The 110,463-nt window shown below is 59.3% G+C and carries 93 protein-coding genes and 4 pseudogenes; 41 read left to right on the forward strand and 56 right to left on the reverse strand.

All coding sequences use genetic code 11. From position 1 onward, the window contains the following. The 8 genes from BVH06_RS19030 to BVH06_RS19060 form a co-directional block, all read right to left on the reverse strand. Positions 1 to 1,252 (reverse strand): IS4 family transposase (locus tag BVH06_RS19030; RefSeq protein ID WP_083652131.1); only part of this gene is annotated, 1,252 nt, incomplete at its 3' end. A gap of 119 nt (positions 1,253 to 1,371) precedes the next feature. Then, on the reverse strand, positions 1,372 to 8,175 hold the full coding sequence (locus tag BVH06_RS26080; RefSeq protein WP_256575202.1) for a hypothetical protein: 6,804 nt from the start codon (positions 8,173 to 8,175) through the stop codon (positions 1,372 to 1,374). Between the two features lie 35 nt (positions 8,176 to 8,210). Beyond that, a complete protein-coding gene (locus tag BVH06_RS25530; protein WP_139315680.1) occupies positions 8,211 to 8,963 on the reverse strand; it encodes a hypothetical protein in 753 nt (250 codons plus the stop codon). A gap of 180 nt (positions 8,964 to 9,143) precedes the next feature. Further along, positions 9,144 to 10,400, reverse strand: a complete 1,257-nt coding sequence (locus BVH06_RS19040; protein ID WP_075935129.1) for a glycosyltransferase family 4 protein — start codon at positions 10,398 to 10,400, stop codon at positions 9,144 to 9,146. A 187-nt stretch (positions 10,401 to 10,587) separates the two neighbouring features. Beyond that, positions 10,588 to 12,003 carry an HlyD family type I secretion periplasmic adaptor subunit gene (locus BVH06_RS19045; RefSeq protein ID WP_075935130.1) on the reverse strand — a complete coding sequence of 472 codons (1,416 nt, stop codon included), beginning with the start codon at positions 12,001 to 12,003 and terminating at the stop codon, positions 10,588 to 10,590. Between the two features lie 48 nt (positions 12,004 to 12,051). Beyond that, on the reverse strand, positions 12,052 to 14,202 hold the full coding sequence (locus tag BVH06_RS19050) for a type I secretion system permease/ATPase (protein WP_075935131.1): 2,151 nt from the start codon (positions 14,200 to 14,202) through the stop codon (positions 12,052 to 12,054). 283 nt (positions 14,203 to 14,485) lie between these two features. Then, positions 14,486 to 14,884, reverse strand: a complete 399-nt coding sequence (locus BVH06_RS25535; RefSeq protein WP_139315681.1) for a hypothetical protein — start codon at positions 14,882 to 14,884, stop codon at positions 14,486 to 14,488. A 649-nt stretch (positions 14,885 to 15,533) separates the two neighbouring features. After that, complete coding sequence (locus tag BVH06_RS19060; RefSeq protein WP_075935133.1) at positions 15,534 to 16,946, reverse strand: TolC family outer membrane protein; 1,413 nt, start codon at positions 16,944 to 16,946, stop codon at positions 15,534 to 15,536. Between the two features lie 249 nt (positions 16,947 to 17,195). Between BVH06_RS19060 and BVH06_RS19065 the strand changes: the two are divergent. After that, positions 17,196 to 18,560 (forward strand): annotated as a pseudogene (locus BVH06_RS19065) (OB-fold nucleic acid binding domain-containing protein); the annotation flags it as partial. A gap of 33 nt (positions 18,561 to 18,593) precedes the next feature. Here the strand turns inward: BVH06_RS19065 and rarD are convergent. Then, complete coding sequence (gene rarD, locus BVH06_RS19070; RefSeq protein ID WP_075935134.1) at positions 18,594 to 19,481, reverse strand: EamA family transporter RarD; 888 nt, start codon at positions 19,479 to 19,481, stop codon at positions 18,594 to 18,596. Positions 19,482 to 19,515: 34 nt separating this feature from the next. After that, positions 19,516 to 20,457 carry a LysR family transcriptional regulator gene (locus BVH06_RS19075; protein ID WP_075935135.1) on the reverse strand — a complete coding sequence of 314 codons (942 nt, stop codon included), beginning with the start codon at positions 20,455 to 20,457 and terminating at the stop codon, positions 19,516 to 19,518. A 270-nt stretch (positions 20,458 to 20,727) separates the two neighbouring features. Here BVH06_RS19075 and BVH06_RS19080 point away from each other — a divergent pair, with 270 nt between their 5' ends. The 3 genes from BVH06_RS19080 to BVH06_RS19090 are packed head-to-tail and all read left to right on the forward strand — an operon-like array spanning position 20,728 to position 22,745. Continuing rightward, the gene (locus tag BVH06_RS19080; protein WP_075935136.1) at positions 20,728 to 21,429 is read left to right on the forward strand and encodes a transcriptional regulator; all 702 of its coding nucleotides are present in this window, start codon (positions 20,728 to 20,730) and stop codon (positions 21,427 to 21,429) included. A gap of 25 nt (positions 21,430 to 21,454) precedes the next feature. Further along, complete coding sequence (locus BVH06_RS19085; RefSeq protein ID WP_075935137.1) at positions 21,455 to 21,811, forward strand: RidA family protein; 357 nt, start codon at positions 21,455 to 21,457, stop codon at positions 21,809 to 21,811. A 22-nt stretch (positions 21,812 to 21,833) separates the two neighbouring features. Next, complete coding sequence (locus BVH06_RS19090; protein ID WP_075935138.1) at positions 21,834 to 22,745, forward strand: pyridoxal-phosphate dependent enzyme; 912 nt, start codon at positions 21,834 to 21,836, stop codon at positions 22,743 to 22,745. Positions 22,746 to 22,834: 89 nt separating this feature from the next. Here BVH06_RS19090 and BVH06_RS19095 read toward each other — a convergent pair whose 3' ends face one another. Beyond that, positions 22,835 to 23,608 carry a hypothetical protein gene (locus tag BVH06_RS19095; protein ID WP_075935191.1) on the reverse strand — a complete coding sequence of 258 codons (774 nt, stop codon included), beginning with the start codon at positions 23,606 to 23,608 and terminating at the stop codon, positions 22,835 to 22,837. Positions 23,609 to 24,088: 480 nt separating this feature from the next. Between BVH06_RS19095 and BVH06_RS19105 the strand changes: the two genes are divergently transcribed. Together BVH06_RS19105 and BVH06_RS19110 are read left to right on the forward strand one after the other, a co-directional pair. Beyond that, entirely contained in the window at positions 24,089 to 24,505 is a 417-nt protein-coding gene (locus tag BVH06_RS19105) for a VOC family protein (protein ID WP_075935140.1), read from the forward strand. Positions 24,506 to 24,905: 400 nt separating this feature from the next. Then, on the forward strand, positions 24,906 to 25,463 hold the full coding sequence (locus tag BVH06_RS19110) for a type 1 glutamine amidotransferase domain-containing protein (RefSeq protein WP_075935141.1): 558 nt from the start codon (positions 24,906 to 24,908) through the stop codon (positions 25,461 to 25,463). A gap of 180 nt (positions 25,464 to 25,643) precedes the next feature. On the opposite strand, the gene BVH06_RS19115 is transcribed toward BVH06_RS19110, so the two are convergent. The 3 genes from BVH06_RS19115 to BVH06_RS19125 form a co-directional block, all read right to left on the reverse strand. Next, the gene (locus BVH06_RS19115; RefSeq protein WP_075935142.1) at positions 25,644 to 27,365 is read right to left on the reverse strand and encodes a hypothetical protein; all 1,722 of its coding nucleotides are present in this window, start codon (positions 27,363 to 27,365) and stop codon (positions 25,644 to 25,646) included. A gap of 428 nt (positions 27,366 to 27,793) precedes the next feature. Continuing rightward, positions 27,794 to 28,333: a hypothetical protein gene (locus BVH06_RS19120; protein ID WP_256575203.1), complete on the reverse strand. Its 540-nt coding sequence runs from the start codon at positions 28,331 to 28,333 to the stop codon at positions 27,794 to 27,796. Positions 28,334 to 28,381: 48 nt separating this feature from the next. After that, the gene (locus BVH06_RS19125) at positions 28,382 to 29,353 is read right to left on the reverse strand and encodes an endonuclease (RefSeq protein WP_075935144.1); all 972 of its coding nucleotides are present in this window, start codon (positions 29,351 to 29,353) and stop codon (positions 28,382 to 28,384) included. 161 nt (positions 29,354 to 29,514) lie between these two features. Here BVH06_RS19125 and BVH06_RS19130 point away from each other — a divergent pair, with 161 nt between their 5' ends. From BVH06_RS19130 to BVH06_RS19140, 3 genes are all read left to right on the forward strand, one after another. Next, positions 29,515 to 29,874, forward strand: a complete 360-nt coding sequence (locus BVH06_RS19130; RefSeq protein WP_075935145.1) for a histone-like nucleoid-structuring protein, MvaT/MvaU family — start codon at positions 29,515 to 29,517, stop codon at positions 29,872 to 29,874. 530 nt (positions 29,875 to 30,404) lie between these two features. After that, positions 30,405 to 30,638, forward strand: coding sequence for a hypothetical protein (locus BVH06_RS19135; protein WP_075935146.1), 234 nt, complete (start codon positions 30,405 to 30,407; stop codon positions 30,636 to 30,638). 213 nt (positions 30,639 to 30,851) lie between these two features. Then, on the forward strand, positions 30,852 to 31,277 hold the full coding sequence (locus tag BVH06_RS19140; RefSeq protein ID WP_075935147.1) for a hypothetical protein: 426 nt from the start codon (positions 30,852 to 30,854) through the stop codon (positions 31,275 to 31,277). 214 nt (positions 31,278 to 31,491) lie between these two features. Here the strand turns inward: BVH06_RS19140 and BVH06_RS19145 are convergent, their stop codons facing one another. Further along, entirely contained in the window at positions 31,492 to 32,034 is a 543-nt protein-coding gene (locus BVH06_RS19145) for a HEPN domain-containing protein (protein WP_075935148.1), read from the reverse strand. A 465-nt stretch (positions 32,035 to 32,499) separates the two neighbouring features. Here BVH06_RS19145 and BVH06_RS19150 point away from each other — a divergent pair, with 465 nt between their 5' ends. The 3 genes from BVH06_RS19150 to BVH06_RS19160 all read left to right on the forward strand — a co-directional run bounded on the left by BVH06_RS19150 (position 32,500) and on the right by BVH06_RS19160 (position 36,240). Next, positions 32,500 to 33,807: a phospholipase D-like domain-containing protein gene (locus tag BVH06_RS19150; protein ID WP_075935149.1), complete on the forward strand. Its 1,308-nt coding sequence runs from the start codon at positions 32,500 to 32,502 to the stop codon at positions 33,805 to 33,807. 499 nt (positions 33,808 to 34,306) lie between these two features. Further along, on the forward strand, positions 34,307 to 34,879 hold the full coding sequence (locus BVH06_RS19155) for an SLATT domain-containing protein (protein ID WP_371915308.1): 573 nt from the start codon (positions 34,307 to 34,309) through the stop codon (positions 34,877 to 34,879). Further along, positions 34,876 to 36,240, forward strand: coding sequence for an RNA-directed DNA polymerase (locus BVH06_RS19160; protein WP_075935150.1), 1,365 nt, complete (start codon positions 34,876 to 34,878; stop codon positions 36,238 to 36,240). Before BVH06_RS19155 ends, BVH06_RS19160 begins: the two co-directional genes overlap by 4 nt. 77 nt (positions 36,241 to 36,317) lie before the next feature. Here the strand turns inward: BVH06_RS19160 and BVH06_RS19165 are convergent, their stop codons facing one another. Then, complete coding sequence (locus BVH06_RS19165) at positions 36,318 to 39,005, reverse strand: UvrD-helicase domain-containing protein (protein ID WP_139315682.1); 2,688 nt, start codon at positions 39,003 to 39,005, stop codon at positions 36,318 to 36,320. An 885-nt stretch (positions 39,006 to 39,890) separates the two neighbouring features. Between BVH06_RS19165 and BVH06_RS25130 the strand changes: the two are divergent. Further along, positions 39,891 to 40,280, forward strand: a pseudogene (locus BVH06_RS25130) (IS3 family transposase); the annotation flags it as partial. A 53-nt stretch (positions 40,281 to 40,333) separates the two neighbouring features. Here the strand turns inward: BVH06_RS25130 and BVH06_RS19175 are convergent. From BVH06_RS19175 to BVH06_RS19190, 4 genes are all read right to left on the reverse strand, one after another. Beyond that, positions 40,334 to 41,062 carry a DUF6602 domain-containing protein gene (locus BVH06_RS19175; RefSeq protein ID WP_075935152.1) on the reverse strand — a complete coding sequence of 243 codons (729 nt, stop codon included), beginning with the start codon at positions 41,060 to 41,062 and terminating at the stop codon, positions 40,334 to 40,336. A gap of 75 nt (positions 41,063 to 41,137) precedes the next feature. Continuing rightward, a complete protein-coding gene (locus tag BVH06_RS19180) occupies positions 41,138 to 42,070 on the reverse strand; it encodes an AAA family ATPase (protein WP_075935153.1) in 933 nt (310 codons plus the stop codon). Further along, the gene (locus tag BVH06_RS19185; RefSeq protein WP_075935154.1) at positions 42,067 to 42,585 is read right to left on the reverse strand and encodes a hypothetical protein; all 519 of its coding nucleotides are present in this window, start codon (positions 42,583 to 42,585) and stop codon (positions 42,067 to 42,069) included. Before BVH06_RS19185 ends, BVH06_RS19180 begins: the two co-directional genes overlap by 4 nt. A 6-nt stretch (positions 42,586 to 42,591) precedes the next feature. Then, positions 42,592 to 43,557: a CBASS oligonucleotide cyclase gene (locus BVH06_RS19190; protein WP_075935155.1), complete on the reverse strand. Its 966-nt coding sequence runs from the start codon at positions 43,555 to 43,557 to the stop codon at positions 42,592 to 42,594. Positions 43,558 to 43,744: 187 nt separating this feature from the next. Between BVH06_RS19190 and BVH06_RS19195 the strand changes: the two genes are divergently transcribed. Both BVH06_RS19195 and BVH06_RS19200 read left to right on the forward strand, forming a co-directional pair. Next, entirely contained in the window at positions 43,745 to 44,068 is a 324-nt protein-coding gene (locus tag BVH06_RS19195; protein ID WP_075935156.1) for a helix-turn-helix domain-containing protein, read from the forward strand. Then, on the forward strand, positions 44,068 to 44,964 hold the full coding sequence (locus BVH06_RS19200; protein WP_075935157.1) for an ImmA/IrrE family metallo-endopeptidase: 897 nt from the start codon (positions 44,068 to 44,070) through the stop codon (positions 44,962 to 44,964). Before BVH06_RS19195 ends, BVH06_RS19200 begins: the two co-directional genes overlap by 1 nt. A 178-nt stretch (positions 44,965 to 45,142) precedes the next feature. Here the strand turns inward: BVH06_RS19200 and BVH06_RS19205 are convergent, their stop codons facing one another. The 3 genes from BVH06_RS19205 to BVH06_RS19215 all read right to left on the reverse strand — a co-directional run bounded on the left by BVH06_RS19205 (position 45,143) and on the right by BVH06_RS19215 (position 48,015). Next, the gene (locus BVH06_RS19205) at positions 45,143 to 45,430 is read right to left on the reverse strand and encodes a hypothetical protein (RefSeq protein WP_075935158.1); all 288 of its coding nucleotides are present in this window, start codon (positions 45,428 to 45,430) and stop codon (positions 45,143 to 45,145) included. A 454-nt stretch (positions 45,431 to 45,884) separates the two neighbouring features. Beyond that, positions 45,885 to 46,202, reverse strand: coding sequence for a hypothetical protein (locus tag BVH06_RS19210; RefSeq protein ID WP_075935159.1), 318 nt, complete (start codon positions 46,200 to 46,202; stop codon positions 45,885 to 45,887). 784 nt (positions 46,203 to 46,986) lie between these two features. After that, complete coding sequence (locus BVH06_RS19215) at positions 46,987 to 48,015, reverse strand: serine/threonine-protein kinase (protein WP_075935160.1); 1,029 nt, start codon at positions 48,013 to 48,015, stop codon at positions 46,987 to 46,989. A gap of 929 nt (positions 48,016 to 48,944) precedes the next feature. Between BVH06_RS19215 and BVH06_RS19225 the strand changes: the two genes are divergently transcribed. Continuing rightward, a complete protein-coding gene (locus tag BVH06_RS19225; protein WP_139315683.1) occupies positions 48,945 to 49,973 on the forward strand; it encodes a hypothetical protein in 1,029 nt (342 codons plus the stop codon). Next, entirely contained in the window at positions 49,966 to 50,181 is a 216-nt protein-coding gene (locus BVH06_RS19230; protein ID WP_075935163.1) for a hypothetical protein, read from the forward strand. The genes BVH06_RS19225 and BVH06_RS19230 overlap by 8 nt, the downstream gene beginning before the upstream one ends. A gap of 470 nt (positions 50,182 to 50,651) precedes the next feature. Here BVH06_RS19230 and BVH06_RS19235 read toward each other — a convergent pair. The 3 genes and pseudogenes from BVH06_RS19235 to BVH06_RS19245 all read right to left on the reverse strand — a co-directional run. After that, positions 50,652 to 51,641 (reverse strand): annotated as a pseudogene (locus BVH06_RS19235) (transaminase); the annotation flags it as partial. A gap of 41 nt (positions 51,642 to 51,682) precedes the next feature. Further along, positions 51,683 to 52,438 carry an SDR family NAD(P)-dependent oxidoreductase gene (locus BVH06_RS19240; protein WP_075935164.1) on the reverse strand — a complete coding sequence of 252 codons (756 nt, stop codon included), beginning with the start codon at positions 52,436 to 52,438 and terminating at the stop codon, positions 51,683 to 51,685. 97 nt (positions 52,439 to 52,535) lie between these two features. After that, positions 52,536 to 53,312, reverse strand: a complete 777-nt coding sequence (locus tag BVH06_RS19245) for an SDR family NAD(P)-dependent oxidoreductase (protein WP_075935165.1) — start codon at positions 53,310 to 53,312, stop codon at positions 52,536 to 52,538. Positions 53,313 to 53,405: 93 nt separating this feature from the next. On the opposite strand from BVH06_RS19245, the gene BVH06_RS19250 reads away from it, so the two are divergent. Then, complete coding sequence (locus BVH06_RS19250) at positions 53,406 to 54,308, forward strand: LysR family transcriptional regulator (protein WP_075935166.1); 903 nt, start codon at positions 53,406 to 53,408, stop codon at positions 54,306 to 54,308. Position 54,309: 1 nt separating this feature from the next. On the opposite strand, the gene BVH06_RS19255 is transcribed toward BVH06_RS19250, so the two are convergent. After that, the gene (locus BVH06_RS19255; RefSeq protein WP_075930792.1) at positions 54,310 to 55,857 is read right to left on the reverse strand and encodes a diguanylate cyclase; all 1,548 of its coding nucleotides are present in this window, start codon (positions 55,855 to 55,857) and stop codon (positions 54,310 to 54,312) included. A 156-nt stretch (positions 55,858 to 56,013) separates the two neighbouring features. Next, a complete protein-coding gene (locus BVH06_RS19260) occupies positions 56,014 to 56,367 on the reverse strand; it encodes a hypothetical protein (protein ID WP_075935167.1) in 354 nt (117 codons plus the stop codon). Positions 56,368 to 56,610: 243 nt separating this feature from the next. On the opposite strand from BVH06_RS19260, the gene BVH06_RS19265 reads away from it, so the two are divergent. After that, complete coding sequence (locus BVH06_RS19265; RefSeq protein WP_075935168.1) at positions 56,611 to 57,870, forward strand: MFS transporter; 1,260 nt, start codon at positions 56,611 to 56,613, stop codon at positions 57,868 to 57,870. Here the strand turns inward: BVH06_RS19265 and BVH06_RS19270 are convergent. Further along, positions 57,867 to 58,217 (reverse strand): annotated as a pseudogene (locus BVH06_RS19270) (GNAT family N-acetyltransferase); the annotation flags it as partial. The gene BVH06_RS19265 and the pseudogene BVH06_RS19270 sit on opposite strands and share 4 nt — an antisense overlap. A gap of 284 nt (positions 58,218 to 58,501) precedes the next feature. Here BVH06_RS19270 and BVH06_RS19275 point away from each other — a divergent pair. Continuing rightward, positions 58,502 to 60,682 carry a TonB-dependent siderophore receptor gene (locus tag BVH06_RS19275; RefSeq protein ID WP_075935169.1) on the forward strand — a complete coding sequence of 727 codons (2,181 nt, stop codon included), beginning with the start codon at positions 58,502 to 58,504 and terminating at the stop codon, positions 60,680 to 60,682. Positions 60,683 to 60,746: 64 nt separating this feature from the next. On the opposite strand, the gene BVH06_RS19280 is transcribed toward BVH06_RS19275, so the two are convergent. Then, positions 60,747 to 62,327: a YdgA family protein gene (locus BVH06_RS19280; protein ID WP_075935170.1), complete on the reverse strand. Its 1,581-nt coding sequence runs from the start codon at positions 62,325 to 62,327 to the stop codon at positions 60,747 to 60,749. 315 nt (positions 62,328 to 62,642) lie between these two features. Between BVH06_RS19280 and BVH06_RS19285 the strand changes: the two genes are divergently transcribed. Continuing rightward, a complete protein-coding gene (locus BVH06_RS19285; protein ID WP_139315684.1) occupies positions 62,643 to 62,861 on the forward strand; it encodes a hypothetical protein in 219 nt (72 codons plus the stop codon). A 229-nt stretch (positions 62,862 to 63,090) separates the two neighbouring features. On the opposite strand, the gene BVH06_RS19290 is transcribed toward BVH06_RS19285, so the two are convergent. From BVH06_RS19290 to BVH06_RS19305, 4 genes are all read right to left on the reverse strand, one after another. Beyond that, the gene (locus tag BVH06_RS19290) at positions 63,091 to 64,185 is read right to left on the reverse strand and encodes a hypothetical protein (protein ID WP_075935171.1); all 1,095 of its coding nucleotides are present in this window, start codon (positions 64,183 to 64,185) and stop codon (positions 63,091 to 63,093) included. Continuing rightward, positions 64,182 to 65,168, reverse strand: a complete 987-nt coding sequence (locus tag BVH06_RS19295) for a hypothetical protein (RefSeq protein WP_075930785.1) — start codon at positions 65,166 to 65,168, stop codon at positions 64,182 to 64,184. Before BVH06_RS19295 ends, BVH06_RS19290 begins: the two co-directional genes overlap by 4 nt. Positions 65,169 to 65,342: 174 nt before the next feature. Further along, complete coding sequence (locus BVH06_RS19300) at positions 65,343 to 65,792, reverse strand: MaoC family dehydratase (RefSeq protein ID WP_075935172.1); 450 nt, start codon at positions 65,790 to 65,792, stop codon at positions 65,343 to 65,345. Positions 65,793 to 65,837: 45 nt separating this feature from the next. Beyond that, on the reverse strand, positions 65,838 to 66,395 hold the full coding sequence (locus tag BVH06_RS19305) for a TetR/AcrR family transcriptional regulator (protein ID WP_075935173.1): 558 nt from the start codon (positions 66,393 to 66,395) through the stop codon (positions 65,838 to 65,840). Between the two features lie 315 nt (positions 66,396 to 66,710). Here BVH06_RS19305 and BVH06_RS19310 point away from each other — a divergent pair, with 315 nt between their 5' ends. Next, complete coding sequence (locus BVH06_RS19310; RefSeq protein ID WP_075935174.1) at positions 66,711 to 67,814, forward strand: NADH:flavin oxidoreductase; 1,104 nt, start codon at positions 66,711 to 66,713, stop codon at positions 67,812 to 67,814. Positions 67,815 to 67,882: 68 nt separating this feature from the next. Here the strand turns inward: BVH06_RS19310 and BVH06_RS19315 are convergent, their stop codons facing one another. The 3 genes from BVH06_RS19315 to BVH06_RS19325 all read right to left on the reverse strand — a co-directional run bounded on the left by BVH06_RS19315 (position 67,883) and on the right by BVH06_RS19325 (position 70,515). Further along, positions 67,883 to 68,422 carry a thioesterase family protein gene (locus tag BVH06_RS19315; RefSeq protein ID WP_075935175.1) on the reverse strand — a complete coding sequence of 180 codons (540 nt, stop codon included), beginning with the start codon at positions 68,420 to 68,422 and terminating at the stop codon, positions 67,883 to 67,885. 111 nt (positions 68,423 to 68,533) lie between these two features. Continuing rightward, positions 68,534 to 68,812: a hypothetical protein gene (locus tag BVH06_RS19320; RefSeq protein ID WP_218189502.1), complete on the reverse strand. Its 279-nt coding sequence runs from the start codon at positions 68,810 to 68,812 to the stop codon at positions 68,534 to 68,536. Between the two features lie 98 nt (positions 68,813 to 68,910). Further along, positions 68,911 to 70,515 (reverse strand): histidine kinase famiy protein, encoded by a 1,605-nt coding sequence (locus BVH06_RS19325; RefSeq protein ID WP_075935177.1) that lies wholly within the window; start codon positions 70,513 to 70,515, stop codon positions 68,911 to 68,913. A gap of 193 nt (positions 70,516 to 70,708) precedes the next feature. Between BVH06_RS19325 and BVH06_RS19330 the strand changes: the two genes are divergently transcribed. After that, positions 70,709 to 73,528, forward strand: a complete 2,820-nt coding sequence (locus BVH06_RS19330; protein ID WP_256562760.1) for a PAS domain-containing protein — start codon at positions 70,709 to 70,711, stop codon at positions 73,526 to 73,528. 21 nt (positions 73,529 to 73,549) lie between these two features. Here the strand turns inward: BVH06_RS19330 and BVH06_RS19335 are convergent, their stop codons facing one another. After that, on the reverse strand, positions 73,550 to 73,987 hold the full coding sequence (locus BVH06_RS19335) for a hemerythrin domain-containing protein (protein WP_075935178.1): 438 nt from the start codon (positions 73,985 to 73,987) through the stop codon (positions 73,550 to 73,552). A gap of 214 nt (positions 73,988 to 74,201) precedes the next feature. Between BVH06_RS19335 and BVH06_RS19340 the strand changes: the two genes are divergently transcribed. Next, the gene (locus BVH06_RS19340) at positions 74,202 to 75,515 is read left to right on the forward strand and encodes a sensor histidine kinase (RefSeq protein ID WP_075929121.1); all 1,314 of its coding nucleotides are present in this window, start codon (positions 74,202 to 74,204) and stop codon (positions 75,513 to 75,515) included. On the opposite strand, the gene BVH06_RS19345 is transcribed toward BVH06_RS19340, so the two are convergent. The 3 genes from BVH06_RS19345 to BVH06_RS19355 all read right to left on the reverse strand — a co-directional run bounded on the left by BVH06_RS19345 (position 75,490) and on the right by BVH06_RS19355 (position 78,002). Next, complete coding sequence (locus BVH06_RS19345; protein WP_075928740.1) at positions 75,490 to 76,647, reverse strand: phosphatidylserine/phosphatidylglycerophosphate/cardiolipin synthase family protein; 1,158 nt, start codon at positions 76,645 to 76,647, stop codon at positions 75,490 to 75,492. The genes BVH06_RS19340 and BVH06_RS19345 overlap by 26 nt on opposite strands. 115 nt (positions 76,648 to 76,762) lie before the next feature. Then, positions 76,763 to 77,548 carry an MBL fold metallo-hydrolase gene (locus tag BVH06_RS19350; protein WP_075928739.1) on the reverse strand — a complete coding sequence of 262 codons (786 nt, stop codon included), beginning with the start codon at positions 77,546 to 77,548 and terminating at the stop codon, positions 76,763 to 76,765. A gap of 88 nt (positions 77,549 to 77,636) precedes the next feature. Then, the gene (locus BVH06_RS19355; protein ID WP_139315686.1) at positions 77,637 to 78,002 is read right to left on the reverse strand and encodes a hypothetical protein; all 366 of its coding nucleotides are present in this window, start codon (positions 78,000 to 78,002) and stop codon (positions 77,637 to 77,639) included. A gap of 155 nt (positions 78,003 to 78,157) precedes the next feature. Between BVH06_RS19355 and olsB the strand changes: the two genes are divergently transcribed. Continuing rightward, positions 78,158 to 78,916 carry an L-ornithine N(alpha)-acyltransferase gene (gene olsB, locus BVH06_RS19360; RefSeq protein WP_075935179.1) on the forward strand — a complete coding sequence of 253 codons (759 nt, stop codon included), beginning with the start codon at positions 78,158 to 78,160 and terminating at the stop codon, positions 78,914 to 78,916. Between the two features lie 109 nt (positions 78,917 to 79,025). After that, positions 79,026 to 79,796, forward strand: coding sequence for a 1-acyl-sn-glycerol-3-phosphate acyltransferase (locus BVH06_RS19365; RefSeq protein ID WP_075935180.1), 771 nt, complete (start codon positions 79,026 to 79,028; stop codon positions 79,794 to 79,796). Positions 79,797 to 80,074: 278 nt separating this feature from the next. Here the strand turns inward: BVH06_RS19365 and BVH06_RS19370 are convergent, their stop codons facing one another. Beyond that, positions 80,075 to 81,124, reverse strand: coding sequence for an AbrB family transcriptional regulator (locus BVH06_RS19370; RefSeq protein ID WP_075928735.1), 1,050 nt, complete (start codon positions 81,122 to 81,124; stop codon positions 80,075 to 80,077). 267 nt (positions 81,125 to 81,391) lie between these two features. Here BVH06_RS19370 and BVH06_RS19375 point away from each other — a divergent pair, with 267 nt between their 5' ends. After that, positions 81,392 to 82,396 (forward strand): GntR family transcriptional regulator, encoded by a 1,005-nt coding sequence (locus tag BVH06_RS19375; protein ID WP_256562683.1) that lies wholly within the window; start codon positions 81,392 to 81,394, stop codon positions 82,394 to 82,396. A 17-nt stretch (positions 82,397 to 82,413) separates the two neighbouring features. Here BVH06_RS19375 and BVH06_RS19380 read toward each other — a convergent pair whose 3' ends face one another. Beyond that, positions 82,414 to 83,004 carry an ACP phosphodiesterase gene (locus BVH06_RS19380; RefSeq protein WP_075935181.1) on the reverse strand — a complete coding sequence of 197 codons (591 nt, stop codon included), beginning with the start codon at positions 83,002 to 83,004 and terminating at the stop codon, positions 82,414 to 82,416. 158 nt (positions 83,005 to 83,162) lie between these two features. On the opposite strand from BVH06_RS19380, the gene BVH06_RS19385 reads away from it, so the two are divergent. Together BVH06_RS19385 and BVH06_RS19390 are read left to right on the forward strand one after the other, a co-directional pair. Continuing rightward, on the forward strand, positions 83,163 to 83,474 hold the full coding sequence (locus BVH06_RS19385; protein WP_075928732.1) for a helix-turn-helix transcriptional regulator: 312 nt from the start codon (positions 83,163 to 83,165) through the stop codon (positions 83,472 to 83,474). A gap of 77 nt (positions 83,475 to 83,551) precedes the next feature. Further along, positions 83,552 to 84,601 carry an alkene reductase gene (locus BVH06_RS19390; protein WP_075935182.1) on the forward strand — a complete coding sequence of 350 codons (1,050 nt, stop codon included), beginning with the start codon at positions 83,552 to 83,554 and terminating at the stop codon, positions 84,599 to 84,601. An 85-nt stretch (positions 84,602 to 84,686) separates the two neighbouring features. On the opposite strand, the gene BVH06_RS19395 is transcribed toward BVH06_RS19390, so the two are convergent. From BVH06_RS19395 to BVH06_RS19405, 3 genes are all read right to left on the reverse strand, one after another. Next, a complete protein-coding gene (locus BVH06_RS19395; RefSeq protein ID WP_075935183.1) occupies positions 84,687 to 85,559 on the reverse strand; it encodes an ATPase in 873 nt (290 codons plus the stop codon). Positions 85,560 to 85,729: 170 nt separating this feature from the next. After that, the gene (locus BVH06_RS19400) at positions 85,730 to 86,716 is read right to left on the reverse strand and encodes an NAD(P)-dependent oxidoreductase (protein WP_075929565.1); all 987 of its coding nucleotides are present in this window, start codon (positions 86,714 to 86,716) and stop codon (positions 85,730 to 85,732) included. Between the two features lie 61 nt (positions 86,717 to 86,777). Beyond that, positions 86,778 to 87,671: a LysR family transcriptional regulator ArgP gene (locus tag BVH06_RS19405; protein WP_075935184.1), complete on the reverse strand. Its 894-nt coding sequence runs from the start codon at positions 87,669 to 87,671 to the stop codon at positions 86,778 to 86,780. Positions 87,672 to 87,792: 121 nt separating this feature from the next. Here BVH06_RS19405 and BVH06_RS19410 point away from each other — a divergent pair, with 121 nt between their 5' ends. The 9 genes from BVH06_RS19410 to BVH06_RS19450 all read left to right on the forward strand — a co-directional run bounded on the left by BVH06_RS19410 (position 87,793) and on the right by BVH06_RS19450 (position 98,253). After that, entirely contained in the window at positions 87,793 to 88,395 is a 603-nt protein-coding gene (locus tag BVH06_RS19410) for a LysE/ArgO family amino acid transporter (protein ID WP_075929567.1), read from the forward strand. 343 nt (positions 88,396 to 88,738) lie between these two features. Continuing rightward, entirely contained in the window at positions 88,739 to 89,578 is an 840-nt protein-coding gene (locus BVH06_RS19415; protein ID WP_075929568.1) for an EamA family transporter, read from the forward strand. Between the two features lie 174 nt (positions 89,579 to 89,752). Next, positions 89,753 to 90,334: a superoxide dismutase gene (locus BVH06_RS19420; RefSeq protein ID WP_075929569.1), complete on the forward strand. Its 582-nt coding sequence runs from the start codon at positions 89,753 to 89,755 to the stop codon at positions 90,332 to 90,334. Between the two features lie 230 nt (positions 90,335 to 90,564). Beyond that, positions 90,565 to 92,628: a bifunctional diguanylate cyclase/phosphodiesterase gene (locus BVH06_RS19425; protein WP_075929570.1), complete on the forward strand. Its 2,064-nt coding sequence runs from the start codon at positions 90,565 to 90,567 to the stop codon at positions 92,626 to 92,628. Positions 92,629 to 92,775: 147 nt separating this feature from the next. Then, positions 92,776 to 94,113: an imelysin family protein gene (locus BVH06_RS19430; protein WP_075935185.1), complete on the forward strand. Its 1,338-nt coding sequence runs from the start codon at positions 92,776 to 92,778 to the stop codon at positions 94,111 to 94,113. 102 nt (positions 94,114 to 94,215) lie between these two features. After that, a complete protein-coding gene (locus BVH06_RS19435; RefSeq protein ID WP_075929572.1) occupies positions 94,216 to 94,581 on the forward strand; it encodes an SH3 domain-containing protein in 366 nt (121 codons plus the stop codon). A gap of 76 nt (positions 94,582 to 94,657) precedes the next feature. After that, positions 94,658 to 96,076, forward strand: a complete 1,419-nt coding sequence (locus BVH06_RS19440; protein WP_075929573.1) for a di-heme oxidoredictase family protein — start codon at positions 94,658 to 94,660, stop codon at positions 96,074 to 96,076. Positions 96,077 to 96,086: 10 nt separating this feature from the next. Beyond that, positions 96,087 to 97,148 carry an imelysin family protein gene (locus BVH06_RS19445; protein WP_075935186.1) on the forward strand — a complete coding sequence of 354 codons (1,062 nt, stop codon included), beginning with the start codon at positions 96,087 to 96,089 and terminating at the stop codon, positions 97,146 to 97,148. Positions 97,149 to 97,158: 10 nt separating this feature from the next. Continuing rightward, positions 97,159 to 98,253, forward strand: coding sequence for a DUF1513 domain-containing protein (locus BVH06_RS19450; protein WP_075929587.1), 1,095 nt, complete (start codon positions 97,159 to 97,161; stop codon positions 98,251 to 98,253). A 160-nt stretch (positions 98,254 to 98,413) separates the two neighbouring features. Here BVH06_RS19450 and BVH06_RS19455 read toward each other — a convergent pair whose 3' ends face one another. The 6 genes from BVH06_RS19455 to ppc all read right to left on the reverse strand — a co-directional run bounded on the left by BVH06_RS19455 (position 98,414) and on the right by ppc (position 105,331). Then, the gene (locus BVH06_RS19455; RefSeq protein ID WP_075929575.1) at positions 98,414 to 99,277 is read right to left on the reverse strand and encodes a DUF72 domain-containing protein; all 864 of its coding nucleotides are present in this window, start codon (positions 99,275 to 99,277) and stop codon (positions 98,414 to 98,416) included. 70 nt (positions 99,278 to 99,347) lie between these two features. Next, on the reverse strand, positions 99,348 to 99,689 hold the full coding sequence (locus tag BVH06_RS19460) for a hypothetical protein (RefSeq protein ID WP_075929576.1): 342 nt from the start codon (positions 99,687 to 99,689) through the stop codon (positions 99,348 to 99,350). Positions 99,690 to 99,808: 119 nt separating this feature from the next. Further along, positions 99,809 to 100,501 (reverse strand): tRNA (adenosine(37)-N6)-threonylcarbamoyltransferase complex dimerization subunit type 1 TsaB, encoded by a 693-nt coding sequence (gene tsaB / locus BVH06_RS19465; RefSeq protein ID WP_075929577.1) that lies wholly within the window; start codon positions 100,499 to 100,501, stop codon positions 99,809 to 99,811. A gap of 172 nt (positions 100,502 to 100,673) precedes the next feature. Further along, a complete protein-coding gene (locus tag BVH06_RS19470) occupies positions 100,674 to 101,432 on the reverse strand; it encodes a 5'-nucleotidase, lipoprotein e(P4) family (RefSeq protein ID WP_256562724.1) in 759 nt (252 codons plus the stop codon). Between the two features lie 278 nt (positions 101,433 to 101,710). Further along, positions 101,711 to 102,358 (reverse strand): adenylate kinase, encoded by a 648-nt coding sequence (gene adk, locus BVH06_RS19475; RefSeq protein WP_075929579.1) that lies wholly within the window; start codon positions 102,356 to 102,358, stop codon positions 101,711 to 101,713. 336 nt (positions 102,359 to 102,694) lie between these two features. Beyond that, positions 102,695 to 105,331 carry a phosphoenolpyruvate carboxylase gene (ppc, locus tag BVH06_RS19480; RefSeq protein WP_075935187.1) on the reverse strand — a complete coding sequence of 879 codons (2,637 nt, stop codon included), beginning with the start codon at positions 105,329 to 105,331 and terminating at the stop codon, positions 102,695 to 102,697. A gap of 163 nt (positions 105,332 to 105,494) precedes the next feature. Between ppc and BVH06_RS19485 the strand changes: the two genes are divergently transcribed. From BVH06_RS19485 to BVH06_RS19495, 3 genes are all read left to right on the forward strand, one after another. After that, complete coding sequence (locus BVH06_RS19485) at positions 105,495 to 105,839, forward strand: pilin assembly protein (protein WP_075929581.1); 345 nt, start codon at positions 105,495 to 105,497, stop codon at positions 105,837 to 105,839. A gap of 236 nt (positions 105,840 to 106,075) precedes the next feature. Further along, complete coding sequence (locus BVH06_RS19490; protein ID WP_075929582.1) at positions 106,076 to 106,516, forward strand: DUF4398 domain-containing protein; 441 nt, start codon at positions 106,076 to 106,078, stop codon at positions 106,514 to 106,516. A gap of 44 nt (positions 106,517 to 106,560) precedes the next feature. Next, on the forward strand, positions 106,561 to 107,349 hold the full coding sequence (locus BVH06_RS19495; RefSeq protein ID WP_075929583.1) for an OmpA family protein: 789 nt from the start codon (positions 106,561 to 106,563) through the stop codon (positions 107,347 to 107,349). Between the two features lie 96 nt (positions 107,350 to 107,445). On the opposite strand, the gene BVH06_RS19500 is transcribed toward BVH06_RS19495, so the two are convergent. The 4 genes from BVH06_RS19500 to BVH06_RS19515 form a co-directional block, all read right to left on the reverse strand. Then, positions 107,446 to 107,745: a hypothetical protein gene (locus tag BVH06_RS19500; RefSeq protein ID WP_075929584.1), complete on the reverse strand. Its 300-nt coding sequence runs from the start codon at positions 107,743 to 107,745 to the stop codon at positions 107,446 to 107,448. A gap of 87 nt (positions 107,746 to 107,832) precedes the next feature. Then, positions 107,833 to 109,128, reverse strand: coding sequence for a flavohemoglobin expression-modulating QEGLA motif protein (locus BVH06_RS19505; protein WP_075935188.1), 1,296 nt, complete (start codon positions 109,126 to 109,128; stop codon positions 107,833 to 107,835). Positions 109,129 to 109,156: 28 nt separating this feature from the next. Continuing rightward, positions 109,157 to 109,705, reverse strand: coding sequence for a hypothetical protein (locus tag BVH06_RS19510; protein WP_075935189.1), 549 nt, complete (start codon positions 109,703 to 109,705; stop codon positions 109,157 to 109,159). Between the two features lie 117 nt (positions 109,706 to 109,822). Then, positions 109,823 to 110,463: ISL3 family transposase (locus BVH06_RS19515; RefSeq protein ID WP_075935193.1), on the reverse strand; the 641-nt coding region annotated here is incomplete at its 5' end.

Here is a 110,463-nt window from a genome sequence, read left to right on the forward strand (position 1 = left end):
GCCTTGGACGGTGATCCAGAAACATTCCTCCGATACCTCCCCGCAGCTCAGCCAACCTTCTGCCTGTCGCCGATACCGGATTAGCAGCTGCCATGACGATCAGTTGTACCGCAATGTACTGGCAGGCAGGTTTGAAGCGTATGTCTGAGGGTGTTCGGCCAAAGGCTACTGCGGCCTGGCTGGCTTCTCGACGGATGATGTTGTAAGCCAGTAACAGTCCCCAGACCTCTTGATAAACCAGTTCGACCTTCTTGCTGCGCAGCGTTACCGCGTTTTGTTGCATCGAGCTTTTGATGTCTCGAAAACCTAGCTCAATCTCCCAGCGCTCCAGATACAGCTCGGCGACGGCCTCCGTGCTATAGCGCTCTGCGGGCAACGAGGTGAGCAGCGACCTTAGCTGCCCCTGGCTTTCATAGCTGACTTCACGTACTTCCCAGTGCGTGGGCAGATTCGGGTTTCGTTTGCGAGCCTGAGGCGAAACCTTCATTCGTACGCGGCGATCATGCTCCCCATAGCGCTCGACTTCCTCCATCACCAGGTTTTTGCGAGCCGGCGTGAGCCAGTGTCGATTGTTTACCCCATCGGCAACACTCAGCAGCAAATCAGCCCCCCAAAAGCCTTTGTCGAACAACGTGATCGAATTGTCCGGAATCTGGCCCACGAAGGTTTCGGCCAAGCGCATCTCGCTGCCCCGATAAGGGCTGAGCTGCGCATCGAGGATCACGTGTGAGCGCACATTCATCAAGGCTACGAGGCGCAGCATCGGAAAGGGTGTCTGGCGCTCGGTGCCCGTATTACCAGAGCCAAAATGCTCCCTCAGCTCAGGAGAATCGGGCGTTCGCAGCAATGCGCCATCTACCGCGAACACTTGCAAACCGTTCCAATCATCGCCTTCGTAGCGCTCACGACCCCATTGCTTGCCGGTCTGTCGGAACAAGGATTCGACCGGGTCTGCACCTAGTCGCTTGCGCGCCTCGGTCACGCCGCTGCGCGCCAGCAACTGATCGGAAGCCAGGCCTTGGGCACAGATATTCAGGCGTCTGGCCACCTCGTGCACAGGCTCATCGCGGAACAAGGCCATGCCCAGCACCAGCCAAAGCACCTGATCACTCGGCAGACGCCTGCGCCGAATAGTGGCTTGAGCGGAGAGATTGAGCGCACTGGCGACCCATTCGACAGGAATGTTCTGAGTGAAGGTGCTGAGGTCGGAGAAGTTGAATAGATCGCCGAGGTCGAGCAACTGCTGCTGAATAGGCATAAAAAATCCGATACCAGGAAGCTGGTATCGGATTTTCTAGAAACCCCGGCTTGGACTCAAATGCTTAAGTGAACAGCATTAGGCTAATCGCCGGGTTTTCTTTTTACTCAGCTCTACTGCCAGTTGGCAGCAATGACGACATTGAGCTGTTCTTTCTGCGCTTGCGTCAGATTGATCTCACCTCCAGCGGGTGCGCCGAAGGCAGCCATGGCGTTGACGAGGTTATCGACCTGATTTGCATACAAAGAAGAGCTACCGGCCTGGATAGCATCGAGCTGCTGCCTCGAACTCGTGTACCAGTCCTGAATGGTGACGCTGTCTTCAGCTCCCATAACATCGATCACCAAATTTGAACCTTGGCGAGAGAACCATAGGCTGCCGCGACTAATACTATCGAATATTAATATGTCAGTTTCTGCCTCTGCAGCTACAGATAGGTTGTTGATTACGTCGCGCCCATCACCATTGCCGAAAACGTACGTATCATTACCAAGGCCGCCACTAAGCAGATCGTCCCCACCCCTGCCCCGGAGAACGTTATCGCCACCATTCCCAATTAACACATTATCTAGAGCATTACCCGTACCATCAATTGCAGCGCTGCCAATCAGACTTAGATTTTCTACGTCATCACCTAACGTCCAGCTAACGGAACTGATGACTTTATCAATGCCCTCGCCAGGATACTCAACAACTACATCGCCTATCTGATCAATCACATAAACGTCATTGCCTTGGCCACCGTAGAGAGTATCGCCCCCCAGCCCGCCGTCAAGAATATCGTCGCCGTCTCCCCCGTAGAGCTCGTCATCGCCCTCTTCACCAAAGAGACTATCCTCACCATTTCCTGCGAAGATGCTATCTGCCCATTTACCCCCTGTTAGAACATCAGAGTCATCGGTACCATCTATATAGTTCCAATCCGAATTTAACAGCAACTCATATTGAACTATAGAACCATCAGGGTAAGTAGCGGTAAAAATAACATGCTCGGCTTGATATGCTTTTTCAAAGGCGCCTGAAATATGTCCTGTAGATGACTCAAATTGCAACCATTGAGGCAACTCCTCATCATTATCCAAGAGAGCAGTTAATTCAGGCAAAACCCCGTTACTATCAGGGACAATCGGTACAAAATACTCCCAAGGCGCCCCAGCGACTGCAATAATCTCCGCCAATACATTTTGCGAGTTAAGAATAGGCAAATTAACCCCAAGCTTCCCTGGAGAATAGTTTTCTACAACAACACGCCCCTGAGGAAGTTGAATAATTAGATCACCTGACTCGTCCTCAAGCTGCAAACTAAACACGCCATCTCTAGCCCGCCATCGATTAGTCTCCACAGCAATGAGGTTAGACTTATCAAGCTTTACGTCATCAATGATGATTACGCCTATTCCATCGGCATCACGGATTTTTGTTATGTTATCCAGACTATAGCCGTCACCATTGCTGTAGATGTAATAGCTATCCGAGCCCAGCCCCCCATCCAAAATATCATAGCCTTTACTGCCATATAATAAATCATCGCCATTTCCGCCAATTAGATAGTCCTCACCCACCCCGGAGTACAAAGTGTCATTGCCCATTCCCCCCTGCAAAGGCAACGCATAGCCTGGCATTTCCACATCGCTGGTTCTGAGCACTTGCCCTACAGTTGATATATCAGGAATATCTCCCATAGCAAAATGATCCAGCAATTGCCTCTGCGTTAGCACTGAGTTATCGCCAAATTGATAAAGCTCTATACCGGAGCCTTGCGGACTATCGGATGGCGGCATCACGACCCGGACGAGCTGCCCGTCACCCAGACTTATATCCAGAGTCACAACAACACGCAGCGACCGATGATAGCCAGAATGAAAATTACTGATATAGTCATAAAATCTTTCCTCGTCTCCGTCATTTTGTTCGACTTGGAACCACTCAGGCCTGCCCGTGTTAACCTCGGCCAGCATCTGCCCCCATGCGAGAGTAATATTGTCTAATGTTGCCTCCTGCGGCAGTACTACTTTATCTAGCGCTGTAGCTTCCGATGTTTCCAGATAGGTGTAAGCGCCTTCACGACGCATGTCTGGATAAGATGGCAAAGGAAAATCATTGATAATGTCTACTCCATCACCGGAATACAAAATATAGGTATCAGCACCCCCGCCGCCCATTAAAAAGTCATTTCCGGCGCCGCCTATCAAATAGTCAGCTTCATATGACCCCCAAAGAGTATCTTCCCCCGCACCTCCCGAGAGATAGACCCCTTTGGTTCTGGTATCGAAACTATAGGGGGAAGCCTCCATAAGATCATTCCCCGACCCAGCCCGAATGATTTGTCCTCGATCAACCCTATAGTAACTATCCTCATCATCTCCATTTATTACCTTATATATCGTATCGCTCCATGACCAGTATTTAGTATATTCAATTACGCTTGACTTCAACCCCGAAGCTTGTCCTTGTCCTTGCCCCTGACTCTGATCGAGGATAATTCCCACAACCTTATCAGGCTCTGTAGATGAATAAACATTAGAGTATGAACCTCGTATGCTAGATGCGCCCCCCTGATTTGAGAAAAGCTTTTGCACATTACCAGCAGAGACAAAACTGGAACCTCCACCAGAAGAAAACAAGCCTCCGGGAGAAACACTATGAACCGTTTTAGTTGTCCTTACATATTCACTACGCGACTCAGAGGTTTCGGCCACCTCATAATAATAAGAATCATCATATCCATATGAAAGCTCACCGGACATAGTGAACTCTTTAAATACCGCTCTACGGGCGCTGTCACGCTCCCAAGTCTTTCCATTGCTGTAGGAATGAAAGTAGCCATCGCCCTCAAGCTCCCACCCATTTCCTTTTTGTTCAGCAGCAAACGCTGCCTGAACTTGCAACTGAAACTTCCTCTCCCAAAAACCAACATCTATTGAACTGCTTTCGGAAAGCTCAGCGAGAAACGCGTCCATGGATTGATGGCGAGCATTATCATCAGCCACCTCCCAGTTAACAGCAGCAGAGTAATAGCCTTCGATACGCAGGCTCTGGCTACCATCTTTATAAGCAATCAGTAGATCATTTCCCTCCCGCCGACTCAGCAGATCGGTTAGAGCAACGCCACTGGATATTCTTAAAATTGAATACTCGCCTTCATCATCTTGAATAAGATCGTGGCCTGATCCGGGGGAAAACAAATACGTATCTATACCCGCACCGCCCTCTAATTTATCGTCGCCCTCCCCACCTGATAACGTGTCGTTGCCCTCAGAACCAACCAGCCAATCTTGCCCGTCTCCGCCAGACAGAACGTCATCCCCGCTTCCCCCAAGCAGAGTATCATTACCGAAGCCGCCTGCTAGAGTGTCATTACCTGCATCTCCCTGCAGGCTGTCATCACCAGAACCACCTGCGATATTGTCGTCACCGGCACCGCCCAATAAAGTATCGTTACCTTCATTACCGTACAGATGGTCATTTCCACCTGCAGCGCTTATCAGGTCATTACCGAGGGAACCAGAGAGAATATCTCTTGCATTACTACCGTGTAACTGCCCGCCAGAGTCCGGCGCAAAAAGGGTTAGCCCACCTACTTCAGCCAGCACTGTACTCAAAGACAGCGTAGAGCCATCATTGAAATAAAAGTCAGAAATGGCACCTGCCATGCCATTTTCGATGTTTATTGTGCCTCCCTCGTAATCGACGGTGAGATAACTATTACCGTCATAGCTATTTGCCTGCCTGAACTCCAAGGACTCACGTTCGATTCCAGCGCCGAATATTACCGAGTTGACACCTTCTCTATCCGTTAAGAAATCTACGCCGTCACCTTTAGAGAAAAAGTAACGATCATTCCCGCTCCCACCCTCAAGCGTATCATCGCCGCTGCCACCCTCGAATAAGTTCTCTCCGCCCTCGTCTTTTAGGTAATCAGCATCAGCGCCGCCATTTAGCGTGTCGTTTCCTTCACCACCCCAGAGGTTGTCGAGTCCTTCCCCACCATCAAGGTGGTCATCACCATTGCCTCCAAGGAGGGTATCGTTTCCTGCCCCGCCATATAGCCAGTCTTTGCCCGTGAGTGAAGACGCCATGTCCGCACTCAGGTGATCCTCACCCGCCAACCAATCATTACCCTCGCCGCCATATAGGGTGTCGTCGCCGCCCATGCCGAGCAGCACGTCGTTATCAGTTCCACCATCGAGGAAGTCATTGCCGTGATATTGAGCCGGTGCAGTGCGATCATCGCCAAATAGCGTATCGTTACCTTTGTCACCATAGAGTCGATCATTCCCACCATTACCCACGATAAGGTCATGGCCGTCTCCGCCGATAAGCAGATCATCCCCATGCATGTCACCTGGTAGGCGTGAGTTTGGGTAGGTTTCAGACACGCCATCGAATCCATCGCCATACAGGGTGTCATTACCCTCGCCCCCAACTAGCGTGTCATTGCCCTCACCGGCCAGCATATAGTCGTGTCCGCCATTGCCTTCTAGGTAGTCATTACCTGAATACCCAAGGACGGTATCATTACCCTCGCCAGCGAAAACAACATCGTTCCAGGCCTGTCCTTGCGAGCCATTGTTAGGACGGCTTGAAATAAGGATGCTAAATTGCTGATTATCTCCAAACGTAAAAATGTACGCCTGTAGGTCAGGGGTATACTGCTCTAATTCAGTGGTGCTATCGGCTAGGATGAGATCGCCACCATCTCCACCCAAGATTGTGTCCGAGCCCGCTCCACCGAGAAGAACATCCACCCCCCCAGACCCCATTAATAAGTCATTACCGTCACGCCCATCAAGCCGGTCGCCGACCGTGCCACCGCCCGTGCCCATTACATTGGGTGGGCCGAATTCGCCGATTTCATATGCATAAATACGGTCGTCACCTTCGCCTCCGTATAGGCCGTCGCTGCCGGCGCCGCCCACGATAGTGTCGTTGCCTCCCCGGCTACCGTGGTAATTTACCAAGTCATTACCACCCATGCCGAGGATCAGCTCAGCACCAGCCGTACCACTGAGGTAATCATCTTCGGGAGTGCCAGTGATAAGACCAGCATCACTAGGATCTTCTGTAGCTTTGGTATCTTCAAGACGTAGGCCCAGCGCTCCCTCCACGTAGTTGCGGATCAGAATGCTGTCACCCTGCCCATACAACACTAGTAGGTCGGAGCCGGAACGCAGGAATTTCACCTTGCCGTCTTCGCTATGCCAGCTATCGGCGTCAGGCGCCCAACGCTGCGCTACGGTGTAACGCACTTCATCTATCCACAACTCGCCATCTACATCACTTAGAACATCATTACCATTCCCAGAGAAGAACTTATATTGATCTATACCTTCGCCGCCCTCAAGATAATCATCTCCAGTGCCACCGATGAGAACATCTGCTCCTGCGCCACCATAGAGTCGATCATCACTTACGCTTCCATTTAGCACATCAGCATCTTTGCCGCCAAAGATGACTCGACGAACTGCGGGCGCGATTGGCGTGTCGATATCAATGGCATTTGGGAGCACTAGCACTGACTTACCGCTAGCCAAGTCGTGATATTGAACTCCTTGGTCTTCCAAGGGGTTAATAACCTGCACCCCATCAGGTACGGACTTATCTGCCAGATGCCAATACAGAAAGCTTGTTCTATCTTTGACCCAGCTCTCTGTGATGTCACCCAGCTGGGTTGCAGGATCATAAACAGATAGTTGCTGCCCATAAGCGGAATAATTCGCTCCTACAAGCGCATAGGGCGTAAGCTCCAATAGCCCCCTGCGCACAGCAATACCGAGCTCACTACCGTCAAGCGCTGCACTTTCGATTTGTGTTCGGCTTACATCAGTCAAACTGTATAACGTGTATTTTTCAGCATGGACTGGATCTTTAGCCAATGCTATTGACTTATGAAATGAATCCCTAAGGTCGCCAACACGTGATGGGCTATAGGCGGCGTCTAGTAATCCCCCAATATCATCGATATAACTTCGGGCATCATTTTCATCGGAAGCGGTTCCGGCGATACTTAGTAGCTGATGGAGCTTCTCACCGTTAGTAACACCCGCCAGCAAGTAGCCTAGGACGTATCCTCCAGTGCTAGAGTACAAAAATGGATTATTTTCTCTAGTATAAGGTTCGGACGACAATCCAATACCAGAGCTTTCGCTATCATACAGCTCGTCATTTGGCCGAAACAGTGCGACTACTTTTCCTTGGTTATCTTTGAAAACCTTGACTTTTTCTCCACCTATGGTTTTCTCTTCGTAGCTTCCACCGTCCGCAGCAATTATTTCAGCCTGCCGATATGAGATACCAAACTGAACCCCGGAATTTTCAACTTCATTTATGAACGCAGAAAAAACTACTTCCATGGCACCTAAATTAAAGTACTCAGATCCTTTTGCAGGCTCGCCAGTCATGTAGTAATGCGTAGCTAAAAAAAACCTTCCGGGAAATATTGCTTGTAGTTGCGGATCTGCATAACCCTTAACGTTAAGCCACGCCTCATCGGCGGCCACATACGAACCTAGCTCCGTCGGAGGGATAAAAAATATATCGCCATTTTCGTTGACGTCTTGCGTGAAGGCCTGTAGCTCACGTTCCAATATAGCCTGAGAAAACTCAGTGATCGATATACTTGGATAAATGCCTTCGTACGCGATCTGCAATTGTGCATTCGCATTAATAGCAGGCCCTCCAAGCAGCGCACCGCTTCCTGTAGATATCTGCGCCGTGTTCAGGAATGCCATATTGCCGGTTTTCTCTGCTAGCAACATGTACGCTGCGCCGCGATCTCCCCGACTCATTAAAGATCTAACTTGCTCAATGTCTGCTTTGGAAATGGGAGTATAGTTCTCGGAATTGTCGTCAAGCACATGAGGACGCAATCGGCTAGGCATTGCCTTCTCAGAAAGGTACTCGATGAAATCATCCATAGTCTTATCATATACGACAGGCATAATTCACTTCCTTATTTAGAGTCAGAGATAAAAGCACTCAGAAACGCGACAATCCTCGCATTCTGCTCAATCCAGCTGCCATCTATAAAACTTGAATATCGAATTCCATAACGAGCTTCAGCATTTGCAGTCAGGGGTGACCGTACCTCGCATGCGGCTAAATTTTCGAACTTACTGTTTGGCATTGTTTGCCAACAAGTTATAGAAACACTTCGATTATTTTCCGGCACATAGATAACTTGTCGCTGGTTGCCGCACCGAAGTGAAACCAGCTCGTCACCCACAGAGGTTGAGGTTGATGCTGCATCACATAGTCGATCATCATACTTCTGGTATCCTTCCACATCAGATCGGACGACAGTATAATCAGCACTCTTCAGGTTATTAAGGAAGCTAAGGTAGGCATCCAGCCCACGCCCCAGATACGTTATTTCTACGGTTTTTACTGGAGTCCCAACAATATAATTCCCATGTTCTACGCTCTCTTTATCCTGCTCATAAACAGTAGATATGATGTTCTTCGAAACGTATAAAGGCATGCCTACATAATGGCTGTAATCCTCTTTCGACGGCATCCCTATAAACTTCTCAGGCGCATTAAAATAGAACGCAACCTTGTCTGGAGAAACCACACATTTACCAAAAAAATTACGCTCACATACCTTTACTATGTGCTCTTTCGTAACTCCAACACTTCTATATTCCATATCGCCGCGGCCACATGAGCAAAGGGCTAGCGATAGGAAAATAACACTCCACTTCATAATCAATCTCGCTAAAGTTATAGTTTTTTACTGATGCTGCGAACTGAAGATTCGGCCGGATGAAAATATCTTTATATAAATTACCACCCCGGCGACACCGCAGAGACAGGCCCTTTCTACAGCATGTTACTCCAGCGTTAGTTGCTCGGTTCAGAGGCGATTTTAAAAAGCATGCGCCACTCAAGAATTACCCGCTAGCATATGGTTTTGGTTTCGACCTAGGCATTTGTGCTGCTCCTTTTCTCCTACCATTGCCCTGATATAGCCCTGATTGCCCTCCTTAACGGCATACTCCTGAGCTTTGCTCCATGCGCTATGCCTCAGCAGATCGAACTTCCATGGCTGCTCCAGTACCTGTAACAATCGTTTGCACAGTTCTACGGCATCGAAGAAGTTCAGCAACAGGCCGTTATCACCGTCTCGAATGACTTCGCGTACCGGTGCCGTATCGGAAGCAACCACGAGGCAGCCGCACGCCATCGCTTCCAGCAGCGACCAGGACAATACAAAGGGATAAGTCAGATAGACATGCACCGCCGACACCTGCAGCACCTTCTTGTAAGTGGCATATGGGACATTGCCGAGAAAATGCACACGGTTTGCATCGATCAGGTTCTCGCGCAGCAGCTTTGTACGCCAATTAGGGGCATCCTTGGGTTTGCTGCCATAGCTCACGCCATCGCCTCCAACTATCACTACTTGGCAGGAGGGATGCGCCGTAAATAGACGCGGCAAAGCCCGCATAAATTGATGAAAGCCTCGATACGGCTCCAGATTACGCGCCACATAGGTCACCACCGGATCGCCAGCCCTTAGTTGTTGGCCATTAGGCAGATTGAGCACGGCATTGGGATCAGGGCCGAGATTGTCGGTATCGATGCCTTCATGGATGACCTTGATCTTGTCGTGGTAAGCGGCTGGATGGAGGCTGTGTTGCCATCGGGTCGGCGTAATTGCAGCGTCGCAGTTCTCAAGATTGAGTAGGTGCAGCGCGTTGCGACTGTGGATGCTTGCTGCACTGTCGAGCGTCAGTGGAAACTCGGGATCGAAGCCTGCATCCGCTCCATCGGTGCGGTAGTAGTACTCGCAGAAATGGATCAGCTTGCACCCTGGAAAGGCTTGCTTGGCATAGAGCGTCTCCCCCCAGCCCGGGTGGGCGATGATCACGTCCGGGCGGTAGCCCTTGGCCTTGAGGTCGAGCAGCAGACGCAGTACCTGCTGGCCATGCAATACACCCTCCTCAAAGGTGCGTGCATAAGGATGAGTTTCCTTGGCGGCAGGCCGGTGCGGACGGTAGCGCTGGATCGGGATGCCGGGCAGTCCAGCAGACTGTTCTCGACCGATAGCGCGCACACTTACGCCCGGCTGCCGAGCGAGGTGGGCCGCTATATGGCGGAACTGCCCAGGGAAGTTCTGGTGGATAAAGAGTACGTTCATCCTTGTGCCTTGAAGTGTTTTCCGTTGGCGATGCTGCCGTTAAATCTCGATGTTCCGCTTTTAGGCGATGTGCTGCTTCAGTCATGAACCTCGCGGATAAATCCGCTCCTTCAGGGCATGTGGTTCTGACTACCACAAGCGCCTCTGCCCCGGCCCCTCGCCTGTAAACGGGAGGGGGCGTAGCACCTCAACGCTCCACCAGGCTCTCGTCCACGTACTGTTGCAATGGACTGAGGAAGTAATCGATTACCTTGCGCTTATCCGTCTTCACCTCCGCGCGTACTGCCATGCCTGGCGAGAGCGCTATGCGCCCACTGCCCACGGGGATACTGTCAGCAGCCAGCTGTATCCGCGCGCTGTAAACCAAACCAAGTTTCTCGTCCTCGATCGCGTCACTGGATACGCTCACCACAGTCCCGTCTACCACACCGTATTTTGTGAAGTTAAAGGTTTCGACCTTCACCTCAACGGCCTGGCCAGGGCGTACGAAACCGACGTCCTTGTTCTCCAGCATCGCCTCAATTTCCACCGGCTGATCGCTTGGGACAATAACCATCAGCGGCTGGGCCTGAGTTACAACGCCGCCTTGGGTATGAATCGCCAGTTGCTGGACAGTCCCATCAACGGGAGCAGTAAGCTGCGTGAGTCGGTTACGCTGCTCCGCCTTCCTCAGTTCCTGAGCAAGGCTTGCAGCGCGGACGTCCGCATCATTCTGCAGATCGAGCATCGCTCTGCGCGTCTGTGCCAAGACACCTGTGCGTTGCTGCTGCGCGGCCTTCAGCGCGGCTTCCAGTTCGCTGATTCGGGCTTTTTGTTGGGCCAGCTCACGCTCCTGATCTAGCAGAATCTGCTCTTTCTCCAGGTAGGCATGCTTGGCGACAAATTGCTTGTCGAGCAGGCCACGGTAGTCAGCTGCCAGCTCACGGGAGATAGGGAGCGTTTTGCTGAGTGCGGTGATAGAGGCTCGTAGGGAACGTATTTCAGCCTCGCGCTGCTCGATCTGGGCATCGCTTTGGTCAAGGGCTGCCCGCAGTTCGAGATACTGACCTTGCACCCATCGCTGCAGACTTTCTTGCTGAGCGGGAGTGGCGTTCGGAATAAAATCGGAAACCGATGCGGGCTCGGTCTTATCCTTTATTGCTTGCAAAAGCAGCTGTGCGCGAGCGCCATCCACATGGGCTGCGAGTAGCTCACTGTGAAGCCTCTCGACGTCGGCACCGGTGATCTGGCTATCGAGTTCAACGAGTAGCTCACCCGCTTTCACCTGCTGGCCATCATGCACATAGATGGCCTTTACGACGGCGACCTCGTTGGGCTGGATCACCTTGGTCTTACCGCTTGGCACTATCTTGCCGGTCGCGGTGGCCACGACGTCGATCTCGCCGATACAGGCCCAGATCAGCGCGAGCGCGGCGAAAAGCATGATCGTCCACTGGATATAACGTGGTGCCGGATGGACGGGCTTTTCCTGCAACGCTAACGCAGCGGGCAGAAACTGAACTTCGTGACTTAGCCGAGGCGGCGCATCCATCGCCTTGCGGTTACGCCATGAGTGTCGCCAGGCACTGCGGTATCGATTGAGTAACTCACGCTTAGCGCCCATGGCACTGATCCTTTGCCAACGGCAGTAGGCACGACGCTAGACAACTGCTCATGCCACGTCCCCCTGCTGCAACCGATGCAAGCGCGAATAGTGTCCCGCCTGGTGGGTCAGCAACTCGGAGTGGCTGCCCTGCTCCACGATCTGGCCACGATCCATGACTACGATGCGGTTCGCATCGCGCACAGCGGATAGCCGGTGAGCAATGATGATCACCGTCCGCCCCTTGCAGATGGCCTGCATGTTCTGCTGAATGACGCGCTCGGATTCGTAATCGAGGGCACTGGTGGCCTCATCGAAAATCAGGATGCGCGGGTTGCCGATCAGTGCACGGGCGATAGCCACTCGCTGCCTTTGACCACCCGACAGCGAGGCACCGTGCTCACCGACGACGGTGTCGTAGCCCTCCGGCAATTCGAGGATGAAGTCATGGGCCCCCGCCATCTTGGCGGCCTGCATCACAACCTCGATAGGCGCACCAGGATCGGTCAGGGCGATGTTTTCCCGGATGCTGCGTGCGAACAGCATATTGTCCTGCAGCACCACACCAATCTGCCTGCGCAGAGACGACACATCTGCCAACGCGAGATCCATACCATCGACCAGCACCCGGCCTCGCTCGGGTGTGTACAGGCGCTGCAAGAGACGTGTCAGCGTGCTTTTACCTGAACCCGATCGGCCCACGACGCCGATCACTTCACCAGCCTGGATTCGCAAGCTGACGCCACGCAGCACTTCGGAGCCATCAGGCCGGTAGCGGAACTGCACCTGGTCGAATTCGATATCGCCTTTAAGGGGAGGCAACGCACTGCGCGAGGACTGGGACATTTCTGTACGCGTGTTGAGAATATCGCCGAGGCGCTGCACCGAGACGCCGGTTTGCTGGAAGTTCGTCCATAGCTGGGCAAGGCGCATGATCGGCTGCGAAACCCGGCCCGCCAGCATGTTGAAGGCGATCAGTTGGCCAACGCTCAATTGCCCATCGATCACCAGGCGGGCGCCGAGCCACAGAGTAGCCACCGTCACCAGCTTGCCAATCAGACCAACGCTTTCATTGGCCAGGTTCGATAGGTTCTGGGTCTTGAAGCTTGCAGCCACGTAACCAGCAAGCTGGTTATCCCACTTGCGGTTGACCTGCGGCTCAACGGCCATGGATTTGAGGGTGTCGATACCGTTGACGGTTTCCACCAGGAACGCCTGATTTTCGGCCCCCCGAGTGAAGCTCTCGTTCAACCGCGCGCGCAGCACCGGCGTAATCAACAAGGAGACGATGAAGTACAGCGGCAGCGACAAGATGACGACCAGAGTCAGCCAGCCGCTGTACATGAACATCACGGCGATAAACACCACCGAGAACAGCACATCCAGCACTAGCGTAATCGCGTTGCCAGTCAGGAAGCTGCGGATGTTTTCCAACTCGCGAACCCGGGCGACTGAGTCACCCACCCTGCGCGCCTGGAAGTAAGACAAGGGCAGCGTGACCAGATGCCGAAACAGCCGTGACCCCAACTCCACATCGATACGGCTGGCCGTGTGGGCGAAGACATAGCTTCGTAAGCCTGACAGCAACGTCTCAAAAATCATGATGCCGAGCAGACCAATGGCAATCACGTCCAGAGTGGTCAGGCCGCGGTGCACCAGCACCTTGTCCATGACGACCTGAAAGAACAGCGGCGTCAGCAATGCGAAGATCTGCAGGACGAAGGAAACGAGCAGCACCTCCCCCAGCAGCTTGCGGTACTTGACGATCGCAGGAATGAACCAGGTGAAGTCGAAGCGCGATAGCTCCCCCGCCATCGAGGCTTCGGAGCGGATCAGCAGCAATTCGCCTGTCCAGCGTAATTCAAGCTCTTCCTGAGTTAGTACCTCAGGGCGCTGCGCGCGGGGATCATGGATCAGCGCCTTGCCTTCATCCATCCGGGCGATGATGAAAAAACGGCCATCGGTATCAACGGCAATGGCTGGTAGCGGCGTGTGCGTCAGTCGCGAAAGCGAGCTACGTGCGGACTTGGCTTTGAGCCCAAGCTTTTTCGTGGCCAGCAAGATTTCCGGGCGACCAAACAGTCGACCATCTTCGGCGTATTCGTGGGTGAGCTGTTCAGGGGAAGCGGCAACGTTATGAAAACGCGCCAACATAACTAGACAGGCAAGACCTGTGTCCAGCTCAGGGGCTGGCTCGGGAGCAGCTGAATCGTTCAGCATCTCTGCATCCGTGCGTTAAAACGACAAGGCGTCGCGGCGGCTATCTTACGTGGCCGCCAACTGTAAACAAGCCACGCAACGTCGACTAGAACACATGAAAAAGCACCAATCTGTTACTCGGTATTACAGCCACTTCATTGGGACATCCCATAGATCAGGTCAAGCGCGCTTGAGCTAAACAATTGAAGACGCGGATATCAATTGACCGCAGGCATTCGAGTCCAGCTGAGCTATAGGCCGGCAGGTGCCTCAACACAGCTACGGCTTCCAGTAGACCGACTGATCAGTCGATGGATTTTTTCCCTTTGACATCCCGTATGAGGTCTTTAGCTAGCGATGCCTCAAGCAAAAGCACATAGGCAAACACCCATATCAACAGCACGTTAGCAAGAAAGTAACGAATAAAACCTTGAAAGAAATCTACGGGCAAACTGGAGCTGTATGGGAATACAACAACTGATAAAGTTACTGCCATAAGAAGGAAAAGCCCGATCACCGCCTTAGGCATTAATGACAGCTTTACGAAAGATCCTCCAGGAGCCCCGTAAGGAATACATTCGTAAATCGACACATAGATTAGATATGGTGCAGCAACGAAGAATGAAAGCGATGAAGCTACTGCTATTAGCTCCATTTGTCGCGAACTAACAACAACTGAAATTTTGATCTGATCAACTTTCACATTAAAGACAAAGCGTAAAAATTCATGATCTAAAAACCAAGGACAAAGTAAAAAGCTGCCATCACAATTGTAATTACCGACATCACAAGAACAGGCTTTCTAGCAATCGACAGGGCTGCAAGAGATCTATTTTTTTCTCTAAATAAAAATGTCACAAACCGCCATCTGCACCAATCCGCTTATCCGAGATAATAGTTATCACTGCGTCAACTTGAAATCAGCAGCATTAACTCCCCAAGAGCAAACATGATCCTCAAGGATAGAATGTAAATGCCAGGAGAACTAATTGCAGCGCTGCAGATTCTTCAACACATATTAAGAAAAGTTAGAATCAATGACTGAATCGTAGACGGTCTAAAAGCTCAGAATTACGCATCATTGCAAAAAACTGGCGAGAGTAGTTAACAGCAATTATAGTGAAAACTTTATAAACAGCAAACGAACTCATCAGCCAACAATGATGGACATCTATCTAAAAGACTTGCCGCCCCTTAGAAACAATGGTTCACCAAGAGATGAACTGCACCACAAATTTTTCGTCCGTGATTCCGATGTGTGGCACAGCAACGGAGGTTGGAGTCGACTTTTCGTAATGGGTAAGTGCTTAGCAGCAAATGACGAGTAACCATTGATGCCAATGTTGGTAGTATCAGCGCTCGTCTAAACTAGGCAAGAAGTCGCGACTGGCATCGTAGTTTTCTCTGAGAAAAACGGAAAACTCCTGCAGATCACCAACAGCCAGCATCCCAGCTGCTTGCTTGAGCTTGAAGTTATCGATGATGTAGTCGTATCGGAAATTGTTGTAATCCCGAACCGCCGCGTATAGCTGCCGCTGAGCATTCAACACATCAGCCATGTTGCGAGTTCCAACCCTCAAGCCGACTTCGTTGGCTTCTAATGACATCCGGCCTGACTTAATCGCCTGCAGACGCGCTGCAATCTGCTCTACACCGGCATTGATCGCCCTATGAGCGCTTCTGGTCAGCAGAACCACCTCACGCCTGACGTTCTCGCGATCATCTTCGCTCTTAGCCAGGACTTCTACCGATTGACGCACCTGCGAGCGAGTCATGCCGCCACTGTAGAGAGGGATATTGAGCTCGATGCCGATGCTGCTCTGCGCGACATCATCGCGATAATCGCTGCGGCCAAAATCGGAAGGATTGTTGTAGCCAAAGCTGTCGTTGTCGCCCTTTCGGTAGGAGGCAACAACATCGACGGTTGGTGAGAAACCTGCTTTGCTCTGCCTGACCCTCTCTTCCGCCGATGTAACCGCATGGTTGGTCGCAAGCAGGTTGAGATTTTGCTGCGTAGCCGAATCGACCCATGCCGTCGCGTCATTGGGGACAGGAGGGTCTACCGGCATCGAATGGTCTACACCATCGATAAGGGCGTATTCGCGTGTGGTCAGACGATATAGGACATCGAAGGCCTCATCGGCGTTACGCTGGAAAACCTTGGAATTCGCCTTTGCTAGATCATAGGCAGCCTGCGCATCGAGCACGTCGGTGATGCTGGCAACACCGCCTTCCAGACGCCCTTGCGCCTGGGCCTGCTGCTCAAGCAGAGCCGATTCCTCAGCACGCGAAGCGGCGAGCGCATCCAATTGGCGAAGGGTTTCGAAATACGCCTCCGCCACTTTCAGAATAAGCGCCTGCTCCTTGGCCGCGAGCTCCATTTCCGCCTGGGCGACGTCTGCCTGGGCAGCCTTGAGCTCAAACCAGCGATCAAGGCGAAAAAGTGGCTGGGTGAGGCTTGCACGAAAAGTATTGCCGCTGCGCGAGCGAATGAGCGAAGGGCTATCTCTATCGAGCCGGGTCGACTCGCTAACCATTCCGGCAGTGATGCTCGGCAGCAACCCCGAACGAGCTTGAGGGGTCGCCTCGGTGCGCGCCCGATACTCATGGCGTGCAGCCGCCAGCTCAGCATCGTTCATGGCTGCCTGGGTGTAAACCGAGAGCAGACTCGCCCTAGTGGCGAACGGGCCCTCGGTACTCTGCGCGAAGGCCGTTACGGGAAGAAGCGCCAAGGTCAAGCCGAGGCAGCCAAAGAGGTATCGCATCAACAATCCTTGTCAGAAACCACAGCGACGTGGCTGCGAATCCTATGGAATTCGTGGTTCCCGTCAAGGTGAAAATGTTCAGGATCTGAAGACACCAAAATTTTTCATCAGAGGAATAGTTTTCGACATGAGATATGGCAAGGATGTGGACGGCACGGTTTACGCGCAACACGTAAGCTCAGCAGCTTGCAGCACCCGCTCCCGGAGCAATTAATCAGCTGCTTAGGAGCCAATATCTGACAGCCACTGCTTTTCCACATTGAGTCACGGGCACAGATGTCGATGCTGCCGCGTTTGAAGCCAAAAACGTTTTACTACTTGGTGATGGAGGTGGCCATCGTGCGACCTGGGCCAATCGTGGGCGATATGGTTCATCCCTACCTCCGGCGGCGCAATGGTGAGGAGCAAGTGACGTACCCAAGTGAGGAACTGCGTGATGTTTTCGAGCGCACGCTCGGTGTGCCGCTGTTCCAGGAGCAGGTGATGCGCCTGGCAATTGTCGCGGCGGGATACTCACCAGGTGAGGCAGATCAGCTACGTCGCTCCATGGCCGCCTGGAAGCGCCATGGTGGACTAGAGCCGCACCAGATCCGACTGCGCCAGGGCATGCTGGAACGAGGCTACAGGGAGGAGTTTGCAGCTCGCATCTTCGAGCAGATCAAAGGGTTCGGCAGCTATGGTTTTCCGGAGTCGCACGCAGCGAGTTTTGCCCTCCTCACCTACGCCTCGTGCTGGCTCAAATGTCATGAGCAATCAGCCTATGCCTGCGCCCTGATCAACAGCTGGCCCATGGGTTTCTATAGCCCCGACCAAGTGCTCCAGGATGCTCGCCGGCATGGCGTTGAGATCCGTCCTGTCGACGTGACGGTGAGTGATTGGGACTGCACGTTGGAGGCGCTGGATCGACGGCTACCGGCGCTGAGGATGGGCCTGCGGATGGTCAGAGGATTAGCTGAAGCCGTGGGTAGAAGGATTGAGGTCGAGAGGGAGGCAAAGTCCTTTGGCGACGTCGGAGACCTCTGTCTGCGCGCGGAGCTGGATCACAAGGCGCGCGAGCTCCTTGCTGAGGCTGATGCGTTGAAGAACCTCGCAGGGCACCGCCATGCGGCACGTTGGGAGATCGCGGCGGTGCAGCAGCCCCTTCCCCTGTTTGCCCAGGAGCCCGATGAGAAGCCGGTATCGATTCCGGAGCCTAGCGTGGTTGAGAACATGCACGCTGATTATGCACGGACAGGCACGACTCTGGGCCCGCATCCGATGTCGTTACTCAGAACTCAGCTTAAGAAAATGCGTGCAAAGAGCTCGCAGGATCTGAGAGAAATGGGGGACTGTAATCACGTCACCGTGATCGGGATTGTCACCGGCAGGCAGAGGCCTTCGACGGCGAGCGGCGTGACGTTCGTGACCCTGGAAGACGAGTTCGGCATGACCAACGTGATCGTCTGGAAGGACTTGGCCGAGCAGTATCGATCGGCTCTGGTGCATTCGAAGCTGTTGCAGGTGAAGGGCAAGCTGGAAGATCAGGAGGGGGTGGTGCATTTGATTGCGGGGCACCTACAGGATCGGAGTGATTTGCTGAAGGGGCTGGACGTGAGGAGTCGCAATTTTTATTGACCTGGGCGGCCATCAGGATAGAAAGATTCTTATTCAAGAGTATCTAACTGATTGACCTCTTAAGTGATTCAAACCTTCGACCATCAACAATCCGACGGCTACCCAAATGGGAATGTAGGTCGCCCACTCATGGGGCGCAATACGCTCGCCTATCAGCAGAGCGACTGCGACCATCAGCACAGGCTCCACATAACCTAAGAGACCGAACAGGCTGAATGGGAGCAGACGCCCGGCAGTCGTATAGGCCATAAAGGCTGCCGCGCTGATTACTGCGAGAATCAGCACCAAGATATAGAGCCTGGGTGCCTGTTCGAAATGAGCCATTGTCGATTGCTGGCCTAGGACAAACCAGCAGGCGATCGGCAACACCAACAGCATGTCGAACCAAAGGCCTCCCAGATTGGCTGTGTTCAGCTTTCGGCGCAGCATGAAGTAGATTGGAAAGCCCCCCGCCACAAGCAGCGTTTCCCACGCGAATCCGCCGACTTGAAACAGCTCGTGCGCAACGCCTAGCAGAGCTGAGATGCCAGCAGTTTTCTGAAGCCGACTCAGCCGCTCTCGATAGACGAGCATTCCTATCATCAGCATCACGAGAGGGAGCAGAAAGTAACCCAGAGAAACCTGCAGTCCTCTCCCATTTATGGGCGCCCACATGAACAGCCATTGTTGAACGCCAAGCAGAGCGCTGCTGGCGGCTAATCCGAATATCAGGATAGGTTGCTGCTTGAGGCGGGCAAAAATCTCCTTCACGGGATCCCACTCACGCCCCAGCAGTAAGAACAGCGTCACGCAAGGCAGGGTGAGTAGCATACGCCAACCAAAAATTTCTTCCCCATTGAGTGGTTTGAGCAGAGTGGCGTAATAGTAGAGGCTTGCGAACGCGCAAGACGAAGCGATAGACAAAGCAATTCCCTTGAGCACAATCGCCTCCCAGGAAATCAGTTTTCGATGACGTTTAGCGAGCGATAGACGGCCAGGGGGGAGCTTCGGCGAATTTCGTTTCTATCCAGTCCTTGAACGCAAGGGTTGTTGCGGGCGAAAACCGCGCTGACGGACGAACCAGGTAAACACCACCGTCAGCACCGTCCAACAACCAGTCAGGTAGCACGCGCACCAGTCGCCCAGCTTCAAGGTCGCGACTCATGAGCCATTCACCTGCACCGAGGATTCCAACGCCATGACGTGCAGCGGCTAACAAAGACTCAGCATCGTTTGATGTCAAAGAGCCCTGTACCAGTGCCCTATGCTGCTGACCGGCTTTGAATAGTCTCCACTCGGGGAACGACGCAAAACCGCTGAAGCGCAGGCAGTTGTGATTAGCGAGATCTGCAGGTGTAGAAGGAGAACCGCGTTCAGCTAGATAGCTGGGAGAAGCGCAGAGAATTCGGCGGTGATCCGTTAGCTTTCGCGCAATCAGGCGGTTGTCGTTCAGCTCACCGACACGGATTGCGGCGTCATACCCCTCGGCAATGATGTCGACGAAACGATCGCTGTAATCGGCGACTACAGAGACATGCCGGTTTGCGCTGATGAATTCAGAAAGCATCGGCGCAATCCACATCCGTCCCATCGCTGCGGGAAGCGCAAGGCGCAGCACGCCCATCGGTTCGGCGGCGCCCAAGCTGGCCTCCTGCTCCGCATCACTGATAGCTGCTACGGCTGCGCTTAGTTGTGCGACTAACTGTGCCCCTGCTTGGGTGATCCTGAGCTGGCGAGTCGTGCGCTCTACGAGACGAACCCCCAAGCGAGATTCCATCGCTGCAATTCGCTTCGACACCACTGACGGATCCCGCTGTAGTCGTCGGCCAGCAGCGCTGAAGGAGCCTTCGCTGGCCACAGCAAGTAGCGCAGCGATTTCATCGCTCTGCTGGCTGTCGAGAAAGGGGGTCAGGGGCATGAATGCTCACCGATGCCGAAAGGAAATTCAGTATCGCTCCCCGGTCATTGCCCAACAATCCTGCTTCAACACATATCTCTCGTGCATACAGTGCAGGAGTCACGTGTTGCTCCCAGTTGCTTAGGTCACTTTTGCCTCCCCGATGCATCGCCTTCAAGCAGGTAGCAGCCGTTGCGGATGGTTTCTTGAAGCGCCGTAAAATTACAATTACTGTTGAATAAAGCATATGCACACTGTTATATTTCAACAAAATGTTGAGATCTTCCAGTAATGAGCAATGAATTTGGACTTGGGGAAGGACGGGTACTAGAGCTCTTAGCCAATACGGTCGTTGCCATCGGCAGCGTCTTACCTCGAAACACCGAGCTTGTACTTCATGACCTGCGAAAGCCGGAGTATTCGATCGCAGAAATCGCTAACGGCCACGTGAGTGGTAGACAAAAGGGAGACTCTGTGCTGGCGGGGATGCGGGCGGACAAAGGGTTTGCGTGCGCCTTGGAAGAAGGGCATCAAGCCGTGTCGTTGCTGCTCGACTATCCGACTCTCTCAAGCGACGGAAGCGCTTTGCGTAGTAGCACCGCGTTCTACCGTGATGACAATGGACGTGCATTCGCAGCGCTGTGTATCAACGTCAGCAATGAGGGGCTATTGGATGCGATCAACTTGCTGCAGAACCTTATAGGCAAGTCGGCCATGCCGATCACCGTGTCGGCACGCGCTTTGGCGTCATCGGGTGAACCAGGCCACGGCAACATTGAAGACCTCATGCTCGAAATCATCCGAAGTGCCACTGAGCAGATCCCCGGCAACGGTCGAACCAGTACTAAGCGCGCCAATTTGCTTGCGGTACAGCAGATGCAGGAGAAGGGAATTTTCCTTATCAAGGGCGGAGTCGATAAAGCTGCCAAGGCTCTTGGGGTCACCCGCTACACCGTTTACAACTACTTAGATGAGCTTAAAAACGAAGGCTGAACTGTCATTACATCCAGAGGAATTTATGAAGCGATATAACGGCACTTTGCCGTATCCGTTCGCTCGCGCGGTAGAAGCAAACGGTTTTCTATTTCTGTCGGGTCAGGTGGCAATGAGCGCGTCTGGCGAACCATTGCATGGTTCGGTTGACGAGCAGACCCGCCTCATTATGAGCAACATCCAAGAGACGCTTAAGTCTTGCGGCTCGGGGATCGATAAGGTCGTCAAGGTGACCGTCTGGCTGTCGGACATGAAGCATTTCCAAACGTTTAACGATGCTTACCGCACCTCGTTTCCTAACGGCTTTCCGGCCCGAACCACGGTGGTGAGCAAGCTGGCCTTTGATCTGGATGTCGAGATCGAAGTGCAGGCCTTGGCCTAAGACCTTTTCCTGGAGCGACAGCATGTCCCTAAGTATCAAAACCCCTCTCCTGGAATCACTACCTTTAGGCCGAAGCATCGGCACTAAGGTCTGGATGAAAATGGAGGCGATGCAGCCTAGTGGGTCTTTCAAGATTCGTGGAGTTGGCTTCGCCTGTGAGCAGCACCATGTGCGCGGCGCCCAGCGGTTTATATCATCGTCAGGCGGCAACGCTGGACTCGCCGTCGCTTACGCCGGGCGCCGCCTTGGTGTCCCGGTGATCGTCGTTGTCCCTGAGACAACAACGCAACGAGCTCGCAGCCTCCTAGCGCTGGAAGGGGCTGAGGTCATTGTCCACGGGAAGACGTGGTTTGAAGCCAATGAACTAGCTCGCTCGATGCAGACAGCTGCAGACGCCTTCATCCACCCCTTTGACGATCCGCTGTTATGGACTGGTCATGCCTCCATGATTGATGAGGTTGTTGCAGACGGCATACGCCCAGATGCTGTGGTGCTGTCGGTCGGCGGCGGCGGTCTTCTGGCCGGCGTAGACGAGGGATTGCGCCGCAACGATTTAGGTGATGTCCCGGTGTACGCAGTGGAGACAGAGGGTACTGCCTCTTTAAACGCATCCATCAGCGCGGGCCAACTTGTGGAGATTCCGGCAGTTTCCGGCGTGGCAACCTCCCTGGCCGCCAAGCAAGTATGCCGACGAGCCTACGAGCTCTCCAAGGAGCGACCAGTGATACCTGTGCAGGTGACTGATCGCGAAGCCGTCGATGCGTGCTCTGCCTTCCTAAATGACCACCGGATCTTGGTCGAGCCTGCCTGCGGAGCATCGCTAGCTGCGCTGTATGGCAACAAAATGCCTCTCAACAAGGTGAGTAATGTGCTCGTTATCGTGTGCGGTGGTTCAACGGCGACCGTGGAATCACTCCTAAGCTTTCAAGGCTGACGGAAGTCTTATCAGCCCCTCTCTCGGGCAGCTACGGCTGCTTTGTTTCTAGGCCCCCGGGCCGAATTCGGCCACCCCTCTACTCTGCGTTACGGGGTGTGCCGAGCCCTTAGCAAGTGCGCTGCGAGTAGCGTGATAAGCACCGCTATCAGCGATGCGATCGTAACGCTCAGCGAAATCCCTAGCTGCAAAACCGAGTATTTCAGCGTCAGATAAAAACCTGCTACGCCGAGCGCACCTATAGCGTTACCTCTCACTACCGCACCCAGCTCTCGACGTCCTCCTTGCAGGTGAGCAAAGACCGCTAGGGGCCAGGCAATGACTGGGATTGGTGCCATCAAGCCGCTAATTGTCGGGCCCAACCACTCCGCGCTCAACGTGATCATCAGAAGCAAGAGCGTTGCAGTGATCATGCGCATCGGAATGATCCAGCGAGGTGTCGGTACATAACCAGCCTCGCCCTCCCCGGCCATCCTCGATGTGCGAGGCACAATTGCAATGACCATACACAGGATCACAGCAAGGGATACAGCCAAAGAGGCTGCCTGATTCAAGAGAAAGGCCGCTAGGCCATAGCAAGCCAATGCGCTCAAACAGCCGACCCAAATCTTCAATCGCCGGGTCGCACTGATGTAAAAAAGGTAGGTCGCTTGAATTGCAGCTACCCCTGCGATTGCACCAGGAACTGCTTGAAGTACGAACGATGAACCCTGTTCTAGCCCTAAGAACAACATGACGAGTGCCGAGGTGACAGGCAGACCTGAAAGAATCCCGCCGACATGAGAACCCCAGCGGCGAGCTGCGAGGGAGATGGCGAGCATCAGAGTAGGAGTAGCGAGAAACTTTAAGAAGAAGATGCTCATGAGGTGGCAGGCTATAGATTTCGAAGCCGAATAGTAAGCCACCTCGATGGCCTCATGGACGGCTTAAGGTGAATCGGCGCGATAGCTAGGTACCGCTTCGTAAGGTGGGGCAGAGATTGGCAGACAGCGGCCTCTAGCCGAGGACGAGCCTCCGCAGAAGCAACCCCGCCCTCCTGAAGTAGCAACCGCCAAGAGCCCCAGAACTGGACTAATCTCTCTGTCTTTGCAGACAAATCGAGACGCCCTATGGAGAGCGCAAAAATCCAAGCATTTGCGAAGAGGTACACCGCAGCGCTAATCAACAGCGCGCCACCGAACGAGGTGGATCTTTCGAACGAGGGTTTTACACCCGACGAGCGAGAGGCTGTTTACAGAGCGCTCAATCAAATCCGAGAGAGGATGATAGTGGAGGCGGAAGTACTGGAGTCACTTTGAGCATCGCACTTGGGCGTGGCCGAAGAAACCCTGGAGGTACGAATCATGCTTAGCTACACGATGATTGGCTCGAACGACTTATCCGCTGCAGGTAGGTTCTACAACGCGATTCTGCTGCCGTTGGGGTACGAGGTGGAGCGCTGGGAAAAGCAGCTGTGCTATTCGATGCCCGGCATTGAGGATCAGGAAAACGGCCCAGGTGCCTTTCATGTGACCACCCCTTACGACGGTAAGCCGGCGACCGTTGGCAACGGCACCATGGTTGCTTTCCGCGCACCTACACACGAGAAAGTGCGAAGCCTGCATGCTGAGGGGCTACGCTGCGGCGGTGTGGATGAAGGTGCCCCTGGTTTTCGCAAGGCTTACAGTGCCAACTTCTTCGTGGGCTATCTGCGAGACCCAGATGGCAACAAGGTGGCGTTGCTCTGTACAAGTGACTACGAACCCATTCGTCCTAAGTGAGATGTTCGAGACAGAGTTCGCCTGTGCGGTCGCAAATCCAGAAATAGCCATCGATCAATTGCCCCTCCTCATGCTGGGTACTTGCCTGCCAAGTCACTCACTAGAAACTCTTGCTCGCACGCTTTCAGTATTCCGACAGCCCTGTGCAGCCGTAGAGTCAGGACGGACAAAGACCTACTAATCAAGGCCCCAGGTTCACGCAGGTGACGTGCTTTGCCTGACCGAATTTACAGGCTCGAATGTGAAATCCCCAAATTTCCTCGCTTCATCCATCGAATTCTGCTCAGGTGGAATGCGGATGAACTTTCAAAACTGCTCTGGCCTCCCATCTTCAACGCGTCGGAAGAATTGTCATCCGCACGCCTATTTTTCACCTTGATCAGGGGACTGAGTGACCACCATGAGCAATCAACTGGCAGACAAGAAAGTACTATTCATCACCTCGAATACGGGAATTGAGCGCGATGAGCTGTTGAAACCGTTTGAAGCGCTAAAGGCACAGGGTGCCCTGGTCACCCATGGATCAAGTGACGGCGGCACCACCCAAACGTTTGTTCAGGACACTGAGAAAGATCGCACTGTGGAGTCTCAGGTTGCGCTGGCTGGGCTAAACGCTTCGGACTTTGATGCGCTTGTGATTCCAGGCGGAACGGTCAATGCCGATACGCTTAGACTGGACGAAAACGCCCAGCGCCTGGTCAAAGAGTTCGCCAACTCGGGCAAAGTAATCGCTGCGATTTGCCATGGGCCATGGTTGCTAATTAACGCTGGAGTCATCGCCGGCAAGACCCTCACGTCTTACCCCAGCGTTAGGCTCGATCTAGAAAATGCCGGTGCTGCTGGTTGGGTAGATGTTGAAGTAAAGCAATGCCAAGCCAATGGTTGGACTTTGATCACTTCGCGTAACCCCAACGACATACCCGCATTCAACGATGCTATCGTCGCAGCGTTGAAGTAGGGAGGCGCTGATCAGCCATACTCCAGCCGCGAGCCGCAGGCAGGGTCTTGCCCAAAGCCTGGGCTCTAGGCTTGCACACTGCAGCCGGTCGTCAGGGTCTTTTTTTCGTCCAAAAGCAGACAGTGATCTCGATATTTAGACCTGCCCCTCAGGCAAGCGGCCGAGCTGCCTACCGCTCATTCAGAGGCCACTGCATTCGAGTGTCGGTCTCGGTGCTGCCAGCCGGGGGTAGATGACTGAAAGCCAGGCAATTGGTTTATTCTGATCAAACCCTTCTTGCATCTGGCGCAAGGTTTTGATCTGCGGGAAATCCTCAACGGCCGCCCTCAATGCAAGCAGCGCACCCGCAGCATCGCCGGAAAGGCGATATCGCTCAGCCAGCGCGAGTCCCATGCAGGCTTCCACATTGTACGGTGCCTTGATGCCATTCTTCGTGTGTCGCCTATTGTAATATCGATTCAGTTGCATCTGGTGTTCGGCAATTGTCCAGCCAGTGTCACTTCCTATCAGCGCCTGCGCAATCAGCGATTCAACGCTGGGGTGGTTCAGCAGATTGATCTCGACCGACGAGAACTCTCTTCTAGTACTCTCATTACCTAGAAAAAAATCGGACAAGTAGGCAAATCCTAGAAATGCTATCTTCATGTCTCCGGCCATCTGGGCCATGAGTTTCATGCCTCTCTCAATCACCAGCGTTGGATGGTGAAGCTTGCGTTCGGGAAACTCGACCAAACATTGATCAATCAGTCTTACTAGACCGTCCAAGTGCCTCCTGGGCGTCTGGCTATTGAACCCGTGGGGGTTGTACAGCCAGTGCCTGGGATCGATCCGTAATTTCAATAAGCCCGGATTATCCCATTCGTAGTGGCACGGCTCATGATCAACCTTTTCCGCCTTGCGGACATATTCGATGATCACCGCTCTTACCAGGCGAAATAGCCCCTGAAAAGTGAAGGTGAGCTTGCCATCGTCCTCATAAGTTTCTCTGTGATTGGCAAAATGTAGGAATTCCTTGGTCAATGGCTTGAGTGAATGAACGTAGCTGGAGCGCACACCGTAGAGGTTCTGTAACGCTGCCTCTAGATCACGACGACCGATCGGATATTTCTGCGAATCGGCCTTTGCCGTGAAGTAATCCACTGGTAAGTGAGCAAGGATAAACTGAACAAATCGATGGCCCAAACGCGGATGAATGACATCGAGTACTGCGTCCTTTAACGCCTGCGCGCGCTCCTCATCTACACCCTCCAGAGCTTTATCTACCCCCTGCCTTTTCGGATCAGGAATGTCAAACCACTGCGGCTCATAACCATCAAATTTCTGCACCAGAGATTCGACACACATCACCAGCAGCGTGTAGGCCAGATTGAGGTCATCGCTCATTCTGTGAACTGCGGCGATGTAAGTTCTGATCGCCTGGATCACTACCAGGTAGTTCGCACGCCGCAGCCCGATTAGCTGCTCGGTGAAATCCTCGAATGCTTTGATATCCGAGAGATTTGCCGAGACTGATTCATCGTAGAAACGCACCAGCCGCTCGCTGGGGTTTGGTTGCCCGGGCCGCGGTCGTCGATTCAGCAACCTTTCTGCGATGTGGACGTCAGGCGAACAGATGACCTGCAAACTGAATGAGGCCACGTCTGCAAAGTCGTCAATGTAGGCACCCATGCTTCTAGAGACGAGGATCCCAGGCGCAGGATCAGCGGCCTCCATGTATTCCACTAATTCATACCCAAGCGCAGTTGGCGTGTGGGAAGAGTCCATGCTGCTCAGCGACCCTGCCTTAGTCGTAACCCTGCTCGTCACTCCAAGACGAAGATTAGTGTAGATCACCCCCTTAAGAATCGTGATCCGTGGTTCGTCTCGGTTGGTGAACAGCTTTCCTGTTGCGGCTTGCAGCATGGGCACTCCTACTAAACGATTCCCTATTCTGAAACTGCGCGTCACAACGAGCTTGGCCGATAGGCATCCACACTCCAATTGGGAACGCTGTGGATCCGATCAATCGAGCCGCGCGATCGTCACAGCAGGAAGATTTGGCAGTGGTCATAAGACCTCTCGCGGGCACCAGGCGCAACCAATCTGGCACAGCAGGCTGTAAACAGTCACGACAATGGTGCTTCGCGAAACTGCAATCCCAGACTGCCGTAGCGCACATTTACGGCGCGCCCAGACGTGGCGAGCTTCGGCAGAAGCAATTCTCAATTTTTGGTATAAAGTGTCGGAATCACTGAACGGCCTTCCAGCGGCAAGTAGTCGCGAGGTGGGCTTGGGCTAACCAACCGCCAATGACCCAGTTCCGCCTCACTCCGATCGGCTGAATTCTCCAGTCAAAAACTTTCGAGACTGAGCCTGATATCCGCCTCTCTCGCCAACTCGACAGCCTGTTGGACGTACTGGGCTTCGACGACAAATCCTGCGCATTCGTCCCCGCCGGTATCCATGTGCAGGTACCGCATTCCATGTTTTTGCAGCCAAACATCAAACTCGGCCAGCACCTCAGGCATAGCCTTACTACCGTCGTGCGCATAAGCAAAGGGAGCCGAAATACCACTAGCCCGTACGAGAATGGGTGCCAAATACTCAAAGCTATCGAAGCCCCGGTAATCGCATACCATCAACGTGAGCTGCTCTAATTTCTGGCCACGCCGATCATCGATCAATCCTTCGTAAAGAGCCGTCTCGGGACACTCACCCTCTTTTAGCTTTCTTAGGATGCGCCGCTCCAGCCTGCCACGCTCCTCTGCTGGCAAACGGACAAGCAGCAGCTCCAGCAGAGACTTCAAAGCACGACGCTGCTCGGGCAGCTCAGGTCTCAATGCCTTAAAACATTCACTGTCACTAAGCTCAGTAGTCTCGGGCGGTGGCATGGTAAAGCGTCCACCGAATAGTCGATCCCATATTCCCATACGGAAACCTCACCTACAGTTGCCGGCTTTGCGAAACCCTGCGTTGATCGCTTCCGTCTCTGACCCGAATGCCACCTGGTTCTTTGGTGATACTTGGCTGAAGCCGGGACAGCCGCTAGAAAGGTGATAGACATTACTACGGCGATTTCCAATCACTGCGCCCTCTACACTTACATCCACTGACGATCGCTGAGTCTTCTCGACTTGGCGCGCAGGAGCTGCTGGCGAGCGTACCTTGAGGCCTTCAGCTATGGGCTTGTAACCCAAATCCCAAACTCGCTCTCCGGTCACGAACTTATTCGGGTACCCAACGATTTTCGCGATCCGCGCGTTCCGTTCAATTTCCCAGTCGGATGGCGGGTACTGCCTACTCCATGCCCCCAAGAGCTGCTGCTGTTGGCGCGACATGTTCAATCCATACCGGTCGAACATGTAAAACGTCGTGCGAGCAACGAGCCCTTTGACCTCGTCGCGAGGCTCCGCAGTCCTCGCATCAAAATCAACACGCGTCGAGCATTGGCCATACTGAGGTGAGACACCAGAGGCCATGCCGTAATTGAAGTGCGCGCGATCGCCATTCACTTCTCCCACGGCGGGATAGAGGTTGTAGAGATCAGCTTCCATCGCTCGAAATACTGGATCAGTCGCTACGCAGTTCTTACGCCCGCCGTTCTGCCAACACTGCCGCTGATGACCAAACTGCCAGGCGGGCACAATGTGCTCCCACTCAGTCCTAGCCGCGCGGTCAGGCTGCTTTCTTACTTCGTAGCCGCAAGACTCAGCGTCTACCCTACCCCCGGACGTTCCAACCCAACGCCATTTGCAGCCGCAATAAAGATCACCGATGGGCCCATCGGCTTGATCAAAAAACACCTCACGCTTTGCGACAACCTTTGCCTTATCAAAACTGGCCGGAGCACTAGCGAACGATGAGGTTGCATTAAAAACCAGTAGCGCGAAGACGAGAAAAACTTGCTTCATTCGACAGCTCAATTCCAAGAATCAAGCGCGGAATTATAAGCTGACCACCCTCCTCTAGGTCACTATAAAAAATGCAATGGAATGTATTTTCGCTTAGACTGTCCATTCAGATAGCAACAAACCATCACTAGCTTTAGCCAAAATTTAATTGGGGAGACATCATGTCCAAGCTCGCAGAATTCAAAGCACTCGAAGCCCAGATCGAAGAACACAAGCAGCGCCTCGCGGCCCTTCAGGGTGACGAAGGTCTGAAGAAAGAAATCGAATTTGAAAGCAAACTGCGCAAGCTGCTGGGTGAGTACAACTACTCGCTGCGTAACGTCATTGACCTGCTCGATCCTACTGCAGGTAAAAGCCGCCAGGCTGCTGCAGCTAAGCCGGCTCGCCGCGAGCGTACTCTCAAGCGTTACAAGAACCCGAACACTGGCGAAGTGATCGAGACTAAGGGTGGGAATCACAAGGTGCTTAAGAGCTGGAAGGAAGAGCACGGCGCTGAGACGGTTGAGAGCTGGGTGCAATGACTGATTGATCAAAGGCCGCGAGAGCGGCCTTTTTCTTACCTGAAAGCTTTATCCAAGACCCGAGAGTCCAGACAAAGAAAGAGGTAGCTCCCGCCTCTACAGCTCACCATGTAGGCTTTGCTCTAAACATTGAGCAGTGTCGTCCGCGAGCATCCTAATAAACCTGATTGCCTTTTCCAACTCGTCACAAGTGACGAGGTATGCTGCCGACGCTCCAGCTGATTATTTTTTGGAACGATGCACTGCCTGGCCGCGCCTCACGATCAAAGCACCGAGTGCCTTCCGATTGCCCAGAGCACTACGTGTGTGATGCATATTCAATATATGCCTAAATCGTATTTCATGTTTTTTTAAATACTTCAACTATATGAAAACCACTCAAAAACAACAAGACTTGAAAGTGCGGGACTAAATAGATACCTTCCCACAGCTGCTTTAGTCCATGTGCTCTAGAAGGCATTAGCAGTTCTACTGAGCAACTTCATTGATGAATAGAAAAGCTGGAGCCGATTAAAAAATGGTGCTTTCTCATGGGTAATCAGGTTCAACACAAGAACGTCATCGTGACTTTTAATATTGGCGGCTGCCAAACTGATGCAGAATTGAGCCACGGGAAAACTTTAGCGCTTGCTGAGTTCTTCAAGCGTCTTACTTGGAGTGAGCTACGTGGATGCGCAGAGAGTGATGAAGAGGCCTATTTAATCCGGTCGGCAGTCTCAAAGCTGCAGGACGCGATGGCGCGTGGTGGTTATGCACCGCGCTGATCCGTATTGAAGCTAGTTTCCCACATGCCTTTATATCAGTGATACCTGAATGACGCCTGATCAGCGAAATGGTGATCTGGAAATTAAACCCTCGCCCGTCATCACTTGCCGACTGGCTGTCAGCGCATCAATGCACCTGACGTGAGTTTCTAGGCTCTCCGTATTGTTCCCGCGTTGATAGCTGCACGTTTCTTTGACTTCAAGGTAAAAGCGATGCTCACAGAGTCGCCCTACATCACTCACCGCGAAATCCTGCTCAACGGCAAGTACGGCACCGCCTACCTATTGCAAGAATTCCTCCTGTACCAGCTAAACCCCTGGCAATACCCGTTTGACATCGATCAGCACCGTGGCGGTTTCGATAGCCGCCACCTGCAGATCTACAAAGACATGAAGTGGTGGTACTGCTACAACGGCTCTGAGTCGGAAGGGTTCAAAGATCTGGCCCACACCATTGAAGCTCGGAAACTCAGGGAAGCCCAGGCGCTCAGGGAGGCCTTGATCCGTCTCCGCCAGATGCGGCCTGAGGACTACCCACACGAGGAGGGAGAAGATCAGCTCCAGGCCTATCAGTTAGATATCGAACTTCATGAAATGTACTACAGGCGGTACGTGGAGAAGGGTTATCTGGAGGATTGAGAGGCTGAACCCTCACTATGATCTAGCAGATGAGTGGGGATCTGCTGCAACAAGCGGCTGGTAGAAGCTTATGTAAATCGCTCGGAGGGAGCCAAGCGAGACTAATTACGAAGCCTTGGCATCATCCGCAATGTTAACGCGGCCTGGTTTGAAAAAAGCACCCGTGCAGGCGGCAATTTAGCTCTTTTCGAGTAAAGGCAAAGTGCGCACGCTGCTAAAGACACTCATCCAGGCACCGATCAGTTTTATCCACCAGCAGTTTAATGAATCGTATGGCCTTCTCTAGATCATCTCGCTTGACCAGATGAGCCGGCGGCACTCCCGTGCTCTGTACTTTGGATCGGTGCACAGCCTGACCCCGCTTGCTTATCAAAGCATCAAGCGCCTTTCGGTTTCCTGCCGCATCATTGCTCATGCCGGCCCAAGTGGCAGTGATATCGACACCGAGGTAGTCCAGGAACAACTGCTTGGTCTTAGCCGAATCAGGGTTATGAAAACGCTTGAGCTCGTTTTCCAGCTTCTCCGCCATAAAGTCGCCGCACCGGCTACCCTTGATCAGCTTGAGCTGGATCGCCAGCGCCTCTGTGACACGATCCTCAACGTAGGTTTCCCAAGCCGTCAGGGCCATGACCAGGCCAGCTCGCTTGAGCACCTCTGCATTGGCAGGTGGTGGATTAGCATTCAGTGCATCGAAATGTTCCAGGAGCTCCTCGGCGTCTTTGATTGAGTACTGGAAAGCTTGCTCTGCTTTTGACATCGAAAAAGTCCTTTAGCGTCTTTGTCCATTGCGCTTTGCGCCATCCTAATACTCACGGTGCGATACAGCTACTGATGATACCCTGCCTCACCCCGCCCCTCTGCACAGAAGCCAGCTAGTAATCTGGGGCCGCTCGACTTGGACAAAAGGAATTGCCTCTGTTGGTCAGGGGCGTGATCAAATGACACGGACTATTCACTGCCCTCGGTGGGCAACCCTTCTTTGCTCCTTAGCGAAGTCAGCCAAGCTCACAGACAGGGGAATGAGATCGCTGGCCGCCAAGGCCACCATACATTCAGCTGGCATAAGATTGAGCAGCTAGCTTTCAAGGGGGCGCCGGTTTACCGGCCACACGGCGGTTTTGCGTAATCCCAGGGGCGGTGAGAGGAGCAATACTGGCCCCTGCAACGCCGATGCTCGCTGCTTCTATTGTCTTCCTTTTTGTTTTCTCGCAGGGATGTAGGCATGGTACAGATCAAGGAAAAGATCCAGGGTCGCTGGTTTTCAATGGCCAAGAAGGCTTCTGAGCAGTTTTTTGTCTATTCGCCCTACCTCACAGGCAAAACACCTCTATCGCTTGCCAGGGATGGGGAGACGAACTTTTTCACTGAGTTCCATGTGGAGCTCTTCAGCTCACGAGCGTCTGATATTCATCTGCTAAAAGCCCTTTTCAAAAAGGGCTGCAGCATCTATCACCTGCCAAATCTCCACGCAAAAATGGTGATCGACCCTCATCAGGGGCTTACGTTAGGCAGCCAAAATGCTACCTATCGTGGCTGCGGCATGAACAAAGAGATGTCTATCTTTATTGATGGCAAGGATGAGATAGCACAAGCGCGAGAAATCGCCAGCAGATGGCTCAAGGACGCCAAGCGACTGACCCTGGAAGATATCGACGACATGATTGAGGCCATCGCTCCTCTTGAGGCGGCAAGGATTGAGTACCAGAGGCAGTGCCAGAAAGCCCAGGATGATCTGAAATCAAAAGCACTGAAGCGCGAGGCTTTGGCCAGGCGAATTGCCGCCCAGAAAGAGCGGGAGCGACAAGAGGCACTCTCTCGATCGCGCTTAGAAACGACAGCGAGAATGCGCCAGTCCGTCCAGTCACTCTCGGTCATCGCCAACGTGAAGCAAGGCGTGGTCGGCTTGAACCCTTACTCCTCAAGCAGGGGTTTCGTCAGATTCCAGAAGAAAAGCGGCGACTTTCTCAAGTGGCCTGCTCGAAATGGAAGGTTGATTGAGCTTGAGCACATGATCTATCACATGGTCGTTTTAGACAGCGGCCAGTTTGGGTGGTTAAGGCTCGCGAGCACTCGGGCAACATTTGTTGGAGATGGCGTCAACTGGAGGGCGGCTACATTCCCTTCTTTCAAAGGTATTAGGGTATACACGCACGCCTTATGGGGCGAAGAAATTGAAGAATACGGCGCCAACCTGCTGATCACCTTCAGGGACAGCAACAACCATGGCTGCACCGTCGCCGTAGACTTCAGCTTTGATGGATGCAAACTGATTGATGTTCATAAGCATGACGGCCTTGAGCACAAGCGAATGCACCCGGCTGCTGAGGATTACAGCGCTTACGAGCTACTCAAACGCAACCCAGACATCCTTGAGAGGGAAATCCCACTGAGGCTTTCCAAACCATTCAATTACGAGGGTCACAACACAGGCTATAGCGCCACGGAGTTTTTCGGCGAGGTGGGAACGAGGCTTCAGTTTGAGCTTCGCAAGTTTGAAGGTCAGCCCATCATCTACGCTAAATCTATCTGAAAGCCAGCCCCTGCTCCAGATGATCAAGCACGCCCGCTCTCTAGGCGGGTTACCCCCAGCGTACCAATCAGTCACTGCTGATCGCTACGCAGCCTCCGCCTCAAGTACAACTTCTACAAACCGAGTAAATCGGAGTATTCGCCCCCGCGCAGTTGATATCTGAGCGCCACGGCGCTCAGGATTATGACCCTACGGCTCCCTTCACACGTAACAAGTCGACACCGACTCCGAGCGCTAGCATCGGATCCGGAACTGGACTGCACCCAGCACACACTGTGAACCATGGCTGGAAACGGGAAGTCGAGAAGCCCACACTTCCCATGCTCAATGGTGGCCATGTAGAATCACTCGCGAAGGGGTGGGTATTTCCTCTCGTGCCTACGAGGGCGGTTCTGATAATTAACAGCTTCGGCTGTTGGGTTTCGGCCCACTGATCCCCTACGCGGGATGTTCAACGGTACTCAAGCCTCCCCACTCCTTCACCACTTTCTATGGAGAGATGTGCGTGAAAAAGGACAGCGTCTGGTTCACTTATAAGGCACGGATTCAGGCACATAAACGCCTAGAGTGGCTGGACTTTCACTCACAGCTCTTACTCGTATGGTACGCAATTCTTAGCACCGCGCTGGGTGTCTTAACCATTAGACACAGCACCATACTCGGCCCCGATACAGATGTAATGGCGACGATTCTTTCCGTTGCCCTACTCGGCATTTCTCTCGCGGTTGCGAACCGCGACTTTCGAGGCCGGGCGATGCTTATGCGCACCAATTACCTCGAACTGCAGAAGCTCCATAGGGGACTGCCTGACAGCACGCCTGATTCCCCGTTCCCAGCACCAACCCACGAGCAGGTCAGTAGGTATGATGAACTACTGGCGGAGTCAGAGAACCACCGGGAAATCGACGATCGAATAGCAAGAGTTTTCGCGAGCCCTCCGATCACACGGCCGCCGTCGGGCTTTGAGTATCTCTCTGCTATATGCTGGTTAACACTGAGGTTCCTGATCACGACGTTGCTGTACGTACTCCCCGTACTGGTTGGCCTGTATTTCTTCGGGAGCACGCCATGAGCGCGGCGAAGGCCTTCAGAAGTATTTTTACCCGAAAGCGCCTCCAGAAAATCTACATAGATAAAATCAAAAACTCCGGTGCAATCGGCCTTGACCGGGTGCGCCCGACCAGCCTCGATAAGCGTCTTAGCACAGAGCTTGATCACATTGTCGGGAAGGTTCACCGGGGTGAATATCGATTCACCGCCTACAAGGAAAAATTAATTCTCAAGGGGGCGTCGTCCCCACCCAGGCAAATATCTATTCCGACCGCCAGGGACAGAATCGTCTTGCGTGCACTGTGTGAGTGCCTGTCGGACGTTTTCCCCACAGCTAAACTGACGCTTCCCCAAACCGTCATCGACTCGCTGAAAAATGCACTCGACTCTGACGTGTATGCCGAATACGCGAAAATTGACCTAAAAAGCTTTTACCCCTCCATTCCTCATGAATTGGTAACCAGCGCCACCCGAAAAAAAATCCGGAAGCCTGAGTTCAAGCAGTTGATCACCAATGCGCTCACAACGCCCACAGTGCCTGAATCCAGAGGAAGTAAAGGAGCAGAACGCCCAGCAGTCGGCGTTCCCCAAGGCCTTGCGATCTCGAATGTGCTTGCAGAGATTGCACTTCAAGAGATTGATGCCATTTTCGAGTCTCGGCCCGGCATTTGGTACAAGCGGTACGTTGACGACATCCTCATCCTCGCGCCGGCAAAGATGGCACGCCCAACGGCAGATGAGCTGATCGCTGAACTGCAGGATCTGAAGCTCAATCCACATGGTTTTGAACCCGGTTCAAAGTCCAAAGTGGAAAACCTTAGTGACCCCTTTAGCTTTCTGGGATACCAGATCGAGGGGGGGCAGGTGCTTATTCGCCAGGAAAGCATTCTTCGGTTCGAATCATCGATCGCGAAGATTTTCACAGCATACCGGCACAAACTCGCATCCGCACGACGCCCCGCTGATAAGGAACGAGCTCTGGCTTACTGCCGGTGGAAGCTCGATCTAAGGATTACTGGCTGCATATTCAAAGGCAAGCGTCTTGGCTGGGCCGCCTACTTCTGTCAAATCACCACGACTGCACAGTTACGTGCCATCAATCACACCATAAGCAAGCTCGTAGACCGCTTTTGCCCCAGAGGCGAAATTCGTCCCAAATCCCTAATCAAGACTTTCTACGAGCTACAGCGGGGCATGAAAGCTAGCAACGGCTACATCCCTAATCTCGATGCGCTCACAATTGATCAAAAACGCGAAAAACTGGCCATGTGGCTTGGCGATGCGGTTTTGAGGTTAACCGACGCCGAGGTGGAACGTCGGTTTGAAATCAAAGTAAGCAAAGCGGTCAGGGAGCTTGAAGAGGATATCGCTCAAACATCCTGACCGCTCAGCCACTACGCTGTTTTGTGTTCCTGTATGTCGCCTTCGGATGATCAGAGGATAGGAAAAATGAGCCTTAGCTAGCGGCCTTTCACCGCTTTGCGTTTGATCCCATCTGACGGGGGCGCAGGACGCGGGGTCGCGACGCTCCAATAGGCCTCATGCCCATTGACATAACGGCTTGCCTTCTCCGACGCGGGCACCTTTTCGTCCCAGGAAATATACCAATAGCAGTAGGTTACGGCCCGAGTGATCGCGACGTAAGCTGTTCGCAGCGCCTCCTGCTGCTGCGCCCTATCATAGCCGCAGGGATCGTCTGGATGTGCCATACCGGCTTGGGCATAGAAATCATTTCTCGAAGGCGATGAGGTGGTGACCTCACAGTCCCCCAGTAAAAAGACCGCATCGGCCTGCAAGCCCTTCGAGGAGTGGTATGTCAAAAACTTGATGGCCTTGCCTCGCTCGTCTTGACGGGCTCGTTCGATAACATCGCTGAGCTTTGTCTGGGCATCTTTTTTGGTGTCGCGCTTGCGGTAAAGCACCAGGATCGAACGACCGGCGTCGTAATGGTGTTCGACCATCGAAACTAGGTGCCCCCAATCAAGCTCTCGAACTTCTACCGGTACCTGGTTATCAATCACACGTTTGTTGACCGCTATTCCATGCTTGTTCTCAAAACCAGGGGTCTGATTGACGATCGCTTCAGCCGCATCAACCACCATTTGGTGTGATCGGTGGTTCTCCTGCATGAACACCTGTGTCTGCTTCGGCGACTTAAACTCCTTGCCGAACTCCATCAGAAAACGCGGAGAGCTGCCACGCCATCCATAGATGCTTTGCCAATCGTCACCCACCGCCATTACTGAAGCATAGGCCGGCGCACCGAGGGTCTTAGCAGTCAGCCCGCGCCGCTCGATCTCGCTGAAGGTCGCCCTCACCCAAGAGATTGTGTTCGCTCCAACATCTTGAAACTCGTCAATGAGCAGCGTCGTCATCGGACGAAGTACGCTGTCTGGCACTGCCCGGAAATTTTGCTGACCACGTTCGCTGAACATCGCGAACATGCTGTTGAACGTCATTACCGGTGGACTCATCCCCAGCAGTCGTTCGTTAAAGGCGGCCCAGTAAATGCTCATGGCGTGGAAAAACATGGCGTCGGGGTCACCCTCGTACAGGCCCATATTTTTGACCGCCTCGATGGCGTCTAGCCCCAGGTTTTCGATGAAAGAGGCGGTGGAGAAAAAGGCCTCCAAAATATAGCTGGAGCTGATCTCCCCCCTGACCTTGTACCGGAATTTCGGGCACCCGTTCACACGACCTTTGAGCGCGTCAACCGACTGTGTGGCATCGACGTAGCTGTTCAGGTAGACGACCCGTGAACTGCAAAAGGCCTGAAACAGCGTCCGCTTGTCACGTACATGCTTGCGCATGTACCAGCCATACTGATGATCGAGCTTGAGTTCATCCGGTTCGGTCTCATCGACCCCTAAAATGACGTAGGTCTCGAACTCGGGGATGTATCCATTGACTTGGAAATCTTTTCCAAGCAATCGAAGGGTCTTCTGGGCCGGCTCTATCCCTTCAATCGGCCAATGCCCGGCAGCTTGCCAGTGAGCTTCGAGCTGAGCGCACAAGGCAGCATCGATATTCGCCATTTGCCAGGCCTTACCCTGGCGCTCAAGTACGTCCGGATGATCTTTCTCCATCGTATCCAGTAGCAGGGAACGCTGATAGAGCTCCCCTATCAATGCGCGAAAGACCTGATTGGTTTCGAAAAGCTCTTGGTAAACGGCGTTCATTAGATCGAGCTGAGTCTCACCCAGCTTGACCTGCAACATTGATCCGTCCCGCTCATCCTCATCCGGCTTGTTGTCCAAGAACTCGAAAGCCTTGACGTCACTAAGCCCGTCGATACTTTTGGCAAACGATAGAATGCGAGAATGAAAAGTGCGGACAATCTCTAGCGACTTTTTCTCGCTGACCTCGTAACCCCAGAGCTCAAACACCTCGCGGACTTTCTTTGCGAAATCAAGTTTGGATTCTTTCGTAAAGGTAACGACCGTCAACCCCGACAAATCAATCTTGAGATAGTGGTAGAGAACGATCAGCCGTAACACCATAGTGGTCGACTTACCACTGCCAGCGCCGGCAACGACAGAGGTGGTCGGAGTGGTCGACAAGATCATCTTCCACTGATCCTCTGACGGAGGTTGGTCAGGAAGATAGTGCTCCACATCCTGCCGGATCTCATCGGCCATCTCTGGAGTAATCGCGAATCTCCAGTCTTTGAACAGAGCGGGTTCTTTTACGCCTGGTGCAGCAGGAATCGCGGCGGTTCCTGGACGCAACTCAACAATTAGCTTCCCCTCGTCCAGCCCCTGGGTATGTCCCTGAGTGAAGCCCTCGTTGAGGCCTTCACTTTTACCCTCCGAGTAACCCGTGGCTCTACCCTCAGCCCAGCCCGACTCCAGCCCCTGACCACGCCCCGAACTGAAACCCTCTTCAGTGCCTACCTCACGTCCCGCTTTCCACGCAGAGACTTGTTGAAATCCAACGACGTCAAGAATGCTATTGGTGAGAGTGTTTAAAAGGCCGCGCTTGGTTGGCTGCGGGCGAAGACTAGATTTACGTAAATCATGGTCAGCTGACGATGCTATCTTCGATGGTTCAGAATGAGGGTTGGTTGGTCGCGAATCCACTAGCTCAAGGCTCCCTGCAGGCTTAGGGCGCGCCAGACTTCCCAGCACTGCCACTTCGGTCAAGGGCAAAGATTACCACCATAACTGAAACGGCAAGCTTATAACGCAAGGTCACGGTCGCCACCGGAGTCTCGCAGACTGGTCTGTCCCGGGCTGAGTGGACACTGACTTAAGGTGGATAATGTCCACCACAAGGAGTGTTCATGACCCAGGCCAGACGACGTTTTTCCGAATCCTTTAAACGCGAGGCAGTAGACTAGGGGCTTGCCGGTACGCCGCTTCGTCATGTGGCCGAGACGCTTGGCATCGCTGAAAGCCTGCTAGGAAAACCGAAGCGCCAGTTCGAACAGTGAGGTGACGATGCCTTTCTGGGCGATGACAAGCAGTGTGGAGAGATGTTGGCTACGCCAGCAGCTGGCTCAGTTCACCATGGAACGCGATGTTTTAACAAAGGCGCTCGCCATCTTCTCGCAACCCACGAAGTGAAGTTCCGCGCCATCGAAGTGCTGACCGGTCGCTGTCCGGTAGCGCCAATGTACCGGCTGCTGCGGGTATCACGCAGCGTCTATGCCTGGCAGCAGCGGCCACCTTCGGCGAGAGAGATGGCAGATCGGCGCCTGAGCGAGGAAATCCGCGTCGTCCACCACGAGGTGAATGGAATCTATGGCCATCGCCGAATCAAGGCGAGTTGGCGGCTATGGGGTATATGTGTGGTCGACACCGAGTGGCTCGACTAATGCGAAAAGCCGGTCTGCGCGTTGGTTCGCGCAAGCGCTGGCGGCCGGTTTCCAGCAGTCGTCGTGCTCTGCCGGTTGCCCCGAATCACCTGGATAGCCAGTTCGCTTCGAATCGCGCTAGTCGGCACTGGGTCTCGGACATGACCTACGTGCGGACGGCCCAAGGCTGGCTGTATCTGGCCGTGGTGCTTGATCTTAATCACTTGCTGTCGTCGGTTGGGCGATGCACCATCGGATGAAGCAGGCTCTGGTACACGCCGAACTGGAGATGGCCGTGGCTCGCCGACAGCCGCAAACGAAGGTACTGCGGCACTCGGATCGTGGCAGCCATTACTGCGCGTACGATTACCAGGCCTTGCTGCGGCGATACCGCATCGTGCCCAGCCATTCGCGTCCGGGGAACTGCTGGGACAACGCAGCGATGCAGAGCTTCTTTCGTTCGCTGAAGACCGAGCGGGTGTACCTGACCCGCTACGCTAGCTACCGGGAGGCGAAAACCGACCTGTTCGACTACATCCGCTTTTACAATCACCGCCGTTGCCACTCGACGTTGGGCTATCTCAGTCCGATGGAGTTCGAGCAGCGCTATGCAAGCAGTAACTCTTAACTACCTGTCCATCAGTTCCGGGACAGGCCAGTCCATGTAGATCAGTTGATCCATCAGCTGCTAGTAAGCCACTGTGCGTAAGCGTCGATATCGATCATTGGGACTGTACCGCTAAACTGAAGCTCAGCAATAAGTTTGAACAGGAATGCGGTAGCAGGCTTGGTTTCACGTTCAAAGTTGAATTGATCCGCCTTGGCCTCGTAGTAGAAATGACCGTGGGAGGCAACGCACCCCATGTCGAGACGGCCAACGCCCATGTCCCCTCTCAACGCTTTCTCGAAAGACTCGCCCAGGGCAGGACTCCATTCACTCTCAAAGGTCAGTATCCCGCCAATAATTGGGATCTGCTGCTTGGCGGGATATGTGCCGCCTGCGTGGGGTATTGGAAGGCTGGTGCGGTGCAGTTTTCGAACACTTTCTACTTTCCGCTGCGCGTAGGCGATTAGGCTTGCATCAGCGGTCTGCTTTGCCTCAAAGACCGCGTAAACGCTCTCAGCCGGGATGATTTTCTGCTCACCAAAGGTGAATATGAAAGGTGAGTACTGCCGGTCATAGACCACAACGTCGATCTGTTGGCTGAAGTTGCCCTGACTATCGACAACGTGGGCTTTATCTGCCTGGTAACGCTTAGGCAGGTATTTCTGCAAAAGCTCTAACCAGACACCCTCGCTGGCGTCGCCTTTAGTTCCTGGATGCTTGAACGCCTGCCGAGCGGTCGACAGGCGACCCTGAATGTCTTCGTGGAGGGATGAAAGCAGCGTTGCTAGCGACCATTCGGACATGACACACCTCGAAGTAACTTACGGCTGTTGAAAAACGGTGTACTCGGTCAGCACCAGAACACCAGCGAGCTGCTATCAGAATTTGTCCTGAAATGGGGGTGTGGGAATCATGTTGTGGGCGGTGAGCAACGCCGTTCGCGCATCGACAGGATTGCGAGGGTATGCCGCCAGGATGATTGAAGGGATCAGGCGCTGATTGATGTCGGAGAAGGTGAAGCCTGGGACTCCCTGGCCACGCTCCCCAGTCAACTTGACCAGTTGCCCAATCACATCGTCACCCAACCCGAGTGCCCCCAGCTGAGATTGAAACAGGTAACGGCGCTGCTCATCATTAGGCCGGGTGAAACTCAGAACCTCTGCTGCACGCCTTCTAACGGCTGGATCCAAAGCGTTAAGACGGTTTGTGCACATAATGACCGCAGCAGGAAGCCGGCTACTGGCAAGGCGGTCAATTCCACGGATGAACGCGTTCACACCCGCGCGATCTTCATGATGCATCTGCGCGCTTTCACGAGACTGCGCCAGGGCATCCGCCTCATCGACCAGCAGGATAATTGCTCCGCGTGCTTTCGAAGATGCTGACTTCAGCTTCTCTGCTGCCTCAACCGTGTAGTCGAACGCCGCAGAGATTAGCTGTGTCATTTCTCCAACGCGGCCTTGCCCACGCGTCGACAAGCTAAGCGGATAGAGGGTGATGTCGATACCCTCCTGGCGCGCTACAGCATCACCGATCGTTTCGGCCAGTTCTGTCTTACCCGACCCAACATCACCAGAGAGCACAACCAAAGGAGGGCGACGCAGCACAGAGTCAAGAAGCCCTTTTGCATTAGGGTGGTGCCGCTCTGCCCACTCCGTAAGCCCAAAAGGATTAACCAGCAGTCCCAGGATATTGGTCAGGCGCTGTTTCTGCTCATCGAGTCCAACCAAACGGGCAAGCCGCTCCTGGGGTTCGAAATCAGGATAAATCACGCGGCGCTCAAAGAGCTCATCGATAGAAGGCTTGCTCATGTGAAACTCCTCACAGTGGAACGGCTTAGGGAGCGACCGCCTGCAGAATAATTGTGGTCGTGTTCGAGGTAGCCGCTGACTCCGGGCTCAGAAGCAGTAGTCCGATTGAAAGGAAGCTCTCCTAAAGCGGCACTGCGTTCCGCTTCCGAGGCCTGGTGATATTTGGTGCTGTACGTCATGAAGCTGTAAAAGCTGGCGTTCGTGATGTCCTTGTTAGCGCGGACTTTACCGGGGTCATCATCCGTCCCGGAGCTCATCAATTCTTGCGCGGTGTAGCGCAAGGTTGGCTCGATCCACTCATCATTACGCTTAAAACCATAGGTGACCGTGTCGAGGTAACCGGCCTTGAGCATTGCCACCATTTCCTTCTCATAGTCGTCAATGCGTGACGCACTCGGGGCCCCGTAGAAACGCTGAATCCGTCTCAGGTCGGTGGCAACCTTCGCAGAAAGTTGGCGAGCGTGCGTGATGGTGAATGTCTGCGACGCTGAGGTCGTATAGCTGAAAGAACTCATCTCACCTCACCCCTGAAAAGTAGTGCCAAGAACTTTCTGCCAGTAACTGACGGTTGCTTGCTTGGTGGTTGCGTAAAGAGCACCGTCAATAGCGTCACCAGCGTCGGAAGCCGCGCTGATGATCAGATCCACGTTACTCTGCGTGTACAGACGAGAAACATTGTTATCAGGGTTAACCGGGTCGAAAATTTGCAGCACATCGGTGCATGCCCCCACCGCAGAAGCACGATAGTTGTCTTCAAAGACAATCCGCTCAGCCAGCTCTGAGCGCACGATATAGGTGAAAAAAGACTGCATCGCCTCGGGGTAATCGCTGAAGTCGACTCCCTCATCAATTAGCTTCGCCAGAATCATTTCGATCATGAAAGACTTGAAGCGAAACCCATGGCGCTCGGCTTTCATAAGGCGAGCCCAATGCTTGATCAGCCGCACGACCTGGGCGAAATGGGTGGGAGCGATGCGCTTGCGCTGCTTTGCGAACTCCAGATGCAGGGGAATGCTCGTTTCAAGAAACGACCCGTCATCCTGGCTAACCAGATTCCCTCGCCATTGGGGCTTGCCGTTGTAAAGGACAGGCACCAAGTCAACGTTGAGCCCTGACCCTTTGAAGTTGACTTGGACGGAATACGTCTGAGGAGTGACCTGGTCGCTCGTGAAATTCGGGAAAGCTTTGCGCAGGCGCTCCGTCAGGTACGAGATCAACTCTCGAATGTCGTGCGGCGCATCTGAACCACTGATGTACACCGCTACGTCAATGTCGTTGAGCGAGCGCAATGCTGTGCCCTTGGCCAAACTGCCCGACAGCATCATGCGTTTAAGCGAAAAATCAGGGTGCTCACTTAAGTACCCTTCAAGCTTGTCCTGCAGGCGCTGCGCCTGTGCCCGGTACTCCGTAGCCTTGCCCTTGGGCAAATTCACCTTTTCTTCGGCGAACCGCGCAATGTCTCGATGATCTACATGCTCTCTAGACATACCACCTCCAAGCAAACCGCAGTCAGACCAGGCCTGGACAAAGGGCCGAAAGGGTCAATCGGCAAGCCAGACAAAAAGTTCGGAAAAGCGAACTTGTGACGTAAGCTACACTTTCTGCCGTTATTGTCAAAGCATTTGTTCGGAATAGTGGTACAATTTTTTTGGTAACCGACGGAGATGCACCTGAATGACAACTCGTCTCGGCGAGAAGCTTCGCGATTTGCGTAAGCAACGTGGACTGACACTGGAGAAGCTGGCTGACTCAGCGGGCCTGAGCAAAAGCTACCTTTGGGAGCTTGAAAACCGGGAGTCGCAGCGGCCCTCTGCTGAAAAGCTCACAGCCTTGGCCGATGTGCTTGGTGTTGCGACAGCCTATTTTCTTGAGGATGATTTACGGCAACCTGAAGAACGGCACCTCGACGATGCGTTCTTTCGCGGATACAAGACTCTTGAGCCCGATGCCAAGGCTCAACTAAGAAAAATACTAGAGACGTTCAAAAAGGATTTTTGATGGTTGACGACCTAGAGGTATGGACGCCTCAGCGAGCAGCAAATCGGCTTACCAAAATCTGTGACCTTTTCAGTAGCCAACATGGTGGGCAGCGTTTTCCCGTCGATGTCCCGATGTTGGCGCTGGAAGCCGGCGGCATTTTTCGATGGCCTGATCCCATCGCAAAAGTTGAGGCAGTAGACATCCCAAGCTTTGAAGGGGCTCTGTTTCACAACGGGAAGCGAGAGAAGAAATGGCTGCTGGCTTACAATGAGAAAATCCAGTCCCCCGGACGAATTCGTTTTACTCAAGCCCATGAGCTAGGCCATTACATCCTTCACCGATTGCTGCGGGATGAGTTCCAGTGCAGTAAAGAAGACATGCTCTCTTGGCACGAAAGGTCAATAGAAGCAGAAGCGGATCTTTTCGCTTCTTTTCTGCTCATGCCTCTGAACGATTTTCGTGAACAGATAACGCCGGATGTCGATATCGACATGCTGCGCCACTGCGCAGATCGCTATGGTGTATCCCTCACTGCTGCAGCGCTGAAATGGATCAGTTCCACCGGGGAGAGCGCTTTGCTGCTTCTATCGCGCGATGGCTATATGAAGTGGGCATACTCAAGCAATGCAGCCAGGCGCAATGGTGCCTTCTTTCGCACAAGAGGAGTCGCGACGCCGATACCTCCGGGCTCACTCGCAGCCTGTCCGGAAGTGACACATGATCGCCTCGGTGTGAAGCTACCAGCTAGAACCTGGTTTCCCCACGCCGACAAGGATGCGGTTGTCCGGGAAACGAAGATTCACTCAGATCGATACGAGTATGTCTTCACGATACTGCATTTGGCTCGATCCTGCTCAGTATGGCCACCCTACCCTACAGACCAAGATCGCGAGCAAAAAGAGGGTTTCTGGTAACCGCTAGAGGGCGAGGTATAAGCTTGGTGTATTACCCAAACACGATGGGATGAGACCGCCCGACTAGAAAAGTTAATCCTCGGCGATCAGAAGCTCAGTCCACTTCGCCAGGGACAGACCGGCCATATAACGACCGGCCCAGGCAACTCTAACTGAGCCAGTCTTGGACGCTGTAATTTTAAGTGCTTATCGTGTGGCCAAGCTTCTCGGTTAACAGCTTATAAAAATCTTCGCGCTTGCGAGGGTTTTTGATCTCTTTGCACGCTTCGTCTAACGCCTTGATAGCCGCATCATGCGTAATCTTTTTCTGATCAATCAGTGGCTTTAGCTTTACGTCGTAGATGTACTTGAGCTCGTTGTAGTCGCCGCACTGGGCACACGAAACCAGGCTAGAATCGCGCTTACCCCCCGGATTTTCATCACTGTAGCTGTACTGGTCGTTAATGTCGCTGATGTTCTTAGCCATGAGGTATCTCCTGAGCCAGGCGATCTTGAACAATCCTTATCGCTACAGGCCAATTGACCATAGTGGCCTTTACCCACTATTCAAGCTTTAGCAATGACTGGTTACCACTGTGACAGCCTGATGAGTAGCTGCACGTTTTTTGCGCTGCCTCTACAAGCGTCCTCGCAGCAGCTACGGTCGCAGTGCGCAAATGGTAGGAAAAAAAACGTCATAGCATGGGATTGCCGGCCATGATCCGATCATCAACGTATTGCTGGATGCAATTAAGATGGCAGGTGTCGCGTTGACCTTGAACCAAGAGCCGCCGGGCCCGAGCGTTTAGGTGATTTACTTCGCTGCGACTCTGCCTAGCGGCGGGGTACATATGGAGATCATCAGCATGAAGAGAACGCTTGGTATACAGATCTGAGTAGTCAGGTGAGACAGGGGCCGAAAGATGCAAAGGCTCGCGTGCTCAGCCTACGTCTAGCGACGTCTGTCTATCGTATTTACGGTAGAACATGAACGCCGGAGGAGTGTGTGCATCTGCTTTCGCATTGTTCCGGCCTTCACACAGCCACTCGCCCACGAAAGCCTCTGGGCCCGCGACGATCAGAGCATTTTCAGGATTCCTCAGAACCTCAGCCACCTGACGCGCGCCACCAGGCATGAAGCTCACGAGCTTGGCCTCCGGCGTGTTCTCTACGAGCAGCTTTCCTTCCTCTGTCAAACGGCCCCGAAGCACACCCAATCCGATGTTGTGTACCACCAAAGGTTCGCATTTCACGTCCATGAATCACTCCTTGAATTTGCGATGATTAGTGCGGGCATATTGCCCTGCTGGCGTCCATTTGAGGAGCACCAATCTTCCAGGCTTGCAGGCTTGCAGGCTTGCAGGCAACGAGACCATAGGCACCATTGTGCTGGCAACGCCATCCCAGCAAGCGGCTGCCCTAGATTTGGACAGGAGGTTGCTGATGGTGATCTTGTCTCGTCTCGAATATGAGTCAAACTTCCCTGACGCAGTAGCGTGATGCAACGACGTCGACTCAAATTTACCTGGGCACGTTTCGACTCCTGTAGACGTTTCTTAAAAAACAGCGTCCAGGGCAGCATGCCTGCTGTCTAGGCCTAGCCCAAGGCGCACAGCAGCAACAATTTGCACACTCATCGATCTCAGCCTACGCTGCGCTCCCAATAGAATGATTCGTCAATCTCCATCATCTTCGGAAAACTCCCGTGATAGCTGCCAAAGCATCACTAGCCAAAACAACTGTTTACGTATACAGTATTAAGCAGCCCTATCTGAATAAGGTTCGGCCCCTCGACGCCAGGCAGGATCCTCATGAGCAAGACACACCACAATCTGAGACTGACATCCCCACGATGCTCATTCTGCGGTGCAATCTGGCAACCTGCTGAGGGCGTTGACGCCCTTGCGACATGCTGCCCTAGCTGTGCAGTTGAGCGTCGCGCATTAGTCCAAGTCCACTTCCAGCTTCATCCCCTGCACGCCTCTGATTTTATCGGCGGTTATCTATTACCCCGCCGATTACGCAGTGTGGCAGGCTAAGCGCTTAGACGCAGAAGAAGTCTTCGAGCTCTCGATCAACTGCACTCCGCGAGATGACTCCCTGCGATTGGCCCAGAGTCTTCACACGCCCGTCCCCTAATGGCTCACTCCAAGCTTTCCATTCATGCTGGCGCAGCGAGTGCAACTGCCACTGCACGACCTTAAGGCGCCCCGCTGACTGTGTCTCCCACCTAACTAAATTTGGAGCAACTGTCGTATCCCATACCGAATCGATCGGCAAACCCGAGATCGCATTTAGTGCTTGGTCGGCATTTGCGTACCGGTCATAAGGGTCGTCAGCAAGCATTTTTCGAATGACACGACGCCAACTCTTGGGGACGTGGGGCAACCATCGCAAGCGTTTAGCAAAGCCTCCTTTCTTTACCGCATCTTGCGGGGATTCGTTTTGGAAGATGTACCAAACCTCGCCATGCAGCAGCCGATAAATCGTCATGCCCAAGGCCCAGATATCACTTCTGACGCTAGTGCCTCCGCCATGCCAAATTTCCCATGCGATGTGGTCTGCATAACCAGCTGCGGAGCCATACCCCAAAAGCAGGTTGTCAGTCACAAGACCAAAATCACCCAGCTTCGCCATCCCCAGGTGATCAAGCAGAATGTTCCCCGGCTTGATGTCTCGATGGAGCATGCCCCTTCCGTGCAACGCACCCAAACCGATCAGAACGTCTAAAGCGTGCCTACGCACCGTACTCAGGCTCAGAGGGCCACCCTCATAGCGGGCGTGTAAAGAGCCACCAGGGCAGTACGCCATCGTAAAGCGAATGTTCTCGGCAGACTCGTCAATCCCATAGACCTGCACCACATTTCGATGAGTGGCACTTGATAGATGTCTGGCCTCCGCAAGGAAGGCCTGCCTAATAGCGAGCCACTCAGCATCATCATTCTCGGGTTTGCGCGCTATAACTTTGACAGCCACTTCCCCGTGCACCCCATCCTGCCCCAGGAAAACCTCACCAAAGTGGCCTTCACCCAACTTCCTAACGATCTGCAAGTTTGGGACAACTCTGCTCATGGCCGAGCCCTATGTGCAACCACCAACATAGCTGCCTCTCGGCTACCCTTACGCAGCTTTGCCCCTTCCAGTTGCGCCTCCCAAAAAGCATCGTCTGCGACACAGTCATCGACCTTACGCCCATATGTCCGACTGATCACATCCTTCTTGAGTACTCGTGTTTCACAGACGGAAGCAGCTGCGCACATGATTACTCCTCGAAGCTCGGCACCATCAAGCAAGCCGCCCCTCGCACTGCTTCCCTGGGGAAGTGCACTCGCTTTGATGACAACTTGATCTACAGCGTTGCCCTCAAGGAAGCCTTTGCAGCGATGGAAAAGAGTCTCATATGCCTTTGCACGATCCCCGGTGGGAAGCTTCCAAGTTTCATCCCTGATCAGGGTTAACGGGGCATCCTGGTCTTCCGGTATGGACGCATCTACGACGGTCACATCACCCGAACCTATTACCAACCCTACGCAGCGCGTTGCCATATACTTTTCCTTGTGAGGGCATTTGAATCCAGACATGGTATTACAGCACTCAGGTTCGTCAATACCTTGCTTTGCACACTAAGCGATAGGCAATGTAAGGCTGATCTTGCGACGAGGAAAAATGAAATAAATTGATTCAGCGTGTTAATCTTATCTTGCCTCACATCGCCGGACTGAGGGTTGCATCAGTGTTTCGAGTTTATTTCGCTGCCACGTAGTCATCCTCATCCAACGAACGTGCAATAGAAGTTTTTGCAAAACTCACAATGGATTTGAAACGTGAATAAAAGGCTGCCAATCAAACGAGACGCACGAGCATGGCTCGTGTCTTGCGCAGGTAGGGCATGGAAACGTCTTAAGACATCATTTTTGATAGTGTGCCAATTGATAGGGACGAGCTGGGGGTCGTTAATCATTGCGCTGCTAACAATTGGAAGTGCCGCAATGATCTCCGTGATGAGCACAGATATAAAGTCTGAGTTCTCTCAGACCGAGACCATAGAACAGTTTTTCAACACTGACTACCTCTGGCCATCCATATTACTTTGCATTGCTGCGGTTGTTGCTGTATTCCTCAGAGAGGTTGGTGTAGTTACTACAACTCGCAAAAAAGAAAAAGAACTCCAGGATCGCCTTACAACCATGCCGCCCAAGCAATTTCTTGCAGCCTACAGTGACACGATAATAGACATAAGACTGCTGTATGAGAGTTTAGAGCGGAGCAATGAATCGCAACAAATGAGCAAAGAGACTCTCGCAAGTGACATTCGAGTCATCCTCACAAAGATTCTCGTGCTCGCCCAAAACTGGGACAGCGCACCTTCAGAAACCTACCGCGCCAATATCATGATGGTAGAGATGGATAAGGGACAGATCAGAAAGCATCTGTCATCACAGGTCAATGACAGCCCATTCTTTTTATTTAGTTCAAATATCGATGCTCGCCTGGATAACGCCGACGGCATACTTCACATCAGCGATCTTGAGCTGTCGACTCTTGTTAGCAATCAAACCCTCGCAGAGCCAGACAATGAAATCCTGCCAATATGCTTTCCTTTCAAAATAGACACAACCGACGCCGCAAAGTCCCAGCCGAACCTACCTGGCGGCCCTATTGCTGTTGCCTCTATGGAAGCTCAGTACATCCAGAACTCTCGAACGCATTTCAAAGAGTGGCTAGAGGATGAGGCGCTTCACAATCCGCATATAACAGAACACTACAAATTTACTATCGGTAAATATTACACAAACCATCGAGTTGCCACCTCAATACTTTCGATACCGCTTGTATCGCGCCCCACAAAGGATGACGAAAAAAAAGCTGTTGGGTGTTTAAATATTTATAACAACAAAACAAATATTTTGATGGGCGACAGCCGTAATGCGCAGTTTGTACAGCTGCTCCAGCCAATTTGCGCGTACTTATGTGACATGATATTATTATATCGTACATTCATCGATATGGAGGCTAGTGAAAATGAATGATATTGCCGCTAAGCCAATTATTGACGGCGCAAACGCAGACGCCAACGATAGATCTCCCATAGCGTTGAAAAATAAGGCTTTTGCGAAAATATATAGCAGCAGGATGTCCCGCGAAGAGCTCAGAGAGTCGATGCTGGCCAAGGCTAAAGATGTCGTTGAAAAGGGCATTTCCTCTATTGAGCTAGTGACTGTTAAGGAACATCGATAGCACTCCCTCTGCCTATCCGCCTTATTAGCTGCTGCCTGCAGTCCTTTGAAAGCCACCGCAAGGTGGCTTTCTTGCTTCTGTAGGCCGACATTCGTCGCGGGTCGCGGGAAAGCGATGAAGCGAGCTTGGCGCGCATAGGTGCCGGCTCTCAAAACGTTATGGTCTTAACTGGCTTGCGGGATAGACGGGCTTGCGGTGATGTGGCTGCAGATGGGCGTGCGATCAGCCCAGTGAGTGTTTAGCGCTGGTGGCTCAGTGGCAAGTGATAAGAAGAGAGGGATATGTAGCTCTCTCATCTGCTGCAGGCCTTTATTCGATCACCCAATCCGCCCCGTGCTTACTGCGAAGCCCCCGCAGAAGGACAAGCTTCAGCTGGGAAAACAAGCTTGCGAAAAGCGAAATAGTTGCTTAAAATAGTTACTCAACTCCCTTACAGAACCTAATTTCAGGGTACTAGTATAGGGTTGGGGGGCGACAAGAGTGGTGCCCATGCCGCTATGGCCATGGCCGCTGCTGGTTTCGCTGGCGTGCTGCTGAGCCAAGCGCATGGCCTGGGCCATTTCATGGCTGCAGCCGTACACCGAGCACGGCACGCCGCCGGCGATCGGCTTACCGAGGGTGATGAAGTCCGGCTTTAGGTTCCAGGCTCGGGTACAGCCGCCAGGGCCGGTGGAGATGGTGTGGGTTTCGTCGATGATCAGCAGGCTGCCGTATTTCTTGCTCAGCTCGCGAACCTTTTCCATGAAGCCTGGCTCGGGCAGCACCATACCGATATTGGTCATCGCTGGCTCGCAGAGGATCGCCGCCACGTCACCTTGGGCAAGCGCCGCCTCCAGCGCAGCGACATCGTTGAACGGCACGGCGCGGCTGGTCTTGGCCAGGTTGCGCGCCTGGCCGATCAGGCCGCCACGGTGCACGGTGCGGCCTTCCTTGCAGCGCACCATGACGTCGTCGACGGTGCCGTGGTAGCAGCCATCGAACACCAGCAGCACCTTACGGTTGGTGATGGCGCGGGCCCAGCGGATCACGAAGCGGTTGGCGTCGGTGGCGGTGGTCGCCACCTGCCAGAACGGCAGGCCGAAACGTTCGGCGAGCAGTTCGCCGGCGATGATCGCGTCCTCGCCGGGCAGCATGGTGGTCAGGCCGTTGGCGCCCTGCTCGGCGATGGCCTGGGCGATGGGCTCGGGCGAGTGGCCGAACATGCTGCCGGTGTCGCCCAGGCAGAAGTCGATGTACTCGTGGCCGTCGACGTCATGAAAGCGCGCACCCTTGGCGCGGCTGACGAACAGCGAACTGGGCATCGACCAGTCGCTCATCCAGTGCATCGGCACGCCGCCGAACAGCGACTTGCGGGCGCGCTTGGCCAATTCCACGGATTTCGGGTTGCGTTGCAGGAAATGCTCGCGCTCACGGGCGGCGAAGGTTTCGACGGCTTTATCGTTGATGCCACTCGGGTACATGGGAAGGCTCCTGTTGTTGTCAGTCGGGGTCAACGCAGCGCTCAGTTACCGGCCGACACCCCGCAGTCGATGGCCAGATCCGCGCCGGTGATCGACCGTGCGCCGCTCTGGCAGAGAAAGAACGCCAGGTCGGCCACCTCACCGGGCTGGATGAAGCGCGCCGCCGCGCCTTGTGGGTACTTGGCGAGCAAATCCTGGTAATAGGCGTCCTGGTCGCCATTGCCGTAGCGCTCGGCCTGGAACTTGAGCATCGGGGTTTCCACATCGCCCGGTGACACGCTATTGCAGCGCACGCCATCAGGGGCCAGGTCCAGCGCCAGGGCCTTGGTCATGAGGGTCACCGCGCCCTTGCTGGCGCAGTAAGCAGCGGCGTTGCGGTTACCCTGGCGGCCGGCGTCGCTGGAGATGTTGACGATGGCACCCCTGCTCTCGCGTAACGCCGGGATGCTGGCCGAGCACATGAAGAAGGTGGCTTTGAGGTTGACGTCCAGCACGATGTCGAAGTCCTCTTCACTGCACGTCTCCACCGGCCCCTCGCGCCATACCCCGGCACAGTTGATCAGGGCGTCCAGGCGACCGGTGGAGGCCAGCAGCGCGGCGACCACGTCACGGCAGGCGCCGGGTTTACGGATGTCGGCGGCGTGGGCGCCGGCCAGCTTGCCGGCGGCTTGCCGGGCAGCAAGGGTGCTGGCGTCCAGGTCGGTGCCGAACACCGTCCAGCCGCCTGCGGTGAAACGCTCGCACATGGCCTGGCCGATACCACCCAGGGCACCGGTAATCAGAACGACGGGTTGCATCGATTCGCTCCTCGGCCCGCGGGCCGCTCGAAAGGTGGAATAAAGAGGGCTTTCAGCAGGCCGCATGACCGAGCGCAGTAGTTTTCACACGGCCTGCTCAGGGCGCCTTGTTCTCGATCAGGCTGTTGCCACCGTCGATGGTCAGCGTCTCGCCGGTGATGTAGCTGGCTTCCGGCGATGCCAGAAAAGCCACCGCAGCGGCGACTTCTTCGGGATGGCCGGCGCGCCCCACCGGCACGTAGGCAGCGGCCCGTACTTCTTCCGGCAGGCTGGCTGCAGTGGCGATCCAGCCCGGCGCGACGGAGTTCACGGTAATGCCCTGCCCCGCCACTTCCAGCGCCAGCGACAGGTTGAGGCCGACCATGCCGGCCTTGGCCGCGCTGTAGCCGGCCTCACCGGGATTGCCGACACGGGTGCCGGTCACCGAACTGACGTGTACCACCCGGCCATAACCGCGCCGCTGCATGCCCGGCAGCACGGCGCGAGTGAGCAGGAAGGCGGTGGTCAGGTTGCGCGAGAGCGACAGATTCCAGACGTCCAGGCTCATCTTGGCGACTTCGACGAACGGCTCCGGGCTGCCCTGCATGGCCATGCCGGCGTTGTTGACGAGGATGTCGATGCGCCCCCACAACGACTCGGCCCAATCGGCAAAGGCCTGGGTCTGCGCTTCGTCGGTAAGGTCCACCGCGCAGCCTTCCGCCTCGAAACCGGCAGCGCGAAGCTCGGCCACCCGCTCGGCAATACGCGCACTGCTGGCGGTAACGATCAGCTTGACGCCAGCCGCGCCGAGGCGACGTGCGATGGCCATGCCGATGCCACTTTCACTACCGGCGCCACTGACCAATGCGACCTGACCTGCCATTGCCCTGAACATACCCACCTCACGCAAACCGGGTTTCGATGAGCTGGATGCTAGGCGCATGAATCTGATACAAAAAGACAACTGTTATCAGGAAATCTGACAACCATGATCTTCACCAGCGAAACGCTGCGGGTCTTTCTCGCCGTTATCGACAAAGGTTCGTTTTCAGCAGCCGCTCGTTCCCTGGGTCGCGTGCCCTCGGCGGTGAACATGGCGGTGTCGCAGCTGGAGGCGGAGCTCGACCTGACGCTTTTCGATCGCTCGACCCGCAAGGCGCTGCCCACGGCTGCCGCCCGAGCCCTGGAGCCCCAGGCCCGGCAGGTGGCCAGCCAGCTCAACCTGCTCGATGCCCACGCCCTGCAACTGCACAAGGGCCTGGAACGCCGCTTGGTGATCGCCATGGCACCGGAGCTGCAGACCGGCGCCTGGAGCCGGCCACTGACCACCCTGGCTCGGGAATTTCCGACCCTGGAAATCGAGATTCGCTCGGCCGCACAGACCGACGCGGTGCGCATGATTCATGACGGCAGCGCGCATGTGGCCCTGATGTTCGAGCGTCCCGGCATCGACGAGCGCGAAGCCTTCGCCGAGGCCGGCAGCCAGTTGCTCACCGCGGTGGCGGCGCCGGGCTATCCGTTCGACAGCGAGGGCAAGCGGCTGGACGCCGGGCAGATGGCCGATACCCGGCAGATCGTGGTGGCCAGCGACGATCCCAAGGCCTCGGAACCGCAGATCGTACTGTCGCACCGGGTATGGCTGACCGACAGCTACATGGCCACCCTCGATCTGGTGCAGGCGGGCATGGGCTGGGCCTACCTGCCCCATCCGCTGGTACAACCGATGATCGACTCGGGAGTGCTGGCCGCGGTGAAGTTCGACAACATGGCCAGCCAGATCCGCCTGTGGGTCGATGTGATCTGGTACAAGAGCCGCCCGCTGGGCCTCGGCGCGCGTCGCTATCTGCAACTGCTGCGCGAGCAGGTGGAAGCCGGCCCGGCACGCTCCTGAGCTAGTGCGAGGCCAGCACCACGCGGTTGCGACCGCCGCCCTTGGCGGCGTAGAGCGCCTGGTCGGCGGCGGCGACCATGGCCTCGGGGTCGCTGAACGCCTCACCGGGCACGCCGGCGACCACGCCGATGCTGACGGTGATCTGGTCGTAGGCGGATTGGCGATGCTCGATCCCCAGGCGCTGCACCGCTTCACGTACCTGCTCGGCCATGGCCAGGGCCTGTTCGGCGGATACGTCCGGCAGCACGATGGCCATTTCCTCGCCGCCATAGCGGGCCACCAGGTCGCCCTCGCGGCGCACCCGGGCGCGCATCGCCTTGCTGACCTCAATGAGCGCCTGGTCACCGCGCTGGTGGCCGTAGGCATCGTTGTAGCCCTTGAAGAAATCCACATCGACCAGCGCGAAGGCCAGCGGCGTGCCCTCGCTGCCGGCGCGCTGGAACACGCTGGCCAGGTAGCCGTCGAGGTGGCGGCGATTGGCCAGGCCGGTGAGGCCGTCTTCGGTGGCCAGGGTTTTCAGGGTGGTGTTGGCGGTGGCCAGGGACTGGTGCGCGGCGTGCAGCTCCACCGCCATGGCCGACTGCCGGCCCAGGGCGCGCAGCACCAACAGGCCCATGATGCCGACGCCCAGCACGGCGGCCAGGGCAAAGCCCCACATCGACCAGGCACGCCGTTTCCAGGCAGCCAGCGCCTCCCGCTCCGGCATCGCCACAGCCACCAGTACCGGGTACTTGGGGCTGGCGTCGAAGCCATAGATGCGCCGCACGCCGTCGACGATGGCGGTCAGCGTCACCGAGCCCTTGTCGATGCCCTGGTTGATGGCCTGGAGCATCGGGCTTTGTGAGATGTTGGTCAGGTAGGTCTGCGCATCGCTTTCGGAACGGGCGAGGATGGTGCCGTCGCGCTTGGCGAGCACCACGATGCCCTGCTCGCCGAGTGGCAGCGAACGATACAGGCTGCGAAAACGTTCGACGCTGAGCGTGGCCAGGGCGACGCCACGGAACGTGCCGTCGTCCTCATAGATACCTTTGGACAGGGTGATGACCCATTGCCCGGTAGTCTTGCCGCGCACCGGCTGGCCGATGTATAGCTCGCTGTCCGCACGTTGTCGGTGATGCTGGAAGTACACGCGATCGGCGTTGTTCAGCGCATGGGTTTCGGCGTTGGTGGCCAGGAAGTACTGGCCGTTGGCATCGGACATGTACAGGCCGTCCAGCTCACCCAGCTCGCGTATCTGGGTTCTGGCCACCTGGTTCAGCTCACGGATGTTGGCCTCGCCATGGCCGCCGGAGCGGTGCATGGAGATCAGCGCGGTCAGCACGGTATCGGCGACCCGGATGGTCGATTCGGCCTGGCTGTTCAGCGCCGCCGCCAGGGTCTGCATGGCTTCGGTGCTCTTGGCCATGGCCTGGGCCTTGTCCCAGCGCACGTGCAGGGCGGTCGACAGCAACAGCACGCCGCACACGAAAATCACCGCGGCGATCAGCAGGCCACGTGGGTTGCCGGCTCCCGAAGGCAGGTCGAACTGTCGCCGACCGGAATCATGCACGTCTGGTTCTTCCCGCTCGCTGCCGCGCCATCACATCGCCCCCTGCTGCCCTGAACGTCGTCACGGCCCCGCCTGTGGATGCGTGGCCGGGCGCGCACAGCGTACGCACAGATGAGCGCGGCGCCCAGCCCCCCGCGCGGGGATTGCCGGCCTCGATCACGTTTGGCCCGCCGTGCCTTCGCGCACAAGCGTTTCGAACCAGTCGGCGTAAGGCGTATTGGCGACCAGATGGCGGTTGTAGTCCGGCGCGCCATCGCGCCACCATACCGGGCCGCGCTCACCCAGGCCGACCTTGGCCGCCTGCACCTGGGCGCGTGCATGGGCGAGCGCTGCGGCGTCGTCTGCCGCCTTGGCGGCCTTGACCAGACGCCGAGCGTCCATGAGTTGGTTGACCAACGCCTGGAGCCGCGGCTCGCTCAACGCAGGATTGGACAGGCGCCACAGCCGCCCCCTGACGATCAGATAGCGGCCGTCTGGGGTGGTCAGCGTTGCCGCGTCGTGGCGACTCATCGGGTGGATCCGTCGCGGCCCGAATTTACCCACGCGGTGCAGTGATGATCGTACATGGGCCCTCGCCGCTTGGTCGCTGTCTGTCCCGAAATCGACCCATGAGGCGGCGCGGAAGTTTAACCCGTTGCCGAATCAGGCGAGACAGGCGCGGCCTGCAGCCGTAAGCTTGGCGCCCTGTCCCGCCACCAGGCCAGGCCGGCACCCGGATGCCAGCCGGCCCAGCAGCCACTCGAAGCCTTGCGTATGAAAACCACCACCGATCTCGCCTCCCCCGAACTCGCTGCCAACGACGTCGCCTCGCCCGTCCAGGCCCATGGCTTTCTGCTGCCGATCGTCGGCGCCGCCGCATTCTCGCACCTGCTCAACGACATGATCCAGGCGGTGATGCCAGCGGTTTACCCGATGCTCAAGACCCAGTTCTCGCTGAGCTTCGCGCAGATCGGCTGGATCGGTCTGGTGTACCAGATCACCGCCTCGCTGCTGCAGCCCTGGATCGGCATGTACACCGACAAGCACCCCAAACCCTACCTGCTGCCCTCCGGCATGGTGATGACCTTCATTGGCATCGCCCTGCTCGCCTTCGCCAACAGCTACGAGATGCTGCTGCTATCGGCGGCGGTCGTGGGCGTAGGCTCGGCGACCTTTCACCCCGAGGCGTCGCGTATCGCGCGGATGGCCTCCGGCGGACGCTTCGGCACGGCGCAATCGACCTTTCAGGTCGGCGGCAACTCGGGCTCGGCCCTGGGGCCGCTGTTGGCCGCCGCCATCGTCATCCCCTACGGCCAGCATGCCATCGCCTGGTTCATGCTCGCCGCCGCCCTGGCGATCTTCGTGCTCTGCCGCCTCACCATCTGGAGCGTCCATCACGGCCAGGCGAAGCTGAAAAGCCTGGCCAGCAAACAGACCGCTGGCCTGAACCGCGGCCAGGTGATCCAGGCCATCGCGGTGATCTGCGTGCTGATGTTCGCCAAGTTCGTGTACATCGCGGCGTTCACCAACTTCTTCACCTTCTACCTGATCGAACGCTTCGCCATGAGCGTTCAGCAGAGCCAGATCTACCTGTTCATCTTTCTCGCTGCGGTGGCGCTCGGCACCTTCGCGGGTGGCCCGGTGGGCGACCGCATCGGCCGCAAGGCGGTGATCTGGATCTCCTTCATGGGCGTGGCGCCCTTCGCCCTGGCCCTGCCCTATGTCGGCGCCACGGCGACGGCGGTGCTGGCGATCATGATCGGCCTGGTGATGTCCTCGGCGTTCGCGGCCCTGGTGGTTTATGCCCAGGAAGCGGTGCCGGGTCGCGTCGGTATGGTGTCCGGGCTGATGTTCGGCCTGATGTTCGGTATTGGCGGCATTGGCGCAGCCGGCCTGGGCGAGCTGGCCGACGTACACGGCATCGTCTGGGTCTACCACTTGGTGTCGTTCCTGCCGCTGCTGGGCCTGGCCACCGCGCTGCTGCCCCGCACCCGGCCGCTCAAGCCAGCGGTGCCGGCCCCCGCAGGCCGCTAACCCGCCACCTGCAACTCATAGCGCAGGTAGCCGAGGGCGTTGGCCCCGACATGGCAGAACCCGGCGCGCTCGTAGAGCCGCCGGGCCGGGTTGTCGGCACGAACGTGCAAGCTAAGCGTCTCGAAGCCCGCCTGCCGGGCGCTCTCGATATAGGCCCCGACCAGCACCTGGCCGATTCCGCTTCTCCGATATGCCTCGCCGACATGCACGGTGCACAGCTCCGCGTGCCCCAGCTCATCGGCCCATAGCGAATAGCCGACGAGCTGGTCATCGACACAGGCGATGGTCAGTCGCTCGAAGTTCTCGACCCACAGCGCCAGATGCCGCTCGGCAGCCATTTGCCAGGCGTGCTCATGCTGCGGCTCCTATTGACGGATATAGGCCAGTTCGCCCCGGTAGATAGCCGGTAGATCGGTGACCCGCGCGGGTCTGAGCACAGGTTTCGGATCGCCGTTCTCTGGTTCGCCAATCATCGTGAACACCCTCATTGCACGGCGGCCCACCGCCTTTATCGATAAACCCTTGATGAGTCGATGAATTCGCGCTTTGTCATCCGGACACATCTTGAGATTATAATAATAACGATTCTCACAATCATAACGCCTCCTACTCGCTCAACAGGGAACCCGTCATGTCGCGTCTCGCCCCACCTCGCTGCTTCGCTGCGCCCCGCAACCACCTGGCCTTGGCCATCTGCATGGCCACCATGGCGCCGGCCCTGGCCCAGCAGAGCAGCGAGGCGCCGGACAGTGCCGTCGGCGTGATGGAACTGGGCGCCACCGAAATTACCAACACTCAGCTGGGCAGCACCACCGAAGGCTCGCGCTCCTACACCACAGGCGCCATGTCCACCGCCACCAAGCTGCCCATGACCATGCGCGAAACGCCTCAGGCGGTCACCGTGATCACGCGGCAGCGTATGGATGATCAAGGTATGACCAGCATCAATGACGCCATCGACGCCGCGCCGGGTGTGTTTCTCAGCTACTCCAGCGGCCCAGGCCGGCAGACCTACTACGCCCGCGGTTTCGAGATTGACAACCTGATGTATGACAGCATCCCCAGCGGCTACAACGGCGTAGGTGTGGGCGTGCAACCGAACCTGGCGATGTTCGACCGGGTGGAAATCGTGCGCGGCGCCACCGGCCTGGTCACCGGTGCAGGCAACCCTTCGGCGGCGGTCAATATGGTGCGCAAGCGCCCGCTGGCCGATCAGCACGTCACCCTCACCGGCGCAGCGGGTAGCTGGGATGATTACCGTGGCGAAGTCGACGCCTCCAGTCCGCTCAACGAAAGCGGTACCCTGCGCGGCCGGGTAGTGACCTCCTACCGCGACGCCAATAGCTTCGTCGACGGCGCCGAGGAAGATCACGGTTTGTTCTACGCCATTACCGAGGCGGACCTGAGCGACGACACCACCCTGGCAGTCGGCTTTTCCCATCAGAAGGACAAGACCAACAATTTCTGGGGTGCCTCGCTGGTAGGCCTCGACGGTCGCCACCAGGATCTGCCGCGCTCCTACAACCCAGGCACAGATTGGGAAAACAAGGAGCAGGAAACCAACACGCTGTTCGCCGAACTGCGTCAACAGTTGGCAAATGACTGGAAGCTGCAGGTCAATGCCAATTATTCCGACCTGAATGCGCTGTTCTCGGGCTCATACCAATCTCGATTCGACGAAACAACGAGATCCTTGGAGCGAACCGTCTGGCAGGCCAAGTACGACGAGCACAAGCTCGGTTTGGATAGTTTCTTCAGTGGCCCGTTCGAGGCCTTTGGGCGCACCCATGAAATGGTGGTAGGCGCCAGCAAGCGCATCACAGACATGAATACCCACAGCTACAGCCCTTATGTGACCAACTGGCCTGTAGACGGTGGAAAACCGGACTTCACGCGCACCGGCAGCAAGCGCACGGTTACTACCGAGGACGGCGTGTACCTGACCACCCGCCTGAGCCTGGCCGACCCCCTGAAACTGATCCTCGGCGGCCGCCTGGACTGGTACGACTACGACGACAAGGAACGCTCGGATGCCGACTACAAGGTCACTCGTAACGTCACCCGTCTAGCCGGGCTGATCTACGACCTGGACGACCACCATTCGGTCTATGTGAGCTACAGCGACATTTTCAAGCCACAAACCGAAAAAGACATCACCGGCTCACCAGTCAGGCCCATCGAGGGCAAGAACTACGAGGTGGGCATCAAGGGTGAATACTTCGATGGCGCCCTCAACGCCAGCGCAGCTCTTTTCCGCATCGACCAAGAGAACCGTGCGGTGGAAACTTCCAGGATAGGCTGTCCGCAGACCGCCTGCTATCTGGCCTCCGGCGAGGTAAGAAGTCAGGGGATCGATCTTGAAATCCAAGGCGCCCTTACCGAAAACTGGCAGCTCGGAGCAGGCTATACCTACGCCCGCGTGCACACCTTGAAGGATGCCGCCAACCCGCAAAACGAGAAAAAGCGCTTCGACACCGACATGCCGGAGCACCTGTTCAAGCTTTCCACCGTCTACCGTTTCCAAGGCCCGCTGGAGAAACTGCGCGTCGGCGGCAATATGTCCTGGCAGAGCCGTATGTACAACGACATCGCGCTGGACGACGGCAGCAGCTACCGCCTCAAGCAGGGCGCCTATGCCCTCACCAACCTGATGGCAGGTTATGCGGTGAACGAAAATCTGGATCTGCAGCTCAACGCCAACAACATCTTCGACAAGAAATACTACTCGTCGATTTCCACATCGATTGAGTACGGCGGCGACACCTACGGCACGCCGCGCAACCTGATGCTGACCGCCAAATACAGCTTCTAAGCCCGCACCTCACCCACAAAAAAGCCAGTCCTTCGACTGGCTTTTTTGCCATCACGCGATGGGATCACTCAGCCTGATCAGGCGCCTGGGTATCGGCGCCGTCGTCGTAGCCGCCCATGTCTTGCGGGGCGTCATCGCCGTAGGCCGACGCATCATCACCCAGGCCACCGCCCATGCCGCCGGTCTTGGACATCACCAGCATGACGAACTCGTCGACGCTCATGTCCTGGCCGTTGAAGGTCACCTTGTTGTCGGCGTAATGCAGGGTCGACTGCAGGGTCTCGCCTTCCAGGGTCACCAGGCCAGTGCCGAGGGCCATGCCGCTGCCCATCTCGGTCATCATCGCCGCCTGCTGCTCGACAGCCTGGGCATCGGTGACGCCTTCGACCATCGCCTGGATACGCACGCCATCGCCGATCACCGCCTTGGCGACCGACAGTTTGGCATCCAGCTGGCCGATCAGTTGCCGGCCCAGCTCGTCTGGCGGCAGCTCGAAGGATTCTGGCTTGTCCATGTCCACCACCACCCGCAGCGAGGCCTGGCCATGGGGCGTGGTGAGGGTGAAGTTGTCCAGCGCCAGCTGTGGTTTGCCGGCCAGCAGCTTCTCCAGGTCGGCCTTCATGCGCGCCTCTTCGTCGGCCGAAAAGTCGAGCGCGGGGGCCTCTTCACCCAGGGCCTGGGCTTTCTGGATGGGCGTCAGCTTGTCCTGGTAGAGCTTGAACAGCGACTGCAGCGCCGCGCTGTCGAAGTTCTTGATGGCCCACAGGGTGCGCAGGCCGCCGATGTCCTTGCCGTCGTAGCTGACCATGCCCAGGTCATAGCCGATCTGCCCGTTGAGCATGTTGCCGCTTTCCTGCAGGCTGCCGACCTGGGCGATGTCCTTGATCAGCACGGCTGGCTTGTCGCCGACCTTGATCTGCGCGGTGGCCAGCTTGATGCTGCTGTCGCCGACGTAGAAATCGGCGCTACCCAGGCGCTGGTCGCTGGTCACGGTCAGGCCATGCAGGTCGGCCTGTACCGGCGTGTCCTCGGTGCTGGTGATCGACAGGCTGTCCATGGTGCCGCTGACCTGCACTTCCTTGGCGTGCTTGCTGGCCTCGAAGTCCAGGGTCATGCCGGAGAACTTGACCGTAGAGGTTGGCGACGGCGCGAAATCCAGCGGCGTCAGCACCAGTGAGCCACGGCTGGCACCGTCGTAACCCAGGCTGGCCTGGCCAGTGAGCGGCGCGGCGCCCTTGGCGGCATCGAACCACTTCTGGGTCAGCTCGTTGGGTTCCAGCTGGTAATTGCTGGCGACCATGACCGGCCACAGGTTCAGGCGCATCAGGCGCGACAGCGGCAGCGGGCCGTGCTCGATGTTGTCCAGCAGCAGCACTTCCATATGCCGCGTCTCGCCCTCTTCGGACGGCGCATCGAAGCTGAATTTGTAGCGTGCGGTGCTGGTGAACAGACGGGTCTCCAGCGACACCAACTCCAGCTTGAAGCTGGCTCCGGTGCCCAGCAGCGCTTCGGCGCCCTGGCGGTTGGATTCCTCGATGAGGTCGTTGAGAACGCCGGGCAACTGGGTGCCGGTGTACCAGGCGCCGGCCGTGCTGAGTGCGCCAACCGCCACCAGCCCTACTGCTACTGCTGCTAATTTGTTCATCGTCTGCTCAATGCATGTCCATGATGGGAATGTTCGGCCTTCCTGGCCTGGCGCATGGTGCGCATGCTGCGAAAGGCGGCGAGCATCTTAGCATCCTGGCGGTTATGGCACTGTGCGAGCGCTCTCCATTTTCTCGCCACAATCGCGGTTTCCGTGCTCAGGGTTGAGCCCGACCGGTCACTCATCGGCAGGCCGGCCGCAACCGCCAACTTCTCCTGAATCCTTGCGCCTCGTCCGTAGTCATACCTCACCAGTAGGGCATGGAATCATCCGTGCCCAAGCCGGCCAGCTACAGGCCATGACCGAGGTGCGCAAATGGCTACACAGAGTGAACGAGTGCTCGAACAGGCCATAATGGCCATGCTGGGCGCCTGCATCGACCTGGGCTACGACGTCGACAAGCTGGCTAAAAAGGCCCAGGTGCTGGTTCTCGACAACAGCAAGTACAACTACGTCGAGCAACCCATGCCCTCGACTCCCCACGAAGCCATCGAACGCGCCCTGTCGACGATCAAGAGCGCGCCGCGGATTTGAGCGATCAGGTGGGTGGCGCTCTGGTCGTCTGCCGATGCGATCAGCAATGGTGGGCGGATCGGGCCGTGCAGGCCATGCATCGCTGCCTGAGTAACTAACTGCGGGAGCGGGAGGCGACACCTAGCCCATGCCGGCGTTTTTTTCTCGGGCATGGCCCGCTCCCACAGGAGCTCACCTATAGGCTGCACGTGTTCGATTCCCAGTATTCGGCTTTCCCCTCGAGAAACCTCTAAGGATCGATCTTGCGCCGTAGCCACGAGAACGGCGCCAGCACCCAGAACAGCCCATAGGCCAGCGCCCGCGTGCACACCCTTGCCAGCAACGGCGCCGGTCGCCAGTGCGGCTCGGCAACGAAGGCACCAGCCGGGCGAAAGTGCGCCAGCGGGCGGGTCAAAAAGCCCTGCCAGAGACCGTCCCGCGAGATGGCCACGCCGAGGTTTTCCGGGATGAAGAATCCCGAGTGACCGTACCCGTCGGCGCGCACGTTGAGCGTCGACGCCGCCAGGTAGCCCACCGTCCCGCCCGGCCCGGCGCCGGGAATGGCGTACTGAGCGAACGGCACGGCGCGATCCTGACCGCCGACATGGTTGAGCACCGCCTCCACCCGCCCCTGCTGGATGAGCCGATCCCAGTCGAAATCCGGGCGCACGATGCTCGCTGCGGTGATGATGCGACCGAACTTCAGGTCGGCGAACTCGGGGTTCTCCAGCACCCGCGCCAGCAGCAGCGTGCCAAAACTGTGGGCGATGATGTCCGGCCTGTCGGGCAGACGGCTCTTTTGCGCCTCTGCGATGGCGATGCGCATGCGCTCGCCCAGGCGTCTGGCAAGGCGTTCATGCAGCCAGCGGGCGAACACGTCGATGGTCGCCCAGCCGTACTTGTAGATCAGCACCGGCGCCGAATAGCTGAGCCGGTTGGCGATTTCCCAACTGAACGCTTCCTGCCATTTGGCCCGGCTGTTCATGCCATGGATCACGATCACCCAGCGAATGTCGCGGCTGCTCTCACCCACCAGCCGGTAGTTGGGTTCGACCTCGGGCTCGACGCCCTGCTGCTGAAAGTCGGCTTGGCAGAACGGGCAGACCGTATTGGCCACGCCTGCCGGCAACAAACGCGCGCACCCCGCCATGGGGCAACGATAGGCATCGCGGCGCTCGGCGGCCTGGGCGCTGGCCAGGCCATCGAGAAATGCCTGTAACCCGCTGTCGTCGGGCGACGCCTCGACCGCTTGGGCGAACTGCGCCTGGGTGAACTCCAGCTCGACGCCCTGACCCAGCCGCCGGTCGATTTCCGCCTGCCAGCGGTCTGGCCGTGCACTGTTCATGGCGCGCTGTTATACGCCCAGAGCAGCTCGACGATGCGCAGCACGTCTTCACGCTTGCACTGCGCCCAGATGCGCAGCCGCGCTTCACGGCCATAGACCTGCACGGCGATGCGCCGACTGGTGCCGTGTTCTTCGGCGGCGAAATGCAGCATGCCCTGGGCACGGTCGAACTGGCCGGTGTCCACCGCCTGCAGCACCACACGCACCGGTTCCACGGCGTCGATGCCGCCGTCGGCCAGGGTCGAGGCCATCTCCACATAGCCGCCATCGAGTTCGAAGCGGGTCGAATGCACGCCCTTACCCTTGCTCGCCGCCACCTTGACGGCCTGGTCGAGGGGAATGGGTTTCGCCGGGGCGTCCGGGCAACCGATGGTGGCCAGCGTGCGGCGGATGTCCTGAAAGACCGCCTTGTGATCGATCTCGGGGTTGCGGTGAATCAGTACCAGGCAGTAAGAATCGGCAAAGCGCCATTCGAAGCGCACCACGCTGCGATCCAGGCGCTGCCGGTAGGCGTCGAAGCGGTAGTGCTCCAGCCCTTCTTCAAGGGTGAAATCTTTGGGTTTGAAGCGATTCCAGCCGGCCTTGCCCTGATGCCAGAGCAGCGACAGGCTAGTGTCGGACAACGCGATATGGGTGAGCGTCAGGGCCTCCGGGAAATCCAGGCTGGCGCTGGCGCCGAGCGCTTCGGCATGAGGGCTCGCGGCGATACCGGCGGCCAGCCGCGCCCCATCCACCTCGGGCGGCGCGATCAGATAAAGGTGCTGGTCGCCCCAACCCTCGACTTCCGCCAGCCAGGCTTCGAGCTTTTCCTGGGTCAGCTCGTCGGCATCGATGGCGGCATCCAGGTTGGCAGCGAAGTCCTCCTTGGTCGCGCCGATTCTGGCCGTGGTGCTGCGCAGCAGCTCCTTGATGAAGGCATTACCCTGGGCGACGATCACCCGTCGCACCAGCTCCTTGAGTTGCGGTTTGCTCAGCGAATCCATGCCCTCTCCCGGCGGTACGAAGCGTCCTATGCTGCGGCACGACATAGCTATACGCCATCATACTGTCTGGAGAGAGATTTGGCTCGATCAGCGTGCTTCAGCAACTATCCGAACAGTGCCAGCAGCCTGCCTCGCTGGCAGTGCATTGGAACGCCAGCGAGTCAGGTATGTCGCTCAACTACGCCGCTGCACCACCAGATTGCCCACGGAAACCTGTACGACCTGATCGTGCTGATTCAGGGTGGTGGTGCGCAGCTTGACCAGGCCCTGGGTAGGTTTGCTCCTGGACGGTCGCACCTCCAGCACCTCGAGCTCGACCCGTAGCTCATCGCCGGGCCGCACCGGCAGCGGCCACCGCAGTTCGTCGAAACCGGCGCCGATGATGCCGCCGGCCAGCTTCGGCTCGCAGTCCACCAGCAGGCGCATGGTCATTGCCGCAGTGTGCCAGCCACTGGCCGCCAGCGAGCCGAACAGCGACTGTCGCGCTGCTTCGTTATCGAGATGAAAAGGCTGCGGGTCGAACTCACGGGCAAAAGCCTTGATGGCGTCTTCGTCGACGCGCGCCCGGGTGGCGCCGGTGAAACGCTGCCCGGGGGTGAGGTCATCGAGGTAGTGAAGGGTCATGGCGGTCTCCCTGTACGTGGCGAATGCGCATCGGTGAACGGCGTGTCAGCGTGTACCGTCGGGCTGCGGCGCGCGGCAGGCGCTGAGGATTTCATCGGCCAGGGGCGAGTCATCCGGGCAGGCGCGTGACAGCACGATGGCGCCAACGGCCTGGGAGAGCTGGCCAATGAGCCTGGCCCGCTGCTGCTCGTCCGCTTCCTGCTCGCCATTGCGCGCCAAGCTGGTGAGCAGGGCCTCGATGGCGTCGGCGAAGATGGTCTTCAGCGCTTCGGGCTGGCGCGCCGCATCGCCGCCAAGGGCGGAAAGCGTGCAGCCGTGGTCGCGGGTATCGCGGTGCTTGCGCGTCAGATAGAGATCGAAGAACCGCTGCGCATTCAGCTCTTGGCTGCGCTCCAGGGTTTGCGCGATGCCGCAGGCCGCGGACTCCGCCATCAGCTCCGCCTTGGAAGCGAAGTGCTTGTAGAAGCCGCCATGGGTGAAGCCAGCAGCAGCCATCAGCTCCGCTACGCCCACGCCGTCGAAACCCCGCTCACGGAACAGCTGCGATGCCGTTTCCACGATCAGCGCCCGGTTCGCCTGGGCCTGGGCTTTGCTCACGCGCATATCGCCGCCTCTGCATTGATGCTCGATTCAGTGACCTCACTATACATAGATGTCGATCATAATCAAAAAGAATTGACAAAAAAGATTATGAACATAATCTTAATCATCGACGGCAACCTGTCTCGGTATTCGCGCTATGAATGGCGTACGTATCAGCGGCGCGCCAACGCTTGCAACGCGATAAAGGTCATGGGCATATGGCGGCGCTTCGCTGTCGATTGCGGCCGGCATCGCGCGCCCAGTCCTCCAGCCCTACCTTGACGTGCAAGCAGCAGCCGCTGACTGCAGCGGCCATTCAACCGAGATGAGGTCTCCATGTCCGATGACGTTCTGTTCAGCCCTTTCAAGCTGAAAAGCCTGGCACTCCCCAACCGTATCGTCATGGCGCCGATGACCCGCGCCATGGCGCCAAAAGGTATTCCAGCCGAGGCACATGCCGAGTACTACCGCCGCCGCGCCGAAGGCGGTGTCGGCCTGATTCTCACCGAGGGCACGGTGATCGACCGCCCGGCCTCGCGCAACATGCCGGGCATCCCCTTCTTCCACGGCGACGTGGCGCTGGCCGGCTGGGGTGAAATAGCAAAGGCCGTGCATGCCGCTGGCGGGCTTATCGGGCCGCAGATCTGGCACACCGGCTCGACCCGTGGCCAGGGCGGCTGGGAGCCTGAAGCACCGGTGGAGAGCCCAAGCGGGCTGGTGGGGCCGAATGATCCGCGCGGCACGGAAATGAGCCTGGAAGACATCGCCGACACGGTGGCCGCCTTCGCCAAGGCCGCTGCCGATGCCAAGCGCCTTGGCTTCGATACCGTGGAGCTGCACGGCGCCCACGGTTACCTGATCGACCAGTTCTTCTGGCCCGGTACCAACACCCGCACCGACGCCTTTGGCGGTGCCACGATCGCCGAGCGCTCGCGCTTCGCCGCCGAGGCGGTTCGCGCGGTACGAGCCGCAGTGGGCGAGGACTTCCCGCTGATCCTGCGTGTCAGCCAGTGGAAGCAGCAGGACTACGCCGCGCGCCTGGCCACTACGCCGGAACAGATGAGCGAATGGCTGGCACCGCTGGTCGAGGCCGGCGTGGATGTACTGCACTGCTCGCAGCGGCGTTTCTGGGAACCGGAGTTTCCGGAACTGGACGGCGCCGAGGGCCTGAACTTCGCCGGTTGGGCGAAGAAGCTCACCGGTGCGGCGACCATCAGCGTCGGCTCGGTGGGGCTCGACGGCGACTTCTTCGGCGCCTTCGGCGGCAAGGGCTCCGGCGCTGCGGTGCTGGACAACCTGCACCTGCGCATGGAGCGTGAGGAGTTCGACCTGATTGCCGTAGGCCGCGTGCTGATTTCCGATGCCGGCTGGGCCAACAAGGTGCGCAATGGCGAGCCGCTGCCAGGCTTCAACGCCGCCGACCTCGCGACGCTGGCCTGAAGGCCAGGCTGCAAAAAAAACGCGGGCCAGACGGCCCGCGTTTTTCCTCCTGACGCAATCGCCCGCCCCTATTGCTCCTCACCCCGCAGCTGAGCGCTCAACCCGTCGCAACTCACAGACCATTCACTGAGCCAGTCCGCCAGCGCTGGCGATTGCTCTGGCAGGCCGAGCTCGACGGCGAAGTCGGCCGGCGGGACGTTGCCGTGCCGGCCGCGAAACAGGCCGCGCATGATCACCACGCAAGCCACTCGGCCATCCTTGACGAAGCGGTGCTCCATGAAGCTCCACTTGTCGTCCCAACCCAGCATACGGGTGTGGATTTCGAAGCGCTCGAACAGTCGCAACTCTCGGCGAAACTTGCCCCATACGTCACCGACGATGGGCAGCGCGCGCTGGCGGAGCGCCACCCGGAACGCGCCGCTGCGCAGCACGTAGTCCATACGCCCGATATCGGCGAGGGTGAAGTAGCGACCGTTGGTGACGTGACGATTCAGGTCGAGATCCAGCGGCCAAACGCGCATGCGCACCACGGTGGTATCGAACGCCGAAACGGGTTTGCGCCAGGGCCGGCGCAACAGCATCAGGAAAAGACGAAACCAGAGATTCATGGGGCGACGGCCTGTACCAGCGAAAGGGCTCCACTTTATACAGCGCGTCTTCAGGCACGGTAGCTGCGAAACAGCCGTTTGCGAGGGGATTTGTGCATGCCGCAACCGAAATCAGCGGTTGGGAGCGGAGTCGGCATCCTGAATGAGATGATCGGTTGGTATCGAAGCGGTTATGCCGTCGAGTTCCTGCAAGCGCTTGACCTGGGCAATGAAGTCCAGCATCACCGCTTGCACGAGGGCGCCGTTGCCCAGTTGCGACGTACTCAAGTGCCGTTGGCCTAGGCATTGCCCGTCGGCGGACATCGCCTTGAAGCAGATGCCGGTAGGGCATCGTTCAAGTTCGAGCTGGCAGCCGGTTTCCGTCTTGAATCTGCTGATGTATTTGTCCATACCTGTGTGAGGCGGATACATGCAGAACAGTTCGTATAGTCTTGCGACCACTCGTCCGGCGCCGCAGCGCGCCATTGCGGCGCCTGCGGCTGCCTGCTTCAACCCACGCCGGTGGGCCCGTCGATCACCTGGCGTACCTTGCGCGCCAGCTCGTTTGGCACGTACGGCTTGGAGATCACGTCGTACTCGCTGCCGCCGGCATCGGTGCGTTCCAGCGAGTTCTCCGCATAGCCGGTGGTCAGCAACACCTTGAGGCCCGGCTTGCGACGCCGCGCTTCGCGCGCCAGCATCACGCCGTTCATGCCGCCGGGCATGATCAGATCGGTGAACAGCAGGTCGTAGTCGGCCACGTCCAGGCGCAGCAGCGCTTCGCGCGCATTGAGGGCGATGTCGGCGACGTAGCCGTAGTCCTCCAGCACCATGCGGGCGAGGTCGGCTACGTCAGGGCGGTCCTCGACCACCAGCACCCGCTCGGTGCCGTTGCGCTCGTTGGTACGTTCCTTGGCCGGGCTGTGGATCACCTGGCTGTCGTCGGCCGGGAAGTACAGGCGCAATGTGGTGCCCACGCCCTCCTCGGAGTAGATGCGCACGGTGCCACCGGATTGCTTGACGAAGCCATAGACCATCGACAGGCCGAGCCCGGAGCCCTTGCCTTCATCCTTGGTGGTGAAGAACGGGTCCATCACCCGGCTGCTCACGCTGTCGGACATACCCATGCCGTTGTCGGTGATCGCCACGCTGACGTAACGCCCGGGCATCAGCCCGTCGTAGGACATGCTGCCCAGTTCTTCGACCGTCACGTTCTTGGTTTCGATATGCACCACGGGCTGCTCGCGCCCTTCCAGGGCGTCGCGGGCGTTGATCAGAATATTGAGGAACGCCACCTCGGCCTGGGTCGGGTCGATGCGGCAATTCCACAGAGTCTTGTCGAGCGTCAGGCGCAGATTGGCATGCCCCAGGGTACGTTCGCCGAGCTCCTGAAAACCGCTGATCAGGCCATTGAGGTTGAGCACCCGGCCTTCGAGCTTCTGCTTGCGCGAGAACGCCAGCAGTTGCTGGGTCAGCGTGGCAGCGCGGTCGGCGGCGTTGCGGGCGTTGTTGACGCAACGCAGGATACGATCCTGATCGTATTCGGGCTTGCTGGCCGAGCGCTCGAGCACCTCCAGATAGCCGATCATCACCTGCAGCAGGTTGTTGAAATCGTGAGCGATGCCGCCGGTCAGCTGGCCCAGCGCTTCCATCTTCTGCGCCTGGCGCAGGCCCTCCTCGGCATCGCGACGGCGGCTGATGTCCAGCTGCGAGGCAAAGAAGTAGATCAGCTCGCCGGCATCGTTGTACACCGGCGAGATGAACAGCGCATTCCAGAACGTGGAGCCGTCCTTGCGGTAGTTGATCAATTCCACCGAGATTTCCCGGCGCGCATGGATGGCCTCGCGTACCTGGGTCACCACCGAGCGATCGGTTTCCGAGCCCTGCAGGAATCGGCAGTTCTTACCGACGATCTCTTCCGAGTCGTAACCGGTCATCTCCAAAAAGGCGTTGTTGGCGAAGATGATCGGGTTGTCGGGCCGATTGGGGTCGGTGACGATCATCGGCATGCGGGTGGTTTCCACCGCTGCGAAGAAGATGTTCTTGCCCGAGCCGGAAATGTCCCCTGACGAGGCGTTATCAACCCGGAAGTCCTGCTTGCCACCTGTCGGCATCGGCTTACCTATCACGCTGCTGGCGAGGCCGGATGTAGCGCCCCTGTCCTCGATTCGAGCAGCGAGGCGGCGAGAAGTTCTACATCGAATGGGCGCTGTACAAGCCTGTGCCGACGTTTCGCCTTTCACTGCCAGAATTATCGTCAATCGCTGAAAATCAGCGCAGATGCTGCTGTTTACCGCGTGCCTACCAATGGCACACTTGCAGCCTGACTCGCATTACCAGCGCAAGGTTCGCACCGTGCCTTACATCTTCGACGATTTCGATTGGGCCGCCACTCCGCTGGGCGCTCAGCACAACTGGCCAACCGAGCTGCGCACAACCTGCGCGATCATGCGCAACAGCAGCTTTGCGATGTGCGCAGTCTGGGGTCGCGAGCGAACCTTTCTCTACAACGATTGCTACGCAGCGCTTCTCGGCGAGCAGCACCCTGGCGCACTGGGTCAGCCTATCGAGACGGCCTGGGCCCAGGTGTGGCCGACTCTTGGTCCATTGGTGGAACGAGTGCTTCGCGGAGAACCCGTGCATGACGAGAACATGCCGCTGGTGCTCTACCGCAACGGCTACCCCGAAGATACCTACTGGACCTTTTCCTACAGCCCACTGACCGACGCGAGCGGAGCCGTGGCCGGCTTTTTGAACGTGGCCATCGAAACCACTCAGGTGGTCACCATCGAACAGCCAGCCGTTGCCAACGCCGAACGGGTGCAACTGGCGCTGGCCGCCGGAGCGATCATCGGCACCTGGTTCTGGGATTTGCCTACCAACCGATTCACCGTCGACGAAGCGTTCGCCCGCAGCTTCGGCCTCGACCCGGCGATGGGCCGCAGCGGCCTAAGCCTGCAGCAGGTGGTCGCCACGGTTCACCCCGACGACATCGACAGCCTGCACGAAGCGATCAGCCAGGCCATCGCCCGCGGTGGCCCCTACGCTCATCAGTACCGCGTGCGCCGCGCCGATGGCCGTTATTACTGGCTGGAAGCCAACGGCCGCGTCGAATTGGCAGCCGATGGCACGGGCCTGAGCTTTCCCGGCGTGCTGATCAACGTCGAAGAGCGGCGCGCCATCGAAGGCGAACGTGACCGGGCCATCGCCCGGGTCATGGCGCTCAATGCCGAGCTGGAGCAGAAGGTCATCGCCCAGACCTTCGAACGCGGCCGTACGTGGCAGATCACTCCCGACCTGCTCGGCGTGCTCAACCACGACGGCTACTTCGAAGCCACTAACCCGGCATGGCAGGTCACCTTGGGCTGGTCCGAGGAAGAGCTGGCCAGCGTGCACTTCCTCGAATTCGTCCACCCCAAGGATCAGGCCGGCACGCAAAACGTGTGGCGCAAGTTCAAGGAGGCCGGCGAGCCGGCGTTGGGTCTGGAACATCGCTTCCGCTGCCGCAACGGCGAATGGCGCTGGTTGTCCTGGGTAGCCGTGCCCGATGGCCGCAAGACCTACTGCTCGGCACGCGACATCACCCGCGAGAAGCTCAACCGCGCCGAACTGCGCAAGCGCACCGCCGAGCGCGACCGCTTGTGGGAAAGCACCAATGACCTGATGGGCTCGGCGGGACTGGACGGCTATTTCAAGACCATCAACCCGGCCTGGACCCAGTTGCTCGGTTGGGACGCGGAAAAGCTTCTGAGCATCCCTTTTCTCGACGTGGTGGTCGAGGACGACTGGGCCGACGTACTCGACCTCATGGAGCGCCTGGGCAAGGGCGAAAAGGTTAGCGGCTTCACCAGCCGTTTGCGCAGCAACAGCGGCGAGACACGCTCGTTCATGTGGACCGCCGCGCCGGATCCATCAGGGCGAATCTTCCATTTCGTCGGCCGCGACGTCACTGCCCAGCACATGGCCGAGGAGTCGCTGCGCCAGTCGCAGAAAATGGAAGCCATCGGCCAGTTGACCGGCGGCCTGGCCCACGACTTCAACAACTTGCTGGCGGGCATTTCCGGCGCATTGGAGCTGATGCACCTGCGTATCGAACAGGGCCGCTTCCACGAGCTCGGGCGGTACATGGGCGCCGCGGAAACCGCCACCCGCCGCGCCGCCGCCCTGACCCACCGCCTGCTGGCCTTTTCGCGCCGGCAGACGCTGCTGCCCAAGCCCACCGACGCCAACGCGCTGATCGCCGGCATGTTGGAAATGATCCAGCGCACTGTCGGCCCGGGCATCCGCCTGGAAAGCGATCTGCAGGCCGACCTGTGGACGGCACTGGTGGATGCCTCGCAGTTGGAGAACACCCTGCTCAACCTGTGCATCAACGCCCGGGACGCCATGCCGAGCGGCGGCGTGATCAAGAGCACCACCCGCAATCTGCACATCGACGCGCCCCAAGCCGCAGCGCTCAACCTGCCCGAGGGGCCGTACCTGAGCCTGGCGGTCAGCGACGAAGGCGTGGGCATGCCGCCGCAGGTAGTCGCCCGGGCGGTGGAGCCCTTTTTCACCACCAAGCCGATCGGCGAAGGCACCGGCCTGGGGCTTTCCATGGCCTATGGGTTCGCCAAGCAATCCGGCGGGCAGATGCGCATCGTCTCGGTGGTCGGCGAAGGCACGGTAGTGACTCTGTACCTGCCCCGCCACAGCGGCAACCCACAAAGCGAGGCCGAGCCGGACACCATGGCCGCACTCGAGCCCGTGACGGAGCGGCAAGGCAAGACCGTACTGGTGGTCGATGACGAGCCGACCATTCGCCTGCTGGTGACGGACGTGCTGGAAGAGCTGGGCCTGAAGGTCATCGAGGCCAGCGACAGCGCAGCGGGCATCAGCCTGCTGCACTCGGACGCCGTCATCGACCTGCTGATAAGTGACGTCGGCCTGCCCGGCGGCATGAACGGCCGGCAGATGGCCGACGCCGGAAGGCTGGTCAGGCCGGCCATGCCGGTGCTGTTGATCACCGGTTATGCGGAGAATTCACTGCTGACCGACGGGCAACTGGCACCCGGCATCACCGTACTGACCAAGCCGTTCAGCCTCGACGCGCTGGCCTCGCGGGTGCGTGAACTGCTCGCCGAGTGACGAGCACGGGGCAAACGCCGGTCAGTCCAGCGCCTGCTCGTAGTCTTTCACATACTGGTTGGCCAGGGTGGTCTTCTGCTGGTCGGTGAGCATCTTGCCGGCCTGCTGGAAGAAGGTGTGCTCTTCGTCCTCCAGGTGATGGAAGATCTTGTCCTTGAGCCTGCGCGCCGTGGCGATCCACGATGGGCTGGATGGGTCGGTGTCTTCCAGGGTTTCCAGCAACTCGTCCATCTCATGGTGCTCGGCCACGCCATGGCGAGACAGGTCCACGCCCGCGTCGTGCTTCATAAGTGGCGAATAGAAGAACCGCTCCTCGGCCCGGGCATGGGCCAGCAATTCGTCCTTCAGCTCACTGTAACGCTGGGCTCGCTCGGGGGAATCGCCCGTGGTGGCGAGCAACGCCTCGGCCATCGCCCGCTGACGGTCATGGCTCTCACGCAACGCTTGGAATATCTGCATGCAATCACCTCATCGGCTAACGACTGTTCGCGGCCTTTCAAGGCCATCTGCAGGTTGTGACCGAAGCGGTGAAAAGCGGGTTCACACTTTCAAGCGCAGGACTTCCGGCAGCTAGCGTGTGTCCTGACCGATGCGCCAGCAGAACCGACAAGTCGCTTGCCACCTGTACAGCGTACAGCGCATCATGCCGCCACTCCTTGCGCGGTACCCCCCGATGCCCCATCGCCCTGCCCCTGCGCCGCACGACGAAGAAGTGCGCGTGCTCTCGCTCGAACACCTCGACATCCTCGATTCGGCACCCGAGCAGAATTTCGACGATGTGGTGCTGCTGGCAACCTCTCTGTGCGACACCCCAATTGCCCTGGTTTCCCTGGTCGATCGCGAGCGCCAGTGGTTCAAGGCCTGCGTCGGCCTGGACGTACGCGAGACTCACCGTGACCTGGCGTTCTGCGCCCATGCGATTCTCGAGCCCGATGACGTACTGGTGGTCGAGGACGCGCTGCTGGACCCGCGCTTCCAGCACAGTGCCCTGGTACTCGGCGAACCATACATCCGCTTCTATGCCGGCGCGCCGATTCGCACCGACGCCGGCCAACCGCTGGGCACCGTATGCGTAATCGACACGCGACCACGTAGCCTTGCCGAGCACCAGCGCCGGGCGCTGCAGGCTCTGGCCCGGCAGACCGCGGCGCTGCTGCAGTTGCGCCTGTTGGAATCGCAGCGCGAGCGGCGTGCCAATGCCTTGCTCGATGAGCTGGAACAGGCCCAGGCGCGTCACCGCGAGGCCGAGCAGTCGCTACGTCACGCGCGCCGCGTGTCCTCCCTCGGCATGCTCACTGCCAGCATCGCCCATGATGTCAACAATCTGCTGCAGGTGCTCAGCACCAGCCTGCAGATGGCCCAGCTAAGGGCTCGGCGCCCGGCGGAGGTGGAGCGTTTCGCGCAGACCGGCCTGCAGGCGGTGGAGCAAGGCGGCAAGCTGATCCGCCAGTTGCTCGCCAACGTCCGCCAGGACGGCCCGGAGCTGGTGTGCATCGATATCAGCGAACGCCTCGATGCCGCACGCGAGCTGCTGGCCGGCACCCTGGGCGACGCCATCACCCTGAATTTCGACCTGAGCGCGCGCAATGTCGGTGTGATGTGCGACGAGGTGCAGTTGCAAGCGGTGGTGCTCAATCTGCTCAGCAATGCTCGGGACGCGATGCAGGGCCGTGGTCAGGTGCTGATCGCCACGCGCCAGCAGCAACTGGTAGGCGACGAGCAACTGAGCGACGGCAATTACCTGGTGCTCAGCGTTCGCGACGATGGCCCGGGCATGAGCGCCGAGCTGGCAGCGAAGGTTTTCGACCCCTTCTTCACCACCAAGCAGGCCGGCAAGGGCACCGGCCTGGGCCTGGCCCAGGCCCGCGAGTTCGCCAATACCACGGGCGGCGACGTCCGGGTGGAAACGGCGCCAGGCGTCGGCACCACCATGCGCCTGTACCTGCGCATCCTGGGGCGTATCAGCGGCGTCGATCGAGCAGGTTGACGATCAGCCTGTCCGCCCAGCCCCAGATGCGTTGACGCACGCGCGTCCAGAACGGACGTGCCTGCCACATCTGCAGATCGACCTCGCGACTCTGCGGGAAATCGGTCTCGAAGCTCTGCTGCACCGCCGTGGTGAAGGCCGCGTCCAGCGTCTCGACGTTGGCATCGAGGTTGAAGCGCAGGTTCCAGTGATCGAAGTTGCAGGAGCCGACACTGGTCCAGTCATCCACCAGCACCATCTTGAGGTGCAGGAAGCGCGGGCGGAACTCGAAGATGCGCACGCCGGCACGCAGCAACCGCGGGTAGTAACGCTGCCCGGCAAAGCGCACCGGCGGGTTGTCGGTGTGCCGGCCGCTGAGCAGCAGGCGTACGTCGACGCCCCGGCCTGCTGCCTTGCGCAGCGCCCGGCGCACGCGCCAGGTGGGCAGGAAGTACGGCGTGGCCAACCACACCCGGTGCTGGGCGCCGTTGAGCGCGCGGACCAGCGATTGCAGTATGTCGCGGTGCTGGCGTGCATCGGCATAGGCCACCCGCCCCCAGCCGGCGCCCTCTGCCGGACGATGGGGCAAGGGCTGGCGGTGAGGCGTGAGATAGGGGCGCCAGGCAAAGCGCGAATTGTTGGCCTGCCACTGGCGGTCGAACAGCTGCAGCCAGTCGGCTACCAGCGGCCCGCCGATCTCCACCATCACTTCGTGCCAGGCGCTCTCGGGCTCACCTGGCGTCCAGAATTCATCGGTCGAGCCGGTGCCGCCGACGAAGGCCACCTGGTCATCGACCACCAGCAGCTTGCGGTGGTCGCGATACAGGTTGCGAACGCCACGCCGCCAGCGCAGCGGGTTGTACCAGCGCAACTGGATGCCGGCGTCGAGCATGCGCTGGCGGTCGGCGGCATTCAGCGCCTGGCAACCGAAGGCGTCGAACAGGCAGCGCACTGCCACGCCGCGCTCGGCCGCGTCGCAAAGGGCACGCAACAGCGCATCGGTACAGGCGCTGCTGCACACCAGGTACTGTTCGAGTTCGACCGTTTCACGGGCAGCGTCGATGCAGGCAATCATCCGCGGGAAGAACGCCGGGCCATCGTTGAGCAGCGTGAACTGGTTGCCCTGGCGCCAGGGAAAGACCTGACCGGGCATCAGTGACCCACACACGAGAGAGGGAAAAAGCGGTGCATGATATCTCGGCGGCGGCGGGGGATGCGCCACGATAGCCGGGCACGTGCGCCTTGCAAAGCGCGACACGTATCAAGCGCTAACGCGGCAGCTGGTAGTCCTCGGGGCCGAGCAGGTCTAGCCCGCATTCCAGGCTCTCGATCCAGTACAGAAACGCGCTGATCACCTCACGCCCCACGAACGGCCGGCCGTGCTGCGGCACGATCATCTCCACGTCCATGTCGCGCACCATGGCGGCCCACAACCGGCAGGCCTTGTTACTGGCCATGTAGCGGCGATGAAAGCCAAGCATGCTCGGCACGTGGGCGGCGAAATCCTCCACGGGGCCGGCATCATCGAGCATCGAGGCGCCCATATCGCCGGAGAAGAGGATTTTGCTCAACGGATCGTAGAGCTGGAAGTTGCCCACCGAGTGCAGGAAATGCGCCGGCACGGCCTTGAGGGTGCAACGCCCGAGGGCAAAGGACTGGCCACGGTCAGGCAGGGCGATGATGCGGTCATAGGTGTTGATGCCGCGGCTCAGCGCAAGGTAGTTGGCCGTCAGGTGCGGCAGAAAGCGCGCCCACAGCTTGGAACAGATGACCTGGGCCTTTGTATGCAGCAGCCATTTGTCCAGCGAGGCGATGATGTCCGGGTCCTGATGCGAGGCGAAGATATAGGTCAGCTCCTGCACCGGTATGTGCTTGGACAGCTCCATGCTCAACGGTACGTAGGTCAGGTCGCCGCCGGGATCGAGCAGCAGGTACTGGTCGTGATCGATGATCAGGAACTGGTTGGACTGCACGCCTTCGCCGCTGACCAGATCGTCGAACATCATGCAGCGGTGAGTGCCATTATCGAACAGCACGATGGGGTCGCGGCGCATACCGGCACACTCGTCAGGCAAAGGCGCAAAGCCTATGCAGCAGTGGACTGCCGCGTGCTGACCTGGATCAGCAAAGCCGATCGCCCGCTTACAGGCGTTGCCCGCACATCCGGCAACGGCCGTTCACCAGCACGCCGGTGCACCGTGGGCAACCGCCCTCCAGAGTTCCACGCCGCCATTGCCAGATCTGCACCAACCGTCGCGCCGCCCAGGCCGCTCCGAGGGTTGGCAGCACGATCATCCAGGGGAAGACCGCCCGTGCCCAGCTCATTGCATCACCGCCCTGCCGGGCGAGGATCGCCAGCGCCATCATGGCGACCACGCCGCCGATGATCAGGATGAAGGGCAAACCGAGGTTTCGGATGAAGAACATACGCAGTGAGCGCTCGAACGGTTGAGGGGCGCACATGGTAAGCAGGATGCCCGCCTGCTGCACCTGTGTTTCACGTCCCAACCGCCCTGCGTGTCTGTCACATAAGCATCACCGAACCTTCACAGGCGTGACACCCGCCCTCCCTAGCCTGAGTGTGTTTCCTGAGTTTGCTCAGGTCTGCAGGCCAATCCGGTTCGTGCGCAGCAAGGCTGCCCGACCCGCAACGGAGGTAAGGCATGACCCAGAACGCCATGGCACCCGAGCGCAGCAACACTCCCCGTCGCCTGCAGGCCGAGCGCCTGACCACGCCGCGCGCCTTGCGCGAAGCCCAGGCCCTGCGCTTTCGCGTGTTCAGCGCCGAATTCGACGCCAAGCTCAAGGGCGCCGAGCAGGGCCTGGACATGGACGACTACGACATGCACTGCCAACACATCGGCGTGCGCGACCTGAACAGCGGCGAGCTGGTAGCCACCACGCGCCTGCTCGACCACCAGGCAGCGGCCAGCCTGGGCCGCTTCTACAGCGAAGAGGAATTCGCCCTGCATGGCCTGCGTCACCTGCAAGGCCCGGTACTGGAAATCGGCCGCACCTGCGTCGATGCCGCTTACCGCAACGGCGGCACCATCGCCGTGCTGTGGGCCGAGCTGGCCGAAGTGCTCAACGAAGGCGGTTACCGCTACCTGATGGGCTGCGCCAGCATCCCCATGCAGGACGGCGGCATCCAGGCCCAGGCCATCATGCAGCGCCTGCGCGAACGCTACCTGTGCACCGAGAACCTGCGCGCAGAACCCAAGACGCCGCTTCCCGCGATGGAAGTCTCCGGTAACGTGATCGCCGAGATGCCGCCGCTGCTCAAGGCCTACATGCGCCTGGGCGCCAAGATTTGCGGTGATCCGTGCTGGGACAAGGACTTTCAGGTCGCCGACGTGTTCATCCTGCTCAAGCGCGACGAGCTGTGCCCCCGCTACGCACGGCACTTCAAGGCCGCAGTCTGATCGACTTGCCCACGGCGCGCCGGCGCGGTAGAAATGCCGTGCCGGGCAGCGCCCATTTGCTGTCCGCCGCGCGCCCTTCTCCTCTACCTTCTTCCAGGCCGAAAAACCCATGAGCAAACTGCGTCTTTACCTGCGCCTGACCCGCCTGGCGGCAGTGCTTGCAGTAGGTGCGCTGCTGGCTGCCTTGCTGGTGCCGGTCGAACGCCTGATACGCGGTGACCTGATGGGCTTGCGCCAGCGCCTGACCCGCTGGTGGCTGGCCCGGCTGGGCAACGCCCTGCCCTTTCGCGTTCGCGTGCAGGGGCAACTGCCTCGCAAGCCGATGCTGTGGCTGAGCAATCACATCTCCTGGACCGACATTCCGCTGATCGGCATGCTGGTGCCGCTGTCGTTCCTGTCCAAGGCCGAGGTGCGTACCTGGCCGCTGGCCGGCTGGCTGGCGCACAAGGCCGGCACCCTGTTCATCCGCCGCGGCGCGGGGGACGGCGGGCTGCTCAACCAACAACTGGGTCGCCATCTGGGCAGCGGCCGTCACCTGCTGATCTTCCCCGAAGGTACCACCTGTGACGGCGCCGCCCTGCGCACCTTCCATGGCCGCCTGCTAAGCAGCGCCATCGAAAGCGGCATCGACCTGCAGCCAGTCGCCATTCGCTACGTTCGCGATGGCAAGCGTTGCAGCGTTGCGCCCTTCATCGGCGACGACGACATGCTCTCGCACCTGCTGCGCCTGATGAACAGCGATGTGGCCGAAGTGGAAATCCAGCTGCTGGAGCCAATCGCCAGCGACTCGGGCAACCGCAATGAGCTGGCCCGCCGGGCGCAGGCGGCCGTAAGCGAGGCGCTGTATGGGCCGCAACCGGAGGCGCAGGTGGCGGCTTGAAGTCGGCCCACCACCTTCCGAAACCCATTTTTCCGCGGTGCAAGGGCGACAAGCCAAAAGCGCAATCCCAGCGACCGCGTAGGGGCGGCTTCAACCGCGAGCTTTCCCGGCGCATCCCTCCATACGCTCAGGCACTGCAGCAGTGGTGGGAGCGCGCCATGCGCGCGAAAAAAATCGCGGCCATGGACTAGGCGTCCCCGCCCGCTCCCACAGGTAGTGCACTAACGTCCGTTCTCACTGCATCGCGACCACTGTCCTTGGAATTACCAAGAGATCGTTCAAGCCCGCCGCAACTGCGGATTTTCGCTCTGCAGCCAGCGACGGAAGATCGGCTCGGCCAGGAACAGGACCAGGAACAGCCGCACTACCTGCATGGCCGTTACCAGCGGGACTGCCAGTTGCAGAGTCTCGGCCGTGAGGCTCATCTCGGCGATGCCGCCGGGCATCATCCCCAGAGTCAGCGACTGGATATCCAACCCACTCGCCCAGCCCACCAGCACCGCGCCGACGAACGCCACCAGCATCATCACCAGCGTGGTGATCATCGTGCGCGCCAGGAACGACGGGGCGTAGCGGAAGAATGCGCGATTGAAGAAGCAGCCCAAGGCACTGCCGATCATCAGCTGGCCGACCTGGCTGGCGCCGGCTGGCAGCGTGCTGCTCAGGTCGAAGCCGATGCTGGCGGCGGCGCTGACCAGCAGCGGGCCGAACAGCCAGGGATTAGGCTGACGATAGCGCTGCAGCAGCCAGCCGGCCAACCCGGCCACCGGCATGATCAGCGCCAGCCACGGCCAGTCCGCCTGAACGGCGTGCAGGTGAACGTCGCCATCGCCGAGCAGGAACTTGAACACCGCCGGCACCAACAGCACCACCGCCACCACCCGCAGGCTCTGCGCCGCTGCTACGCGGGTCAGCTCGGCACCGTTACGGGCGCCGAGGTTGACCATCTCGCTGGAGCCGCCCGGCATGCTGGAAAAGTACGCCGTGGCCATGGTTTCGCCGGTGCGGCGCATGAACCACACGCCGGCGATGCTGCTGAGCACGGTAATCAAGGCGCCGATGATGATTGGCACCAGGTGCCCGGCGATTTGCGCGACCAGCGTCGGGGTGAAATGCAGGCCGATACCGATGCCGATGATCCACTGACCGAACTTGCGCCCGCCCGGCAGCGGCTGCAACTGCCAGGTACTGAAGCAGCGCACCAGGATCACTGCCACCAGCGAGCCGATCATCCAGGGCAGCGGCCAGCCGATATGGGTCGCGATCACCGCGCCGAGGGCACCGACCAGCGGTGTTCCCAGGTGATTGATCCAGTGGGTCTTGAACATTGCGTCCCCTTCGGTACGTGCACCAGCAGCCTGGTGATTGATCGAGTTCGAGGTGGTCGCGGAGAACGAAAGCCTTGCTTATTGGATGTCTTTTATCGCTACGTTGTTCACAGCCTGTCGAGCACAGCGGCATTCATTATTGATTAATGCAACTGGCCTCGTGATTCGACGCCCACATTATTGATCTTTAGCGTCACAAAAAACAATTATAAGTTGAAAACCTCCTAGCCACCCGGCATCTTTTCGTGGCCCCGATTACGTAGCAGAATGCAGCGCCTGCCGAGCCGATCGGCGCAGGCGCATCACCCCGGACAGGAATCGACGCTCACCGCCATGGCCCAGGACAACACCCCTTCAGCGGTTCTCACTGCCCTGCAGAAACGCGTCGCCCGCGAGGTCATCGCCTACGTGCGCCGCGAGCGCCTGCCCATCGGCCATCACCTGGTCGAGTCGCACCTGGCACACACGCTGAACACCTCACGCACCCCGGTGAAGTTCGTGCTCAATCACCTCGCCGAGCGCGGCATGCTCAAGCACGATCGCAACCGCGGCTTCTTTCTCGCCCAGGCAGCCGACGAGCTCAACGAGCTGGTGCAGGAAATCGCCGAGGCCGAGGAGGATTCGGTGTATCGCCGCTTCGTCGCCCTGCGCCTGTCGCGGCAATTGCCCGAGCAGTTCACCGAGATCGAGCTGATGCGCCAGTTCGACGTGTCGCGGGCCGAGCTGCGTGCGGCGCTGTTGCGCATGCAGCAGGAAGGCTGGGCCGAACAGCGCAGCGGCCAGGGCTGGAAGATGCTGCCGGTAATCGACTCGATCGAGGCGTATGAGGAGAGCTTCGCCTTTCGCTCGATCATCGAGCCGGCCGGGCTGCTGTCGCCGACCTTCCAGGTCGATCGCGAACTGCTGGCCAGCTGCCGCAAGCAGCAGGCGTTCATCGCCGAGGGCGGTTACCTGAGCATGACCATCGAGGAGCTCTACGAAGCCAACTCGCGCTTCCACGAGATCATCGCCGGGTTCTCCGGCAACCGTTTTCTGCTGCAGTCGCTCAAGCGCCTGGATCGCCTGCGCCGCCTGGTCGAATACCGCGTGGACGTGTCCCGTGAACATCGCCGCGCCCAGGTCGAACAGCACCTGGAAATCCTCGACTTGATCGAACAGGGCGACCGCCTCGCCGCCGCCGACCGCATGCGCGCGCACCTGGAAGGCGCGCGCCGCAAGAAGGTCGATGCCGCGCTGTTCGACAAATTACAGAACGGTTCCGGGCAAAGCTGATACCCGGCGCGGATTACTCAGCGAACGGGCAGCGCCTCGCGCTGCTCGCGGGCGAAGGCCATCAGTTGCGGATAGAAGGCGCTGAAATCCTCGCTCAGCGACTCGTAGAGACGACGCAGATCGTCCAGCCCGCCGTCCAGCAGGCCAGGCCTCGACAGGCGCCGGGACATGCCGGCGATCACCTGCCCAAGCACCTCGAACTCCTCATAGCTGCCTAGCCAGTCCTGGGCCGCCATGCGCGGCGCAATGTGCTGCAGGCTGCCGGGCAGCTGCGGCTCGGCGGCCAGCACTTGATAGACACGGTCGGTGAACCGCTGCAGCGGCTCATCGCTGTAGCGTTGCCAGTCGCGGGCCAGGCAATGATCGAAGAACAGGTCGAGAAAGATACCGGCCACGCGCCGACGCTCGGCCGGAAAGCGTGCCCGCGCCTGGGCCTGGAGCGGGTGGCTGTCGGTAAAGGCATCGATGCGCCGGTGCAGCGCGATGCCCGCCTCGATGGCGGCCGGCCACTGCCCGGCCAGCGGGCCTTTGACGAAATCGCCATACAGGCTGCCAAGCAGTTCAGCCGGCGCATCGCCGCCCAGGTGAAGGTGAGCGAGGTAGTTCATCGCGCCAGCTTAAAGCCTCGCCCCGGCCACGGCGAGGGGCGCGCCATCATGCCGGTCGATATGCACTATCTGCTTGAACGATCTGCATATCGCCAAGTCTCGATATAAAGTTCGTCCCATCGCGATACGACGTTACAGGGCATTTGGCAGGAGACCCGATGAGCAACGACGACATCGACCTCGACGACGTGATCAAGGCCCTGGCCCACCCGGTGCGCAGAGACATCCTGCGCTGGCTGAAGGAGCCGGAGGCGCACTTCGTGCAGCCCGACCACTCCTTCGACATTGGTGTATGCGCCGGCAAGTTCGATGAGCGTACGGGGCTCTCGCAATCCACGGTCTCCGCGCATCTGGCCACCTTGCAGCGCGCCGGCCTGGTGACCAGCCGCAAGGTCGGTCAGTGGAATTTCTTCAAGCGCAACGACGCGACCATCGAAGCCTTCATCGAGCGGATCACCCGTGAGCTCTGAGCTCGATGCCATCGCAAAACGACCTGTTCACCCCATTCAACAACCCTAACCGAGCGAATGATTCGAGGATCCTGGCAATGACCACACTGTTCGACCCCATCAAGATCGGCGATCTGGAACTCGCCAACCGCGTCATCATGGCGCCCCTGACCCGCTGCCGTGCCGACGAAGGCCGCGTGCCCAATGCCCTGATGGCCGAGTATTACGTACAGCGCGCCTCCGCCGGCCTGATCATCAGCGAAGCCACGTCGGTCACGCCGATGGGCGTGGGCTACCCGAACACCCCCGGCATCTGGTCCGACGACCAGGTACGTGGCTGGAGCGGCGTGACCAAGGCCGTGCACGCCAACGGCGGCAAGATCGTCCTGCAACTGTGGCACGTGGGTCGCATTTCCGACCCGGTCTACCTGGACGGCGAACTGCCGGTAGCCCCCAGCGCCATCAAGCCCGCCGGGCATGTCAGCCTGATCCGCCCGATGAAGGACTTCGTGACCCCGCGCGCTCTGGAAAGCGAAGAGATCGCCGACGTCATCGAAGCCTATCGCCAGGGCGCCGAGAACGCCAAGGCCGCCGGCTTCGACGGCGTGGAAATCCACGCGGCCAACGGTTATCTGATCGACCAGTTCCTACAGGACGGCACCAACAAGCGCACCGACAACTACGGCGGTAGCCTGGAAAACCGTGCCCGCCTGCTGCTGGAAATCACCGATGCGGTACTTGGCGTCTGGGAGCCGGGCCGTGTGGGCGTGCACCTGGCGCCACGAGCCGACAGCCACGACATGGGCGACTCCAACCGCACCGAAACCTTCACCTACGTGGCACGGGAGCTGGGCAAGCGCAACATCGCCTTCCTCTGCGCCCGCGAGCACGAGGCCGACGACAGCCTGTCGCCTGGCCTGAAAGAGGCGTTCGGCGGTGTGTTCATCGCCAACGAAGGCTTTACCAAGGATCAGGCCAACGCCTGGCTGGCCAGCGGCAAGGCTGACGCCGTAGCGTTCGGCGTGCCCTTCATCGCCAACCCTGACCTGCCCGAGCGCCTGCGCCAGGACGCGCCGCTGAACGAGCCGCACAAGGAAACCTTCTACGGTTCCGGCCCGGTCGGTTATATCGACTACCCGCGCCTGTAACGTTCCTGAGCGCCAACAAAAAGCCCGCGTTTTTACGCGGGCTTTTTGTTGGCTGGCGACTCTCCCGTCGCGCAGCAGATCGTCCTCACCGAGCGTCGATCTGCTGCTGCAGGTTCTGTATCTGCGCCTGCAGCGTGTTGACGCTACGGGTGGTCTGCGCACGGAAGGCGTCGAACTCAGCGGTGCTGCCGGCATTGCTGCTGGCGGCCGGCCGGTTGTCGAGCTGGCTCTTGAGTACCAGCATGTCCTGCTCCAGGCGCTCGACCGCGGCGTTGGCGTTACCGGCCTTCTTCAGCGCCTCGACTTCGCCCGCCAGATTCTTGACCTGGGTGGCCAGCTTGCCGGCATCACCCTGGCTGCTCTTCAGCGAAGCCAGCTCGGTTTTCACAGCGGCCAGTTCGGTTTTCAGCGTGTCCTGACCGCTGCCCAGGGTCTTCAGGCTGTCGCCGTATTTGCCAGCGTCGCCCTGCTGGGTCTTGAGGTCGGCGATCAGTTGCTCGATACGCTTGTCCTGCCCGCTCTGCTGACCGCCAGCGGCTTGCTGCTGCTTGCTCAGCTCGTTCAGCTTGTTCTCCAGTTGACGCACTTGCAGTTTCAGCGCTTCGCTGCCGCTGGTGGAGGTCGATTCGGCGGCGACTACCTTGCCGGAAATATCCTGAATGCGTCCGGCGGCTTCCTCGCTGATGCGCGCGAAGCTCTCCTGGGTGGCCACCAGTTGCTGCTCCATCAGGCTGATCTGCTGGAAGCTCCACCAGCCCAGGCCCGCCAGGGCGATGCTCAGGGCACCGACCAGCGCCCACAGTGGCCCGGTGCTGGCCGAGCGCGGCGCCTTGGCCTTGCGCGAGGTGCCGCCGGTACGGGCGTAGGGTTGCGGTTCGGGCTCGAAATCGTCCTGATCGCGGCGATCCGGTGTCAGGCTGGGTACGTCATCGAATTCGTCGTGGGCATCGTTACGCATGTGGGGACCTTGAGAAAACCACGGTGGAGGCAAGTGCCGCGCAGTATACCGATTCACGGCTGGCGCTTGGGTGTCGTAGTGCCAGTAATCGACGTCTCGCGACGGCCTGCATTGGGCACAGAGACCCACGTTGGGCGACTCGGGTTCCGCGATGGCCCTGGTTCAGGGCACTAGCCTTGCGCCCGCCACCATCTACAGAATTCGTCCAGCGCCGGCCACAGGCCATGGCTCGCCTGGTAGTCCAGATGCTCACGGGCCTGGCTGATGTCCAGGGAGAAGTCGCGGCTCATCACGTCCACTGCCAGTCGGGTCAGCGCTGGCTCAGGGCGACCGGGCAGGAGGCTGCAGACGCCTTCGCTGGCGACGGCCAGGCTGCGCGCCAGAGCCACCGGGACGTGACGGGTGACCTGCGGCAACTCCAGCTGCCGTAGCACGTAGTTGACCACGTCCCAGAGCGGCAGCGGCGCGCCATTGCTGACGTTATAGGCCTTGCCGAGCGCCGGCCCGGCAGCCAGCAAGGCGCCGAACAGCGCATCGTTGAGGTTGTGCACGCTGGTGAAATCGACCTTGTTGAGGCCGTTGCCGATGATCGCCAGGCGGCCCTTGCGCTGCAGGGCGATCATCCGCGGAAAGATGCTCACGTCGCCCGCCCCGGTGACGAAGCGCGGACGCAGCGCCAGCACCTCCAGGCCAAACTCCTGGGCGCCGAACAGGCGCTGCTCGGCGAGGAACTTGGTGCGCGCGTAATGGTTGGCAAACCGCTTGGGCACCTGTTCTTCGCGCAGGCCTACATGATCGCGGCCATCGAAATAGATCGACGGCGAGGACAGGTGCACCAGGCGGCGTACCCCGCGCTTGAGGCAGGCCTCGATGACGTTCTCGGTGAGCACCACGTTGCCCTGATGGAAATACTCGTAGCGCCCCCATACCCCCACTGCGCCGGCGCAGTGCACCACTGCTTCAACGTCGCTGCACAGCGACAGTGCCAGCTCGGGATCGGCCAGGTCGCCGGGCATGAACTGCGCCCCGCGGCGGATCAGGTGCTCGAATGCCTCCTCGCGGCGACCAGTGACGCGTACGTCCAGGCCCTGCTCGAGGGCGAACCGCGCGAAGCGCCCGCCAATGAACCCGCTTGCTCCGGTGACCAAAATCTTCATCACGCCCTCCGCCCGCTGCTGCGCGCACTATAAGGCGTTGTGCGGATCGCGGCAGCTTTGCTCACACCAGCGGCACCAGATAATCACCGGCATGGCGTTGCAGGTGCCGGGTGAGCTGGTCGAGCAGGTCACCGCCGTTGCGCCAGTGGTGCCAGTAAAGCGGCACGTCGATGGGCCGGCCGGGGAGCAGCTCGACCAGTTCGCCACGGGCCATCGCCTCGGTCATCTGCGGCTCGGGCACCATGCCCCAGCCCAGCCCTTCGGCGGTCAGGCGCACGAAGCCTTCGGAGGACGGGCACAGGTGATGCAGGAAGCTGCCCGACAAGCCGAGTTCGTCGAGATAACGGTGCTGCAACTGGTCATCCGGGCCGAACACGATGGCTGGCACCTGGCCGATGCAGGCGGCGCTCACGCCGCCTGCAAAGTGCCGGGCGATGAACGCCGGGCTGGCCATGGCCCGATAACGCATGGCCCCCAATGCCAGGCTGCGCGCACCGGATACCGGGCGTTCCGCCGCGCACACGCAGGCGGCCACGTCACCGGCACGCATGCGCTTGAGGCCGACTTCCTGATCCTCGACCACCAGTTCCAGCAACACCCGGTGGCTGGCGCAGAAGTCCGCGACGGCCTCTGCCCACCAGGTCGCCAGGCTGTCGGCATTGATGGCGATGCGCAGGCGCTGGGTTTCGCCGTCCGCTTCCAGGGCCGGCACCTGCTGCTGCAGGTCACGTTCGAGCAGGCGCACCTGCTGCACATGGTTGAGCAAACGCCGGCCGACATCGGTGGGCGTCGGCGGCGTGGCTCGCAGCAGCACCGGCTGACCGATGCGCGCCTCCAACAGCTTGATGCGCTGGGACACGGCCGACTGCGACAAGCCCAGCACCTGGGCACCGCGTTCGAAACCGGCCTGTTCGACGACCGCCGCAAGGGCGGCCAGCAACTTGTAATCGAGCAATCGATTTTCCTAATGAGCGATCAGCACTATTGGTTTTTCTTATACAGCCTTGGCGCGCAGACTGATAGCCATCCCCACCCGCCCATCGCGCTCAATGCGTTCGCCTCCAAGGACTCTCACCATGTGGCAGAGCTACACCAACGGCCTGGCGATCACCGCCGGCCTGATCATCGCCCTCGGCGCCCAGAATGCCTTCGTGCTCGCCCAGAGCCTGCGCCGCGAACATCACGTGCCTGTCGCACTGCTGTGCATCGTCTGCGACGCGCTGCTGATCAGCGCTGGCGTGTTCGGCCTGGCGACCCTGCTGCTACAGAGCGAATTGCTGCTCGGCATCGCCCGCTGGGGCGGCGCCGCGTTTCTGATCTGGTACGGCGCTCAGGCCCTGCGGCGTGCCTGCCGCCCCGCCGGGCTGCAAACCGAGACCGGTGCCTCGCGATCATTGCGCGCAGTGCTTCTGGCGACCCTGGCGGTGACCCTGCTCAACCCCCACGTATACCTCGACACCGTACTGCTGATCGGCTCGCTCGGCGCTCAACAGCCAGTACCCTCGGCCTATGCGGCCGGCGCCGCCAGCGCGTCGATGCTGTGGTTCCTGTGCCTGGCCTTCGGCGCCGCCTGGCTCGCGCCCTGGCTGGCTCGCCCGCTGACCTGGCGGATCATCGATCTGGTGGTCGCGGCCATGATGTTCGCCATCGCCTGGCAACTGATCGCCAGCCCGCTGTAACGCCGGCATCACGGCGGCCCCAGCTGTTATGCTGGGGCCCGCCTGACCCTAGGGTCTGTTGCCGTTTCAACGCGAGCCGCGTTGTCGCGAGAAATCTCGCCAGGCCGGGCGGCGATCCGCTAGGCGGAGGACGCAGGGAATGGTTGTTCCCTTGCCAAGTCCTCCAACGACGCATGGCGAGATTTCCCGCACAACCCGAAGGGCCGGGCCCGTTTTGTCGCGATGCTGCGTTTCTCGCCGGCTCATTTAGCCCGCTAAACTTCGCGGCTCGTGCCTTGCCTTGCGGCAAAACGGGCTCCGGCGCGGCCGTGCGTGAAACAGCAACAGACCCTAGGGAGCAGCAGTGGAAACCAGCGTCTTTCTCATGGTCATCGCCGCCGCGGCCCTGCACGCCGGCTGGAACGCGTTGCTCAAGATCGGCCTTGATCGCTTTCTCACCGCCTCGCTTATCCAGATTGGCGCCGGCATCGTCGCCCTCCTCGCCCTGCCCTTCGTGGCCGTTCCCAACGCAGCAGCCTGGCCGTGGATCATCCTCTCGGCGCTGCTGCACATCGGCTACAACCTGTTCCTGAGCCGCGCTTACCAGCACGGCGACCTCGGTCAGGTCTATCCGATTTCCCGGGGCAGCTCGCCACTGCTGGTGGCGGTGCTTTCCATCCTGCTGCTCGGCGAGGTATTGCCGGCCGGCCAATGGCTGGGCCTTGGCGTACTGGTCGGCGGCATCTGGCTGATGGCGATACGCGGCGGCCGTGGCAAGAGCAGCAGTGGCCTGCTGATCAATGCGCTGCTCACCGCCCTGTTCATCGCCGGCTACACCCTGGCCGACGCCAGCGGTGCCCGCGCCAATGGCGACCCGCTGTCCTATTCGGCCTGGCTGTTCGCGGTCAACGGCCTGGTGATGGCGCTGGTGATACTCGGGCAACGCGGCCCGGGCGTCCTCACCGCACTCGGGCCCCACTGGCGCGCCGGCCTGCTGGGCGGCGCCATGTCGATGCTGGCCTACAGCATCGCCATCTGGGCCATGACCCTGGCGCCGGTGGCGCTGGTTTCGGCGCTGCGCGAGACCAGCGTGGTGTTCGCCCTGCTGATCGGCCGGCTGTGGCTCAAGGAGAGCCTGCCGCCGTTGCGCGCCGTGGCCTGCCTGATCATCCTCGCAGGCGTGGCGATGATGAAGCTGGCCTGAATCGCCGCGAAGGCTCTGGACTGGTATCCCGCACACTTGCTGCGTGGTTATGGCGTAGCCCCGGTGCTATGATCCCTGCCCTGCGTCGCAAAGGGTATAAATCCGCCGACGCATGTTTGGCCGCCCGTGATCGGCCTTGCGCTCATCGCAACAGACCTGATTAGGAGAATAACCATGGCTTTCGAATTGCCGCCGCTGCCGTACGCACACGATGCCCTGCAGCCGCACATCTCCAAGGAAACCCTGGAGTTCCACCACGACAAGCACCACAACACCTATGTCGTGAACCTGAACAACCTGGTGCCTGGCACCGAGTTCGAAGGCAAGAGCCTGGAAGAAATCGTCAAGACTTCCTCCGGCGGCATCTTCAACAACGCCGCCCAGGTGTGGAACCACACCTTCTACTGGAACTGCCTGAGCCCGAACGGCGGCGGCCAGCCGACCGGTGAACTGGCTGCGGCCATCGACAAGGCCTTCGGTTCGTTCGACAAGTTCAAGGAAGAGTTCAGCAAGGTCACCATCGGCACCTTCGGCTCCGGCTGGGGCTGGCTGGTCAAGAAGGCTGACGGTTCCCTGGCCCTGGCCAGCACCATTGGCGCCGGCTGCCCGCTGACCAGCGGCGACACCCCGCTGCTGACCTGCGACGTCTGGGAACACGCTTACTACATCGACTACCGCAACGTACGTCCGAAGTATGTCGAGGCGTTCTGGAACCTGGTCAACTGGGACTTCGTGGCGAAGAACTTCGCTGCCTGAGCCCTAGCTCGATGAAGATGCCCTCCTGATGCGAGTCAGGGGGGCATTTTTTTGCCTGCTGCAATCTGGCGGCATCGACAGGCGGCACTCAAGACTTGGCGTTTCATTCCGAAACAGAACCCAGATGCGACAAGATTGGTCGGCGCACGCATGCGCCCTTTGACTGCCAACGCGAGTTTGCCAATACTCAACTCCAATCCGGCGCCGGGTATCGCACAAGGAACTGCCATTTGAAGCTGGAACTCAAGCACAGCTTGTCCGTGAAACTGCTGCGCGTGGTGTTGTTGTCCGCGCTTGCCGTGGGCGTGGTGCTCAGCCTCGGGCAAATCGTGTTCGACATCTACAAGACGCGCCACTCCATCACCAGCGACTCCCAGCGCATTCTCGGCATGTTCCGGGATCCCTCCACCCAGGCGGTCTACAGCCTGGACCGCGAGATGGGCATGCAGGTGGTCGAAGGCCTGTTCCAGCATGAATCGGTGCGCCAGGCGTCCATCGGCCACCCGGGCGAACAGATGCTCGCCGAAAAGAGCCGCCCCCTCGCCGACCTGCCCATTCGCTGGCTGACCGACCCGATTCTCGGCGAGGAACAGCATTTCAGCACCCGCCTGGTCGGCCGCGAGCCCTACAACGAATACTACGGCGACCTGAACATCACCCTGGACACCGCACTGTACGGGGAAAGCTTTCTCACCAACTCGGTGATCATCTTCATCTCTGGCGTGCTGCGCGCTCTGGCCATGGGCCTGGTGCTGTATCTGGTCTACTACTGGCTGCTGACCAAGCCCCTGGGGCTGATCATCGAGCACCTGAGCAGCATCAACCCGGACCGCCCCAGCGAGAACAAGCTGCCGATGCTTGCCGGCAACGAGAAGAACGAGCTAGGCCTGTGGATCAATACCGCCAACCAGTTGCTCGCCTCCATCGAGCGCAATACGCACCTGCGCCGCGAGGCGGAAAACAGCCTGCAGCGCATGTCGCAGTACGACTTCCTCACCAGCCTGCCCAACCGCCTGCAACTGCAGCAGCAGCTCGAACAGATTCTCGAGGATGCCGGGCGTCTGCAGCGCCGCGTTGCCGTGCTGTGCGTGGGCCTGGATGACTTCAAGGGCATCAACGAGCAGTTCAGCTACCAGACCGGCGACCAGTTGCTGCTGGCGCTGTCCGATCGCCTGCGCAGCCACAGTGGCCGGCTCGGCGCCCTGGCACGCCTGGGCGGCGATCAGTTCGCCCTGGTGCAGGCCGATATCGAGCAGCCCTACGAGGCCGCCGAGCTGGCGCAGAGCGTGCTCGACGACCTGGAAACGCCCTTCACCCTCGACGATCACCAGGTACAACTGCGCGCCACCATCGGCATCACCCTGTTCCCGGAAGACGGCGACAGCCCCGAGAAGCTGCTGCAGAAAGCCGAGCAGACCATGACCCTGGCCAAGAGCCGCTCGCGCAACCGCTACCAGTTCTACATCGCCAGTGTCGACAGCGAAATGCGCCGTCGCCGCGAACTGGAAAAGGACCTGCGCGACGCTCTGGCGCTGAACCAGCTGCACGTCGTCTACCAGCCGCAGATCAGCTACCGCGACCAGCGCGTGGTGGGCGTCGAGGCGCTTTTGCGCTGGCAGCATCCGCAGCATGGTTTCGTCGGCCCGGACCTGTTCATTCCGCTGGCCGAACAGAACGGCAGCATCATCGCCATCGGCGAGTGGGTGCTCGACCAGACCTGCCGCCAACTGCGCGAATGGCATGATCAGGGCTACAGCGAGCTGCGTATGGCAGTCAATCTGTCCACCGTGCAGCTGCATCACGCCGAGCTGCCGCGCGTGGTCAACAACCTGATGCAGATGTACCGCCTGCCCGCTCGTAGCCTGGAGCTGGAAGTCACCGAAACCGGCCTGATGGAAGACATCAGCACCGCGGCCCAGCACCTGCTCAGCCTGCGCCGCTCCGGTGCGCTGATCGCCATCGACGACTTCGGCACCGGCTATTCCTCGCTCAGCTACCTGAAGAGCCTGCCACTGGACAAGATCAAGATCGACAAGAGCTTCGTGCAGGATCTGCTCGAGGACGAAGACGACGCCACCATCGTTCGCGCCATCATCCAGCTGGGCAAGAGCCTCGGTATGCAGGTCATCGCCGAAGGTGTGGAAACCGCCGAGCAGGAAGCCTACATCATCGCCCAGGGCTGCCACGAAGGTCAGGGCTATTACTACAGCCGGCCGCTGCCGGCCCGCGAGCTGACCCAGTACCTCAAGCAGTCCAGCCGCTCGCAGCGGCATATCAACCCCGCCACGCTCTGACCTGCCGCCTGAAAACCGGATCGCGCCAGCAGACTCGATCCGGCACCAGCACATCGACCCTTTGCTTAAAATGCAAATCTTTCGCATTATGTTGCAGCTCGCGTGGCCCCCACGCGCACTCCCCATTAACACGCAAAGGATTTCGTCATGATTCGTATGCCCCTGGCTTCTGCCAGCCTGCTGACCATCGCCATTGCCCTCGCGGGTTGCGGCGAAGACAAGGCGCCTGCCAACCAAGCCGCCGCCCCGGCTGCGCAAGCGACCGGCAGCAGCGCACCAGCAGCAGCCGGCGCCTTCGACGAAGCCGCTGCAAAGGCCGTGGTCAAACATTACGCCGACATGGCATCGGCCGTGTTCGACGACGCCGCCAGCACCGCCAAGAAACTGCAAAGCGCTGTCGACGCCCTGCTCGCCAACCCCAGCGACGAAACCCTGAAAGCCGCTCGCGAAGCCTGGCTGGCCGCCCGCGTACCGTACATGCAGAGCGAAGTGTTCCGCTTCGGCAACACCATCGTCGACGACTGGGAAGGCCAGGTTAATGCATGGCCCCTGGACGAAGGCCTGATCGACTACGTCGACGCCGACTACCAACATGCCCTGGGCAACCCGGCGGCCGGTGCCAACATCATCGCCCACAGCGAGATCCAGGTCGGCGAAGACAAGATCGACGTCACCGAAATCACCCCGGACCTGCTCGCCAGCCTGAACGAGCTGGGCGGCTCCGAAGCCAACGTCGCCACCGGCTACCACGCCATCGAATTCCTGCTCTGGGGCCAGGACCTGAATGGCACCGGCCCAGGCGCTGGCGAGCGTCCGGCCACCGACTACGTGGTCGGCGATGGCGCCACCGGTGGCCATAACGAGCGTCGTCGTGCCTACCTGAAAGCGGCCACCGACCTGCTGGTCGCCGACCTCGACGAAATGGCCGGCCAGTGGAAAGCCGGCGTGGCCGACAACTACCGCGCCACCCTGGAAGGCGAATCCGCCGAGAACGGCCTGCGCAAGATGCTCTTCGGCATGGGCAGCCTGTCCCTCGGCGAGCTGGCCGGCGAGCGCATGAAGGTCGCCCTGGAAGCCAACTCCACCGAAGACGAGCACGACTGCTTCAGCGACAACACCCACAATTCGCACTACTACAACGGCCTGGGCATCCGTAACGTCTACCTGGGCGAGTACAAGAAGGTCGACGGCAGCACCTTGAGCGGCGCGAGCCTGTCTTCCCTGGTCGCCAAGGCCGACGCCGCCACCGATGGCACCGTCAAGGCCGACCTGGACGCAACCCAGGCCAAGCTCCAGGCTCTGGTCGACAGCGCCAACAAAGGCGTGCACTTCGATCAACTGATCGCCGCCGACAACGCCGAAGGCCAGCAACTGGTTCGCGACGCCATCGCTGCGCTGGTCAAGCAGACCGGTGCCATCGAACAGGCCGCCGGCAAGCTGGGCATCAGCGACCTGAACCCGGATACCGCCGATCACGAGTTCTGATCCAGGCGCCTCATCCATGTAACTGACGAGCCGGTGCGTTTTTTGCGCACCGGCTTTTTAATGCTCGCTGACCGCTCGAGTCGCCGTGAAATGAGGATTGCCATGACGCCCTCCCGCTATCGGGTAATCGCTACGCACCGTAGCGAGTATCCGGACCCCATCGCTTTCGAGACCGGCACCTTGCTGCACCTCGGCGAGCGTTATGAAGGCCCCGAAGACTGGCAGGACTGGTATTTCTGCCGTACTGACAGCCACCCCGGTGGCTGGGTACCGCTGCCCCTTCTGGAGTTGCTGGAAGACGGTCGCGCGCGAGCGCGGGAGCGCTACACGGCACGGGAACTGGATACCGAGTTGGGCGAGCAATTGGTCGCCAGCCGCCACCTCAATGGCTGGCTGTGGTGCCTGCGCGAAGCCAGTGGCGAGACCGGCTGGGTTCCCGAGGAAAGTCTTGCTGGACCAGCCGATTGAACGCAAATCCATCTTATTTAAACCTGCGCAGACTGCTAAGATTCCCGCCCTCGATTTCTGCCCACCGGATTCATCCATGCCAGCGTCATCCGGTCGCCTGCTGCCATTGCTGTTTCTGGCTTTCGGCCTGACCGCCTGCGATCAGTCGCCTACCTTCACCAGCGCCGAACCTGGCGAAGCGCTGTCCGGCGGCGCCGCCACCGTATCACGCAGCGATCGCGTGGCTTTTTCCCTGCCCTCCGCCAACCTGGCACCCGAACGTCGTCTGGACTTCAGCGTGGGCAACAGTTTCTTCCGCAACCCCTGGGTGATCGCCCCGTCGACCACCACGGCTCGTGACGGCCTCGGCCCGCTGTTCAACACCAACGCCTGCCAGAACTGCCATGTCCGCGATGGCCGTGGCCACCCGCCCGAGCCGGGGAGCGTCAACGCTGTATCGATGCTTGTGCGCCTGTCGATCCCGGCCGGCGACGCCGATAGCGCCGTACTGAAGCGCCTCGGCGTGGTGCCCGAGCCCACCTATGGCGGCCAGTTGCAGGACATGGCCAACCCCGGCGTCGCCCCCGAAGGCAAGGTGCGCGTTGAGTACAGCACCGAACAGGTACGCTTCGCCGACGGGCACACCCTCGAACTACGCAAACCGCAGTTGAACATCAGCCAACTCGGCTACGGGCCGATGCACCCGGACACGCTGTTCTCGGCCCGCGTCGCACCGCCGATGATCGGCCTGGGGCTGCTCGAAGCGATCCCCGAAGCGGCGATCCTCGCCAACGCCGACCCGGACGACCGCGATGGTGACGGCATCAGGGGCGTGCCAAACCGGGTATGGGACGATGCCCGTCAGCAGACCGTACTCGGCCGCTTCGGCTGGAAGGCCGGGCAACCGACGCTCAACCAGCAGAATGCCCACGCCTTCCTGCAGGACATGGGCCTGACCAGCAGCCTGCTGCCCACCGACGGCTGTACCGAAGCGCAGTCCGACTGCCGCGCTGCGCCCCATGGCGGCGAACCGGAAGTCAGCGACAACATCATGGGCATGGTGCTGTTCTACACCCGCAACCTCGCCGTGCCGGCACGCCGCCATGTCGACGATGCCCAGGTATTGGCCGGCAAGAGCCTGTTCCACCGCGCTGGCTGCCAGGGCTGCCACACGCCCAGTTTCGTCACCGCTGCCGATGCCGCCGAACCGGAGCTGGCGGGCCAGACGATTCGCCCCTACACCGATCTGTTGCTGCACGACATGGGTGAAGGCCTGGCCGATGGTCGCGACGAGTTTCTCGCCAACGGGCGCCAGTGGCGCACCGCGCCGCTGTGGGGGATCGGCCTGACGGAAACGATCAGCGGCCACACCCAGTTCCTGCATGACGGCCGTGCCCGTAACCTGCTCGAAGCCATCGCCTGGCACGGCGGCGAAGCCGAAGCGGCCAAGCAGCAGGTGCTGCAATTTTCCAGCGAGGAGCGCGCCGCGCTTCTGGCGTTTCTGAATTCACTGTAAGGAGCCGCGCATGATCCGTTCTCCGCTGACCCTCGCCCTGCTGGGCCTGACCCTGGCCGCCTGCTCGCCGGCCGATCCTCAGGCCACCACCAGTTCGGCGCTGGCCGAAGGCGTGTTGCTACCGGCCCACGCTACCTGGAAAGAGGCCGACGTCGCCCTGGCCAGCAGCGCCAAGGCGTTCTGCGCAGGCCAGGAAGACCTGGCCACCGCTCGCCAGGCCTTCCTCACCACACAAAGCGCCTGGGCCAGCCTGCAGCCACTGGCGGTTGGCCCGCTGGCCGAAGGCAATCGCACCTGGCAGGTGCAGTTCTGGCCGGACAAGAAGAATCTGGTGGCTCGCCAGGTCGAGGCACTGGTCAAGGCCAAGCCGCAACTGGGCGCGGCCGACCTGGAAAAGGCCAGCGTGGTCGTCCAGGGGCTCACTGCTTACGAGTACCTGATGTTCGACCCTGAAATCGACCTGCAGAACGCCGAACAGAAAGCTCGCTATTGCCCTCTGCTGGTGGCGATCGGCGAGCATCAGCAGGCGCTGGCAACTACTGTGCTGGACCAGTGGCAAGGCGACAATGGCGCCCTGGCGCTGTTTCGCACCTTCCCGAACGAACGCTACGCCGAAGCGGGCGAGGCGATCTCCGACATGCTGCGTACTCAGGTCAGCGCCATCGATGGCCTGAAGAAGAAGCTCGGCGCCCCCCTGGGCCGGCAGAGCAAGGGCGTACCGCAGCCGTATCAGGCCGAAGCGTGGCGCAGCCAGGCCAGCCTGAGCAACCTGGGCGCTGCATTGAACGGTGCCGAGCAACTCTGGCACGGCGCCAAGAACGATGGCCTGCAGGCCCTGCTGGGCAGCGACCAGGACGATCTCAAGAAGCGCATCGACGCCGCCTACGCGGAAAGCCTCAAGCAACTGGCCGGCCTGCAGCGCCCGCTCGGCGAACTGCTCGCCGACGATGCAGGCCGCCAGACTCTCAATGCCTTCTACGACAGCCTCAACGTACTGCACCGCCTGCACGAAGGCGAGCTGGCGCGAGCGCTGGGCATCCAGCTGGGTTTCAACGCCCACGACGGAGACTGAACCCATGAGCATGAAACGCCGGGCGTTTCTCGGCCTTAGCGCCACCCTGCTGGCTGCCGGCGCGGTCGGTGGCTGGAAGTTGACCCACACCGGTCACCAGCCGCTGCTGCTGTCGGCGCGCAACGATGAAGGCGGCAAGCATTATGCGGTCGGCTACCGGCTCGATGGCGAGCGCGCCTTCGTCACCCAGGTGACCGAGCGCTGCCATGACGTGGTGCCTCACCCCAGCCTGCCCCTGGCGCTGTTCGTCGGGCGCCGCCCGAGCACCGAGAGCTACCTGATCGACACCCGCGACGGCCGCCTGCTGCAGACCTTGCGCAGCGAACAGGATCGGCATTTCTACGGCCACGCGGTGTTCCACAAGGATGGTGAGTGGTTGTACGCCACCGAAAACGATACCCGCGATCCGGGCCGTGGGGTGATTGGTGCCTACCGCCTCGAAGGTGAGCGCCTGGTACACCGCGACGAGCTCTCCAGCCACGGCCTGGGCCCACACCAGCTGCTGTGGATGCCCGATGGCGAAACCCTGGTGGTGGCCAACGGCGGCATCCGCACCGAGGCGGAAAGCCGGGTGGAAATGAACCTCGACGCCATGGAGGCCAGCCTGGTACTGATGGCCCGCGATGGCACCCTGCACAGCAAGGAACAACTGCCCGAGCCGATGAACAGCGTGCGCCACCTGGCCGTGGCCAGCGACGGCACGGTGGTCAGCGGCCAGCAGTACATGGGCGATGCCATGGACGCCGTGCCGCTGGTGGCGATCAAACGCCCGGGCCAGCCGTTCCAGCACTTTCCCATGGCCGATGCACAACGCCAGATGATGAGCCAGTACACCGCCAGCGTCGCCGTGCACAGCGACTTGCGCCTGCTGGCGATGACCGCGCCACGCGGCAATCGCCTGTTCATCTGGGATCTGGACAGCGGCGCAGTGCGCCTGGATACCGCCCTGCCCGACTGCGCCGGCGTCGGCGCCGTGGAAAACGGCTTCGTGGTCAGCGCCGGCATCGGTCGCTGCCGCCTCTACGACTGCCGCAGCGAACGCATCGCCATGCAGCCGCTGGAGCTGCCGGCGGGGTTCTGGGACAATCACCTACGCCTGGCCTGACGGGCAGGCAGGTGGCGGGAGCGGCCGTTATCCGATCCATTGTGGGAGCCGCGACCTCGCGGCGAATTGCTCAGGCACCGCCGAAATAGGTAGTCAGGCTGCAATCGTTTCGCCCCGAGGTCGGGGCTCCCACAGGTTGGTTTGAGTGGCTGCTTCTGCCTTAAAGCAACCCCAACTGCTCGGCCCTGGGCTCGTTGTCGGTGTATGGCGGCAATGGCGGCAGGCCCGGTAACCGCTCGCTCAACAGCTCGTGAAAACGCAGCGCCTGGGCCGCGGCCAGGTGGTTGTCCGGGGTATGCAGAAAGACATGGGGCGTCAGGCCCTGCTCGATCCAGGCGGCGACCTTGTCCAGCCAGGGCTCGAGAAACGGCTGGTTGGCATCCAGATCAGGCCCACCGATGAAACGCACCTGAGGGCTGTCCGTGAACGCCGCCGGGCGAATCGGCAGACGCGGTTTCTTGGCCTGGGCATGCAGCACCGCCGGGTCGCGGGAAGTGCAACTGAACAGCGCCCGGGAATCCAGGCAAATACGCTCCACGCCACGCTCGTGGAGCAGCCGGTTGAGTACCCGCTCCTCGTCGCCCTTGTCGAAGAACGCCGGATGGCGCACTTCCACGGCGATCCGCCGGTTAGCGAATTCGTCCAGCCACACCGCCAGCTCACCCAGCCGCGAAGGGCCGAACTGCGCCGGCAGCTGCAACCATAGCGGCGTGATGCGCTCGCCCAGCGGTGCGAGCAGATCGAGAAATGCCTGGGTACTGTCCAACTGGTCGCGCAGGTCGCCTTCGTGGCTGATGTCCTTGTGTACCTTGGCGCAGAAACGAAAATGCGCCGGCATGCGCGCCTCCCAGCGCTCGAGCTTGTCCGCGTCGGGCCGTGCATAGAAGGTGGTATTGCCCTCCACCGCATTGAACACGCGGCAGTAGTGCTCCACGCTGTCGCTCATGTTCAGATCGGGCGGATAGAAGCTACCGCGCCAGGCGGACTCGTTCCAGGAAGGGCAACCAAGAAAATAGGGAAGCATCGTGAACCGCTGATCACTGTGAAGCGGCCATTGTGCCTGAGCGAAGCGATGGAAACAGGCCGTGAAGCGATCAGGCGTAGAGATCGAGGCCCAGAACCTGCTGGGCATCCACGTCACGGGCGAACGCGGCGGTGCTGCTATAGCTGGCGATCGCCTGGGCGGCGCGGTTGCTCATGGCAGGCTGGTAGGTGGTATCCATCGAGCGCACGGGGAAGTTATCGGTGCTGGCATTGCTCTGCTGCACACGGCGGATCTGCGGGGTCTGTTCGAAGCCCTGGGTACCTGCGGTCGATGCCGGTTGCTCGCGCTTTACCTCTACTTCCCGGTTCGCCTCACGATAAGGCGTAACCGCAGTGCCCGAGCGGGGACCACGATCCGGTGAATAGGGCGCGATGTTACCGTCGATACGCATCAATGAAGGCTCGGCAGGAAGGCGTGCGGGAGTACTGGCAATTTAGCTGCGCCGTCGGCCCTTGGCAATGGATGTCGATAAGTTGACGACAAAAGGACGACCCCCTCGTCGCTCATTGCTCAAAAGCCTGCGGGCGGCGGCATTTTCGGCGTAGCGACCTGATCGCGCAGGTAGATCGGCTGGGCCTGATCGGCCACCACCGCCTCGCCGCGAGCCCAGGCGAAACGGGCCAGACTCAGCAGGTCTTCGGCATGGGGCAGCATCGCGCCATCGCAGGCAGCGACCTGGCCAGCGATGCGCTCGGCGAAGGTGCCCCAACCGGTGCCGGCGCCAAACCACTCGCCGTGGGCGTCGTCCGGCAGTAGAGCGCGCTCCGGGGCCAGTACGGCTTCGCGCCCGACCAGACGCATCTCGCCCGCTTCGGCGCGGTAACAGCCCCAATAGACTTCATCCATACGCGCATCGATGGCGGCAGCGACCTGGCTGGCGCCGTGCTCGCGCTGGGCACGCTGCGCCAGCACGGCCAGATTGGAAACCGGCAGCACCGGGCGATCCAGAGCGAAGGCCAACCCCTGCACCACGCCAATGGCGATACGCACGCCAGTAAAGGCCCCTGGACCGCGCCCGAACGCGATGGCATCCAGCGCCGATAGCGCGACGCCCTGCTCGGCTAGCAGCGCCTTGATCATCGGCAGCAGTTTCTGCGCGTGCAGGCGCGGAATCACCTCGTAGTGGCTCGTCACGCGGCCGTCATGCAGCAAGGCGACGGAACAGGCTTCGGTGGCGGTATCGAGGGCCAGCAGAGTGGTCATGGCGATCTGTAGAGGTGGCTGAGCGGGCGGGCATTAAAACGGTTTGAGCTGGTTTTTTCCAGCGCAGCGAGCCAAGCGGCCTCGCCAGCAGGCAGTTCACCGGCCAGGCGGCTGTGGCCGGCGCCCAGAACAGGCGCCGGCCGATCAGCGGATCAGCGATCCGCCGCAGGGCTTACCACTTCTCGATGACGGGCTTGGCATCCCAGGCCTTGAGCGGCTCCTTGGACCAGGTGCCATAACCGGCATTGGGGAACACGATCCATTCGGTGCCCCACTTCGCCGACTCGGCTTCGGCAGTGGCCCGCTGCTCGGCTACCGGCGTCTTGCGGAATCGCGCGTCGAAGTCATGCAGGGTATCGCCGAGCAGCATCACGATACGATAGTCCTTGGCGACCAGCGCACGACGCTCGACCTTGGGTGGCCCGAGCAGCAGCACGCTCTCGGCGCTGACCTGGGGCAGGTCGAGCTTCTTCAGAGCCTTGAGGGTGTAGTCTTTCTGCTCCTCGGAGCGGTCGGACACGTAACGGATGGTCACGCCCAGCTTGTCGGCGTGCTCGAGGAATTTCTTGGCGCCCGGAATCAGCACAGGGTCACCGTCACGCTCCCAGGGCAGCCAGGTGTCCCAGCCATCGTAGGTGTGGCAGTTGGCGAGATCTCGCGCCAGCAACGCGGAGTTGTCGATCACCGTTTCATCCACGTCGGTGACGATGGCCAGCTTGGAAGGATCTTCGGCTGCCGCCACGGCGGCATCGAGTTTCTCGGTGGCGATGTTGTAGGCCTGCATCTGCAAGGCGCGAACTTCCGCAGATTGCTGCTGATAACGCAGCGCCATGGTGAACTGGTCAACCGAACACTCGCCCTTTTTCTCGGGGGCGCCGTCGGCCAGGGCGACGGATGCACTCAGTGCCGATACCACGAGGGCGATGGGCAAGCAGGCAAATCTTCTGTTCTGGGTCATGGAATGCACTCTGATGGAGGGTGGTTGTAGCCGCCTTTCTCGAAGCTCTTCGTGACGGTCGATCAAGCCAGCAGACGCAACGACGCGCCGGCCGGAGTTCGGGCATGCCGTGTGGCAAGGAAATCTCAGGATACTAGCGAAGCGGTACATGTCGTGCTGCACGAAAGCGACCTGAGCATAGCCAGTGTTGCCGCCGGCATGCCCAAAAACGACAACGGCCCGCAAGCGGGCCGTTGTAGAAGTGGGTCAGGTCAGCTCAGCGCTGCCAGCACCTTGGCGGTGATCTGCTCGACCGAGCCGACGCCTTCGATGGCGCTGTACTTCGGCGTGCCCTCGGCGGCCGACAGCTTCTGGTAGAAATCCACCAGCGGCTTGGTTTGCGAATGGTAGACCGACAGGCGATGACGCACGGTGGCTTCCTTGTCGTCGTCGCGCTGAATCAGCTCTTCACCGGTTTCGTCGTCCTTGCCGGCGACCTTCGGCGGGTTGTGCTCGGTGTGGTAGACCCGGCCCGAGCCAGGGTGCACGCGGCGACCGGCGATGCGACCGACGATCTCTTCGTCGTCGACGGCGATTTCCACCACGTGGTCGATCTGCACGCCGGCATCCTTGAGGGCCTGGGCCTGCGGGATGGTGCGTGGGAAGCCGTCGAACAGGAAGCCGTTGGCGCAATCGGGCTGCGCAATGCGCTCCTTGACCAAGTTGATGATCAGCTCATCGGACACCAGACCGCCGGCGTCCATCACGCTCTTGGCCGCGAGGCCCAGCTCGGTGCCAGCCTTGACCGCAGCACGCAGCATATCGCCCGTGGAAATCTGGGGAATCGAGAATTTCTTGGTGATGAAACCTGCCTGAGTACCTTTGCCGGCACCGGGCGCCCCCAACAGAATCACGCGCATCGATGTGCTCCTCAAGTTCTTGGTAGTGATGGTGGACTCGCCTTGCGGGGCCAATCTCAACTGGGTTTCGCCAGCCCGGCCAGATGCCGAACTGTCGGAAGGTCGATCAAGATACACAGCGCTCCAATGCCGCACAAGCCGTCGAAAGCCGCAGCCCATGGCGATTCGCCGCGCATTGGCCGTTACGCTTGTACAGCTTGAACGCAGCGGCGCGAGAGGCGCCATCCAACCAAAGTCGAAAGTGCTCCTCGCACCGCCAAACTATCGGCAGATCGCCGAAATTTCATGACCTTTCATAGCGTTTTCCCTTGATAAAGCGTTATCAGGCGATCCTGTTCAACCGGTGTTGCGAAGCCCTGCGGCAATACCCGCCACGCTGACCAGTAACGCCTGCTCCAGAGCGCTTCCGGCCTCCTGCTCGCGCTGCCGGGAACGAGCCAGCAGCTCGGCCTGCAACAGGTGCAACGGGTCCAGATAAGTGTTGCGCACGGTAATGAATTCCAGGGTCTCGGGGCTGTGGGTCAACAGCTGCGACTGGCCGGTCAGACCTAGCACCACCTTGCTCGCCTGCGACAATAGGTCGCGTAAATGAGCACCCAGCGAGTGCAGCTCACTCTCCACCAGACGCTCGTCGTACAGCCGCGCGATCGACTCGTCGGCCTTGGCCAGCACCATCTCGAGCATGTCGATACGGGTACGGAAGAACGGCCACTGCTCGCGCATTTCCCGCAACGTATCGCCTTCACCACGAGCTAGCGCGCCTTGCAGAGCGGCCTCCCAGCCCAGCCAGGCGGGCAGCATCAGGCGTGTCTGGGTCCAGGCGAAAATCCACGGGATCGCTCGCAGGCTCTCCACACCACCCTCGCGCCGCTTGGCCGGTCGGCTGCCCAGCGGTAGGCGGCCAAGCTCCTGCTCGGGCGTGGCCTGGCGGAAGTACTCGACGAACTGCGGATGCTCGCGCACCACACTGCGGTAGGTGGCTACGCCACCGGCGGCCAGTTTGTCCATCTGCTCGCGCCAGGCTTGCCGGGGCGCAGGCGGCGGCAGCACTGTGGCTTCCAATACTGCCGCCAGATAAAGGTTGAGGTTCTGCTCGGCGATATCCGGCATGCCGAACTTGAAACGGATCATCTCGCCCTGCTCGGTGGTGCGGAAGCGCCCGTTCACCGAGCCGGGCGGCTGCGACAGGATTGCCTCGTGAGCCGGGCCACCGCCGCGCCCCACAGTGCCGCCGCGGCCGTGGAACAGCAAAAGCTCGACGCCATGCTCACGGCAGATCCTCACAAGGCTCTCCTGCGCACGATACTGCGCCCAGGCCGCTGCCGTGGTGCCGGCATCCTTGGCGGAATCCGAATAGCCGATCATCACTTCCTGCGGCCCCTGCAGGCCGGCGCGATAATCCGGCAGACCGAGCAACCGCTCGATGGCGACGGCGGCGTTGTCCAGGTCCGCCAGGGTCTCGAACAGCGGCACTACGCGCATCGGGCGGCGCAGCCCGGCTTCCTTGAGCAGCAGCTGCACGGCGAGCACGTCCGAGGCGGCGCCGGCCATGGAAATCACGTAGGAGCCCAGCGAAGCCGCCGGTGCAGCCGCCACCTCGCGGCAGGTGGCGAGCACTTCGGCGGTGTCGGCGCTGGGATCGAAGTCGCTCGGCAACAAAGGCCGGCGTCCTTTCAATTCCTCCTGCAGGAATGCCAGCCGCTGCTCTTCGTCCCAGCTGTCGTAGCGGCCCAGGCCCAGGAACTCGGTAATCTCGGTGATTGCTGACGCGTGGCGGGCAGCGTCCTGGCGCACGTCGAGGCGCACCAGGAACAGCCCAAAAGTGCTGACCCGACGTAGGAAATCCAACAGCGGGCCATCGGCGATCACGCCCATGCCGCAGTCGTGCAGCGAGCGATAGCAGAGCAGCAACGGCTCGCGCAGATCGGCGTTGTCGTGCAACACCTGGGCCGGTGGGTTGACCGGGCCGGCGAGCGATTCGTGGGCCCAGGCGCGGGTCGCGCGCAGTCGCTCGCGCAGTTGCTTGAGCACCGCGCGGTAGGGCTCTGCGCTGTCACCGGCGCGTGCGCGCAGCTCGTCGTTGGCGCGCTGCATGGACAGCTCGGCAGCCAGGCTGTCGATGTCGCGCAGGTACAGGTCGGCGGCCATCCAGCGCGCCAGCAGCAGCACCTCGCGGGTGATCTTGGCGGTGACATTGGGGTTGCCGTCGCGATCGCCGCCCATCCACGAGGCGAAACGAATCGGCGCGGCGTCCAGCGGCAGGCGCTGCCCGGTTTCGCGCTGCAACGCCTGGTCGGCCTTGCGCATCACCGTCGGTAGCGCATACCACAGGGAATTCTCGATCACCGCGAAGCCCCACTTGGCTTCATCCACCGGCGTGGGCCGCACGCGGCGGATTTCCTCGGTGTGCCAGGCCTCGGCGATCAACCGTTGCAGGCGGCTGGTAATGGATTCACGTTCGGCGCTCGACAGGTCGTTGTGATCCTGCTCGGCAAGCTGCGCGGAAATGGCGTCGTATTTCTGGATCAGCGTGCGCCGCGACACCTCGGTGGGGTGTGCGGTGAGCACCAGTTCGATATCCAGCTCAGCGACCTGGCGGGCCAGGGCTTCGGGCTCATGACCATTGGCGCGCAAACGCTGCAGCAACTCGTCGAACACGCGGTTTTCGAAGGGTTGCGCTTCGTCGGCGCCACGGCGGCGCACACGGTGGTATTGCTCGGCGATATTGGCCAGGTTGAGAAACTGGTTGAAGGCCCGCGCCACCGGCAGCAGCTCGTCATCGTGCAACCCGTCGAGGGTCTCGCTAAGCTGCCGTGCGCCGTCGGCCGAGCCCTGGCGCGCGGCCTTGGCGCCCTTGCGAATACGCTCGATCTTGTCGAGAAAGGCCTCGCCGTACTGATCGCGGATGGTGCTGCCGAGCAGCTCACCGAGCTGGTGAACATCCTCGCGTAGACGTGCATCGATTTGCGTCATACCAGTCTCCCTGCGCCTCTGCGTGAACCCTCAGATTGCCCAGCCGCGGCGTGCCTGACAAGCCGCCATACGACCAAAGCAGGTGATTGCACGCGCGAACATCCGCCGGAACGCCGCCGAACGGCTCGGGTCTCTAGCAAACACGTCCTGCACCGAGGTTCCTATGAAGATTCGCCAGCTCGTCCAGCAATGGGAACAGAACGCCACCGGCCGCCTGACCAGCACGCCCTATCAAGTGCACCTGGATGTCGAAGCCGCTGCACGCCTGGCCGCGCTGAGCCATATGTACCCCAAGCGCCGCCCCGAAGAATTGCTGGCAGAGTTGCTGGCCGCCGCACTGGAAGACCTGGAGGCCAGCCTGCCTTACGTGCAAGGCACCCAGGTAGTGGCCACCGATGAAGAAGGCAACCCGATCTACGAAGACGTCGGGCCCACCCCGCGCTTTCTCGAATTGGCCCGCCACTACCGCCAGGAGATCGATGGCGAACAGCCACCAGCCACATCTTGAATTGGTCGGTCATGCCACGCGCAGGCCGCAGAACACGCGACCTGTGCCGTTTTTCTGGCGGCACCATGCTGGCAATCCGCTTTTTTCCCTGAACGTTTCTTGCCGCAGCCAACTCACAGAACTATGCCGTAGCGACCACTGGTCGCCGGAGAACAACTTACTCGGTTGCTTTCGCTCCTGAGCTCCGCACGGCAGGTAACCATCGTGGAACCGACTGTTTTGCCAGTTACTCATCAATGGAGTTGCACACCATGACCACTAAAACTGCCCCAATCACTCGTACCAAACTGGCCAGCTGGAAGGTTGCTGCGCTGGCCATTGGCAGCAGCGTGCTGCTGGCTGGCTGCGCGGGCAATCCGCCTAGCGAGCAGATGGCCGTGACCAAGTCCGCGGTCAACGAAGCCGTCAGCTCCGGCGGTGTCGAATTCGCCCCAGTACAAACCCGATCCGCTCAGGACAAACTCAAGCAGGCCGAGCTGGAGTTGGTTAGCAAGAATTACGAGGAAGCCAAGCGTCTGGCCGAACAGGCCGAGTGGGATGCTCGCGTAGCAACCCGCAAGACCCAGGCAGCCAAGGCTGACAGGGCGCTTCAGGATGCTCAGCAGGGCATCGAGGAACTGCGTCAGGAAGGCATGCGTGGCGCCCAGCAGATCCGTATCCAGGGTCAGCAGCAATAACGCCCCGCCACCGCTTTCGCCAATTCATAGAAGGATGAACGACCATGCGTAAACAAGTGATGATTCCTGCCCTGCTGGCCCTGAGCGTAGGCCTGGCCGCTTGCGCCACCAAGCCGAACGTCAACCTGGAGCAAGCCCGCAGCAGCTATACCAGCCTGCAGACCAATCCGGAGTCGGTCAAAGTAGCCGCACTGGAAACCAAGGATGCAGGCACCGCACTCGAGCGGGCCGAAAAGGCATTCCGTGAGAAGGAAAACGAGCAGCGCGTGGACCAGCTGGCCTATCTGGCACAACGACGCATTGAGCTGGCCGAGCAGACCATCGCCCTGCGCACCACCGAGCAAAACCTGCAGCAGACCGCGGCCCAGCGTGCCGAGGCGCGCCTGGAAGCTCGCGATGCGCAGATCAAGCAGCTGCAAGAAAGCATGAACGCCAAGCAGACCGAACGCGGCACTCTGGTGACCTTCGGTGACGTGCTGTTCGACCTGGATCGCTCCGAGCTCAAGCCCGGCGCCATGGGCAACATCAACAAACTTGCTGAGTTCCTGCGTAATAACCCCGAGCGCAAGGTAATCGTCGAAGGCTACACCGACAGCACCGGTTCGGCTCAGTACAACCAGAGCCTGTCCGAGCGTCGCGCCAACTCCGTTCGCGCTGCGCTGATTAGCCAGGGTGTGGGCCCGGAGCGTATCGTCGCTCAAGGCTATGGTCTGGAATATCCGGTAGCCAGCAACTCCACTGCCTCGGGTCGCGCAATGAACCGTCGCGTGGAAGTGACCATTTCCAACGACGACAAGCAGGTTGCGCCGCGTTCCTCGGTTCGCACTAACTAAGGGCTCCGGCCTGCCTGGGACTCGCCGCGCTCCTCCTGAGCGCGGCGACCCAACCAGACAAGCCCCGCTTCGGCGGGGCTTGTCGTTTCTGGTTTTTCATCCGTTACAACGCACGGCCCTCTTGCGGTCATCCACCAGAACGCCGCTCAGCCCCTTCTGCTGCAGGTCGAACAGCACCAGAACACCGTCGATGCATTGCGCGGTTTGGTCGGCAGGCTTGAGGCTCACCTTGTAATCCTCGCCAGGAACGGTCTTGAGCATGGTGAACTCGGCCAGCAGCAAGGCATCCTCGGGCTTCGCGAAGTGCAGGTAGCCGTAATAGCCGAGCACCGCCACGGTACCGGCGACGCTACCGATGGCAGTGAGAATCAGGGGGATGGGGTTGCGCTCTGTCATGCCGGCATCTCGGGTGCGAGCCGCCTGCGTGCGGCGGCTCAGGGGAAGTAGAGACCGGTCGCGCCGCGCCCCCACCCGAGCGGCAGCTCAGAGGATATTGGCGTAGTCGGCTTCGATCCGATCCAGGCTCAGGTGGTTGAGGAAGTTGGAGAAGCACATCCAGGCCGACAGCGAGTTGAGATCGCGAAACTGCTGCGGCAGGTACTTGGGTGGGCTCACCAGGCCTTCATCGACCAACTGGCGTAGCGTACGCATATCTTCGAGCGTGGTCTTGCCACAGAACAATAAAGGGATCTGTTCCAGCTTGCCTTTGCGCACAGCGAGCTGGATGTAGTTGTAGATCATGATGAAGCCTTTCAGGTATGAAAGGTCCTTGGTGAAGGGCAAGCCGTCCGGCGCCGAGCCGCGGAACGCGCGACTGGCGTTGCTGTAACTGTCTTCCAGGCTGAAGCCCTGCTCGCGGTAAAAGTCGCAGACCTGCAGGAAATCCGCACCCTGCTCGGCCATGTGGATGGCGCGGGTGCGGTTGGTCAGCTTGCGCAGGCGGCTGGGGTAGGACGCGAAGGCGATCACTTCCATGAGGATCGCCAGGCCTTCCTGAGTCACCGTCGACGAGGGCGGGCCTTTGGCCAGGAAGGTGCAGATCGGCTGGTTCTGGCCATTGAGGGTAGTGGCCACGTGCACCAGACCTTCGTGCACCTCCAGAGCCTTGACGTCGCGCTCGTTGAACATCGCGTCGGTGCGGATCTTGATGTAGTCGGCGCCTGCCGCGGCGTCGGCAAGAATGCCGTCGGATTCGAATACGCGGATGGTGTTCTCGCTCTCGCCGAACACCAGATTCAGGCGGCTCTGCAGCAAGGCGACAGCATCCTTGGCACTCAGGGTCTTGGGTTCGTCCTTCAGATCGCCGCGGCTGTCGATGTTGTTCAGGTAGCCGGAAAACATAAGCCCCAGGTCCGCCAGGGTCGGGTCACCGGCATGGAAGGCGTCGGAAGCGGCGCCATACAGCTCCTGGGAAATCAGCCCGAAATCCGAGGTGCCGCGCGCCTCCAGCATGCGGATCACCATGCGGTATTCGCGGCACATGCGGCGCATGATCTGCCCCACCGGGTTGAACTGGCCGAGCTGGCGGGTGATGTCGCGCTCGATGTTCTGGAACTCCAGCTTCTTGGCGGCCGGGTCGAACGCCAGCGGGCGACTATCGTAGTAGCCGCGGTCGATGGCCGGCAGCTCGCGGCCCTTGTGCTTGAGAAACGCCTGGCGAATGGAGTCGTCCCATTTCACCGCATCGAGCACGCGGATCGGCGTTTGCGCCTCGACGATGCGATCGGACAGCGCGCGCACCACCAGTTGGTAGCCGTCGAGTCCTGTGTGGCTGTTCATGGCAATCCTCTTTGCGTGGCTGACGAGTTCAGGGCGCGCTGCGCTGGTAGCGCGCCACTTCGACGAACAGGTCGGAATTGGCAGGGTCGTTGAGGTAAGCGAACACCTTATCCAGTTTACTGGTTACCAGCACGCCTCCCTGAGGCATGCTCACATCGCTGCCTTTGATCTCGCCACTGGCGATGGCCTGGCGGATGCGCTCGACATCGAGGTTGAACAAGACCAGCTCGCCCGTCTGGGTCAGTTCGAAGCCGCCGATGGCGAAGTTCGCGCCCATACGCTTGGGCACGCCGGCGGACAGGTACCAACGCCGCCCATGATGGGCGACGGTGAAGCTGTAGCTCTGCACGCTGGGCACGTTGTCGGGGTTGTCGACGTAGGTGTCGGCCTTGTACAGGTTGGAGCCGGCGCGAGCGATGTCCAGGTAGCGCAGCTCGCCCCATTCGTCCACGCGCGACCAGACGCCGAGCAGCGGAATCGGCGCCGCCTCGTTGGCCGGGATCGGCTCCTTGAAGGTCACCAGGCAGCCACTCAACAGCAGAAACGACAGCACCACCAATGCACGCCAGGCTTTCATCATGCTCTCCTTGAGACAGTCGTGGCCGGGCTGATAGTCCGACTCCCTGGCGCAGCGCGTCAAGCGGGGCCTTCATCAACAGGATAGGCGCAGAATCACGGGCAATAAAAAGGTTCTTCACGGATTGCCGGGGAAGTCATTCTTGATCTTCATAAAGAAGAATTCGCTGTCCCGGTAGCCGTAAGCCATCCGTTTGATGACCTTGATCCGGTTGTTAATCCCTTCTAGCTGACCCGTGTGCATGGGCCAGCGCACCCTGCTCAGGATGCCGCGCCAGTAGCCCCTCAGTCGTTTAGCAAACTGCTTCAGTGCCGGTATCTCGCTTTCTTCAGCCAAACGTAGCCACTGCTTCCAGGCTGATCGCCAGCTCCAGGCAGTGGTGGGCGACCAGAGCGCTTTAAGTTCGGCTTTCATCAGGTAAACCGTCATCAGCGACTGGTTAGCGGCCAGTAGATCCTGCAGGCGCACTTGCTGGTCTTCGCGTTTGAGGTTCTCTGGATTGCGCAGCAGCAGCCACCGCGCTTGCTTGATGACCTTACGTGCAGGCTTGTCATGCCGCAGACGGTTGGCTTCATCCACTCGCACTCGGTCAATCACCTCTCGACCGTATTTAGCGACCACATGAAACAGGTCATAGACCACGCGTGCCTGTGGGCAGTGTTGGCGCACCTCCAGGTCAAACGCGGTATTCATGTCCATCGCCACTGCTTCTATCCGAGCGCAGCCTTCCGCCCCCAGTTCTTCAAAGAAAGGCCTGA

Source organism: Pseudomonas sp. PA27(2017), assembly GCF_001945445.1.
Lineage (GTDB): Bacteria > Pseudomonadota > Gammaproteobacteria > Pseudomonadales > Pseudomonadaceae > Aquipseudomonas.

What these genes read in the sequence shown, in the direction of transcription:
- BVH06_RS19305 (WP_075935173.1), bottom strand. Translation starts at nt 66,395, where the DNA reads ATGCGCGTGAGCAAAGCCCAGGCCCAGGCGAACCGGGCGCTGATCGTG.
- BVH06_RS19190 (WP_075935155.1), bottom strand. Translation starts at nt 43,557, where the DNA reads ATGTCTAGAGAGCATGTAGATCATCGAGACATTGCGCGGTTCGCCGAA.
- BVH06_RS19290 (WP_075935171.1), bottom strand. Translation starts at nt 64,185, where the DNA reads ATGAACAGTGCACGGCCAGACCGCTGGCAGGCGGAAATCGACCGGCGG.
- BVH06_RS19420 (WP_075929569.1), top strand. Translation starts at nt 89,753, where the DNA reads ATGGCTTTCGAATTGCCGCCGCTGCCGTACGCACACGATGCCCTGCAG.
- BVH06_RS19185 (WP_075935154.1), bottom strand. Translation starts at nt 42,585, where the DNA reads ATGAGTTCTTTCAGCTATACGACCTCAGCGTCGCAGACATTCACCATC.
- BVH06_RS19175 (WP_075935152.1), bottom strand. Translation starts at nt 41,062, where the DNA reads ATGTCCGAATGGTCGCTAGCAACGCTGCTTTCATCCCTCCACGAAGAC.
- BVH06_RS19210 (WP_075935159.1), bottom strand. Translation starts at nt 46,202, where the DNA reads ATGGACGTGAAATGCGAACCTTTGGTGGTACACAACATCGGATTGGGT.
- BVH06_RS19395 (WP_075935183.1), bottom strand. Translation starts at nt 85,559, where the DNA reads ATGCGTAACGATGCCCACGACGAATTCGATGACGTACCCAGCCTGACA.
- BVH06_RS19345 (WP_075928740.1), bottom strand. Translation starts at nt 76,647, where the DNA reads ATGCCCGGTCAGGTCTTTCCCTGGCGCCAGGGCAACCAGTTCACGCTG.
- BVH06_RS19335 (WP_075935178.1), bottom strand. Translation starts at nt 73,987, where the DNA reads ATGCAGATATTCCAAGCGTTGCGTGAGAGCCATGACCGTCAGCGGGCG.
- BVH06_RS19195 (WP_075935156.1), top strand. Translation starts at nt 43,745, where the DNA reads ATGACAACTCGTCTCGGCGAGAAGCTTCGCGATTTGCGTAAGCAACGT.
- BVH06_RS19215 (WP_075935160.1), bottom strand. Translation starts at nt 48,015, where the DNA reads ATGAGCAGAGTTGTCCCAAACTTGCAGATCGTTAGGAAGTTGGGTGAA.
- BVH06_RS19430 (WP_075935185.1), top strand. Translation starts at nt 92,776, where the DNA reads ATGATTCGTATGCCCCTGGCTTCTGCCAGCCTGCTGACCATCGCCATT.
- BVH06_RS19510 (WP_075935189.1), bottom strand. Translation starts at nt 109,705, where the DNA reads ATGAAAGCCTGGCGTGCATTGGTGGTGCTGTCGTTTCTGCTGTTGAGT.
- BVH06_RS19125 (WP_075935144.1), bottom strand. Translation starts at nt 29,353, where the DNA reads ATGAAGCAAGTTTTTCTCGTCTTCGCGCTACTGGTTTTTAATGCAACC.
- BVH06_RS19460 (WP_075929576.1), bottom strand. Translation starts at nt 99,689, where the DNA reads ATGCGTATCGACGGTAACATCGCGCCCTATTCACCGGATCGTGGTCCC.
- BVH06_RS19330 (WP_256562760.1), top strand. Translation starts at nt 70,709, where the DNA reads ATGGCACACTTGCAGCCTGACTCGCATTACCAGCGCAAGGTTCGCACC.
- BVH06_RS19180 (WP_075935153.1), bottom strand. Translation starts at nt 42,070, where the DNA reads ATGAGCAAGCCTTCTATCGATGAGCTCTTTGAGCGCCGCGTGATTTAT.
- BVH06_RS19325 (WP_075935177.1), bottom strand. Translation starts at nt 70,515, where the DNA reads ATGCCGACAGGTGGCAAGCAGGACTTCCGGGTTGATAACGCCTCGTCA.
- BVH06_RS19375 (WP_256562683.1), top strand. Translation starts at nt 81,392, where the DNA reads ATGCAGCGCCTGCCGAGCCGATCGGCGCAGGCGCATCACCCCGGACAG.
- BVH06_RS19080 (WP_075935136.1), top strand. Translation starts at nt 20,728, where the DNA reads ATGAGCAATGAATTTGGACTTGGGGAAGGACGGGTACTAGAGCTCTTA.
- BVH06_RS19320 (WP_218189502.1), bottom strand. Translation starts at nt 68,812, where the DNA reads ATGGACAAATACATCAGCAGATTCAAGACGGAAACCGGCTGCCAGCTC.
- BVH06_RS19370 (WP_075928735.1), bottom strand. Translation starts at nt 81,124, where the DNA reads ATGTTCAAGACCCACTGGATCAATCACCTGGGAACACCGCTGGTCGGT.
- BVH06_RS19230 (WP_075935163.1), top strand. Translation starts at nt 49,966, where the DNA reads ATGAATGATATTGCCGCTAAGCCAATTATTGACGGCGCAAACGCAGAC.
- BVH06_RS19225 (WP_139315683.1), top strand. Translation starts at nt 48,945, where the DNA reads ATGAGCACAGATATAAAGTCTGAGTTCTCTCAGACCGAGACCATAGAA.
- BVH06_RS19445 (WP_075935186.1), top strand. Translation starts at nt 96,087, where the DNA reads ATGATCCGTTCTCCGCTGACCCTCGCCCTGCTGGGCCTGACCCTGGCC.
- BVH06_RS19365 (WP_075935180.1), top strand. Translation starts at nt 79,026, where the DNA reads ATGAGCAAACTGCGTCTTTACCTGCGCCTGACCCGCCTGGCGGCAGTG.
- BVH06_RS19045 (WP_075935130.1), bottom strand. Translation starts at nt 12,003, where the DNA reads ATGGGCGCTAAGCGTGAGTTACTCAATCGATACCGCAGTGCCTGGCGA.
- BVH06_RS19350 (WP_075928739.1), bottom strand. Translation starts at nt 77,548, where the DNA reads ATGCGCCGCGACCCCATCGTGCTGTTCGATAATGGCACTCACCGCTGC.
- BVH06_RS19205 (WP_075935158.1), bottom strand. Translation starts at nt 45,430, where the DNA reads ATGGCTAAGAACATCAGCGACATTAACGACCAGTACAGCTACAGTGAT.
- BVH06_RS19310 (WP_075935174.1), top strand. Translation starts at nt 66,711, where the DNA reads ATGTCCGATGACGTTCTGTTCAGCCCTTTCAAGCTGAAAAGCCTGGCA.
- BVH06_RS19285 (WP_139315684.1), top strand. Translation starts at nt 62,643, where the DNA reads ATGGCTACACAGAGTGAACGAGTGCTCGAACAGGCCATAATGGCCATG.
- BVH06_RS19275 (WP_075935169.1), top strand. Translation starts at nt 58,502, where the DNA reads ATGTCGCGTCTCGCCCCACCTCGCTGCTTCGCTGCGCCCCGCAACCAC.
- BVH06_RS19340 (WP_075929121.1), top strand. Translation starts at nt 74,202, where the DNA reads ATGCCCCATCGCCCTGCCCCTGCGCCGCACGACGAAGAAGTGCGCGTG.
- BVH06_RS19450 (WP_075929587.1), top strand. Translation starts at nt 97,159, where the DNA reads ATGAAACGCCGGGCGTTTCTCGGCCTTAGCGCCACCCTGCTGGCTGCC.
- adk (WP_075929579.1), bottom strand. Translation starts at nt 102,358, where the DNA reads ATGCGCGTGATTCTGTTGGGGGCGCCCGGTGCCGGCAAAGGTACTCAG.
- BVH06_RS19400 (WP_075929565.1), bottom strand. Translation starts at nt 86,716, where the DNA reads ATGAAGATTTTGGTCACCGGAGCAAGCGGGTTCATTGGCGGGCGCTTC.
- BVH06_RS19435 (WP_075929572.1), top strand. Translation starts at nt 94,216, where the DNA reads ATGACGCCCTCCCGCTATCGGGTAATCGCTACGCACCGTAGCGAGTAT.
- BVH06_RS19040 (WP_075935129.1), bottom strand. Translation starts at nt 10,400, where the DNA reads ATGAACGTACTCTTTATCCACCAGAACTTCCCTGGGCAGTTCCGCCAT.
- BVH06_RS19260 (WP_075935167.1), bottom strand. Translation starts at nt 56,367, where the DNA reads ATGAGTCGCCACGACGCGGCAACGCTGACCACCCCAGACGGCCGCTAT.
- ppc (WP_075935187.1), bottom strand. Translation starts at nt 105,331, where the DNA reads ATGACGCAAATCGATGCACGTCTACGCGAGGATGTTCACCAGCTCGGT.
- BVH06_RS19245 (WP_075935165.1), bottom strand. Translation starts at nt 53,312, where the DNA reads ATGTTCAGGGCAATGGCAGGTCAGGTCGCATTGGTCAGTGGCGCCGGT.
- BVH06_RS19315 (WP_075935175.1), bottom strand. Translation starts at nt 68,422, where the DNA reads ATGAATCTCTGGTTTCGTCTTTTCCTGATGCTGTTGCGCCGGCCCTGG.
- BVH06_RS19200 (WP_075935157.1), top strand. Translation starts at nt 44,068, where the DNA reads ATGGTTGACGACCTAGAGGTATGGACGCCTCAGCGAGCAGCAAATCGG.
- BVH06_RS19120 (WP_256575203.1), bottom strand. Translation starts at nt 28,333, where the DNA reads ATGCCACCGCCCGAGACTACTGAGCTTAGTGACAGTGAATGTTTTAAG.
- BVH06_RS19455 (WP_075929575.1), bottom strand. Translation starts at nt 99,277, where the DNA reads ATGCTTCCCTATTTTCTTGGTTGCCCTTCCTGGAACGAGTCCGCCTGG.
- BVH06_RS19160 (WP_075935150.1), top strand. Translation starts at nt 34,876, where the DNA reads ATGAGCGCGGCGAAGGCCTTCAGAAGTATTTTTACCCGAAAGCGCCTC.
- BVH06_RS19240 (WP_075935164.1), bottom strand. Translation starts at nt 52,438, where the DNA reads ATGCAACCCGTCGTTCTGATTACCGGTGCCCTGGGTGGTATCGGCCAG.
- BVH06_RS19130 (WP_075935145.1), top strand. Translation starts at nt 29,515, where the DNA reads ATGTCCAAGCTCGCAGAATTCAAAGCACTCGAAGCCCAGATCGAAGAA.
- BVH06_RS19300 (WP_075935172.1), bottom strand. Translation starts at nt 65,792, where the DNA reads ATGACCCTTCACTACCTCGATGACCTCACCCCCGGGCAGCGTTTCACC.
- BVH06_RS19410 (WP_075929567.1), top strand. Translation starts at nt 87,793, where the DNA reads ATGTGGCAGAGCTACACCAACGGCCTGGCGATCACCGCCGGCCTGATC.
- BVH06_RS19105 (WP_075935140.1), top strand. Translation starts at nt 24,089, where the DNA reads ATGCTTAGCTACACGATGATTGGCTCGAACGACTTATCCGCTGCAGGT.
- BVH06_RS19050 (WP_075935131.1), bottom strand. Translation starts at nt 14,202, where the DNA reads ATGCTGAACGATTCAGCTGCTCCCGAGCCAGCCCCTGAGCTGGACACA.
- BVH06_RS19505 (WP_075935188.1), bottom strand. Translation starts at nt 109,128, where the DNA reads ATGAACAGCCACACAGGACTCGACGGCTACCAACTGGTGGTGCGCGCG.
- BVH06_RS19060 (WP_075935133.1), bottom strand. Translation starts at nt 16,946, where the DNA reads ATGCGATACCTCTTTGGCTGCCTCGGCTTGACCTTGGCGCTTCTTCCC.
- BVH06_RS19485 (WP_075929581.1), top strand. Translation starts at nt 105,495, where the DNA reads ATGAAGATTCGCCAGCTCGTCCAGCAATGGGAACAGAACGCCACCGGC.
- BVH06_RS19075 (WP_075935135.1), bottom strand. Translation starts at nt 20,457, where the DNA reads ATGCCCCTGACCCCCTTTCTCGACAGCCAGCAGAGCGATGAAATCGCT.
- BVH06_RS19135 (WP_075935146.1), top strand. Translation starts at nt 30,405, where the DNA reads ATGGGTAATCAGGTTCAACACAAGAACGTCATCGTGACTTTTAATATT.
- BVH06_RS19295 (WP_075930785.1), bottom strand. Translation starts at nt 65,168, where the DNA reads ATGGATTCGCTGAGCAAACCGCAACTCAAGGAGCTGGTGCGACGGGTG.
- BVH06_RS19150 (WP_075935149.1), top strand. Translation starts at nt 32,500, where the DNA reads ATGGTACAGATCAAGGAAAAGATCCAGGGTCGCTGGTTTTCAATGGCC.
- BVH06_RS19385 (WP_075928732.1), top strand. Translation starts at nt 83,163, where the DNA reads ATGAGCAACGACGACATCGACCTCGACGACGTGATCAAGGCCCTGGCC.
- BVH06_RS19265 (WP_075935168.1), top strand. Translation starts at nt 56,611, where the DNA reads ATGAAAACCACCACCGATCTCGCCTCCCCCGAACTCGCTGCCAACGAC.
- BVH06_RS19115 (WP_075935142.1), bottom strand. Translation starts at nt 27,365, where the DNA reads ATGCTGCAAGCCGCAACAGGAAAGCTGTTCACCAACCGAGACGAACCA.
- BVH06_RS19250 (WP_075935166.1), top strand. Translation starts at nt 53,406, where the DNA reads ATGATCTTCACCAGCGAAACGCTGCGGGTCTTTCTCGCCGTTATCGAC.
- BVH06_RS19110 (WP_075935141.1), top strand. Translation starts at nt 24,906, where the DNA reads ATGAGCAATCAACTGGCAGACAAGAAAGTACTATTCATCACCTCGAAT.
- BVH06_RS19380 (WP_075935181.1), bottom strand. Translation starts at nt 83,004, where the DNA reads ATGAACTACCTCGCTCACCTTCACCTGGGCGGCGATGCGCCGGCTGAA.
- BVH06_RS19490 (WP_075929582.1), top strand. Translation starts at nt 106,076, where the DNA reads ATGGAGTTGCACACCATGACCACTAAAACTGCCCCAATCACTCGTACC.
- BVH06_RS19495 (WP_075929583.1), top strand. Translation starts at nt 106,561, where the DNA reads ATGCGTAAACAAGTGATGATTCCTGCCCTGCTGGCCCTGAGCGTAGGC.
- BVH06_RS19085 (WP_075935137.1), top strand. Translation starts at nt 21,455, where the DNA reads ATGAAGCGATATAACGGCACTTTGCCGTATCCGTTCGCTCGCGCGGTA.
- BVH06_RS19440 (WP_075929573.1), top strand. Translation starts at nt 94,658, where the DNA reads ATGCCAGCGTCATCCGGTCGCCTGCTGCCATTGCTGTTTCTGGCTTTC.
- BVH06_RS25530 (WP_139315680.1), bottom strand. Translation starts at nt 8,963, where the DNA reads ATGAAGTGGAGTGTTATTTTCCTATCGCTAGCCCTTTGCTCATGTGGC.
- BVH06_RS19280 (WP_075935170.1), bottom strand. Translation starts at nt 62,327, where the DNA reads ATGAACAAATTAGCAGCAGTAGCAGTAGGGCTGGTGGCGGTTGGCGCA.
- BVH06_RS19390 (WP_075935182.1), top strand. Translation starts at nt 83,552, where the DNA reads ATGACCACACTGTTCGACCCCATCAAGATCGGCGATCTGGAACTCGCC.
- BVH06_RS19090 (WP_075935138.1), top strand. Translation starts at nt 21,834, where the DNA reads ATGTCCCTAAGTATCAAAACCCCTCTCCTGGAATCACTACCTTTAGGC.
- tsaB (WP_075929577.1), bottom strand. Translation starts at nt 100,501, where the DNA reads ATGACCACTCTGCTGGCCCTCGATACCGCCACCGAAGCCTGTTCCGTC.
- BVH06_RS19145 (WP_075935148.1), bottom strand. Translation starts at nt 32,034, where the DNA reads ATGTCAAAAGCAGAGCAAGCTTTCCAGTACTCAATCAAAGACGCCGAG.
- BVH06_RS19140 (WP_075935147.1), top strand. Translation starts at nt 30,852, where the DNA reads ATGCTCACAGAGTCGCCCTACATCACTCACCGCGAAATCCTGCTCAAC.
- BVH06_RS26080 (WP_256575202.1), bottom strand. Translation starts at nt 8,175, where the DNA reads ATGGATGATTTCATCGAGTACCTTTCTGAGAAGGCAATGCCTAGCCGA.
- BVH06_RS19155 (WP_371915308.1), top strand. Translation starts at nt 34,307, where the DNA reads ATGTGCGTGAAAAAGGACAGCGTCTGGTTCACTTATAAGGCACGGATT.
- olsB (WP_075935179.1), top strand. Translation starts at nt 78,158, where the DNA reads ATGACCCAGAACGCCATGGCACCCGAGCGCAGCAACACTCCCCGTCGC.
- BVH06_RS19500 (WP_075929584.1), bottom strand. Translation starts at nt 107,745, where the DNA reads ATGACAGAGCGCAACCCCATCCCCCTGATTCTCACTGCCATCGGTAGC.
- BVH06_RS19095 (WP_075935191.1), bottom strand. Translation starts at nt 23,608, where the DNA reads ATGAGCATCTTCTTCTTAAAGTTTCTCGCTACTCCTACTCTGATGCTC.